At 61.1% G+C, this 109,588-nt stretch carries 114 protein-coding genes and 1 pseudogene; 60 read left to right on the top strand and 55 right to left on the bottom strand.

What is annotated here, in order from left to right:
• The 8 genes and pseudogenes from AC1D35_RS09520 to AC1D35_RS09485 all read left to right on the top strand — a co-directional run.
• Window positions 1-895, top strand: a pseudogene (locus AC1D35_RS09520) (transcriptional regulator); the annotation flags it as partial.
• A gap of 79 nt (window positions 896-974) precedes the next feature.
• Window positions 975-1,514 carry a type 1 glutamine amidotransferase family protein gene (locus AC1D35_RS09515; protein ID WP_113308318.1) on the top strand — a complete coding sequence of 180 codons (540 nt, stop codon included), beginning with the start codon at window positions 975-977 and terminating at the stop codon, window positions 1,512-1,514.
• An 83-nt stretch (window positions 1,515-1,597) separates the two neighbouring features.
• Window positions 1,598-2,236: a winged helix-turn-helix domain-containing protein gene (locus tag AC1D35_RS09510; RefSeq protein WP_113308319.1), complete on the top strand. Its 639-nt coding sequence runs from the start codon at window positions 1,598-1,600 to the stop codon at window positions 2,234-2,236.
• The gene (locus AC1D35_RS09505) at window positions 2,233-3,474 is read left to right on the top strand and encodes an MFS transporter (protein ID WP_477938542.1); all 1,242 of its coding nucleotides are present in this window, start codon (window positions 2,233-2,235) and stop codon (window positions 3,472-3,474) included. The genes AC1D35_RS09510 and AC1D35_RS09505 overlap by 4 nt, the downstream gene beginning before the upstream one ends.
• A 30-nt stretch (window positions 3,475-3,504) precedes the next feature.
• Window positions 3,505-4,296, top strand: a complete 792-nt coding sequence (locus AC1D35_RS09500) for an aminoglycoside phosphotransferase family protein (RefSeq protein ID WP_113308321.1) — start codon at window positions 3,505-3,507, stop codon at window positions 4,294-4,296.
• Window positions 4,297-4,678: 382 nt separating this feature from the next.
• Window positions 4,679-5,509, top strand: a complete 831-nt coding sequence (locus AC1D35_RS09495; RefSeq protein ID WP_162748457.1) for an alpha/beta fold hydrolase — start codon at window positions 4,679-4,681, stop codon at window positions 5,507-5,509.
• A gap of 101 nt (window positions 5,510-5,610) precedes the next feature.
• Entirely contained in the window at window positions 5,611-5,811 is a 201-nt protein-coding gene (locus AC1D35_RS09490; protein WP_113308323.1) for a type 1 glutamine amidotransferase family protein, read from the top strand.
• Between the two features lie 105 nt (window positions 5,812-5,916).
• Window positions 5,917-6,858, top strand: coding sequence for an MBL fold metallo-hydrolase (locus AC1D35_RS09485; RefSeq protein WP_113308324.1), 942 nt, complete (start codon window positions 5,917-5,919; stop codon window positions 6,856-6,858).
• Between the two features lie 61 nt (window positions 6,859-6,919).
• On the opposite strand, the gene AC1D35_RS09480 is transcribed toward AC1D35_RS09485, so the two are convergent.
• Window positions 6,920-7,639, bottom strand: a complete 720-nt coding sequence (locus AC1D35_RS09480) for a Crp/Fnr family transcriptional regulator (RefSeq protein ID WP_113301101.1) — start codon at window positions 7,637-7,639, stop codon at window positions 6,920-6,922.
• Window positions 7,640-7,740: 101 nt separating this feature from the next.
• Here AC1D35_RS09480 and AC1D35_RS09475 point away from each other — a divergent pair, with 101 nt between their 5' ends.
• Window positions 7,741-7,992, top strand: a complete 252-nt coding sequence (locus AC1D35_RS09475; protein WP_113301100.1) for a DUF6894 family protein — start codon at window positions 7,741-7,743, stop codon at window positions 7,990-7,992.
• A gap of 41 nt (window positions 7,993-8,033) precedes the next feature.
• Here the strand turns inward: AC1D35_RS09475 and AC1D35_RS09470 are convergent, their stop codons facing one another.
• Both AC1D35_RS09470 and AC1D35_RS09465 read right to left on the bottom strand, forming a co-directional pair.
• Complete coding sequence (locus AC1D35_RS09470) at window positions 8,034-8,429, bottom strand: GFA family protein (protein WP_113308325.1); 396 nt, start codon at window positions 8,427-8,429, stop codon at window positions 8,034-8,036.
• A 111-nt stretch (window positions 8,430-8,540) separates the two neighbouring features.
• Window positions 8,541-8,915: a DUF4440 domain-containing protein gene (locus AC1D35_RS09465; protein ID WP_113308326.1), complete on the bottom strand. Its 375-nt coding sequence runs from the start codon at window positions 8,913-8,915 to the stop codon at window positions 8,541-8,543.
• A 387-nt stretch (window positions 8,916-9,302) separates the two neighbouring features.
• Between AC1D35_RS09465 and AC1D35_RS09460 the strand changes: the two genes are divergently transcribed.
• Both AC1D35_RS09460 and AC1D35_RS09455 read left to right on the top strand, forming a co-directional pair.
• A complete protein-coding gene (locus AC1D35_RS09460; protein ID WP_113308327.1) occupies window positions 9,303-10,052 on the top strand; it encodes an aminoacyl--tRNA ligase-related protein in 750 nt (249 codons plus the stop codon).
• An 84-nt stretch (window positions 10,053-10,136) separates the two neighbouring features.
• On the top strand, window positions 10,137-10,592 hold the full coding sequence (locus AC1D35_RS09455) for a GNAT family N-acetyltransferase (protein ID WP_477938541.1): 456 nt from the start codon (window positions 10,137-10,139) through the stop codon (window positions 10,590-10,592).
• On the opposite strand, the gene AC1D35_RS09450 is transcribed toward AC1D35_RS09455, so the two are convergent.
• Window positions 10,589-10,972: an NUDIX hydrolase gene (locus AC1D35_RS09450; RefSeq protein ID WP_162748454.1), complete on the bottom strand. Its 384-nt coding sequence runs from the start codon at window positions 10,970-10,972 to the stop codon at window positions 10,589-10,591. The two genes, AC1D35_RS09455 and AC1D35_RS09450, sit on opposite strands and share 4 nt — an antisense overlap.
• A 136-nt stretch (window positions 10,973-11,108) precedes the next feature.
• Here AC1D35_RS09450 and AC1D35_RS09445 point away from each other — a divergent pair, with 136 nt between their 5' ends.
• Together AC1D35_RS09445 and AC1D35_RS09440 are read left to right on the top strand one after the other, a co-directional pair.
• Window positions 11,109-11,591, top strand: coding sequence for an HIT family protein (locus AC1D35_RS09445; protein WP_113301094.1), 483 nt, complete (start codon window positions 11,109-11,111; stop codon window positions 11,589-11,591).
• Complete coding sequence (locus AC1D35_RS09440) at window positions 11,588-12,346, top strand: NUDIX hydrolase (RefSeq protein ID WP_477855309.1); 759 nt, start codon at window positions 11,588-11,590, stop codon at window positions 12,344-12,346. The genes AC1D35_RS09445 and AC1D35_RS09440 overlap by 4 nt, the downstream gene beginning before the upstream one ends.
• 32 nt (window positions 12,347-12,378) lie before the next feature.
• On the opposite strand, the gene tyrS is transcribed toward AC1D35_RS09440, so the two are convergent.
• Window positions 12,379-13,665 (bottom strand): tyrosine--tRNA ligase, encoded by a 1,287-nt coding sequence (tyrS, locus tag AC1D35_RS09435; RefSeq protein WP_477938540.1) that lies wholly within the window; start codon window positions 13,663-13,665, stop codon window positions 12,379-12,381.
• Window positions 13,666-13,847: 182 nt separating this feature from the next.
• Window positions 13,848-14,324 (bottom strand): NUDIX domain-containing protein, encoded by a 477-nt coding sequence (locus AC1D35_RS09430; protein ID WP_113308332.1) that lies wholly within the window; start codon window positions 14,322-14,324, stop codon window positions 13,848-13,850.
• Window positions 14,325-14,402: 78 nt separating this feature from the next.
• On the opposite strand from AC1D35_RS09430, the gene AC1D35_RS09425 reads away from it, so the two are divergent.
• A complete protein-coding gene (locus AC1D35_RS09425) occupies window positions 14,403-15,215 on the top strand; it encodes a hypothetical protein (RefSeq protein ID WP_113308333.1) in 813 nt (270 codons plus the stop codon).
• 189 nt (window positions 15,216-15,404) lie between these two features.
• Here AC1D35_RS09425 and AC1D35_RS09420 read toward each other — a convergent pair whose 3' ends face one another.
• Window positions 15,405-16,781, bottom strand: coding sequence for a class II 3-deoxy-7-phosphoheptulonate synthase (locus AC1D35_RS09420; RefSeq protein ID WP_477938546.1), 1,377 nt, complete (start codon window positions 16,779-16,781; stop codon window positions 15,405-15,407).
• 254 nt (window positions 16,782-17,035) lie between these two features.
• Here AC1D35_RS09420 and AC1D35_RS09415 point away from each other — a divergent pair, with 254 nt between their 5' ends.
• Window positions 17,036-18,319 carry a pilus assembly protein TadG-related protein gene (locus tag AC1D35_RS09415; RefSeq protein ID WP_113308334.1) on the top strand — a complete coding sequence of 428 codons (1,284 nt, stop codon included), beginning with the start codon at window positions 17,036-17,038 and terminating at the stop codon, window positions 18,317-18,319.
• 47 nt (window positions 18,320-18,366) lie between these two features.
• Here AC1D35_RS09415 and gor read toward each other — a convergent pair whose 3' ends face one another.
• The 3 genes from gor to rpiA form a co-directional block, all read right to left on the bottom strand.
• Window positions 18,367-19,752: a glutathione-disulfide reductase gene (gor, locus tag AC1D35_RS09410; protein ID WP_113308335.1), complete on the bottom strand. Its 1,386-nt coding sequence runs from the start codon at window positions 19,750-19,752 to the stop codon at window positions 18,367-18,369.
• 108 nt (window positions 19,753-19,860) lie between these two features.
• A complete protein-coding gene (locus tag AC1D35_RS09405) occupies window positions 19,861-20,442 on the bottom strand; it encodes a DUF2059 domain-containing protein (RefSeq protein ID WP_113301090.1) in 582 nt (193 codons plus the stop codon).
• 17 nt (window positions 20,443-20,459) lie between these two features.
• Window positions 20,460-21,158, bottom strand: coding sequence for a ribose-5-phosphate isomerase RpiA (gene rpiA, locus AC1D35_RS09400; protein WP_113301089.1), 699 nt, complete (start codon window positions 21,156-21,158; stop codon window positions 20,460-20,462).
• A gap of 193 nt (window positions 21,159-21,351) precedes the next feature.
• On the opposite strand from rpiA, the gene AC1D35_RS09395 reads away from it, so the two are divergent.
• Window positions 21,352-22,068: an HAD family hydrolase gene (locus tag AC1D35_RS09395; protein WP_477835357.1), complete on the top strand. Its 717-nt coding sequence runs from the start codon at window positions 21,352-21,354 to the stop codon at window positions 22,066-22,068.
• Window positions 22,069-22,076: 8 nt separating this feature from the next.
• Here the strand turns inward: AC1D35_RS09395 and AC1D35_RS09390 are convergent, their stop codons facing one another.
• Both AC1D35_RS09390 and AC1D35_RS09385 read right to left on the bottom strand, forming a co-directional pair.
• Window positions 22,077-22,766 carry a hypothetical protein gene (locus AC1D35_RS09390; protein ID WP_113308336.1) on the bottom strand — a complete coding sequence of 230 codons (690 nt, stop codon included), beginning with the start codon at window positions 22,764-22,766 and terminating at the stop codon, window positions 22,077-22,079.
• Between the two features lie 388 nt (window positions 22,767-23,154).
• Window positions 23,155-25,044 carry a L,D-transpeptidase family protein gene (locus AC1D35_RS09385; RefSeq protein ID WP_113308400.1) on the bottom strand — a complete coding sequence of 630 codons (1,890 nt, stop codon included), beginning with the start codon at window positions 25,042-25,044 and terminating at the stop codon, window positions 23,155-23,157.
• Between the two features lie 418 nt (window positions 25,045-25,462).
• On the opposite strand from AC1D35_RS09385, the gene fumC reads away from it, so the two are divergent.
• The 3 genes from fumC to AC1D35_RS09370 all read left to right on the top strand — a co-directional run bounded on the left by fumC (window position 25,463) and on the right by AC1D35_RS09370 (window position 30,435).
• Window positions 25,463-26,854, top strand: coding sequence for a class II fumarate hydratase (fumC, locus tag AC1D35_RS09380; protein WP_113301085.1), 1,392 nt, complete (start codon window positions 25,463-25,465; stop codon window positions 26,852-26,854).
• A gap of 211 nt (window positions 26,855-27,065) precedes the next feature.
• Window positions 27,066-28,349 (top strand): carbohydrate porin, encoded by a 1,284-nt coding sequence (locus tag AC1D35_RS09375; RefSeq protein WP_477855305.1) that lies wholly within the window; start codon window positions 27,066-27,068, stop codon window positions 28,347-28,349.
• 478 nt (window positions 28,350-28,827) lie between these two features.
• Window positions 28,828-30,435 (top strand): fumarate hydratase, encoded by a 1,608-nt coding sequence (locus tag AC1D35_RS09370; RefSeq protein WP_113308338.1) that lies wholly within the window; start codon window positions 28,828-28,830, stop codon window positions 30,433-30,435.
• A 13-nt stretch (window positions 30,436-30,448) separates the two neighbouring features.
• On the opposite strand, the gene AC1D35_RS09365 is transcribed toward AC1D35_RS09370, so the two are convergent.
• On the bottom strand, window positions 30,449-30,685 hold the full coding sequence (locus AC1D35_RS09365; protein WP_113308339.1) for a hypothetical protein: 237 nt from the start codon (window positions 30,683-30,685) through the stop codon (window positions 30,449-30,451).
• 360 nt (window positions 30,686-31,045) lie between these two features.
• Between AC1D35_RS09365 and AC1D35_RS09360 the strand changes: the two genes are divergently transcribed.
• The gene (locus tag AC1D35_RS09360; protein ID WP_113308340.1) at window positions 31,046-32,116 is read left to right on the top strand and encodes a GGDEF domain-containing protein; all 1,071 of its coding nucleotides are present in this window, start codon (window positions 31,046-31,048) and stop codon (window positions 32,114-32,116) included.
• Between the two features lie 141 nt (window positions 32,117-32,257).
• Here AC1D35_RS09360 and AC1D35_RS09355 read toward each other — a convergent pair whose 3' ends face one another.
• Window positions 32,258-34,666 carry a glucan 1,4-alpha-glucosidase gene (locus tag AC1D35_RS09355; protein ID WP_477938539.1) on the bottom strand — a complete coding sequence of 803 codons (2,409 nt, stop codon included), beginning with the start codon at window positions 34,664-34,666 and terminating at the stop codon, window positions 32,258-32,260.
• A 156-nt stretch (window positions 34,667-34,822) separates the two neighbouring features.
• On the opposite strand from AC1D35_RS09355, the gene AC1D35_RS09350 reads away from it, so the two are divergent.
• A complete protein-coding gene (locus AC1D35_RS09350; protein WP_113301079.1) occupies window positions 34,823-35,563 on the top strand; it encodes an ROK family protein in 741 nt (246 codons plus the stop codon).
• Window positions 35,564-35,618: 55 nt separating this feature from the next.
• Window positions 35,619-36,431, top strand: a complete 813-nt coding sequence (locus AC1D35_RS09345) for a class I SAM-dependent methyltransferase (RefSeq protein ID WP_477938538.1) — start codon at window positions 35,619-35,621, stop codon at window positions 36,429-36,431.
• On the opposite strand, the gene AC1D35_RS09340 is transcribed toward AC1D35_RS09345, so the two are convergent.
• Window positions 36,428-37,216 carry a class I SAM-dependent methyltransferase gene (locus tag AC1D35_RS09340; RefSeq protein ID WP_113308342.1) on the bottom strand — a complete coding sequence of 263 codons (789 nt, stop codon included), beginning with the start codon at window positions 37,214-37,216 and terminating at the stop codon, window positions 36,428-36,430. The genes AC1D35_RS09345 and AC1D35_RS09340 overlap by 4 nt on opposite strands.
• A gap of 59 nt (window positions 37,217-37,275) precedes the next feature.
• On the opposite strand from AC1D35_RS09340, the gene AC1D35_RS09335 reads away from it, so the two are divergent.
• Window positions 37,276-38,145, top strand: a complete 870-nt coding sequence (locus AC1D35_RS09335) for an acyl-CoA thioester hydrolase/BAAT C-terminal domain-containing protein (protein ID WP_477855301.1) — start codon at window positions 37,276-37,278, stop codon at window positions 38,143-38,145.
• A gap of 15 nt (window positions 38,146-38,160) precedes the next feature.
• On the opposite strand, the gene chrA is transcribed toward AC1D35_RS09335, so the two are convergent.
• From chrA to AC1D35_RS09320, 3 genes are all read right to left on the bottom strand, one after another.
• Window positions 38,161-39,372 (bottom strand): chromate efflux transporter, encoded by a 1,212-nt coding sequence (chrA, locus tag AC1D35_RS09330; protein ID WP_477938545.1) that lies wholly within the window; start codon window positions 39,370-39,372, stop codon window positions 38,161-38,163.
• A 136-nt stretch (window positions 39,373-39,508) separates the two neighbouring features.
• Window positions 39,509-40,414 (bottom strand): EamA family transporter, encoded by a 906-nt coding sequence (locus AC1D35_RS09325; protein ID WP_113308343.1) that lies wholly within the window; start codon window positions 40,412-40,414, stop codon window positions 39,509-39,511.
• Between the two features lie 161 nt (window positions 40,415-40,575).
• Window positions 40,576-42,060: a DUF1254 domain-containing protein gene (locus tag AC1D35_RS09320; RefSeq protein ID WP_477855299.1), complete on the bottom strand. Its 1,485-nt coding sequence runs from the start codon at window positions 42,058-42,060 to the stop codon at window positions 40,576-40,578.
• 286 nt (window positions 42,061-42,346) lie between these two features.
• Here AC1D35_RS09320 and AC1D35_RS09315 point away from each other — a divergent pair, with 286 nt between their 5' ends.
• From AC1D35_RS09315 to AC1D35_RS09305, 3 genes are all read left to right on the top strand, one after another.
• Entirely contained in the window at window positions 42,347-42,982 is a 636-nt protein-coding gene (locus AC1D35_RS09315; protein WP_113308345.1) for a LysE family translocator, read from the top strand.
• Window positions 42,983-43,100: 118 nt separating this feature from the next.
• The gene (locus AC1D35_RS09310; RefSeq protein ID WP_113308346.1) at window positions 43,101-43,523 is read left to right on the top strand and encodes a hypothetical protein; all 423 of its coding nucleotides are present in this window, start codon (window positions 43,101-43,103) and stop codon (window positions 43,521-43,523) included.
• A 10-nt stretch (window positions 43,524-43,533) separates the two neighbouring features.
• Window positions 43,534-44,106 (top strand): OmpA family protein, encoded by a 573-nt coding sequence (locus AC1D35_RS09305; protein ID WP_477855318.1) that lies wholly within the window; start codon window positions 43,534-43,536, stop codon window positions 44,104-44,106.
• Between the two features lie 45 nt (window positions 44,107-44,151).
• On the opposite strand, the gene AC1D35_RS09300 is transcribed toward AC1D35_RS09305, so the two are convergent.
• Complete coding sequence (locus AC1D35_RS09300; protein WP_477938537.1) at window positions 44,152-45,606, bottom strand: MltF family protein; 1,455 nt, start codon at window positions 45,604-45,606, stop codon at window positions 44,152-44,154.
• A 104-nt stretch (window positions 45,607-45,710) separates the two neighbouring features.
• The gene (locus tag AC1D35_RS09295; protein ID WP_477938536.1) at window positions 45,711-47,375 is read right to left on the bottom strand and encodes an arylsulfatase; all 1,665 of its coding nucleotides are present in this window, start codon (window positions 47,373-47,375) and stop codon (window positions 45,711-45,713) included.
• A gap of 213 nt (window positions 47,376-47,588) precedes the next feature.
• Between AC1D35_RS09295 and AC1D35_RS09290 the strand changes: the two genes are divergently transcribed.
• Window positions 47,589-47,963, top strand: a complete 375-nt coding sequence (locus tag AC1D35_RS09290) for an HIT domain-containing protein (RefSeq protein WP_113308348.1) — start codon at window positions 47,589-47,591, stop codon at window positions 47,961-47,963.
• 7 nt (window positions 47,964-47,970) lie between these two features.
• On the opposite strand, the gene AC1D35_RS09285 is transcribed toward AC1D35_RS09290, so the two are convergent.
• Window positions 47,971-48,426: a MarR family winged helix-turn-helix transcriptional regulator gene (locus AC1D35_RS09285; RefSeq protein ID WP_113308349.1), complete on the bottom strand. Its 456-nt coding sequence runs from the start codon at window positions 48,424-48,426 to the stop codon at window positions 47,971-47,973.
• 25 nt (window positions 48,427-48,451) lie between these two features.
• The gene (locus AC1D35_RS09280) at window positions 48,452-48,898 is read right to left on the bottom strand and encodes a MarR family transcriptional regulator (RefSeq protein ID WP_113308350.1); all 447 of its coding nucleotides are present in this window, start codon (window positions 48,896-48,898) and stop codon (window positions 48,452-48,454) included.
• An 85-nt stretch (window positions 48,899-48,983) separates the two neighbouring features.
• Here AC1D35_RS09280 and AC1D35_RS09275 point away from each other — a divergent pair, with 85 nt between their 5' ends.
• Entirely contained in the window at window positions 48,984-50,801 is a 1,818-nt protein-coding gene (locus AC1D35_RS09275; RefSeq protein WP_113308351.1) for a chloride channel protein, read from the top strand.
• A gap of 89 nt (window positions 50,802-50,890) precedes the next feature.
• Here AC1D35_RS09275 and AC1D35_RS09270 read toward each other — a convergent pair whose 3' ends face one another.
• The gene (locus tag AC1D35_RS09270; RefSeq protein ID WP_477938535.1) at window positions 50,891-52,309 is read right to left on the bottom strand and encodes an MFS transporter; all 1,419 of its coding nucleotides are present in this window, start codon (window positions 52,307-52,309) and stop codon (window positions 50,891-50,893) included.
• 131 nt (window positions 52,310-52,440) lie between these two features.
• On the opposite strand from AC1D35_RS09270, the gene AC1D35_RS09265 reads away from it, so the two are divergent.
• The gene (locus tag AC1D35_RS09265) at window positions 52,441-53,370 is read left to right on the top strand and encodes a LysR family transcriptional regulator (protein WP_113308405.1); all 930 of its coding nucleotides are present in this window, start codon (window positions 52,441-52,443) and stop codon (window positions 53,368-53,370) included.
• Between the two features lie 171 nt (window positions 53,371-53,541).
• Here the strand turns inward: AC1D35_RS09265 and AC1D35_RS09260 are convergent, their stop codons facing one another.
• A complete protein-coding gene (locus AC1D35_RS09260) occupies window positions 53,542-53,739 on the bottom strand; it encodes a hypothetical protein (RefSeq protein WP_113308353.1) in 198 nt (65 codons plus the stop codon).
• Between the two features lie 255 nt (window positions 53,740-53,994).
• Here AC1D35_RS09260 and AC1D35_RS09255 point away from each other — a divergent pair, with 255 nt between their 5' ends.
• Window positions 53,995-54,210 carry a hypothetical protein gene (locus tag AC1D35_RS09255; RefSeq protein ID WP_477938534.1) on the top strand — a complete coding sequence of 72 codons (216 nt, stop codon included), beginning with the start codon at window positions 53,995-53,997 and terminating at the stop codon, window positions 54,208-54,210.
• Between the two features lie 13 nt (window positions 54,211-54,223).
• Here AC1D35_RS09255 and AC1D35_RS09250 read toward each other — a convergent pair whose 3' ends face one another.
• Window positions 54,224-54,535 carry a hypothetical protein gene (locus AC1D35_RS09250; protein ID WP_113301137.1) on the bottom strand — a complete coding sequence of 104 codons (312 nt, stop codon included), beginning with the start codon at window positions 54,533-54,535 and terminating at the stop codon, window positions 54,224-54,226.
• Window positions 54,536-54,648: 113 nt separating this feature from the next.
• The gene (locus tag AC1D35_RS09245; protein WP_477855317.1) at window positions 54,649-55,539 is read right to left on the bottom strand and encodes a LysR substrate-binding domain-containing protein; all 891 of its coding nucleotides are present in this window, start codon (window positions 55,537-55,539) and stop codon (window positions 54,649-54,651) included.
• 130 nt (window positions 55,540-55,669) lie between these two features.
• On the opposite strand from AC1D35_RS09245, the gene AC1D35_RS09240 reads away from it, so the two are divergent.
• Window positions 55,670-56,062 carry a RidA family protein gene (locus tag AC1D35_RS09240; RefSeq protein ID WP_113301064.1) on the top strand — a complete coding sequence of 131 codons (393 nt, stop codon included), beginning with the start codon at window positions 55,670-55,672 and terminating at the stop codon, window positions 56,060-56,062.
• Window positions 56,063-56,071: 9 nt separating this feature from the next.
• Here AC1D35_RS09240 and AC1D35_RS09235 read toward each other — a convergent pair whose 3' ends face one another.
• Window positions 56,072-56,641: a sulfite exporter TauE/SafE family protein gene (locus tag AC1D35_RS09235; RefSeq protein WP_477938544.1), complete on the bottom strand. Its 570-nt coding sequence runs from the start codon at window positions 56,639-56,641 to the stop codon at window positions 56,072-56,074.
• A 68-nt stretch (window positions 56,642-56,709) separates the two neighbouring features.
• On the opposite strand from AC1D35_RS09235, the gene AC1D35_RS09230 reads away from it, so the two are divergent.
• Complete coding sequence (locus AC1D35_RS09230) at window positions 56,710-57,639, top strand: LysR family transcriptional regulator (protein WP_113308357.1); 930 nt, start codon at window positions 56,710-56,712, stop codon at window positions 57,637-57,639.
• On the opposite strand, the gene AC1D35_RS09225 is transcribed toward AC1D35_RS09230, so the two are convergent.
• A complete protein-coding gene (locus AC1D35_RS09225) occupies window positions 57,577-58,800 on the bottom strand; it encodes an alpha/beta fold hydrolase (RefSeq protein ID WP_113308358.1) in 1,224 nt (407 codons plus the stop codon). The genes AC1D35_RS09230 and AC1D35_RS09225 overlap by 63 nt on opposite strands.
• A 153-nt stretch (window positions 58,801-58,953) precedes the next feature.
• On the opposite strand from AC1D35_RS09225, the gene AC1D35_RS09220 reads away from it, so the two are divergent.
• The 4 genes from AC1D35_RS09220 to AC1D35_RS09205 all read left to right on the top strand — a co-directional run bounded on the left by AC1D35_RS09220 (window position 58,954) and on the right by AC1D35_RS09205 (window position 62,663).
• A complete protein-coding gene (locus AC1D35_RS09220; RefSeq protein ID WP_113308359.1) occupies window positions 58,954-60,507 on the top strand; it encodes an acetolactate synthase large subunit in 1,554 nt (517 codons plus the stop codon).
• Window positions 60,508-60,599: 92 nt separating this feature from the next.
• Complete coding sequence (locus AC1D35_RS09215) at window positions 60,600-61,496, top strand: helix-turn-helix domain-containing protein (RefSeq protein ID WP_113308360.1); 897 nt, start codon at window positions 60,600-60,602, stop codon at window positions 61,494-61,496.
• Window positions 61,497-61,558: 62 nt separating this feature from the next.
• Complete coding sequence (locus AC1D35_RS09210; protein ID WP_113308361.1) at window positions 61,559-62,437, top strand: NmrA family NAD(P)-binding protein; 879 nt, start codon at window positions 61,559-61,561, stop codon at window positions 62,435-62,437.
• Between the two features lie 76 nt (window positions 62,438-62,513).
• Window positions 62,514-62,663, top strand: coding sequence for a hypothetical protein (locus AC1D35_RS09205; protein WP_113308362.1), 150 nt, complete (start codon window positions 62,514-62,516; stop codon window positions 62,661-62,663).
• Between the two features lie 240 nt (window positions 62,664-62,903).
• Here AC1D35_RS09205 and AC1D35_RS09200 read toward each other — a convergent pair whose 3' ends face one another.
• Window positions 62,904-63,611 (bottom strand): hemerythrin domain-containing protein, encoded by a 708-nt coding sequence (locus AC1D35_RS09200; protein WP_113308364.1) that lies wholly within the window; start codon window positions 63,609-63,611, stop codon window positions 62,904-62,906.
• Between the two features lie 110 nt (window positions 63,612-63,721).
• On the opposite strand from AC1D35_RS09200, the gene AC1D35_RS09195 reads away from it, so the two are divergent.
• The 3 genes from AC1D35_RS09195 (at window position 63,722) to AC1D35_RS09185 (ending at window position 65,983) form a co-directional block, all read left to right on the top strand.
• The gene (locus AC1D35_RS09195) at window positions 63,722-64,255 is read left to right on the top strand and encodes a hypothetical protein (protein ID WP_477855293.1); all 534 of its coding nucleotides are present in this window, start codon (window positions 63,722-63,724) and stop codon (window positions 64,253-64,255) included.
• Window positions 64,252-65,595, top strand: a complete 1,344-nt coding sequence (locus AC1D35_RS09190) for a GAF domain-containing protein (protein ID WP_113308366.1) — start codon at window positions 64,252-64,254, stop codon at window positions 65,593-65,595. The genes AC1D35_RS09195 and AC1D35_RS09190 overlap by 4 nt, the downstream gene beginning before the upstream one ends.
• A 160-nt stretch (window positions 65,596-65,755) precedes the next feature.
• Window positions 65,756-65,983, top strand: a complete 228-nt coding sequence (locus tag AC1D35_RS09185) for a hypothetical protein (RefSeq protein ID WP_477855292.1) — start codon at window positions 65,756-65,758, stop codon at window positions 65,981-65,983.
• A gap of 21 nt (window positions 65,984-66,004) precedes the next feature.
• Here the strand turns inward: AC1D35_RS09185 and AC1D35_RS09180 are convergent, their stop codons facing one another.
• A complete protein-coding gene (locus AC1D35_RS09180) occupies window positions 66,005-66,301 on the bottom strand; it encodes a hypothetical protein (RefSeq protein ID WP_113308367.1) in 297 nt (98 codons plus the stop codon).
• Between the two features lie 176 nt (window positions 66,302-66,477).
• Here AC1D35_RS09180 and AC1D35_RS09175 point away from each other — a divergent pair, with 176 nt between their 5' ends.
• On the top strand, window positions 66,478-66,867 hold the full coding sequence (locus tag AC1D35_RS09175) for a YkvA family protein (RefSeq protein ID WP_113308407.1): 390 nt from the start codon (window positions 66,478-66,480) through the stop codon (window positions 66,865-66,867).
• Window positions 66,868-66,884: 17 nt separating this feature from the next.
• On the opposite strand, the gene AC1D35_RS09170 is transcribed toward AC1D35_RS09175, so the two are convergent.
• Window positions 66,885-67,775 carry a LysR substrate-binding domain-containing protein gene (locus tag AC1D35_RS09170; RefSeq protein ID WP_113308368.1) on the bottom strand — a complete coding sequence of 297 codons (891 nt, stop codon included), beginning with the start codon at window positions 67,773-67,775 and terminating at the stop codon, window positions 66,885-66,887.
• A gap of 169 nt (window positions 67,776-67,944) precedes the next feature.
• Here AC1D35_RS09170 and AC1D35_RS09165 point away from each other — a divergent pair, with 169 nt between their 5' ends.
• The gene (locus AC1D35_RS09165) at window positions 67,945-68,106 is read left to right on the top strand and encodes a YjiS-like domain-containing protein (RefSeq protein ID WP_113308369.1); all 162 of its coding nucleotides are present in this window, start codon (window positions 67,945-67,947) and stop codon (window positions 68,104-68,106) included.
• 14 nt (window positions 68,107-68,120) lie between these two features.
• On the opposite strand, the gene AC1D35_RS09160 is transcribed toward AC1D35_RS09165, so the two are convergent.
• Window positions 68,121-68,639, bottom strand: a complete 519-nt coding sequence (locus tag AC1D35_RS09160) for a 2'-5' RNA ligase family protein (protein ID WP_162748456.1) — start codon at window positions 68,637-68,639, stop codon at window positions 68,121-68,123.
• Between the two features lie 257 nt (window positions 68,640-68,896).
• Here AC1D35_RS09160 and AC1D35_RS09155 point away from each other — a divergent pair, with 257 nt between their 5' ends.
• Window positions 68,897-69,757 (top strand): NmrA family NAD(P)-binding protein, encoded by an 861-nt coding sequence (locus AC1D35_RS09155; protein ID WP_113308371.1) that lies wholly within the window; start codon window positions 68,897-68,899, stop codon window positions 69,755-69,757.
• 130 nt (window positions 69,758-69,887) lie between these two features.
• Window positions 69,888-70,286, top strand: coding sequence for a cupin domain-containing protein (locus AC1D35_RS09150; protein ID WP_113308372.1), 399 nt, complete (start codon window positions 69,888-69,890; stop codon window positions 70,284-70,286).
• Between the two features lie 60 nt (window positions 70,287-70,346).
• On the opposite strand, the gene AC1D35_RS09145 is transcribed toward AC1D35_RS09150, so the two are convergent.
• The 6 genes from AC1D35_RS09145 to AC1D35_RS09120 all read right to left on the bottom strand — a co-directional run bounded on the left by AC1D35_RS09145 (window position 70,347) and on the right by AC1D35_RS09120 (window position 76,355).
• Window positions 70,347-71,207, bottom strand: a complete 861-nt coding sequence (locus AC1D35_RS09145) for a glycerophosphodiester phosphodiesterase family protein (RefSeq protein WP_113308373.1) — start codon at window positions 71,205-71,207, stop codon at window positions 70,347-70,349.
• 16 nt (window positions 71,208-71,223) lie between these two features.
• Window positions 71,224-72,054, bottom strand: a complete 831-nt coding sequence (locus tag AC1D35_RS09140) for a glycerophosphodiester phosphodiesterase family protein (RefSeq protein ID WP_113308374.1) — start codon at window positions 72,052-72,054, stop codon at window positions 71,224-71,226.
• An 11-nt stretch (window positions 72,055-72,065) separates the two neighbouring features.
• Window positions 72,066-73,163 carry a sn-glycerol-3-phosphate ABC transporter ATP-binding protein UgpC gene (locus AC1D35_RS09135; RefSeq protein WP_113308375.1) on the bottom strand — a complete coding sequence of 366 codons (1,098 nt, stop codon included), beginning with the start codon at window positions 73,161-73,163 and terminating at the stop codon, window positions 72,066-72,068.
• 1 nt (window position 73,164) lies between these two features.
• Window positions 73,165-74,082, bottom strand: coding sequence for an ABC transporter permease subunit (locus AC1D35_RS09130; RefSeq protein WP_113308376.1), 918 nt, complete (start codon window positions 74,080-74,082; stop codon window positions 73,165-73,167).
• A 9-nt stretch (window positions 74,083-74,091) separates the two neighbouring features.
• Entirely contained in the window at window positions 74,092-74,982 is an 891-nt protein-coding gene (locus AC1D35_RS09125) for a carbohydrate ABC transporter permease (RefSeq protein WP_477938533.1), read from the bottom strand.
• 62 nt (window positions 74,983-75,044) lie between these two features.
• The gene (locus AC1D35_RS09120; protein ID WP_113308377.1) at window positions 75,045-76,355 is read right to left on the bottom strand and encodes an extracellular solute-binding protein; all 1,311 of its coding nucleotides are present in this window, start codon (window positions 76,353-76,355) and stop codon (window positions 75,045-75,047) included.
• A gap of 190 nt (window positions 76,356-76,545) precedes the next feature.
• Between AC1D35_RS09120 and AC1D35_RS09115 the strand changes: the two genes are divergently transcribed.
• Window positions 76,546-77,700, top strand: coding sequence for an ROK family transcriptional regulator (locus tag AC1D35_RS09115; RefSeq protein ID WP_113308378.1), 1,155 nt, complete (start codon window positions 76,546-76,548; stop codon window positions 77,698-77,700).
• Window positions 77,701-77,712: 12 nt separating this feature from the next.
• Here the strand turns inward: AC1D35_RS09115 and AC1D35_RS09110 are convergent, their stop codons facing one another.
• From AC1D35_RS09110 to AC1D35_RS09100, 3 genes are all read right to left on the bottom strand, one after another.
• On the bottom strand, window positions 77,713-78,096 hold the full coding sequence (locus tag AC1D35_RS09110; RefSeq protein ID WP_113308379.1) for a GFA family protein: 384 nt from the start codon (window positions 78,094-78,096) through the stop codon (window positions 77,713-77,715).
• Window positions 78,097-78,210: 114 nt separating this feature from the next.
• On the bottom strand, window positions 78,211-79,194 hold the full coding sequence (locus tag AC1D35_RS09105; RefSeq protein WP_477938532.1) for an aldo/keto reductase: 984 nt from the start codon (window positions 79,192-79,194) through the stop codon (window positions 78,211-78,213).
• A gap of 126 nt (window positions 79,195-79,320) precedes the next feature.
• Window positions 79,321-79,701 carry a DUF2255 family protein gene (locus AC1D35_RS09100; RefSeq protein ID WP_477938531.1) on the bottom strand — a complete coding sequence of 127 codons (381 nt, stop codon included), beginning with the start codon at window positions 79,699-79,701 and terminating at the stop codon, window positions 79,321-79,323.
• Window positions 79,702-79,816: 115 nt separating this feature from the next.
• Between AC1D35_RS09100 and AC1D35_RS09095 the strand changes: the two genes are divergently transcribed.
• Both AC1D35_RS09095 and AC1D35_RS09090 read left to right on the top strand, forming a co-directional pair.
• Window positions 79,817-80,722, top strand: a complete 906-nt coding sequence (locus tag AC1D35_RS09095; RefSeq protein WP_113308381.1) for a LysR family transcriptional regulator — start codon at window positions 79,817-79,819, stop codon at window positions 80,720-80,722.
• A gap of 198 nt (window positions 80,723-80,920) precedes the next feature.
• Window positions 80,921-82,468 (top strand): methionine--tRNA ligase, encoded by a 1,548-nt coding sequence (locus AC1D35_RS09090; protein ID WP_113308382.1) that lies wholly within the window; start codon window positions 80,921-80,923, stop codon window positions 82,466-82,468.
• 152 nt (window positions 82,469-82,620) lie between these two features.
• Here AC1D35_RS09090 and AC1D35_RS09085 read toward each other — a convergent pair whose 3' ends face one another.
• Both AC1D35_RS09085 and AC1D35_RS09080 read right to left on the bottom strand, forming a co-directional pair.
• Entirely contained in the window at window positions 82,621-83,232 is a 612-nt protein-coding gene (locus tag AC1D35_RS09085; protein ID WP_113308383.1) for a pyridoxamine 5'-phosphate oxidase family protein, read from the bottom strand.
• A gap of 48 nt (window positions 83,233-83,280) precedes the next feature.
• Window positions 83,281-84,231 (bottom strand): alpha/beta fold hydrolase, encoded by a 951-nt coding sequence (locus AC1D35_RS09080; protein ID WP_113308384.1) that lies wholly within the window; start codon window positions 84,229-84,231, stop codon window positions 83,281-83,283.
• A gap of 45 nt (window positions 84,232-84,276) precedes the next feature.
• Between AC1D35_RS09080 and AC1D35_RS09075 the strand changes: the two genes are divergently transcribed.
• Complete coding sequence (locus AC1D35_RS09075; RefSeq protein WP_113308385.1) at window positions 84,277-84,744, top strand: MarR family transcriptional regulator; 468 nt, start codon at window positions 84,277-84,279, stop codon at window positions 84,742-84,744.
• Here the strand turns inward: AC1D35_RS09075 and AC1D35_RS09070 are convergent.
• Window positions 84,741-85,928 carry a low temperature requirement protein A gene (locus AC1D35_RS09070; protein WP_113301438.1) on the bottom strand — a complete coding sequence of 396 codons (1,188 nt, stop codon included), beginning with the start codon at window positions 85,926-85,928 and terminating at the stop codon, window positions 84,741-84,743. The genes AC1D35_RS09075 and AC1D35_RS09070 overlap by 4 nt on opposite strands.
• A 33-nt stretch (window positions 85,929-85,961) precedes the next feature.
• Window positions 85,962-86,336 (bottom strand): gamma-butyrobetaine hydroxylase family protein, encoded by a 375-nt coding sequence (locus tag AC1D35_RS09065; protein ID WP_113308386.1) that lies wholly within the window; start codon window positions 86,334-86,336, stop codon window positions 85,962-85,964.
• Window positions 86,337-86,472: 136 nt separating this feature from the next.
• On the opposite strand from AC1D35_RS09065, the gene moaA reads away from it, so the two are divergent.
• Complete coding sequence (moaA, locus tag AC1D35_RS09060; RefSeq protein WP_113308387.1) at window positions 86,473-87,519, top strand: GTP 3',8-cyclase MoaA; 1,047 nt, start codon at window positions 86,473-86,475, stop codon at window positions 87,517-87,519.
• A gap of 125 nt (window positions 87,520-87,644) precedes the next feature.
• Window positions 87,645-88,427 (top strand): SDR family NAD(P)-dependent oxidoreductase, encoded by a 783-nt coding sequence (locus AC1D35_RS09055; RefSeq protein ID WP_477855285.1) that lies wholly within the window; start codon window positions 87,645-87,647, stop codon window positions 88,425-88,427.
• 166 nt (window positions 88,428-88,593) lie between these two features.
• Here AC1D35_RS09055 and AC1D35_RS09050 read toward each other — a convergent pair whose 3' ends face one another.
• The gene (locus tag AC1D35_RS09050; RefSeq protein WP_113301435.1) at window positions 88,594-88,800 is read right to left on the bottom strand and encodes a CsbD family protein; all 207 of its coding nucleotides are present in this window, start codon (window positions 88,798-88,800) and stop codon (window positions 88,594-88,596) included.
• Window positions 88,801-88,917: 117 nt separating this feature from the next.
• On the bottom strand, window positions 88,918-91,473 hold the full coding sequence (locus AC1D35_RS09045; protein WP_477938543.1) for a methyl-accepting chemotaxis protein: 2,556 nt from the start codon (window positions 91,471-91,473) through the stop codon (window positions 88,918-88,920).
• 312 nt (window positions 91,474-91,785) lie between these two features.
• On the opposite strand from AC1D35_RS09045, the gene AC1D35_RS09040 reads away from it, so the two are divergent.
• From AC1D35_RS09040 to mobB, 3 genes are read left to right on the top strand one after another with little or no spacing between them, the layout of a single operon-like run.
• Window positions 91,786-92,694, top strand: a complete 909-nt coding sequence (locus tag AC1D35_RS09040; RefSeq protein ID WP_113301434.1) for a DMT family transporter — start codon at window positions 91,786-91,788, stop codon at window positions 92,692-92,694.
• Window positions 92,695-92,711: 17 nt separating this feature from the next.
• Window positions 92,712-93,341 carry a molybdenum cofactor guanylyltransferase MobA gene (gene mobA, locus AC1D35_RS09035; RefSeq protein WP_477855283.1) on the top strand — a complete coding sequence of 210 codons (630 nt, stop codon included), beginning with the start codon at window positions 92,712-92,714 and terminating at the stop codon, window positions 93,339-93,341.
• Between the two features lie 14 nt (window positions 93,342-93,355).
• Window positions 93,356-93,889, top strand: coding sequence for a molybdopterin-guanine dinucleotide biosynthesis protein B (gene mobB, locus AC1D35_RS09030; protein WP_477855282.1), 534 nt, complete (start codon window positions 93,356-93,358; stop codon window positions 93,887-93,889).
• Between the two features lie 252 nt (window positions 93,890-94,141).
• Here mobB and AC1D35_RS09025 read toward each other — a convergent pair whose 3' ends face one another.
• On the bottom strand, window positions 94,142-96,376 hold the full coding sequence (locus AC1D35_RS09025; protein WP_477938530.1) for an OmpA family protein: 2,235 nt from the start codon (window positions 96,374-96,376) through the stop codon (window positions 94,142-94,144).
• A 326-nt stretch (window positions 96,377-96,702) separates the two neighbouring features.
• On the opposite strand from AC1D35_RS09025, the gene AC1D35_RS09020 reads away from it, so the two are divergent.
• The 6 genes from AC1D35_RS09020 to AC1D35_RS08995 all read left to right on the top strand — a co-directional run bounded on the left by AC1D35_RS09020 (window position 96,703) and on the right by AC1D35_RS08995 (window position 101,271).
• Entirely contained in the window at window positions 96,703-97,476 is a 774-nt protein-coding gene (locus tag AC1D35_RS09020; RefSeq protein WP_113301431.1) for a transporter substrate-binding domain-containing protein, read from the top strand.
• Between the two features lie 113 nt (window positions 97,477-97,589).
• Complete coding sequence (locus AC1D35_RS09015) at window positions 97,590-98,396, top strand: ABC transporter permease (RefSeq protein ID WP_113301430.1); 807 nt, start codon at window positions 97,590-97,592, stop codon at window positions 98,394-98,396.
• A complete protein-coding gene (locus AC1D35_RS09010) occupies window positions 98,393-99,223 on the top strand; it encodes an ABC transporter permease (protein WP_477938529.1) in 831 nt (276 codons plus the stop codon). The genes AC1D35_RS09015 and AC1D35_RS09010 overlap by 4 nt, the downstream gene beginning before the upstream one ends.
• Before the next feature lie 162 nt (window positions 99,224-99,385).
• Window positions 99,386-99,652 (top strand): usg protein, encoded by a 267-nt coding sequence (locus tag AC1D35_RS09005; RefSeq protein WP_113301428.1) that lies wholly within the window; start codon window positions 99,386-99,388, stop codon window positions 99,650-99,652.
• A gap of 43 nt (window positions 99,653-99,695) precedes the next feature.
• On the top strand, window positions 99,696-100,517 hold the full coding sequence (locus tag AC1D35_RS09000) for a class I SAM-dependent DNA methyltransferase (RefSeq protein ID WP_113308411.1): 822 nt from the start codon (window positions 99,696-99,698) through the stop codon (window positions 100,515-100,517).
• Between the two features lie 70 nt (window positions 100,518-100,587).
• On the top strand, window positions 100,588-101,271 hold the full coding sequence (locus AC1D35_RS08995) for a glutathione S-transferase family protein (RefSeq protein WP_113308393.1): 684 nt from the start codon (window positions 100,588-100,590) through the stop codon (window positions 101,269-101,271).
• A 15-nt stretch (window positions 101,272-101,286) separates the two neighbouring features.
• Here AC1D35_RS08995 and maiA read toward each other — a convergent pair whose 3' ends face one another.
• The 5 genes from maiA to AC1D35_RS08970 all read right to left on the bottom strand — a co-directional run bounded on the left by maiA (window position 101,287) and on the right by AC1D35_RS08970 (window position 106,160).
• Complete coding sequence (maiA, locus tag AC1D35_RS08990) at window positions 101,287-101,937, bottom strand: maleylacetoacetate isomerase (RefSeq protein ID WP_113507683.1); 651 nt, start codon at window positions 101,935-101,937, stop codon at window positions 101,287-101,289.
• Window positions 101,938-102,087: 150 nt separating this feature from the next.
• Window positions 102,088-102,909, bottom strand: coding sequence for an ABC transporter ATP-binding protein (locus AC1D35_RS08985; protein ID WP_477855279.1), 822 nt, complete (start codon window positions 102,907-102,909; stop codon window positions 102,088-102,090).
• Window positions 102,910-102,919: 10 nt separating this feature from the next.
• The gene (ssuC, locus tag AC1D35_RS08980; RefSeq protein WP_477835252.1) at window positions 102,920-103,771 is read right to left on the bottom strand and encodes an aliphatic sulfonate ABC transporter permease SsuC; all 852 of its coding nucleotides are present in this window, start codon (window positions 103,769-103,771) and stop codon (window positions 102,920-102,922) included.
• 40 nt (window positions 103,772-103,811) lie between these two features.
• Entirely contained in the window at window positions 103,812-104,987 is a 1,176-nt protein-coding gene (ssuD, locus tag AC1D35_RS08975) for an FMNH2-dependent alkanesulfonate monooxygenase (protein WP_115034912.1), read from the bottom strand.
• Between the two features lie 207 nt (window positions 104,988-105,194).
• Complete coding sequence (locus AC1D35_RS08970; RefSeq protein ID WP_113301422.1) at window positions 105,195-106,160, bottom strand: aliphatic sulfonate ABC transporter substrate-binding protein; 966 nt, start codon at window positions 106,158-106,160, stop codon at window positions 105,195-105,197.
• Window positions 106,161-106,424: 264 nt separating this feature from the next.
• On the opposite strand from AC1D35_RS08970, the gene AC1D35_RS08965 reads away from it, so the two are divergent.
• Together AC1D35_RS08965 and AC1D35_RS08960 are read left to right on the top strand one after the other, a co-directional pair.
• The gene (locus AC1D35_RS08965; protein WP_477855277.1) at window positions 106,425-107,294 is read left to right on the top strand and encodes an NAD(P)-dependent oxidoreductase; all 870 of its coding nucleotides are present in this window, start codon (window positions 106,425-106,427) and stop codon (window positions 107,292-107,294) included.
• A 13-nt stretch (window positions 107,295-107,307) separates the two neighbouring features.
• On the top strand, window positions 107,308-108,021 hold the full coding sequence (locus AC1D35_RS08960) for a DNA alkylation repair protein (RefSeq protein WP_477938528.1): 714 nt from the start codon (window positions 107,308-107,310) through the stop codon (window positions 108,019-108,021).
• On the opposite strand, the gene AC1D35_RS08955 is transcribed toward AC1D35_RS08960, so the two are convergent.
• Window positions 107,990-108,922 carry a LysR substrate-binding domain-containing protein gene (locus AC1D35_RS08955; protein WP_113301419.1) on the bottom strand — a complete coding sequence of 311 codons (933 nt, stop codon included), beginning with the start codon at window positions 108,920-108,922 and terminating at the stop codon, window positions 107,990-107,992. The genes AC1D35_RS08960 and AC1D35_RS08955 overlap by 32 nt on opposite strands.
• A gap of 441 nt (window positions 108,923-109,363) precedes the next feature.
• Window positions 109,364-109,588, bottom strand: a 225-nt coding sequence (locus AC1D35_RS08950; RefSeq protein ID WP_477938527.1) for a porin, incomplete at its 5' end; no start/stop codon positions are given.

Raw genomic sequence — 109,588 nt, 5'->3', positions numbered from 1 at the left:
GCGTCAGGGCCTGGAACTGACGGAGCGTTTCGCAGCACTCGCACCCTCTTCTTCCGACCCCACCGACATCATCATCGGCAGGCGCATGAGGGCCGCGACACTCCACTGGCTTGGTCGCCATGCCGAGGCCCGCAGCGAGCTTCTGGCGATGCTGGCGGAATATGAGCACGTGCCGCAGGCCCGCCATTCCGTGCGCTTCCAGTTCGACCAGCGTGTAACGGCGCGCATCATTCTGGCCCGATGCCTCTGGATGCTGGGCGACGAGGACGCTGCTATGCGCGAGGTCGAAGAAACCATGCGTTACGCTAGCGATATCGGCCACAACCATTCGATCAGCAATCTGCTTGCCGAAGCCGTCTGCCCGCTCACGCTTCTGTCGGGCGATAACGGCGAAGCGGCCGCGGCCATCCAGCTGCTGCGCGACCATACCAAGGCGCTATCACTCGATGTCTGGCATACCTATGCCGAATGCTTCGAGGCGGAACTCCACCTGCGGGCCGGCGAATATAGGCTATGCCTCGCAAAGCTGCGCCCGGCGATGGACATTCTGCGGCATGCCGGCTTCAACCTCTTCCGCACCTTCTTCCAGTCGGTGGAAGCCCAGGCGCTTTCCAATATCGGCCAGCATGCGGAAGCCCATGGCGTCATCGATATAGCGCTCGCCCATTGCGACGCATCAGGCGAACGCTGGTGCCTGCCCGAGCTTCTGCGCATCAAGGCGCTTGTCACCGAGAAGGGACAAGGCCCGGAAGCGCTGGATGCTGCATCAGCCACCCTTGAGGCGGCGCTCCATGCCGCAAGGCAGGATGGCGCCCGCGGCTGGGAGCGGCGCATCCGCGTCGATCTCGAAGCCCTCGGCCATGAACCGGCCCACTTCTCGGACGCCGCCGGCTGAGGCCTTTACACCGATTTACAACTCTCAACTCGTCTGCTTCCCGACCTCCATGCATGATCGCATCAAGAGGAGCATGCCAATGGACGGTCAACTGCCCATCCGCTTTCTGATCGTTCTTGCCGCGGATGGGGCCGACAGCGAAGTCAGGATCATCAACATTGCGCCGGCCTATTACCTTTTCAAGGATGCGCCGGCAGAGGTGGTGCTTGCCACACCATCAGGCGGCTTTCCCAACCTGACGGACGAACTGCGCCGGACCACCCATCCGGACCCGTCCACCCGCCGTTTCCTCACCGATCGCTCGGCGCGCGACGATCTCGCCGATACGCTTCGCCTCGACCAGATCGTCGTCGAGGATTTCGACGCCGCCTTCTGCATCGGTTTTGCCGGTGCGCTCTGGAGCGCCGGCAATAACGGCATTGCCCGCACCCTCAGCGCCTTCCTGAAATCGGGCAAACCCGTCGCCATGATCCCCGGCCGGCATCTGGACATTGCCCCGCAAGGGGCTGCGGCCGGTCTGCTGATCCTCGGCGACAGCCAGGCTTCGCCACTTCTCCCTGCCCATGCGCTGCTCAAGGCCGTGGTCGAACGCCGCAAGGGCATGGCGCCGACAGATTAAAAGTCGCTGGACGGAGATACAGCAGCATTACTATTTGCAAAGGAATCTTTGCAAAGAATCGTTTGCGATGGTAGGCTGTTTTTATGAAAGCGCCCGTCCCTACATCAACGTCAGCGACATCCCGCAACGTCAGCCGCGTCGTCCCCGATGTCACCGCCCTCAAGGCGCTCGCCCATCCCGTGCGCCTGCGCATGCTCGGCATGCTCCGCATCGACGGTCCCGCCACCGCAACCCAACTCGCCACACGCCTCGGCCTCAACAGCGGCGCGACGAGCTATCATCTGCGCCAGCTCGCCCAATACGGCTTCATCGAGGATGCGCCGGGACCATCCCGCCGCGACCGCTGGTGGCGCGCAAGCCACGAGCTCACTTCGGTGCCTGCGGTCGAAACCGAAGGCGAGGCCTTCGACATGGACGTCGCCTTCACGCAGGCGATCCTCTCCCTGCAGGTCAGCCTGATGCAGAAGGCGGTCGAGGAATATGCCGAACTGCCGCTCGCATGGCGCAAGGCGAGCACCGCAAGCGACATCGTCATTCCCCTGACCTCAGAAAAGGCCGAGGCGCTGACGAAGCGGCTGAGCGATATCGTCATGGAAGCAATGAGCGAGGCCCCGCCCCTCGGAGAACCGTTGCCGCCTGATATGGTGCCCTTCATGGTGCTGCTGCACGCCTTTCCCTATCCGGGCCGCGTGCCGCACGGCGAGGAAGAGAACGAGCGATGAGCCGACGCAAGCCTTTCATCGCGCTCGCCATTGCCGAAACGCTTTCGATTTCGGGCACACGGCTCTCCGGCGTCGCCATCCCTTGGCTGGTGTTGAGCACGACGGGCAGCCCCGTACTGACCGGTCTCGTCGCCATGATGGAGATGCTGCCCTATGTCGTCGCCAAGGCTCTTGGCGGCCCCTTGATCGACCGCCTCGGCCCCAAGCGCATCGCCATCATCTGCGACAGCGCCTCGGTGATCGCGGTCGGTCTCGTGCCGCTGCTGCATCTCCTCGACCTGCTCACCATGCCGATCCTGCTGCCGATCGTCTTTGCCATGGGCGTGCTGCGCGGCCCATCGGATGCCGCCAAGCAATCCATGGTTCCCGACATCGCGGAACTCGCCTCCGTGCCGCTGGAGCGCGTGACCGGTGTCGTCGGCGCGATCGAGCGCCTGGCATCGACCGCAGGAGCAGCCGGCGCCGGCGCACTGATTGCGCTTGTCGGGCCGAGCCAGGCGCTTGCCGTCAACGCCCTCACCTTCGCCGCTGCCGCACTGGTCGTCGCGATCGGCATTCCAGCTGTGCGCCATGCCCCGAAAGCTGAAGCTGCTGGCATCTCCGCCTACGGTCGAGAACTGGCGGAAGGTTGGCACTTCATGCGCCGTGATGCGGTGCTCGTAGCGATCGTGCTGATGGTGGCGACAACCAACCTGCTCGATCAGGCCTATTACGCCGTACTACTGCCGGTCTGGACCCAGCATTCCGGCCACGGCGCCGCCCTGCTCGGCACCTTGTTCGCCGTCTTCTCCGCTGCGTCCATGATCGGCGCAGCTATGGCGGCCCTGATCGGCGAGCGGATGCCACGCCTTCTCGTTTACACGGTGGCCTTTCTGCTCACTGGCTTTCCACGCTTTTTCGTCTTTGCGATGGATTCGCCCCTCGCCCTGATTTTCGCAATCCTCGCGATCGGCGGTTTCGCCTCCGGCTTCCTCAATCCCATCATCACGTCAGTCCTATTCGAGCGCATTCCGAAGCCGCTGATGGGCCGCGTCACCTCGCTGAATGCCGCCCTCTGCTGGGCGCTCATTCCCTTCGGTGGCCTCGTCGGCGGCGCGTTGGTCGATGCCTGGGGCCTGTCCGCCGCAATGCTTCTCACCGGCATCGCCTATCTCGCAGCCACGCTCGCTCCCCTGGCGCACGGCAGCTTCCGTGGCTTCGACAGGAAAAAGCTTGCGGATAACGTGCAGTCTTCATGATGATAACCTGGGGGCCACCGGGGAGCGACGATGCCGACATCAGATGACGAAACGCCGCTCGCAGGCGGCAATATCAATGCCGGCGTCGTCAGGGTTGGCGATACGGTACGCCGTTCGATAAGCCCGAATAGCCGGAATGTGCATCGGCTGCTGGAGCAACTGGAACGCCGGGGTTTTGCTGATGCGCCTCGTTTCCTGGGTATTGACGATCAGGGAAGAGAAATCCTCTCTTACATGTCCGGCACCGCGACAATCCCGCAGACGCTCTGGACAAATACCGCCGCCCTGATCGAAGCCGCCCAAATGCTGCGGAATCTGCATGATGCGACCAGAATCCGGGACTTCGCTCCGGACGGTAATTGGGCTTACACCTACCCTCTTGCCGAACGCAACGACGTGATCTGCCACAATGATTTCGCACCCTACAACATGATCTTTCGAGATGGTCTCCCGGTGGCGATCATCGATTTCGATCTGGCAGGCCCGGGACCGCATTTGAGAGACGTGGCCTACCTCGCCTATTGGTTTGCGCCGCTTTCCTATTCATCCGAAGATCTTGCCGAACAATCCGCCCGCGAGCTTGCCGGCGGCAATAGCCGGCTCAAGTTGCTCTGCGCAGTCTACGGCACCAGCGATTATGCCGCCCTGCTGGATATGGTTTCAGAGGTTCTGGAACACATGGGCGACGAGACAGCGGTCGAAAAGATGGTCGGTCGAGACGCGGCAGCCAGACTGCGGGAGGGCGGGCACTTCGAGCATTGGAAGAAGGAGGCCAGGTCCTTCAGGGCGAACCGGCCGGCCATCTGGCGCAATCTGCGATGATGGTCGTGAGCAATTCGGCGCACGGGAGGCCCTCGTGGCTTCGACAGGAAAAAGCTTGCGGATAACATACTGTCTTCATGAGGTTAGTACGTCTTATGGCGCATTGCCGTCATTATAGCTTTGCATCAATTTACGACGGTTAACTCGTATCGCTGGCTGAAGTGAGTCAGCTTGTCCTCGTCGAAGAGGCGCTGAGAAGCCCGCAAGGAGGCAAGCATGCCAAACGGAGGCAAGCATGAATGAGCGCAGCATTGCTCTGACGGCAGATGCCACACGGCGGGACGTTCTTCTGGCAGGAGGCGCCGCCATCGCGGCCATTGCCCTGCCGAAAGCCACGCTTGCCGCAACCAGTTCAATATCACCAGAAAATCGGAGCCAGACCATGCCTTTCATCAAGACCACGGACGGAACTGAGATCTTCTACAAGGATTGGGGCTCCAAAGACGCCCAGCCTATCGTCTTCCACCACGGCTGGCCGCTCAGCGCCGACGATTGGGACGCGCAGATGATGTTTTTCCTCGAAAAGGGTTTCCGCGTCATCGCCCATGATCGCCGCGGCCACGGCCGCTCCACCCAGACCTTCGAAGGCAACGAGATGGACACCTATGCGGCCGATGTCGCCGCGCTGACCGATCACCTCGACCTCAAGAATGCCGTCCATATCGGCCACTCGACCGGCGGTGGCGAAGTCGTCCACTATGTCGCCCGCGCTAGGGAAGGCCGTGTCGCCAAGGCCGTGATCATCGGCGCTGTGCCGCCGGTTATGGTCAAGTCGGAGAAGAACCCCGGCGGCCTGCCGCTCGAAGTCTTCGATGGCTTCCGCACTGCCCTCGTCGCCAACCGCGCGCAGTTCTTCCTCGATATCCCGACCGGCCCCTTCTACGGCTTCAACCGTCCGGGCGCCAAGGTCAGCCAGGGTGTCATCGAAAACTGGTGGCGTCAGGGCATGATGGGCGGCGCCAAGGCCCATTACGATTGCATCAAGGCCTTCTCGGAAACCGACTTCACCGACGACCTCCAGAAGATCACGGTTCCCGTTCTCGTCATGCATGGCGATGACGACCAGATCGTGCCTTATACCGACTCCGCGCCGCTGTCCGCCAAGCTGCTGAAGCACGGCACGCTGAAGACCTATCCCGGCTTCCCGCACGGCATGTGCACCACGCATCCTGAAGTCATCAACCCGGATCTTTTGGCCTTCATCAAGGGCTGAGTTTTTCTACTGACGACCAATGGAAGGCGCGCCCTTGCGGCGCGCCTTTTTTTTGTTTTGAAAGGCTTCCCCGCACGCGCCTTTTTCATCTCGATATCAGTTTGTCAGCATCGACAAACCGGATAAGATCGCCGCTACACGGCCAGCGTTTCGGACGCTGGCTGGTCGGCCATGCTGCCGAACTGGCAGGCGCCAGGATCGATATCGTGACGCTGCGTGAGGATGCCGCAAAATTCGGTCCTGCGCAGAAAGAGGCGGGCCGCGCTCTCGTCAAGGAATGGCTGTGGGATACAGCGCTGTAAAGATCTGAAAATCAATGTAAATCATTGATAATATTGAATTTTAATCGCGAAATCCCACAGCTTGTCTGCTATTGTCTCTTCACGGTGAAAAACGGGAGACGAGAGATGAGCAATCCGGATGATCTCGGCCTGCGGGCCACGCGTCGCGAACTGCTGGCCGGCGCCCTTGCCGGTGCTGCGGCGCTCTCCTTGCCGCGTGCCACTTATGCGGCAGAGTTTCATCGCGTCACGCATGGCGCCTTCGATATCACCGTCGTCAGCGACGGTTTCATCACCCTGCCCGCCGAAGTCCTGCTCCCCGATGCCACGCCGGAGGAACGCCAGTCGATCCTGGCGCGGCTCGGCGGCGATGCGGCAGGCGCCTCGGTGCAGGCCAATATCCCGCTCATTCGTCACGGCAGCGACCTGATCCTCATCGACAACGGCTCGGGTACGAATTTTCAGCCAAGTGCGGGCAAGCTTGCCGCCAACCTCAAGACGCTGGATATCGAGCCCGAGGCAATCACCAAGGTGATCTTCACCCACGCCCATCCCGATCATTCAGGCGCGACGACCACGGCCGATGGCAAGCTGCTCTATCCGAACGCGCAGTATTTCGTCAGCGAGACCGAATGGAATTTCTGGACCGACAAGGACTACGAAACCCATATGCCATCAGCTCTTCATGGTTTCGCCCGCGGCGCGCAACGCGATCTATTCGCGGTCAAGGATAGGCTCACCCTCGTCAAGGCCGGCCAGGAAATCCTGCCCGGAATGCAGGTGATCGAAACATCAGGCCATACGCCGGGCCACATTTCCTTCGAGCTTGCCGGCGACGGCAGTCTCCTCATCACGGGTGACGCCTGCACCAATGACGTGATCTTCTTCGAACATCCGGGCTGGCACTTCGGCTTCGACACCGATCCGGAAACAGCACTGAAAAACCGCCGTATGCTGCTCGACCGCGCCGCTTCGGAAAAGATCAAGCTGCTCGGCTATCACTGGTCCTATCCCGGTGTCGGTTATGCCGAGCGCAGGGACAGCGCCTATCGCTTCGTGAAGGTTTAAACTTGACCCGCATGTTGCGGAAAGGCGGGCAGGTTTGACCCAGCGGCAGCATGTTCGGGCGCTACCGCGGCTCCACTCTCAAGCTCAAATATGTGTCATCGAATTCCGCAATCTCCTGCAGGCGATCCCAGTTGATGATTCTCAGTATCCGGTTTTCCCAGGTGAAGACGTCTTCGCGTTTCAACATCTGGAGAGTCTTGTTGACGTGGACAAGTGAAATTCCCATCGCATCCGCAAGTTCGGCCTGGGTCAGCGGAAATCGAAACGACCAGTTGTCAACTTGCTCCACCGTTCGCAAGCGGACATACAATTCGCAAATCAGGTGCGCGATATGAGCCCGCTTCGATCGTCGCCCCATCGAGGAAATCCACTCGCGATTGATGGCGGCGTCGATGATCGTATTCAACCACAACAGCCGCGCCAGATGCGGCATGGTTTCGGAAATTTTCTTCAAGTCGGAATGATCAGCGAATGCGACACGGCAAGGTGACAAGGCGACGATGCCATGATCGAGCTTCTTCAGCAGGAAGGCGTGCAGGTCGACGAAATCACCCGGCACCTGCAACGCGGTGATCTGCCGTGAGCCATCGGTCATGTCCTTGTAGCGGGCAGACAGGCCTTCGATCATCAACGTACTGTAACCCGGACGCGACCCCTCAACGACGATGTCTTCACCAGGCATGAAGGAGCGGCCGTTGACAATTATTTCGCGCAACCGGGTGCTCTCTTCCGCAGTCAGAACATCGCGGCTTCGAAGATTCAGCAGAAGAGCTTCAATCATCAGATTCCCGTTCGGATCGGTTCATGATCCGATGGAATTTGTGCGAAGGGAACATTTTTCAATGCAAGGCTTTAAGCCTATCAAAATATAGGGAGCCTTCGATGAGCCGATATTACTTTGATCTCCGCAATGGCGACGGTCCGCTACGGGATGACCATGGCCTGGAAATCGGCAGGCGTAGCGACATTGTGCACGAAGTGGCGAAGATCTTGGTGGGAGTCGCAGGCGACGAGCTGCCAACGACGGATCGCGCGACAATTTCGGTCACGGTGCGAGACGAGGGCGGAAAGGTCCTTTCGGTATCGACCCTCACGTTCAACCACGAGTGGACCGACGTGCGACCTGATGCGTAGATTAGAGCGTCCCTTGTGCGTCCGAATGGACGCGCGGCGCTTTATGGGCGTCCTGCATATTGCGGAACGCCATCAGGGATCTCGTAGAAATCGCTCTTGTCGGCGCAGAAGATATGATAGCCGAAGCGGAGTCCGCTCGGTTCGTCGAAAGCGCCGGCCAGGATGGAAATGACCGGCCGGCCGAGCCCCTGCCAGAACAGCGCAGAGCCGCATTGCGAGCAGAACCCGCGCCTGGCCTCATCGCTCGACTGATACCAGCGCAAGTTTTCCTCGCCGGTAATAGTGACGGCCGAAACCGGCACGTCGGCCGCCGCATAATAAAGCCCCGTCTGCCTCCGGCACTGCGAGCAATGGCAGCCGACCACGACATCGGGCTTCTCCCGCGCTTCAAACCGTACAGCGCCGCACAGGCATCCACCCGCATGATGTTCGCTCATTTCCGTTCCCCCCGAAGCGATCGGAAGATTGACGTCGGGACACCCGCCAGTCAAATCCAAAGCGCTGATCGAAGGCTTCAGTAAAACTGATGCTGAGAAAGACGCACGGCACTAACTCGTCGGCGTGCCCTGATGGAAGACGATCTTCCAGCCTTCATCCGTCCGGCGCCAGATGGTCGAACGGCGCGTCACGCGCCAGGGCTCTTCCAGTATGTAGGAGAGCAGGTAGAGTTCAGCCGCCAGCTGCTTAATGCTGAAATCGCGGCATGGCCAGTCGTGCTGCTCCGGTTCCTTATTGTAGCGTTCCAGCAGCGTCTCGATCACATAGGCGCGGTGGTAGATCTTTCCACTTGCGCCGATCTCCGAGAATGCATCATCGATCATGCGCTCGAGGTCAGCCCGCGTCGTCCCGAACTTCCGTCTATGGAAGATCGGTTCACGTTCGGATAACTCCCCGAGAATGTTTTCCAGCTGCAAATCTGTCATCCCACGAACATGTCTCGATATGCTGGTCTGTGCAATGCGCAATCCGGCAGCGCGTATGCGGCACGCATGCGAGCCGTTTGACAAGCGCCCGCCCCGCAAGTACGAAGTCTGGCATGAGCTCCAACAGCGCGCCCATCTCCCGTCTTGACCGCACCTGCCTGCAGGTTGCCGTTCTGCGCGCTTTTGGCGGACGAGGTCTCCGCGTCCAGTCGTGACGTCCGGATGCCCCAGGTGTCCGGCGAACTGCTGGACGTAAAGCCCTCCGCCAAAGAGCAATTCCAGCAAAGCAGCGGTTTTGCGTCCGGAATTGCGCGAAAAAACAGATAGAGCCTTTCTGTGTTTCGAAGAAAACGGAAATGCTCTCGGGCTGCCAGGGAGACAGGCACCGTGCTCAATCTTTTCAATGTCAATTCGCTCGTCCACTGGGAAGAGCGTGAAATCAACATGCGCGACCATATGGTTCGCTTCTTCTCCGAGGAGGTGCGAGGCTTCCTCCGGTCAGCAAATCCGGCCTGGGATATCAGACGGATCGAGGCCCCGGCGCTGACGCCGCGCGCCCTCGTCTCGGACGCTTATACCAATGCCGATATCTGGGTGCAGGAGCAACTCGCCGAAACCGACGCACCGCTTGTGCTGAGGCCGGAAACGACGCCGTCGACTTACGTCTACATGCAGCACATTCTCGGCAATCATTCGAGAACGCGCCTGCCGCTCTGCGTCTGGCAGGCTGGCCGATCCTATCGCCGCGAGCAGGAACAGCCGTCCAGGCATATGCGCCTGAAGGAGTTCTGGCAGCTGGAATTCCAGTGCGCCTATACGGCCGACAGCGGCAACGACTATCACGCCGCTGTCCTTGAACCGGTGCGCCGTATGATCGCCGCGCTCATCCCGCTGCCGACCCGCATCGTGCCCTCCGACCGGCTGCCGGCCTATTCGCAGACGACAGTCGATGTGGAAGTCGATAACGGCGACAAGTGGATGGAAGTCTGCTCGATCTCGCGCCGCACGGACTTTCCGGAGCGCTACAGGACGCAGCCGAAGAAGGGACCGGCCATGGAGCACGACGTCCTCGTGCTCGAAATCGCCATCGGCCTTGATCGCTGCGTTTACAACTGGAACATGGCAACGAGCATGTAAGGAATGCGGACCGGATTCACGGGGGATCCGGTCCGCATGCAAAATATAGTGAAAACAATATGTCTTGAGTTTTGGGCGATGGTTATGGATATCGGCATAAGAGAGGCGGAGTGCGGCGATGCCGAAGTGATAAGCCTGATAATCGTGAGTGCCTTGCGGGAGTCCAACGCAAGCGACTACTCGCCCGAGATCATTACCCGCCTTGAGAAGAACTTTGCCCCACCTGCGATCGAAGCCTTTCTGGAAAACCGCAGGGTCTACGTCGCACTCGTGTCCGGCACTGTCGTCGGCAYGGCCAGTCTGGAAGCAGGTTATGTGCGAACCGTCTTCATTGCTCCGGACATGCAAGGCTGCGGCGTCGGCAAGCGACTGCTTCAGGAAATCGAGAACGCCGCGCGTTCCGCCGGGCTTTCCGTCTTGCTCGTCCAATCCTCTGTGACGGCCGAACCGTTTTACGCCAAGCTCGGCTTCACCGCGGTTGGCGATCGCTATCATGGCGATGAACGCACCATCCTCATGCAGATGTCCCTGTCAGGCTAGTCCTGAAGCCCGTCGAAGATCGAACACCATTGCGGGTGCCCCATATCGTAAAGGGCCGCAGCTTCATCAGGGGTGATCCATTGCATCGCCGTATGTTCATCGCCGAGCAATGCAGGCTCTCCGCCCTGCCATTCGCTCACCAGAAAGAGATGAAAGATGGTATCCTGCTCGCGGTGTTCGGCGACTTTGCCAAATCGCACCGGCGTCAACCCGATCTCCTCTTTTGCCTCGCGTATCATTGCGGCTTCGGCGCTCTCTCCGGGCTCAACATGGCCGCCGACCAGATCCCAGCAATCCGGAAAGCGCGCCTTGTGCCCTGCCCGCCGGACCAGCAGAACCCGGCCTTCCCGCCAGAAGATGGCGCATGCAATATCAGTCAAAAACATGTCCCCCGATGCGTCCGCAATCTGCCTCGACAACAGGCGAAAGTCACGTCCCCTTGCCCTTGTCGAAGCATGTCATCGTCGGCCACAGTGCGAATCCGTGCGGCTGCCCCACGCGATGGAGAAACAGTCCTTGGAAATCCCCCCGCAATTCCATGTATCCGAAACGCCTGGCTGGCTGGTGAACCATCGCATCAATTCCGCCCTGCCCGGCTATCTCGTGGTCAGTTCCCGAAGCTTCACCAATGACCTCTCCGAGCTATCGGCTGAAGCGCTTGGCGAACTCGGCCCGTTGCTCGCGAAGGCGCAGACGGCCCTTGGTACGATGCTCGGCGCAAAGCGCGTCTATATCGGACGCTACGGCCACACGCCGGGCTATCCGATCCATTTCCACATCATTCCCGTTTATGACTGGGTGGAATCGCTCTTCTGGCAGGACGAGCGCTACCGTCTGCTTCAGACCTTTGCCGAAGGCACGGGCGAAACCCTGACCGACGGCGCGGAATTGACCTTCTTCATCTGGCGGGAATTCTGCGAGCGCGCCGAGCCGCCGCCGATCCAGGGACCATCCCTTAACGAGACCATCGAATTGCTGAGAGAGGCAATGCGCGCATGATATTTGCAGATGAAGCATTCAGCATCCCCGTTGACCATATCGAATGCCGGCTTTCAGGAAGTTTCCAGCTTTCCGATGCGCTGGAGGCCAGGCGGAAGGCAGGTTGGGAGAGCTTCCTTGCTCGCCATCCCGCCGCCTTTGATGGCACCTTGTTGCGCCTTGCCGCCCATCGCATCGAAGGTGGCAGGCTGATGATAAACGCGGCGAGCACGTCCTTTTCCGCCTATGTTGAGACCCGCCATCCGGGTTTTGCGGACGAGTATCCGCAGGCCGAGCGCGCCGATCCGCTTGGCCTGACCGCGCTTGTGGTAACGGCAGACCAGCGCGTCATCGTCACGAAACGCAGCCTCACGGCCGAGCAGAACCCCGGTGCACTCTATTTCGTCGGCGGCTATGCCGAGCCCGCGACCGGTGAAAACATCGACCTCTTCGACGAAGCGGCCCGCGAAATCGCCGAGGAGATCGCCGTCACTGATCTCCAGCGCCCCGAATCCTTCGCCATCGGCCTCGCCTACGATCCCGTCTTCTGCCACCCGGAACTCTTCCTGCTGACGGTCAGCCGCTCCATCGCCGCCGATATCCTCGAAGGCGCCCGTCACGCGCCTGACCATAACGAGGCTGCAGAACTGTTTACGTCACCGCTGAGTGATATCCTGAACGACGAAGGTCCTCTTGTCGGCGCACCGCGAACATGGAGTTTTCTCAAGGGCCAGGGCTTTCTGCAGCAGCATTTCCGGCAACGCCATTCACTCTAGCGTTGCCGGCTGATAGCGGCCGTCCGATAGCGTCATCCTCCGGGCTGCAAAAGCACGTGTCTCTTCCTGCCGACGGACAGGCGGATGACGCCGTCCTCAACATCCGTATCGACCAGCCGTACGGTTTCATCGAGAACGGCACGGCTGTTGACCCGCACTCCGCCGCCGATGATCAGCCGCCGCGCTTCGCTTTTCGACTTTGCAAGCCCGGCGGCGACAAGGGCGTCTGCCAGCGGAAGACCCTCGCGGAAGGTATCCAGGTTCAGAGCGATCGTCGGCAGCCCGGCAGCGGTCTCGCCCTCTTCGAACATGCGCCGCGATGTTTCGGACGCTTCCGTCGCTGCACCTGCACCATGGCAGAGCCGTGTCACCTCGTCCGCCAGCACCTTCTTCGCCACATTGATCTCGGAGCCGCGCAGCATTTCCAGCCGTGCGATTTCATCCAGCGGCAGTTCAGTGAAGAGCCTCATGAACCGGCCGACATCGGCATCCCAGRTGTTGCGCCAGAACTGCCAGAATTCGTAGGGCGACAAGCGGTCGGCATTCAGCCAGATCGCACCCGACGCACTCTTGCCCATCTTCGCGCCCGAGGCGGTCGTCAAGAGCGGCGCCGTCAATCCGAACAGTGAGCGCCCGCCGGCGCGCCGGCCGAATTCGACGCCGCTGAGGATATTGCCCCACTGGTCGGAACCGCCGAGCTGCAGCAGGCAGCCGTGCCTTTCTGCGAGCACATGGAAGTCGTATCCCTGCATGACCATGTAATTGAATTCGAGCAGCGAAAGCGACTGCTCGCGCTCCAGCCGCTGGCGCACGCTTTCGGATGTCAGCATGCGGTTGACCGAGAAATGCGGGCCGACATCGCGCAGGAAATCCAGGTATTTGAGACCACCAAGCCAATCGGCATTGTTGACCATGAGCGCATCGGTTGGCCCATCGCCGAAGGTCAGGAAACGTTCGAAAATGCGCCGGATACCGGTCAGATTCTGCGCAATCTGCTCTTCGCTGAGCAAGGGACGCGACGTATCGCGAAAGCTCGGATCGCCAAGCCGCGTCGTGGCGCCGCCCATCAGCGCGATCGGCCTGTTGCCGGTCTTCTGGAACCAGCGCAGCATCATGATGGGAATGAGGTGCCCGACATGCAGGCTGTCGGCCGTCAGGTCGAAGCCGTTATAGGCGGTGCCGATCCCGGCGCAGAGCCTGTTGTCAAGCGCTTCGAGGTCGGTGCATTGCTGGATGAATCCGCGCTCCGTCAGAACGCGCAGAAACTCCGACCGGGGACTGGTGGATGGTTGAAAATTGATGGTCACAAGGGTCTCCATTGGGGCCGATGAGGCCGGAGACCTTCTGTTGAAACACACGCCGCCGACCGTGCGGCGTTTCGGGTGTCGTAGATGACCGTCGCCGCTCTATGGGAGCAGCGCGTAATACAGGCCGGAAAGGGTCGGAATACGGGTCATGCAGCCTGCATACAGGGCCTGCGATGCGGCCACAAGGGCTTACATCACCGACGCACGGCACTCGGCACTGCGGACTGAGAGGCTGCCACCTCCAGAAGATCGAAAATTCCGTCCGGAAAGATGATGTCGGTACTGCCGAGCAGTTCCTCTGCGGACCACCAGTGATGGTCGGCCATCACCTCGCGCTCCAGCTCCGTCCAGCCGCTATCGGAGATCGCACCGCGTTCGGCGTGCACCACAAAGAACTGCTCCTCGGCGCGCACCAGTTCGCCATCGGGTAGCTGCAGCTCGAAAGACCGGCTGCCGATCGATGAACCCACCCGATCCGCATGAAGGCCCGTCTCCTCCCTGAGTTCACGCAGAGCCGCTTCTTCGTAGGTCTCACCCTCTTCAAGCCCGCCCCCTGGCGTCGCCCAGTACTGCCGCCCCGCAAGTGCGCCAGATCTGAAGACGAATTTGAAAAGCAGGACGCAGCCGAACTGATCGAGCAGAAGCAGCCGTGCCGACGGACGTATTCGCATCAAACTTACCTCTTGTGTCATCGCTCATGAGAATGGCAATGGAAGATAATCGCAACTTCCGGTCTAAAAAAGCATCAGATGCTTCGTTTCGCCTTCCGCTTCGCAATCGTCGTCTTTCTGACTCTGCTCACCCAGATCGGCGGTATCGCCTATCTCATGAGCCTTGCGGTTGCACACCTGTGGAGCGTGCGCAGATTGGTGGCGAAGCTCGCGATCTTCCTGCTCGCCTATACCAGCCTGACGCTTGTCGCTAGCATCATTGCACCGATCTTCGGGCGTGTATCCCTGCCCTGTCTGGCAGGCGTTTCGGATAAGCTTGTCCTTCGCTCAACGATCTACTGCGCCCTCAACCGCAATTATGTCACTCCCGGCATGCGGGATCTGGCCCATGCCCTCGCCAATAATATGGACAGGCAATTCCCCGGCACGACAACGGTCGCGCTGGATGCCAACTTCCCGTTCTTGACGGGGTTTCCCCTGCTGCCGCACCTGTCGCATGCCGATGGCAGGAAGCTCGACTTCGCCTACTATTACAAGGATGCCGGCGGCAACTTCCTTGATGGCGTGACCCGMTCACCGATTGGCTATTTCGCTTTCGAGCAGCCCGGTGCTGATGACGAGCAGCAATGCAAGGGGCGGAATGACTGGCTGACGGGACGCTGGGACCTCAATGTTTTCCAGCCGCTGTTTCCAGCCTACCGGATTGAGGAGCAACGGACTGTTGCCGCGATCGATTGGCTGACCACCGAGGGGGTGACCGGGTTCGGGGTAGAAAAGATTTTCCTGGAACCTCACCTGAAAGATGCGCTCGGCATTACTGACGATCATGTGCGTTTTCAGGGGTGTCGTGCCGCTCGTCACGACGACCATCTGCATGTTCAAGTGCAGTGATATCTATAATGGCTGACAGAGGATCAGGCTCAGCTTGCCGACAAGCCTGCTCTTTACTCGACGTCATCCTCGGGCTCGTCCCGAGTATGACGACAGTGCAATCGGCAGATTTCGTTGGAACAAAAAGCCCGGCGCTCGGCCGGGCTTTTCAAATCTATTCACTGCTCACTACTCACTACCCGCCTCGCTTTACGCGTTGGCAGCAGCCATCCGCTTCTCGTCGCGGCCGCCCTTCATGCGCTCGGCCAGCAGGAAGGCCAGCTCCAGCGCCTGGTCGGCGTTGAGGCGCGGGTCGCAGTGGGTGTGGTAGCGATCCTGCAGGTCTTCGGCCGTTACCGCGCGGGCGCCGCCGGTGCATTCGGTGACGTCCTTGCCGGTCATCTCGATATGGATGCCGCCCGGATGCGTGCMTTCGGCGCGGTGAATCTGGAAGAAGCTTTCGACTTCCGACAGGATACGTTCGAAGGGGCGCGTCTTGTAGCTGTTGAGCGTGATCGTGTTGCCGTGCATCGGGTCGCAGGACCAGACGACCTTCTTGCCCTCGCGCTCGACGGCGCGGATGAGCTTCGGCAGGTTGTCCGCCACCTTGTCGTGGCCGAAGCGGCAGATCAGCGTCAGGCGGCCGGCTTCGTTGGCCGGGTTCAGCGCGTCGATCAGTTCGATCAGGTTGTCGGGCTGCAGCGAAGGGCCGCACTTGAGACCAACAGGGTTCTTGATGCCGCGGAAATATTCCACATGCCCATGGTCGAGCTGACGCGTGCGGTCGCCGATCCAGATCATGTGGCCGGAGGTGGCGTACCAGTCGCCCGAGGTGGAGTCGACGCGGGTCAGCGCTTCTTCATAGCCGAGCAGCAGCGCTTCATGGCTGGTGAAGAAATCGGTCTCGCGCAGGCTCGGATTGTTGTCCGAAGTAATGCCGATCGCCTTCATGAAATCCATGGTTTCGCTGATGCGGTCGGCAAGCTTGCGGTAGCGCTCGCCCTGCGGGCTGTCCTTGACGAAGCCGAGCATCCACTTGTGCACGTTGTCGAGATTGGCATAGCCGCCCATGGCGAAGGCGCGCAGCAGGTTCAGCGTCGCGGCCGACTGGCGGTAGGCGTCGAGCTGGCGCTCCGGGGCCGGGATGCGGGCTTCCGGCGTGAATTCGATGCCGTTGACGATGTCGCCGCGATAGCTCGGCAGCGAAATGCCGTTGATCGTTTCCATCGGTGCCGAGCGCGGCTTGGCGAACTGGCCGGCGATGCGCCCGACCTTGACGACCGGCAGCTGTGCGCCGAAGGTCAGCACGACGGCCATCTGCAGGAAGGCGCGGAAGAAGTCACGGATATTGTCGGCGCCATGTTCCAGGAAGCTCTCGGCGCAGTCGCCACCCTGCAGCAGGAAGGCGTTGCCTTCGGCCACATTGGCAAGAGCGCTCTTCAGGCGACGGGCTTCACCGGCAAAAACGAGCGGCGGATAGGTGGAAAGCACGGCTTCCGTCGCAGCTAGCGCGGCCGCGTCAGGATAGTCCGGAACCTGCTGGACGGGCTTGCTCCGCCAGCTGCTGGGGGTCCAATTCTGTGCCATGTCACTCATCTGCTTCCCCATCCGGTTTGCCCCGGATGCCTGCCCGTTAAATAGTGCGGCGGCTTATAAACCTTTCGGCTCCCCTTGCCTAGCGCATTCAGCGCCCTACAGAGTTTCCGTCGGCGGCTCGCAACGCCGGTCCGGCCGCGTCAATATGGCGCCGAAACTAGCGTTAAGACGACGTATACCATGCTATTTTCCGGCTAATTTAGATTTTGAACGTACAGAATACCCTAATAAAATAGGGGTTCAGCATGGGTATCGTTTCGTCCGCTTTCCTATCGGACCGGTCTGGCAATTTCGGCATCATGACGGCGCTTTTGATGGTGCCCCTGGTCGGCACCGCCGGGCTGGCGCTGGACTATGCCCATGCGCTGAGCCTGCGCACCCAGCTCTACGCCGCCGCCGATGCCGCCGCCGTCGGGTCGATTTCCGAAAAATCGGATGCGGTGGCAGCCGCCATGATCATGCAGGGCAATGGCACCATCTCCGTCGCAAAGACGGATGCCCGCAGCATCTTCTTCTCGCAGATGTCCGGCGAGCTGACCTCGGTGCCGGTGAATTTGAGCATCGACGTCACCAAGACGGCCAACAAGCTCAATTCGACGGTGACCTTCAGCGCCACCGTGCCCACCACCTTCATGCACGTTCTCGGCCAGGACGCGATCACCATATCGGGCACGGCGACGGCGGAATACCAGACCGCCTCGTTCATGGATTTCTACATCCTGCTCGACAATACGCCGTCCATGGGCGTCGGAGCGACCCCGACCGACGTTTCCAAGCTGGAGGCCAAGACGGGCTGTGCCTTTGCCTGCCACCAGATGGACCAGAGCACCAACAACTACACGATTGCCAAGAGCCTTGGCGTTGCGATGCGCATCGACGTGGTACGCCAGGCAACCCAGGCGCTGACCGACACGGCCAAGAACGAGCGCGTCAGCGCCGACCAGTTCCGCATGGGTGTCTACACCTTCGGCACCAAGGCCGAGGACGCCAAGCTGACGACGATCTCGGGCCTCACCTCCGATCTCAATAAGGTGAAGAACTATACCGACGCCGTCGATCTGATGACCATTCCTAAGCAGAATTACAACCAGGACCAGCTCACCAGCTTCGACGGCGCCATGACGCAGATGAACACCATCATCGATCCCTCGGGCGACGGCACGTCGAATATCAGCCCCGAGAAGATCCTGTTCTTCGTGTCCGATGGTGTCGGCGACAGCTATAAGCCGTCGACATGCACCAAGAAGACTACCGGCGGCCGCTGCCAGGAGCCGATCGATACGTCTTTCTGCAAGCCGCTCAAGGATCGCGGCGTCAAGATCGCCGTGCTCTACACCACCTACCTGCCACTGCCGAGCAACAACTGGTACAATGACTGGATCAAGCCCTTCCAGAACGAAATCCCCTCGCGCATGGCGGCCTGCGCCTCGCCCGGCCTCTATTTCGAGGTGTCGCCGACCGACGGCATCGCCGAGGCGATGAAGAAGCTGTTCCTGAAGGTCATCCGCGCGCCGCGCCTGACCAGCTAACCACCCTCGCCTGCCGCTGGTGCGGCAGGCTCGATCCTGTCAAAAGATCAGATCCGCTGGCCGTCGCGGATGCGGTAGCTCGGCGCATACATCGTCACCAGTTCTTCGGCCGCCGTCGGGTGCAGCGCCATGGTGCGGTCGAAATCGTCCTTGGTGCAACCAGCCTTCAGCGTGATGCCGAGAAGCTGCGCCATCTCGCCGGCATCGTGGCCGAGAATGTGGGCGCCGACAACCTTGCGACTTGCGGCATCGACGATCAGCTTCATGATCATCTTTTCCGCCCGGCCGGAGAGTGTAGCCTTCAGCGGTCGGAACTGGGCGCGATAGACTTCCAGCTCCTTGTAGCGCTTGCCTGCCTCTTCCTCTGATAGCCCGACAGTGCCGATCTCCGGCTGCGAGAAGACTGCCGTCGGGATGAGGTCGTAATCCGGCTTGGTCGGATTGTTCTTGTATTCGGTCTCGATGAAGCACATAGCCTCGTGGATCGCGACCGGCGTCAGCTGTACCCGATCGGTGACATCGCCGAGCGCATAGATGTTCTCGACATTGGTGCGCGAATAATCGTCGACGAGGATGGCGCCGCGCTCGTTGACGGCGACACCGGCATTGTCGAGCCCAAGCCCCTGCGTATTCGGGTCGCGGCCGAGCGCCAGCATGACGATACCGGCATTGAGCGTGCCGTTCTTCAGCGTCTCGATGACGAGGCCGTTTTCGCCCTTCGTTACCTGCTGCATCACATCCTGACAGAGGATGCGGATGCCCTTTGCAGCCATCGCCTCATGCAGGCCGCGGCGTAGGTCTTCGTCGAAGCGCGAGAGGATTTCGGCGCCGCGATAGATCAACGTCGTCTCGACGCCGAGGCCATGAAAGATATTGGCGAATTCGACGGCAATGTAGCCGCCGCCGGCAATCAGGATGGATTTCGGCAACTCTTCGAGATGGAAGGCCTCGTTGGAGGAAATGCAGAGCTCATGGCCGGGCAGCGCCTCATGCGGGTTCGGCCTGCCGCCGGTCGCGATCACGATGGTCTTGGCCGTCACCGTCTCGCCGGTCTTCAGGAGCTTGATCGTATGCGCATCGACGAGCTCGGCACGCGTCTCCAGGATCTCGGCATTGGCGCCGGCAAGCCCCTTCTTGTAGAGCCCTTCCAGCCGCGCGATCTCGCCGTCCTTGGCGGCAACCAGCTTCTTCCAGTCGAACGAGCTTTCGCCGACCGTCCAGCCGAAGCCGGCTGCATCCTCGAAATGTTCGTGGAACTGAGAAGCATAGACGAAGAGCTTCTTCGGCACGCAGCCGCGGATCACGCAGGTGCCGCCGTAGCGGTATTCCTCGGCGATCGCCACCTTCTTGCCGAGCGAGGCTGCGACGCGCGCGCTGCGCACGCCCCCCGAACCGCCGCCGATGACGAAGAGGTCGTAGTCGAAGGTGGGCATGATGATCTCCGGAGGGAATCGCTGCGTGGGTGGTTCACATATAGGAGTGAGCTGTAGAAAAACAAAAGCCCGGACGATGCCGGGCTTTTGCGAAAGGTGAAGGCGGCCTTACGGCTTGGCTGGTGCCGGTGCGGCGGCCGGAGCCGGGGCAGCCGGTGCAACCGGGCTTTCGGTTGCCGCCGGCGGAGCCTTGATGACCTTGGAAAGCTCGACATTGCTCTGCTTTTCGAGGTCGCGGGAAATGCCCTGCGCCCAGATATCGGCAGCCTTGGCGGTTTCGCGCGAGGCAACCGGGCCGTCGCGCAGCAGCTTCTTGCCGATGTCGGAATTGTAGAAATCGGCGATCGCCTTCAGCTCTTCGACCGTGAAAGCCTTGGCATAGGTCAGAGCTGCTTCCTTTTCGAGGTCGGCACGGCGCGGCGCCAGAGCCAACGCTTGCGCATCGACGGTCGCGGAGATGACATCCTGATAGTTCGGCGAATCCTGGATGAGACCGGCCTTCAGACGTTCGGCCAGACCCGGCAGGATGTTGTCGTACTGGGTGGTTGCGCCGATCGCGTCCATGGCCGCGCGGGCAGCCTTCAGCTGCTCCTCGGATGCTTCCTGCGCTCTTGCGGCAGAGCCGAAGGCAAGCCCGGAAAGAACGATGGTCGCAGCGGCAAGACGGCCAAGGCCTGCAATGTTCATCATGAGTTTCTATGCTCCTGTTATCTGTTTGCCTGCAGCGTGCGGGCACCTGCAGGACCGGCAATGATCGCAAGCGCCGCCATGTTGATGAAAAGCCCGTGCTCCACGACACCGGGTATGGAATTCAGTTCCCTCGAAAGCGCCTCTGCATCAGGAATGCGGCCAAAAGATGCATCGATAATGAGATGTCCGCCGTCAGTGGTAAACTCTCCGTCACCGGATTGGCGAAGCTTCAGTTCGCCCGTCAGACCGAGGCGCGAGGCGGTCTTTTCGATAGCCATGCGCGTCGAAACGAGGCCGAATGGATTGACCTCGATCGGCAGCGCGAAGGCGCCGAGTGTATCGACGAGCTTGCTCTCGTCAGCGATGACGATCATCCGCGTCGAAGCTGCAGCGACGATCTTTTCGCGCAGCAGCGCACCGCCGCCACCCTTGATGAGCCGCAAGCCTGCATCGACTTCGTCAGCACCGTCGATGGTGAGATCGAGCTGTGGTAGCTCGTCCAGTGATTTCAGGGGAACGCCGAGTTCGACGCAGAGCCGAGCGGTGCGTTCGGACGTCGGGACGCCCTCGACCCTGAAGCCGGCTGCAACCTTTTCAGCGAGCAGACGGACGAATTCCTCTGCCGTGCTTCCGGTCCCGATTCCAAGGCGCATGCCATATTCAACATGGACAAGCGCGGCCTCGGCGGCCTTGATCTTCATTTCGCGGGCATCCATGCGCCGCCAGCTCCTGATGTTGCGTTGGATGTGCTGTTTACACGGCTCGTATTGCAAACGAAAGCCAAAATCATCGTCTTTGGATTGAAAGCCACCCGTTTCGGCTGCGACGTTTCTCTCTGATATCCTGGCGTTGCTTTTCGCCCGTTCATCGCCTACTCCCGGATGATCCTACCCGCAAAAAGGCACCACTTTGACCATCGCTCCCGAACATACCGGAAACGCCCTTGTCATCTTCGATCTCGACGGCACGCTTCTCGATACCCATGTCGATCTGGTCGAAAGCCTGAACTACACGATCGCGGCGCTTGATCTAGCGCCTGTCACCTATGACGACCTCACGCACCTGGTCGGCCAGGGCGCCCGTGTGATGATAGAGCGCGCCTGCAAGCTGCAGGGTCACCCAATCTCGCCTGAAGCCCTGCCCCCGCTCGTCGAGCGCTTCGTAGCCCACTACAGCGCAAACATGCCGGGGCATACCGAGCCCTATCCCGGCCTCGTCGCTGCGATGGATCGCCTGAAGGCATCGGGTTATAGGCTTGCCGTCTGCACCAACAAGCTCGAGGGCCTGGCTAGCGGCCTGYTGGAGAAGCTCGGCCTGACGCATTATTTCGACGCGGTCACCGGCGGCGATACGTTCGAACACCGCAAGCCCGACGCCCGCCACCTCACCGGTACCATCGAGCGCGCCGGCGGGGACATTGCCCGCTCCGTGATGATCGGCGACAGCATCAACGATATCGCCGTCGCGAAAAATGCCGGTGTGCCGGCGATTGCCGTACCCTTCGGCTATTCGGATGTGCCGGTGTCCAGCCTCGATCCGGATGTGATCATCACGCATTTCGATGAGCTGACGGTGGAACTCGTGGAGAGTTTGCTGCGGGATTCTGCTGCTAAGGTTGCTGTCTGAGGCAGGGCTCACTCGGCCATCCGTGCCGATGGAATATCCCTGAAGACACTCCCCATACAGCGTGCAAAGTTGCGCTCTGCTTCATCCGACCGTGTCCTCTCGCCATTCAACCCGAAATCCGTTACATCGAGCTCAATTGGAATGGTTATGTCCTTGTTGCCGCCTCGCTGGTTGAAAGCAACAGCGATTTTGTGAGAGGACTTCGCCGCCTCCTTCAATATTTTCATCGTCGGATCGGCATCAAGCATCAATGTCACGCTTCCGGGCGTCTCGGTATTCCTGGGTTCGTCGAGCCTGTCCATATGGCTCTGCATATTCTCACCCAGCAGGTAGGCTCGCGAGGGAGCCGATGGCGTCAAATTCAACCGGCCGTCGGATGAGATGGCAACCTCATTGACAACCAGCTTTAACATCGTGTTGACGGCATGTTGCGCAGGTGAATCCACGAAATCGCTCGTTCTTATGACACTGACCGATCCGGCAATCCTCAAATACTGCCCGTGCCGGTAGACCCGATCTCGCGTGAGAACAACGAATGTGTACTGGCAACCAGCGTGTCGGCCGTCTTCCAGGAGCAGTGGTTCCCCTATTACCTTCATTGTGCCGAGCGCGGAATCGAGCCTGTCTTCGCTTGCATTGGCTGACGCCACGGCGAGGGACGCAGCAAGCGCCACTCCCGTCAAAAAAGTCCATCTCATCTGATCCCCTCAACCCCGGCATGTTGAAGCCTCACCATAGGGCGGTATGCGAGTCTGTTGAATATCGAAGTTAGCGATCATCCGATGGATAGTGGAGCTATCCGTCCGTTTGCACTCTCATTCACCTGAATTATCTCGATCAAGAAGGGACCGCTCGTTGAAGCGCAGCGCTTTCCCGTCAGCATCCCGCAGGCACCTTCTCCCGCTGGGTAGAAGGGACGCTGTCGCGACGCCTCGCTCCCAATCAAAGTGTCTCATGTCGTTGCAAGCCAAGGGGCGGATGAGAGGCCCACGGTACACCCTCTCCTCAGATTTTTCGTGCGCAGACGCCCAAAACAAAAGGGCGGCCCGAAGACCGCCCGCCCAATTACCCATCCAACGCTTGGAGTCAGATCTGCGCCCCACGTGACTTCGTCGTCACATCAAACGCCTTGTCCACAAAAGCATCGCGACCATACACATCGTCGAAATACTCGATCACGCCGTCCTTGTTCGGCCATGCGGTGAAATAGGACACGTAGACCGGGATCTTCTGCGGCACCTTAACAGCATGGTTCTGGCCGGTGGCGATCTGTTTCGCAACATCATCGACCGTCGTGCCGAGAACGGCAGCCGCCATGGCGCGCGGGTCGGCAAGGCGGACGCAGCCGTGGCTCAGTGCACGCATGTCACGCTTGAAGAAGCTCTTCGAGGGCGTGTCGTGCATATAGATGGCGTGGCTGTTCGGGAACAGGATCTTCAACTCGCCGAGAGCATTGTCGCTGCTCGGCGGCTGGCGCACCGAGACATTCTGCGTCGAGCCGTACCAGTCGACGCTGGAGGACGGAACGGCGCGACCGCCGACTTCGACTTCATAGCCCATCTGGTCCAGATAGTTCGGGTCGGAGCGCAGCTTCGGCAGCATCTCGTTGATGATGATCGACTGCGGCACGCCCCAGAACGGGTTGAACTCGACGGTCTCGATCTCGTCGTCGAAGAAATAGGTCTGGTTGTTCTTGCCGCCGACCACGGTGCGCATCGCAAGCTGCTGCTTGGAGTCGTTATAGTAATAGGCCATGAAGGCCGGCTGGTTGATCATCACGTAGCGCGGGCCGAGATCGTCAGGCAGCCAGCGCGCCTGCTCCATCGCGACAACGAGCTTGTCGACCTTGGACGCATTGGTGTCGCCGCCGGTCATGGTGCGCACAGTCGCCTGGCCGATCACGCCATCGGGCTTCAGGCCATGTTCTTTCTGGAAGTCCTCGACCAGTGACACGATCTCGGGCGAATAGTCGCTGCTGCCTGTATAGGCCGAGAAGGTGGCCGCATGCGCGGTCTTCAGCTCTTCCGAACCGTGCTTCTGGATCGCCTTGACGATGTTGGCGACTTCCGTCGAGCTGTCGCCCGGGCGCAGCAAGGAAGTGAGCGAAATGGTGATCGGCGCTTCGTTCCCGCCGTCGGCGGCGCGCAGCTTGGCAAGCTCGGCCTTCAACGCGAGGAACTGCGTGCTGTCTGGATTGCGGCTGGAAAGATAGGCCGCAACGTCGGGGCTCAGGCGGGAGAGCTTCAGCACCGGATCGAGCTTGACGACCTTGCGCTGGAAATCATGGTATCCGGAGAGCTTGTTCGGGTCGACGCGGCCGCGCGTCGTATCCTGCACATAGGCCAGAACCTTGGAGGAAAGCGCCAGTTCGAACTGCGTCAGCGCCCGGTCGCGGAGATCGGGATCCGGATTGGCCGGATCGATCGTCGGCTCGGACACGGCATAATCGGCCGGATCGAGGCCGACGCTTGCCGCATCGGCAAGTACGGTCAGCGCAGCCTTGCCGCGCTCGCTGACACCTTCGCTGGAAACCCAGACGAGCGGGTTCTTGCCGTCGCCGTAATAGCCCTGCAGGGCCTTGGCGACATCGGTATTGGCGCGAACCTTGGCTTCCGTCAGGAAATGGCGCTGCGGAGCGCCATCGGTCGTGGCAGCGCCCGACACGTCGGCGACCGCGCCGGTCACGACTGGATCGGCAAACTTCGTCGTATCGACGAGCAACAAGGCTTCGGTCTTGTATGTGTAGTAGCGCGGGCTGGAAACCTTCGGCAGTGCGGCTTCCGGATCGATATCGCCGCCAAGGCCGTTACGATTCCCGCGAACCGGAGCCGAGGGGTCCATGATGATCGTGCTCTGGCCGCTTCTTGCCCGGTCGCCGCGCAGCATGTCCATCAGCGTATAGGCATGCGCAGGAACCGCGCCCATCACGCAGGAAAGTGCCAATGCGGAAACCGCGCTTTTCAAAACGAACTTCATCTTGTTTTCCAGTCCCAGTACCATGCTGTTGTCAAGTAAAAAGGCTCAGATCAATTCTTCCAGAATTCCCGGCAGCTGCGGCCCATTCATCAGAAACCGGCCCGCGCCGCCAGCACTTTCAGGCTCAACTTTGTGTGACGGGGTCGAACGCAAGCGCCGTGCAGAAGTTCACACAAAATTATGAAATTATTAGTTAATTTTTTACCGAATTTTCCGCTACGAGAAAGTGTGCTTTGTGACGCTATTTGCATTAATTTCCCAGCGTGACCGAAAGAACACGCTGAAATACGCCGGTAAACATGACAACCGGTTTCAATATTTCGCACTGCGTCCGGTTTTCTTGGAAAGCTTTCCACCCTATAAGTCCCTCATCCTCAAAGACTGCCCTTAACAGCATGTGACAGGAAGGCACGAAGCCATGAGCTCCACCCGCACCGAAACCGATACATTTGGCCCGATCGAAGTTGCCAGCGACCGATATTGGGGCGCGCAGGCGCAACGTTCTCTCGGCAATTTCAAGATCGGCTGGGAAAAACAGCCGCTCTCGATCGTGCGTGCGCTCGGAATCGTCAAGCAGGCTGCAGCACGTGCCAACATGGCGCTCGGCCAGCTGGATGCTGGCATTGGCAAGTCTGTCGTGGATGCGGCCCAGGAAGTGATCGACGGCAAGCTGAATGACCATTTCCCGCTGGTCGTCTGGCAGACCGGTTCCGGCACGCAATCCAACATGAACGCCAACGAGGTGATCTCCAATCGCGCCATAGAAATGCTCGGCGGCGTCATGGGTTCCAAGAAGCCGGTACATCCGAACGATCACGTCAACATGAGCCAGTCGTCGAACGATACCTACCCGACGGCCATGCACATCGCCTGCGCCGAACAGATCGCCCATCATCTTCTGCCCTCGCTGAAGCATCTGCATGCGGCGCTCGACATGAAGGTCACCGAGTTCAGCCACATCATCAAGATCGGCCGCACCCACACGCAGGATGCGACGCCACTCACCCTTGGTCAGGAATTCTCTGGTTACGCCGCGCAGGTCGGCTCCGCCATCAAGCGTATCCAAATGACCCTGCCCGGCCTTTGCGAGCTCGCCCAGGGCGGCACGGCCGTCGGCACCGGGCTCAATGCGCCGGTCGGTTTTGCAGAGAAGGTCGCCGAAGAGATCGCTGTCATCACCGACATGCCCTTCGTGACCGCGCCGAACAAGTTCGAGGCACTCGCCTCGCATGATTCGATGGTCTTCGCCCACGGCGCGATCAATGCCGCCGCCGCTGCCCTCTTCAAGATCGCCAACGACATACGCCTGCTCGGGTCCGGCCCGCGCGCCGGCCTTGGCGAACTGGCACTGCCGGAAAACGAGCCCGGCTCCTCGATCATGCCCGGCAAGGTGAACCCGACGCAGTGCGAGGCGCTGACGCAGGTCTGCATCCACGTCTTCGGCAACCACGCGGCACTGACCTTCGCCGACAGCCAGGGCCATTTCGAGCTCAATGTCTATAATCCGATGATGGCCTACAACTTCCTGCAGTCGGTCCAGCTGCTCGCCGACGCCGCCGTCTCCTTCACGGACAATTGCGTCGTCGGCATCGAAGCCCGCGAAGACAACATCAAGGCCGGCCTCGAGCGCTCGCTGATGCTCGTCACCGCACTCGCCCCCAAGATCGGCTACGACGCAGCCGCCAAGATCGCCAAGACGGCGCATAAGAACGGGACGACCCTGAAGGAAGAAGCGCTGGCGAGCGGGCTGGTAACGTCGGAAGAGTATGACGCGATCGTGCGGCCGGAGACGATGATCAGTCCCATGTGAGCTGACAGATTGAATGATGATGAAAGGGCCGGCTCTGCCGGCCTTTGTTTTAGGCTGGCGACCGAATGTGGCGGGTTGCGATGATTGACCGACACTATTGTGCAATCGACCGGAGCTGGAATAGGCTACCATACTCTGACGAATCGGAGAATCTTTTGGAAGGACGGCGGCCTGATCGCGCGGCTACCTTCCAGTTCGGAGGATGACCGGAGTGCAGTGCTCAAAGCTTGCCGTGGCCGCCATCATGCTCATCGCGCTCGACGGAACTGGCGTCGTCGAAGCCGGAGACGCGATTGCTCCTGTTTCTCCAGCCGCAGCACCCGTCAGCGATCCGGAGCCGTGGCTGTTCGGCGACTGGAACGGGGCTCGGACCAATCTTCGGGACAGGGGCATCGATTTCCAATTCGGTTATGTCGGGGAGTTCGCCTACAACCCGGTCGGCGGCATCGATAGCAAGAGCAGATATGCCGACCAGTATTCGGCCGGAGTGACCTTCGATCTCGACCGGCTGCTTGGGGTCCCCGACGCCAAATTCCAGGTCACGCTCACCCAGCGCACCGGCCGGAACCTGAGTGACGACGCGCAGCTCGGAACCCTGCAGCAGGTACAGGAGGTCTACGGCCGCGGACAGACCATCCGACTGACCGACTTCTGGTACCAGCAGCAGTTTGCGAACGGTCTTATCGACTGGAAGATTGGACGAATGCCCGTCAACGAGGATTTTGCCTCGTTCCCGTGCGATTTTCAGAACCTGACGTTTTGCGGTTCGGATCTCGGAAATCTTGTCGGAGACTACATCTACAACTGGCCGATCAGCCAGTGGGCGACGCGGGCGAAGTTCAATCTGACTGGCTTCGGATATTTCCAGGTTGGCGTCTATGACGTAAACCCTAAATATCTAGGGGTTGATGATCAGGTTCTGCCGGTGTTCTTCAGTCATTCCACGGGCGCATTGATCCCCGTGGAACTGGCTTGGTTGCCGAAGTTCGGAGGCGGAACCTTGCCCGGCAGCTACAAGATCGGCGGCTGGTACGACACCTCCAACGCCGACGACATCGCTGACGACGTCAATGGCGATCCTTTTGCCATTACGGGCCTGCCTGCACGCCGGGATCGGGGACGATACGGTGGCTACCTGAGTTTCCAGCAGCAGATGACGGACAATCTCAGCCTGTTCCTCAACCTTGTCATGGCCGACAAGCGTACATCGACCACCGATCGCCAGATCGCTGCGGGCGTCGTCTACACAGGGCTTTTCAAATCGCGTCCGGAGGATGACATCGGCTTCGCCATAGGCACCACGCACGTCAACAGTCGCGCCTCGACGTCCGACGATCCGCGTGGTTCCGAATACGCTGCCGAGCTCTACTACACGTATCGCCCGCATGCCGGGCTGCTCATCCGTCCCAATCTCCAGTATATCCGCCATCCCGGCGGCACCAGCGACAATGACGACGTTGTCGTATTGGGATTGAAAACCTCGGCAACATTCTAGAGTGCCGTGCGTCCGTTCGGACGCACTAGGGACGCTCTAACTCTTTGAATCTACGCATTAGACTTTGCGAAAATCGATTCCGATTTTCGGGCCGATGCTGTGGACTCAAGCCCATTGATCGATCCGGTAGCCGCATGTTGCCTCGATAAGGATTGCCGCGATGGTGTGCCCGGAGACGATGACCACCTCGATGTGAGCTGATGGGTCAAATGATGATGGAAAGGCCGGCTCTGCCGGCCTCTTTTGTTTGAGGTGGAGACAGTAGCGGATTGCCGCACATGGCTCGGTCTCGATGAGGCGAAGGCAGTTCCCCATCATCCCTCATCGCTGTGACATCCCTTGTGCCGGCACGAGGGTACAGGAATGAGCGAGGAAGGCGCGGCATTTTTGCCAACGCTCCACCACCCCTTCCCGATTGATTTTGCCATCCACCAGATTTAGACCGCTTCCAAAATATCCCACTAGAAAGGTCACTTCGATGGCTGACGATCTCTTCCCCCTCGGCGCCGATTCCACCCCTTACCGCAAGATCAGCAGCGACCATGTCTCGGTCGACAGCTTCAAGGGCCAGGAGATCCTGTCAGTCGATCCCGAAGGTATCCGTCTGCTCGCCGAAACCGCCTTTGCCGATATCAACCATCTGCTGCGTCCCGGCCATCTGAAGCAGCTCACTTCGATCCTCGACGATCCCGAGGCGACCGATAACGACCGTTTCGTCGCCTATGACCTGCTGAAAAACGCGAATATCGCCGCCGGCGGCGTGCTGCCCATGTGCCAGGATACAGGCACGGCGATCATCATGGGCAAGAAGGGCCGCCGCGTCTGGACGGAAGGCGGCGATACGGCTGCTCTTTCGAAGGGCGTGCTCGACGCTTATGAAAAGAAGAACCTGCGCTACTCGCAGCTCGCCCCCATCACGATGTTCGAGGAAAAGAACACCAAGAACAATCTGCCGGCGCAGATCGATATCTATGAGGAAGGCACCGACAGCTACGACTTCCTCTTCGTCGCCAAGGGCGGCGGCTCTGCCAACAAGACCTTCCTGTTCCAGGGCACGCCCTCTCTGCTGTCGCATGACCGCATGCTGGACTTCCTTAAGGAGAAGATCCTGACGCTGGGTACGGCAGCCTGTCCCCCCTACCATCTGGCGATCGTTATCGGCGGCACCTCCGCCGAGATGAACCTGAAGACCGTCAAGCTCGCCTCGACCCGCTATCTCGACGAGCTGCCGACCGAAGGCTCCGAAAGCGGCCATGCCTTCCGCGACATCGAGATGGAAAAGGAAATCCACAAACTGACGCAGGGCCTCGGCGTCGGCGCCCAGTTCGGCGGCAAGTATTTCTGTCATGACGTCAGGGTGATCCGCCTGCCCCGCCACGGTGCCTCGCTGCCGATCGGCCTTGGTGTTTCCTGTTCCGCCGACCGCCAGGCCAAGGGCAAGATCACCCGCGAGGGCATCTTCGTCGAGCAACTGGAAACCGATCCCTCCAAGTACATGCCCGAGATCGACGAGGCCAAGCTCTCTGAATCCGTCGTTCGCATCGACTTGAACCGTCCGATGGCCGATATACTTGCCGAACTCTCCAGGCATCCGGTCAAGACGCGGCTGTCGCTGACCGGCACGATCATCGTCGCCCGCGACCTGGCGCATGCCAAGATCCGCGAGCGGCTGGAAAAGGGCGAAGGCATGCCCGACTATATGAAGAACCATCCGGTCTATTATGCCGGCCCGGCCAAGACCCCTGCCGGCTACGCTTCCGGCTCCTTCGGCCCAACGACGGCCGGTCGCATGGACAGCTATGTCGACCAGTTCCAGTCTTTCGGCGGCTCGATGGTCATGCTCGCCAAGGGCAATCGCTCGCGCGCCGTGCGCGAAGCCTGCAAGAAGCACCAGGGCTTCTATCTCGGCTCGATCGGCGGCCCGGCCGCCCGCCTGGCGCAGGACTGCATCCGCAAGGTCGATGTTCTCGAATATCCGGAACTTGGCATGGAAGCAGTCTGGAAGATCGAGGTCGAAGACTTCCCGGCCTTCATCGTCATCGACGACAAGGGCAACGACTTCTTCCAGGAGCTRAACCTCGGCTGATACTTCAGGCAGGCTATCGAACGGAAGCCGTCTCGGCGACATCGATATTGGCCGCCGTCACGGCCTGAGTTACGGGCTTTTCCATGCCCGCGAAATCGGCCGCACTCAGCATATCCTCCGCATCCACGCTGGCGAGGATGTCGGTGCTGAAGATGCCGTTGAAGAAGCCGCTTTGCTGTAGAAGGAAAGCAATGCCGGCGACGATGGCGAGCGCAAGAATGGCGGGCGACGTGTGGCGAGACGATTCCATGATCTCATGCCTTCAACAGGGGGGCGCGTTCCGGTCCCCGTAAATCCGGTTTATTGAGATGGAATCTGTCACTTAGCGCTTCCCGCCAGTAGATCAGACAACAGACACCGACCGTCAACAAAACGAAAACAATCCCTGAAAATAGAAAAACGACTGAACTTTTTTGAGACACTCGCGCATAGGAGGTGTCTTCGGTACTGTCGAACTTACAAATCTTTGAGAAAAATCATAGGGCTGATCGTTGTATTGCGACCTGTCAAACTTATCGTATGTAATCTTTGGTATATGTGGCTTTAATCTTTTCCCAAGAAATTTAAGCTAACAAATAGAAGATTGCTTAAGAACTGAGGAGTTGCCGGAATGAATACGGCCGTCGCGCCCAAGGTGCAGGTTCCCGATGTGGCGGGTCAGATCACCTATGCCATGCGCTCCATGGGCGTTGCGCCAATTCCCCGCAATTACGAACTCTTCTACGAGGCCTATATCGGTTCCAATCCCGCGCTCACCCGCGACCTTGCCGCTCTCGGCAGCCAGGCGACACAGGCGGAACTCGACGTGCTCGGCACGCAGCACTGCTCACACACGGCGCCAGCCAAGATATTCGACGACGCGCACAGCCGCATCGCCGGCGAACTGGAAGGCCTGCTCCGCGTGCTGCGCCAGGAGCAGACCTCGCTCGAAAGCTATAACCGGCTGCTCAACGAGACCTGCAAGCGCATCAGCTCCAAGAGCACGAGCAGCGCCGACCTCATCGAAAACGCCATCGACCTGCTCACCCAGGCAACCGGCGATACGATCACTCACGGCGAAAAGACCGTAGAAGACATGGTCCAGCGCTCGCAGGAGATGGATCAGGTCCGCAAGGAACTCGACGAATACAAGCGCATCGCCAACACGGATTCGCTGACGCGCCTTTCCAACCGCCGCGCCTTCGACGACCGGCTGGCCGCCGTCTTCAACAATCCTGCGCTGCGCCCGGTCACGGCGTTGCTTCTCGCAGACATCGACAATTTCAAGAAGATCAACGACACCTATGGCCACCCGGTCGGTGACAAGGTGCTGGCGACGGTTGCCTCCGTCATCCGCACCAATGTCCGCCGCGACGTCTTCGTCGCCCGCACCGGCGGCGAGGAATTCGCCCTCATCATCGACGGCAATACGCTCGACGAAGTGACTGCAATCGCCGAGCGCATCCGCCGCACGCTGGAATCCACCCCCTTCAAGAATTCCCGCACCCGCGTCAATTACGGCCCGGTCACGGTCTCCATCGGCATCTGCATGGCCTCACATGCCGATGATGCCGGCGAGCTCTATTCCAGGAGCGATATCGCGCTTTACAGCGCCAAGAATGCCGGCCGCAACTGCACCGTCGTCTATGAGGACGGCATGCAAAAGGAATTCACCAAGAGCTGGCTGATCTACAAGTCCTGATCCCCTGGGTTTGGCTTAGGCCTGATCCCGAGTTTCCGGCAATACTTCCGGAAATACAGAAAAAATGAAATAAGTCTCTTGAGCGGCCGGAAACGGCCGCTTCCTTTATGCAGGCTTCTTAAGTGCAGGCCGCGCTGCCTTTCAAACCACCTCGACCCTGAAATCCGTGCCTTCCCAGCGCTGCGCATCCGTCCAGAAGATCGTGAAGTCGACGACACCGGGGCCGAGCGTTTCCGTCGCCAGATCGAAGACATGGATGCCGAAGCCCGTGTCGCGGCATGGACTGTCGGTGGCACTTGCCCRGCCGTCGGTGGACCAGCGCACCAGCGCAGGCTCGGGCAGTTCGATGCGGAGCCGCCGGCCCGCCGGCATTTGATCGCGCCGGGCCGTCAGCCGCCAGGAAAAGGGTGCCTGCGCCGGCTTTGCCGCGACATAGCGGGCAACGGTCTGGGGCGGCATGTCGAAAATCGTGCCATCGCGCAGCGACCGCAGCAGCTTGATGTGTTCGGCATGCGCCCAAACGAGYGGCATGGCGCTGCCGGAGGGTCGGCCGAGGAAAAGCTCGCGTGCCGGCACGTCCTCGCTATCCCATATCTGCTCGGGCAAGAGCCCTCCCTCGCTTGCCGAAGCCTCCAGCGCAGCGAGCATCCGCCGCGCTTCGTCCACTCGTCCGGCGGCGAGTTCGTAATGGGCGCGCTCGCCGGTCAGCAGTGGCCAGAGCCTGCCGACACCGCTTCCGGCAAAAGGCGCGCCGCCAATGCGCTCGCCGTAGCCGTCGTCATTGTAGCGATACCAGTAGGGACCGGCGGGAAGGTCGCGGCGCAATTGCGCATCGATTGCCGCCACCGTGCCGAGGATGCGCGGATCGTCGGCGGCCCGGAGGCCGAAGCGCACCAGCGCCAGAGCATCCGGGCTGATCAGCAGGTCCGCCTCCAGCACCTCGCCGAGATCGTCGCGATTGCGGATCGGAATGAAGTCACGCCCCAGCGACGAGGCGCCATCCGTGGCCGAAGCGATGCGCACGTAATAGCCCTCGACGCCGAGACTACGCGACAGTTCCGTATCGGTGGCGTAAGTCCACTCCTCGATGCGCTCGTTCCAGCCATCGGCCACCTCGCGCAGATAGTGCGACGCCGTGAGCCGCCCGGCCGCCTCCAGTGCATCGGCCGCCGCAAGCAGCCCGGCGATCTCCACGGCGAGCGTGAACGGCGAGTAACCGGCATCTTCCTCCCAGCGATCCTCCTGGGTGGCGGGACCGTTTCTGACGAGATAGCCCGCAGCCGCCTCGATCATCGGCAGATAGCGGCCGGCCTCTGACGCATTAATCGCGCCTGCCCGCAGCAGCATGTCGTAGAGCAGGATCGGAAAGGCAGTTTCGTCCATCTGGATGCCATGCCAGTAGGGCCTGCCGTCCAGCCAGGCATTCTGCACCCAATGGCCGTCCGCCTCCTGGATGACGGAGAGATAGTCGAGAACGGAGCGCGCATCCGCGGTGGCCCCGGCCGCGAGCAGACCGCCCGCCGTTTCCACCAGGTCGCGCGTCCACACCAGATGATAGCCGCCAAGGTCGTCATCGCCTTTACTGAAACCCCAGGGGATGGACAGGCTGGCGATGATGGCACCGGAGGCATCGTCTCGGTGGGTGGCGAGCACGCCGGTACTGACGCGGTAGCGGTTCAGCTTATCTGGATCATGCGGTTCGTCGAGCGCAAGCAGCCCGGCCTGCCACTCCCGCCATCCGCTGCAGTAATGTTTCAGCGCCGGTTCGCCGCCCTGTTCGAGGCTGAGCAGCGCGCGCAGAGCAGCCTCTTCCGGCTGCGTGCCGAAGCCGATGGCGATCAGCGCCCGCCCCTTACCCGCCTGCATATCAAGCGTGCCTGATAGCGCGACATTGCCGGAGGCAGCAACGCAATAATCCTCTCTCAATCCCTTGCCGCGCGACAGCGTCTGCCAGCCATCGGAAATGCCGACATAACCCACTGACCGGGCAAGCAGAGGCACCGAAGCGGCAATGGCGAGCGACCGCCCGGATCCCTCGGCAAAGAGCATCTGCCTGCCCTTGAAATCGGCGGACCAGCCACTGTTCTCGGCACCGCCATTGACGAGATGCGGGGCAGCAAGCGCATGCAGCCTGTAGTCGGAAAGGTTGCCCCTCAATGCCTCGAAGTGGATGTCCTGCAGCACCACCTCACGCTCCGGGTCGGAAAAGATGGTCTTGGTGATGCGATATCGTCCGTCGCGGGCGGAATTGACGAGACGGAAAGCCGGAACGCCGTCCTCGATCGCCTGAACGCTGTGATCGGCATCGCGCTTCTCCTCGGAGAAATAGCCCTCCGCCGTGACGATGAAACCGAAATCGCGCATACAGGCCATGTCGAGGCGCGGCGCGTAGATCTCGTTGAGGATGCCGTGGCTTGCCGTGAACCAGACGCAGCTCGCCGAACTGACGGCGGTACCAACAGCACTCTTGTCGCTGGACGTCCATCGGGGCTCGATGCCCGGCGCGCCTGGTGGCTCGACGGAACCGGGTGGCAGTGTCGGATAGGCCAAGTGCTGTTCCTCCGCTATGTTTGCGCATCTTCCTTGCCATCCTGAGATGAAATTAAGCGATCCGCAATATACCGGCTTGACAGCCGGCTACGATCTTGTGCCCGATAGAATGGCGCGGGAGGGAATGAGGGTACAGCCCGGAGAGGAGCGCCAGCCATGGTTGACACAATGGAAGCATCGCAGGCAAAGCAGGCGCGTGAGCGAGCCAAGCCCAAGGTTGCTGCGCCGGACGGCCGCATCGTGCTCGCCGTCGATATCGGTGGCTCGCATCTGAAGGCGGAACTCAGCAGCGGCAGCGAGAGGCGCTCGGTCGTATCGGGGCGCGAGATGACGGCGGCGAAGATGGTGGCAGCCCTTACCGATCTGACCGCCGACTGGCACTATGACGTCGTCGCCATGGGCTATCCCGGCGCCGTTGTCGCCCACCGCCCTGCGGCCGATCCGTTCAACCTCGGCCCGGGATGGAAGGGCTTCGATTTCGAAAAAGCTCTCGGCAAGCCCGTGCGCGTGGTCAATGACGCGCTGATGCAGGCGATCGGCAGCTACGAGGCCGGCCGCATGCTCTTCCTTGGCCTCGGCACCGGACTCGGCTCGGCCATGATCGCCGAGAACGTCTGCTTGCCGCTCGAACTCGCGCATATGCCCTATAAGAAGGCGACATTCGAGGACTATGTCGGCGAACGGGGCCTCGAAGGTCGCGGCAAGGGCAGATGGCGAAAATCGGTCTTCGACGTCGCCGATCGCCTGGCCGCCGCCCTGCTGCCCGACTATATCGTCATCGGGGGCGGCAACGTCGAAAAGCTGAAGGATCTGCCGCTCAAATGCCGGCGTGGCAGCAACGAAAACGCCTTCCGCGGCGGCTTCCGGGTCTGGCTGGACGACAGCTTGCGGCTGTGAGCGGCAGTGAAACCGATGTGCTTGAAGCCGTATTGGGCGGCGGAGGGTGATGACAATGCTGGAAACGGACAAGCTGTTCACCGGCTCGATCCCGGAAAACTACGACCGCTATATGGTCCCGCTGATTTTCGCGCCCTTCGCCGTGGATCTCGCTCAGAGAGCGGCATCCCTGTCGCCCGGCGCAGTTCTGGAAATCGCAGCAGGCACCGGGGTCGTCACCCGCGCACTGGCGCCGAAACTGTCCTCGGACGCACGCTATATCGTCACCGATCTAAACCAGTCGATGCTCGACTACGCTGCTTCGCAACAGGGCTTCGATGATCGCCTGGAATGGCGCCAGGCGGATGCTCTGAAACTGCCGTTTGAAAATGCCGCCTTCGATCTCGTCTTATGTCAATTCGGCGCGATGTTCTTCCCGGACCGCATAGCCGGCTACCGCGAAGCAAAGCGTGTCCTGAAGCCCGGCGGACGTTTCCTGTTCAACGTATGGGACCGCCTCGAGGAGAATGTTTTTGCCGACGATGTGACGACCGCCCTTGCGACGATGTTTCCGGACGATCCGCCACGCTTCCTGGTCCGCACGCCGCACGGCTATCATGACAAAGCCTTGATCTGCGCCGAGCTGGAAGAGGCGGGTTTCTCCCATGTGGTGATCGAAACGAAGGCCGAACAAAGCCGCGCATTTTCGCCTCGGATTCCTGCCCTCGCCTATTGCCAGGGAACCGTCCTTCGCAGCGAAATCGAAGCCAGAGCTCCAGGAAAACTGGACGTTGCGACCGACTATGCCGCATCCGCGATTGCCGCCCGGCATGGCGACAGCGAGGTTGCCGCCAAAATTCAGGCCCACGTCATCATGGCAGCGGCCTAGACCTGCCTGATCGAGCCCCAGACCAGTTTCGTCCTGACGATGAAACTCAGTTTTCCCTCGCGAGCATAGGGAGCGAGCATCTCGCCGAGCTCTCGGTCGAACTTGTTCATCCTGCCGCCCAGATGGGATGGCGCGAACGTATCGCGCGAATGCTGGCAGCGAATGAAGTCTTCGACACTTTGCTCGAATGGAGCGGAGTGGAAATGCTCGGAGCCGTCGATGTCGAGGAACGCCTTGTACGCCGACCAGCCCTCTCGCTTGCCAATGGGATCGAACGCCTCGCCTGTTATGGCCGGAACCCATTTGCCGAGAAAAGACTGCCAATCGGCCTCCCAGGCCGGTTGGAAAGGCGCATCTCCCGATATGACGGCCACCCGGTGATCGGCGGCAGCATAGGTTTTCAGCCGCGCGAAAAGACGCCTGTGATCCATCCAGTGAATGCTGGCGGCGGCAACGATGAGATCGGGACGATCGGGGATATCGACATCCTCGGCGAAACCGACGATCCAGTGAAGATTGCGCGCGCGCCCTTCCTCCAGGCTCTGGCCGAGCTCGATCATGTGACGCGACGGATCGACGGCAATGACCTTTTCGAAATGCCGTGAGAGCGGCCGTGAAATCTTGCCGGGGCCACAGCCTATATCCAGCAGGCAGGCGCGTTTCGGCGCGATGCCCAGCAGTTTGTCGTAAACCGCCTCGGGATATGGCGGACGGAAGGGATAATTGCTGACGACATCGGCATCCTCGAACGATGCCCCGGTGCGTTCCTGCGGCTTCTCGACCATGATAGGCTCCGCCCTCTGTTCCAGTCGAGAACCACTCCATAATTCAACAGGATGTCAGTATGGTAACAGGCGCGATGGCCGGCTGTAAAATCGAACGGCTCGAAGGCTGGATCAACGGGGTGTTCGTCTCCCGGCCGGATGCAGGCGAGACCGGCGTCGTCGTGCTCAGTGGTTCCAGCGGCAGAGTGGATATCGATCGTGCCAGACTGCTTGCCGAGTCTGGCGCGCAGGCGCTGGCGCTGCAATGGTTCGGTGGTCCCGGTCAGTCGCCCGGCATCTGCGAAATCCCGCTGGAGACCTTCGCCGACGCTACGGACTACCTGATTGCGCGGGGCTGCCGGCGCATCGTCTTCGTCGGAACCTCGAAAGGCGCCGAAGCGGCCCTGCTTGTCGCCACCCTGGACCCGCGCGTCGATGACGTTATTGCGATCAGCCCGACCTCGGTCGTCTGGGGCAATATCGGTCCCGGCAAGGACGGCATTGCCTGGCCGGAACGCTCATCCTGGTCCTGGAAGGGAAAGCCGCTGGATTTCGTTCCTGCCGACCTCGCCTGGGAACGGATTGATCGCGATGGGCTGGTGTCCTATCGCTCCTTCTTCGAACAGTGCCTGGCGAGGGACGAGGAAACCCTGCGGCGCGCGCGGATTCCCGTCGAAAAAGCCGCCGCGAACCTTGTGCTCGTGGCTGGCGGAGACGATGCGCTCTGGCCATCGGACAGCTTCGCCGGCGCGCTTGCCCACCGGCGGGAAGACAGTGGCAGGCCTGTGTCACTGATCGTTGACCCCGAGGCAGGTCATCGCGTGCTGCTCCCCGGCGAGACGACGCCTCGCTCCAGCCTTCGTGCCCATGGCGGCACCGACATTGCGGATGCAAGGCTTGGTCTGATGGCATGGGCGGCGATCGAAGCCGCCTTGCTGAAGAAGGATTGACTGGCCCGATACGGTTCAGGCGGAAAGCTGCAGCAGGATCGCACTCGTTGCCATCAGCACCACGACGATCCATGGCGGCGCCTTCCAGACCACCAGCAGCAGGAAGCCGGACAGGGCAAGGGCAAAATCGGCCGATGTGAGGACCGCGCTTGTCCATACCGGATTGTAGAGGGCCGTACCTAAGACGCCGACCACAGCCGCGTTTGCGCCACGCATGGCCGCCTGCGCCAGCGGATAGGTGCTGAGCCTGTCCCAGAAAGGCAGGGTGCCGAGCAGCAGCAGAAAGCCCGGCAGAAAGATGGCGACCAGAGAGATGGCTGCGCCTGTGACACCATTGGGAGACGGACCTGTCACCGCCCCGAGATAGGCGGAAAACGTGAAGAGCGGACCGGGCACCGCCTGCGCAACACCATAACCGGCAAGAAACGCGTTTTCCGAAACCCAGCCCGGCCGCACCACCTCCGTCTCGAGCAGCGGCAGGACGACATGTCCGCCACCGAACACCAGAGCACCCGAGCGATAGAAGGCATCGAAAAGGCGCAGCCCTTGCGAATCCATGATGGAAACGATGAGCGGCAAACCGAACAGCAGGAGCAGGAACGCCAGCAGACAGGTGACGCCAGCAGATCTCGATATTCCGAACGAAAAATCTGTCCGTTGCTCGACCGCGGCCCCACGACAAAGGGCGAGCCCTGAAACGGCACCCAGGACGATGGCTGCGAGCTGACCGAGCGCCCCCGCTGATATCACGATGAAAATGGCGGCCAGCGCGATGCCGGCGCGCGGCCTGTCGGGTGTCAGCGATCGGGCCATGCCCCAGACGGCTTGTGCAACGACAGCGACGGCAACGAGCTTCAATCCGTGCAGCAGACCCTGCCCGAGAGGATTGTCGAGCGCGGTGGCGGCGGTTGCGAAGATGAACAGGATCAGCGCGGATGGGAGCGTGAATGCGCTCCACGCTGCAAGCGCCCCCAGTGGCCCGCCGCGCAGCAGGCCCATGGCAAAGCCGACCTGGCTCGATGCAGGACCGGGAAGGAACTGACAGAGGGYGACGAGATCGGCATAGCCCTTCTCGTCGATCCATTTGCGCCGCGTGACGAGCTCGTCGCGGAAATAGCCGAGATGCGCGATCGGTCCGCCGAACGAGGTGAGGCCAAGCTTCAGGAAGGCGCCGAAGACCTCCGCAGGCGTGCCTGCCGATGGAACAGCCGTCTGCTCCTCAGTCATTTCCTTCGCATCCACGCCAATATCCCCCATTGTGCCGACCCGTATCCTCATCATCAATGACGGCACGATGACAACAGGTGATTTTCGATGTCAGTCGAATAAACCGTTGCAGATCTTGTGGTCCTGGAGGCGCGGATCAGGCAGCCTGACGGAACCGCCTTCGTGTGGGCAGCGTCATCGCGATGACACCGGCCATGACGCAGGCAAGACCRAGGCCTGCCGTGGAAGACAGCGTTTCGCCGAGGAAGATCACACCGATCGCAACGCCGATCGGGACCCTCAGATAGGCCTGGGCCGTGGCACCCACCGAACCGAGCGTCTGCACGAGACGGAAATAGATCACGAAGGCGAGCGCGGTCGAGAAGACGGAGAGCGCAAGGAGCGCCTGCAGCGAATGGAGGCTCGGCTGCAACGTCCAGGGATGATCGACGATGACGCTGACCGGGAGGAGAATCACCGCGCCTGATATCAGCGAGCCGGCAGCCGGCATCATTGGGTCGAGCCCTCTGAAATTCCGCCCGAAGACCGCGGCACCCGCATAGCAGATCGTGGCGGTGACGATCGCAAGCTGAGCCCAGAGTGCCTGTCCGATGCTGCCGAGCGCACCGACGCCGATGATCAGGGCAGTTCCGATCAATCCCGCCGACACGCCGAAAAGCTTGCGGGCTGTGAGCGCTTCATGCCGGGTGATCAGCGCCGTGATCAGAAAGGCAAAGATCGGCGTCGTGGAATTCAGGATTGCGGCAAGACCGGCATCGGTCGTTCGTTCGGCCCAGGCGATCAGCGTAAAGGGCAAGACGCTGTTGAGGCAGGCTTGAAACAGAAAGTAGACCCATGTCTTTCGGTCGCGGGGCAGCTTGAGGCCACGCCAGCCGATGATGGCGAGAAGCAGCCCGCCGGCGATGAATGTCCGTGCTGCCACCAGCGTGACCGGTGGAATGGTTTCGACGCCGATCTTGATGAAAGTGTAGGAGGCTCCCCACAGCGTCGAAAGCGCCAGGAGCAGCGCCAGTTCCGTTGTCAGCGTCGTCGTCTTTTCCATCACAGTCGCATTCCCTGACGTTCAAAACCGACCGCCTGTTTAATGGCTGCGGCCGCGAAATGCTTCGATGCGGAACGAACTATCGATGGAAAAGAAAGGCTCGGTGGTGCGCGCCATGGTTCATGGCGCGCACCGCCAAGCCTCCGATGCATTTGGCCTTGTCACTGAGCAGCGAGCGGAGCCGCCGGAGCCGCACGCGTCACCGGTGGCGGGTTCCACTTGCCGATCAGCGCGCTACCCTTCGGCGCATAGAGCCTCATCGTCAGATTATACGGGCCGTTCGGCGCCGGCAGCCAGTTCCATTCCTTGTCCTTGCCGGGGCTTTCCGTCTGGAAATAGAGGTCGAGCGAGCCGTCCGCGTTGAACTGGAACGGCATCCAGCTGCTGACCGCGAAACGGTTGAGCGGGTTGGCGACCTGGAAGCCGTCACTGTCATAGAGGGTGACCGACCAGAAAGCGTTGACTGGTGGAATGTTCTCCTTTTCGAAGTGGATCGTGTAATTGCTTCGCCCGTCCAGCGGGTTGCCGGTTTCATCCGCAAGATTCAGCGGATAGATGGCGTCTTCAGGCAGATTGGCGCCAAGCCCCTGTTGCGCTATGATCGCGCGTTTCAGGTAGTAATTGCCATAAACGCCCATCGTGTCCGTATTCATCGACCAGCCATTGACCACGCGTGCCAACGTCTTCAGCTTCCAGCCCATGAGCGCTTGCGCATCCTGCGGCGCCGTCTTCAGCGCTTTCTGGACGACAGGATCGGCCTTGGAAAGATCGAAGCTCTTGCCGGGCTCGATGCCGATCCGCTTCATGCGGGCAATGATCGGCTGATCGGTGCTGTGCGGCGGATGAAGTTTCAGGAGTTCGGCAGAGTAAGCGAAATAGTCTTCCGCCGAAGCCGTATCGGCCTGCGTCTTCGGCGGCGTCTTCATGTCGACGGAAGGGTCTACCTTGACCGCGGCCGGCTTGGCGTCTTTGCCCCACTGCGACAGCGGGGTGATCTTGTAGCCGTCCTGGACCTTGTGAACGGCATCGTAGTCGTCAGGGCCATCGGTTTTGGTGCGGCCGATGATCCAGACATAGGGCGTCGGAGCATCGATCCGTTCAGTCCCATCAGGCAGCTTGAATTCGCCGAACGTATCGTGAAGCTCGGGCCTCCATCCGGGCGAGGCAATCAAGAAGTTTCCGGCTGACGTTCCGGTCGTTCGCCAACCCGGCGCGGCAAACACATCCGTCCACATGTCCAGCATCGGCAGGAGGTAATAGCGACCGCCGGTATCCGGTGCGGTAACCACCACCGGCTCCTTCGTGAGATCAAGCCAGCCGCTCGAATAGAGCGTATCGAAATTCGGCCGGACTACGGCCTTCATGTCCGCCGCCGGAAATGCGCGGACATTGGCGAAGCGGTTGGCCGGACCGCCAATCGCTCCCTCCTTCGGTTCCATGTTGGTCAGCTGCTTGCGCGTGATATCCATCGATATCAACGGATAAAAATAGACATAGGCTTCGATGCCGATCTCACGCGCTTCCTCTTCGGTCAGGGAAGCGGCCCCGGCCTCAGAGGGGGCCGAAATGGCCATCGAAGCAATTGCCAGGAAAGCGAACGAGATAGGCGTTCGCAACAGGCGTCTGATCCCAAACTGGATTGTCATGTGCGTTTCCCCCGGAACGAAATGAAAAACCCGGCAGGGCCTCGATTGATGCCGACGCATCTTTGGCAAGGCCAGGATAGCGAAGGTACTGAGGACTTGCTGAGCGATCAAAGCGAAACATACGGGGCGAATCTCCGGAAGTAAGTTACAGTAAACGGCGCCGTAAATGGTCAGGATACATGGATCTGTGCTTTGATCCGGAGCAGGATATTGGCTTTCATTGAAGGCCCTTCCGCAAATGTCAGGTGAATGCCATAACTCGATTCCTGACACGGAGGAGGACGATATGACTGAGATGACCGTTCTTGCATTTGCGCTTGTGGCATTCATCGGCATCGCTACACCCGGCCCGACCGTGCTTCTGGCCCTGACGAACGGCTCGAAATTCGGGGTGCGCCGGGCGATATCGGGCATGATCGGCGCAGTCATGTCCGACTTCGTGCTGATCGGCGCAGTCGCACTGGGTCTTGGTGCCCTGCTCGCCGCCTCGGAATTCTGGTTCACCGTCGTTAAATGGGTGGGTGTCTGCTACCTCGCCTTCCTGGGTGTCATGCTGCTGCGCTCCAAGGGGACGCTGGATGTTTCGCTGCGCTCTGAAAGCGGCAATGCGTCCGCTTCGCCGGTGACGATTTTCCTGAAGAGCTTTCTCGTCGCCGTCACCAACCCCAAGGGCTACCTGTTCTTCTCGGCCTTCCTGCCGCAATTCATCGATCCCGCCGGTCCGCAGGTCGAGCAATATGCCATGCTCGCCCTCGTCTTTGCCGCCATCGATTTCATGGTCATGTTCGGCTACGCATTGCTCGGCTCGCAGGCCGTCCGGCTGTTGCGGAAGTCGGGCGCGCTCTGGCTCGACCGTATCTGTGGCGGCGCTTTGCTGACGCTTGCCGGCTCGTTGGCACTCTATCGGCGGGCCAGCGTGTAACTACCCCGAATTTACGGGTCTGATTTACGGTAACGTACTTATCCGAACTCGCCCGATCTGCATTCAATAAGCCTCGAGGGGACGCCATTCCGGCGGCCGCAGCAGGAGGGCTTGCGGCATGCGGAAAGGACCGAAACTGATTGGTGCGGCGGCGATCGCCGCCATTGCCTGGACGGGTGCCGCAAAGGCCGACACCATCAGCTATGCCGACGCGATCACGGTGCTCGCGAAAGATTGCGGTGCCGATATCAGGAAGTTCTGCAAGGGGATGAATCTCGGCAATAACAGGATTGCCGATTGCCTCGCGCAGAACTCCGCCAAGGTATCGCCGACCTGCACAACCACACTTGCGAGCGTGGCGGCATCGATCCAGAAGCGCGAACAGGCGCAGTCCTCATATAAAAAGGTCTGCGCCACCGACATGGCGCGGCGCTGCAACGGCGTGAAGGGCGACGGCTACATTCTTGCATGCCTCGCCGGCAAGACAAAAACGGTCAGCAATCAATGCAGCCAGACGATATCAGATGCGGGCTGGAGGTAAGGTCATGACGATGAGAAAAACCGCCCTCGCCGGCCTTGCCGCCGCCTTCCTCGTCCCTGCGCTTGCGCTCGCACAGCAGGTCTCCGAACAACGCATTATCAACGGGCTCGGCAAGCTGCAGGGGGCAGCGCCCATCGTCGATGTCGAACTGCTCAGGCAGGAGGCCATGAACGGGTCCGGAAAACAGATGTCCGGCCTGCCGAACTGGAGCAAGGTCGCGCGCCTGCCCCAGATGGTGGTCGAGATCGCCTTTGCTAATGATTCCGTTGCCATCGAGCCCGAATCCTACCGCACGCTCGGTATGATCGCCGATGCACTGCACCACCCGAACCTCTGGGCCTACAAGTTCCTCGTCGTCGGCCATACGAGTTCGACCGGCACTGACCAGCATAATCTCGACCTCAGCCAGCAGCGGGCCGAGGCGATCAAGGAGATTCTCTCGACCACCTTCGCCGTCGATGCCGGGCGTCTCTATGCGGTCGGGGTCGGCGAATATTTCCCGATCGAGGGCTCGAAATCGGAGGCCGCCGATAACAGGCGCGTCCAGCTCTACAATCTCGGCGTCTTCACGCGCAAACCCTAAGGAAGAGACCCACCGTGCTGCTGATTCCAACAGCCGGCGGCACGGTTATTTCTGGACAGGCTGGCCAGCATTTGTCCGCTCCCCCATGCGCGCCACGAGCAGCGAATAGGCCACGTAATATTTATAGATGTTGCTGACATATTGAACGGTTTCCCGCCCGACGATCTCGGAGGCGGCATTCTCCACATTGCCGAACCAGACATTGGGGTCGAGGCCCATCGCCTTTGCCTTGTCGCGAAACTTGTGCAGGTTGCCAGGCCCGGCATTATAGGCGGCGAAGGCGAAAAGCTGCCGGTCTTTGGCGTCCAGACCGTCATCGTCGATATAGGTGTCGATCAGGTGGCGCAGATATTTGGCGCCCGCCTCGACATTGCGATCAGGGTCCTTGTCGATGCCGCTGATGCCGATCACCTTGTCCTTCGCCGTCGAAGGCAGCATCTGCATGATGCCGACGGCGCCGCGCGGCGAGCGACGTGACTGGTCGAGCTGCGATTCCTGATAGCCCTGCGCCATCAGCATCAGATAGTCGAAGGAATAGCTGCCGCCGTATTTGCGGAAGATCTCCACCAGCGTCTGGAAGCGGGCGACGTCGGAGGGCGAATAGGCGCGCTTGATGATCTTGTCCTGCTTGTAAAAGGTGTTGCGCAGGATATTGCCGAAAGTCGTGCCGACCTTGTGCGTCGCGACGAAGGCGTTCAGTTCCGCCTTCAGCTCCGGGCTGTTCTTGCGGATCGCCCAGGCGATCTTGCCCTCGGAGGACAGCACGATATCCTGGCGCACCTTCATGTCGGCAAAGACATGCGACCAGATATTCCCCTTGTAGGCGTCGACGACCGTGAACGGCAGAAGCTCGGCATTGACCATCTCCATCAGGTCCTCGTCTTCGAGGCTTTCATCCATCACATGGATGCCGATCTCGGGTTTTCCTGCTGCGGTCAACTCCTTGTTGCGGACCAGAAGATGCTCGTAATAGCTGCTGGAGGCGCGCACCGCGATATGCTGGCCCGAGAGATCGTCGAGGCTGGCGATCGCCGGGCTGTTGGGAGCGGCGACCAGCACCTCCTCGGCATTTTCATAAAGCGGATCGGCGAAATCCACCTGCTTCAGCCGCTCGTCGGTGATCGTCAGGTTGGCCATGACGATATCGCCATAGCCCTCGTTCAGCGCGTCGAGCAGCCTGTCGCGCGCCATCGGCACGAAGACGATGTTGACGCGGTCGATCTGCTTCTTGCTGTTCTTGTTGAGGACCTTTTCGAGCTCCAGCCCGAACTGCACCGCCGTGCCATACTGGCGGCCCTTGTCGACGAAATAGATCGTCTTGCTGTAGGGCACGAGCACGCGCACGATGCGGCGTTCTTTCATCTTGCCGAGATCGATCACGTGCTTGTCGATAAGATCAGGCTTCTGCACCGGCGCCGGGGTCTCGGCCGAAGCCGGCCTTGTCCCCAGCGACACGGCGGCCAGAACGAGGACGAACAATATCTTCAAAAACGAGCTCATCGAGGCCTCCCCAGCATCGGCGATGAACGCATTTGTATCGCTGCGGTTTTGATCTCTTCCGTCGCGGCAGCTCCGGCTGCACTCCCGCGACGGTCTCGGGAGGACTATTGCGGCGCCAGCCGCTCCAGATCGTTCAGCCGTTTCAGGGCCGCCTGCTGACGCAGCAGGCTGTAATTGATGCCGCTCGCATTCAGCGAACTGCCCTCCTGATAGGGGTACTGATCGAAATCGGAGAAGAAGTCCTTGATCTTCGCCTGCACCGGCACGAGCAGCCACATATTGCGGGCAAGGAAGTCGACAGCGCCGCCACCCTCCTTCATTCCGCGCTCATATGGATCCATGCGCAGGTTGGCGATGTTGGCCCAGGCCGGCACCTCGCGCGTCGCGGTGGCGATATTGCCTTCGCTGTTGATCGCAAAGCTGAGCTTCCAGTCGTTCCACCTGATGGCGTTGAGATTGCCGCCTTGGTCGAAATAATAGACGGAATCACGCGGTCCGGCTTTGACTTCGCCCTTCAGCATCGGCAGCAGGTTATAACCGTCGAGATGCACCTTGAAGTTTTTGGCGCCCGACGTGAAACCGGCCTTCATCTGCTCCTTCAGATCGTCCATGCCGGCGGCAGCCGCGAAGGTCGGCATCCAGTCCATCAGCGTGACGATATCGTTGACCTCGGTTCCGGGCTTCACGACACCCGGCCAGCGCACCATCATCGGAATGCGGAAGCCGCCTTCCCAGGTCGTACCCTTTTCGCCGTGGAAAGGTGTCATCGCCCCATCCGGCCACAGGGCAATCTCGGCCCCATTGTCGGTGGTGTAGAGAACGATCGTGTTGTCGGCGATCCCGAGCTGATCCAGTTGATCGAGCAGCTGGCCGACATGGCCGTCATGCTCCACCATACCGTCGGCATGAATGCCTTTGCCCGTCTTGCCGAGAGAGTCTGGCTTCAGATGGGTGAAGATGTGCATACGTGTTGCGTTGAACCAGACGAAGAAAGGTTTCTCCGCTTTTGCCTGCCGATCGATGAAATCCTTGGCGGCGCCGAGAAATTCCTCGTCGACCGTTTCCATCCGCTTCGTGTTGAGCGCGCCGGTATCTTCGATCTTCCCATCGGCACTAGACTTGATCACGCCGCGCGGGCCGAACTGCCGGCGGAAGGCCGGGTCCTTCGGGTAGAAATAGCCTTCCGGCTCTTCCTCGGCATTCAGGTGATAGAGATTGCCGAAGAACTCGTCGAAGCCGTGTTTGGTGGGCAGGTGCTGGTCCTGGTCGCCAAGATGGTTCTTGCCGAACTGGCCGGTCGCATATCCCCTCGTCTTCATCACGTCGGCGATCGTCGGCATCCAGTCCTGGATGCCGTGCGGATCGCCCGGCATGCCGATCGTGAGAAGGCCGGTGCGGAATGGCTCCTGCCCGAGGATGAAGGAAGCACGCCCCGCCGTGCAGCTCTGCTGCCCATAGGAATCCGTGAAGATCGCCCCTTCCCTGGCGATACGGTCGATATTCGGCGTGCGGTAACCCATCAGGCCCATCGTGTATGCGCTGATCTGCGGAATGCCGATATYGTCGCCGAAGATGACGAGAATGTTCGGTGGCTTTCCCGAAGCGCCACCCTGTGCCGGCGTCGCCTGCTGCGTCTGTGCGGCAGCCTGTCCGGTTGCGGCCGATACGGCGAGAGCCGTGAGAGCCAGCGACGTGCCGCCCAGCAGAAGATCGCGGCGGCTGACGGGCACGATCGGGTCATCCTGCTTTTGAATGTCGACGTCTTTCATCGAATTCTCTCCTTGAGATGAAACCTGCACGCGAATGTTTTGTCAAATTCCATGATCGCGGAAGTACGTTACGGTAAACACTGGGCGTAAACGGCCGCGTTAACGGTCCGGGCTTTCCCTCAGGCCCTTGATATCAGCCTGTCACATATCCTTCGCTACCGCGCGCTATTGCCTGCCCGTAGCAATGACTTGATATGGTCAGGAATGATGCCCATGTGCCCCTTCTGTGCCGCAAACCGTACGGAAAAAGCCCCGCCGCTCTTTTCCAACAACAGCTGCTATTTCCTCGAAACGACCGATCAGGTGCTGCAATGCTCCGGTATCATCATACCGTTCCGGCATGTCGCAACGCCCTTCGACCTGACATCAGAGGAATGGTTCGACACTTTCGACCTTCTGGAGAATGCGCGCGCCCATCTAGATAGATCCGAACCGCACGGCTACAATATCGGCTGGAATGTCGGCGAGGTTGCGGGACAGACCGTCCAGCATGCCCATCTGCATGTCATTGGCCGCTTCGCCGACGAGCCGCTTGCCGGCCACGGCATTCGCCACCACTTGAAGCAGGCCACCAACAGGCGGATCTGATTGCCTGTCAGCTCGGCCAGGGATCGTTCTTGGGGCTGTCGCCTTTCTGCAGGCTCTGCAGCATGTTGATAAGCTGCGGCGCCATCTCCCGGATTTCCGTCAGATGAATGGCGGTGAGCCGCTTCAGCGCATCATCAGCCTTTTCCGTCAGCTCCAGTGTCTGCCGCCGCTTGTCGGCCGGGTCTGTCCGGCGCGAGACATAGCCGGCAGCAACCAGCCGGCCGACGAGTTCGGTTGCCGAATGCGGCGCAATCAGCAGGCGCTCGGCAAGCAGGCCGATCGTCATCGCATCCACGCTGCGATGGCCGCGGATCGCCAGCAGCGCCTGATGCTGCTGTGCCGGCAGCCCCTCTTCCAGCGCGGCCGAAGCGCTGAAATCCATGAAGCGGCGCAGCGTATAGCGCAGGTTGGACAGCGCCTCGTAATCGGCATCCGTCAGGTCATTGTCAGGCGTTTTCACCATGCGTCCCCCAGGGCGCTTCATCCGCTCATTGCATCCATGCGGCCACTTCCATCTGCCGGTGATCCCCAAGCATGCGCAGCGCCTGCATCAGTTCCGGCGCCATCTCGCGGATCTCGTAGAGATGGGCGGGCGTCAGACGGTGCAATAGCTCTTCTGCCTGTGCTGTCAACAGGACGGCTGGCCGGCGCTTCTGTCTGACATCGATGCTGACATGGCCGGCCTCCTGCAGCGAAGCCGCCAGTTCGGCTGCTTTATCCGGCGTCAGAAAAAGCTTGTCCGAGAGATCGGACAGGGTCATGCGCCCCCCGATGCCCAACCCCTTGATGGCCAGCAGCGCCTGATGCTGCTGTCGCGTCAAGCCGAGTTTTTCGGCTGCCTTCCCGCTGAACTGGCGAAATTTGCGGATCCTGTATCTCAGGTTGGCGAGCGCTTCATATTCGATTTCGGATAGAGCGCGGTCTTTGTTCGGCATGATTCCAGCTCCTGGTTTTGGCTGTTGATTTATATCGTACTACGATATATTTGCGTCAAGAACGAAGCCGTCAACAGGACCTGCAATGCCTCCCCAAAAAAACGCACATCGCCCCCATGACTTCATGGGTGGCCTCTCCCGGCGCGAGGCCGGGGATTTCACCACGGACAAGCGCGTTCTCGCCCTCGTCGGCATGGCGCTGATCGTCGGCACGGGCGGCGCATTTGCCGCCTGGGTTCTGGTCAGCCTCATCTCGCTGGTGACGAACCTCGTCTGGTTTCACCGCTTCAGCATTGCTGCCGTCTCGATGGCTCAGGCGCCGCGCTCCGTCTGGATGGTGCTGGTCCCGGTTATCGGCGGCATCGTCATCGGCCTGATGGCCCGCTTCGGCTCCGAAAAGATCCGCGGCCACGGCATTCCCGAAGCGATCGAGGCGATCCTGATCGGCGGCAGCCGCATGTCGCCGAAGGTGGCGATCCTCAAGCCGCTCTCATCGGCGATCTCGATCGGCACCGGCGGTCCCTTCGGCGCCGAAGGCCCGATCATCATGACGGGCGGCGCGATCGGCTCGCTCTTTGCCCAGTGTTTCCATCTGAGTTCGGCCGAGCGCAAGACGCTGCTGGTCGCAGGTGCGGCCGCCGGCATGACCGCGATCTTCGGCTCGCCGATCGCCGCCATCATGCTTGCCGTCGAACTGCTGCTGTTCGAATGGAAGCCGCGAAGCTTTATCCCGGTTGCTGTCGCCGCCTGCGTGTCGGTCTGCTGGCGTCCCTTCCTGTTTCAGGCCGGCCCGCTGTTCCCGAAGCAATTCAATATGGACCTGCCCTGGTGGGGCATCCTGCTCTGCGCCGCTGTCGGCATCATCGCCGGCCTGCAATCCGGTATCCTCACGACGCTGCTCTATAAGATCGAGGATCTCTTCGAGGCCCTGCCGATCCACTGGATGTGGTGCCCGGCTCTCGGCGGTCTCTTCATCGGCCTCGGCGGCCTGATCGAGCCGCGCGCGCTCGGCGTTGGCTACGATATCATCGACGGCCTGCTGAACAGCTCAATCCTGCCGGCCGCCGTGCTGACGATCCTGCTGGTCAAGGCGGCGATCTGGCTGATTGCCCTGTCCTCGGGCACCTCGGGCGGCGTGCTTGCGCCGCTTTTGATCTTCGGCGGCGCGCTTGGCTGGCTGGTCGGCATTTTCCTTCCCGGCGATCCCGGCTTCTGGGCTCTGCTTGGCATGGCCGCCATGATGGGTGGCACGATGCGCGCGCCGCTGACGGGCACCTTCTTCGCCCTGGAACTGACAGGCGACGTTTCGGCGCTGTTGCCGCTGCTGGCGGCGACCGTCTCCGCTTATGCGGTCACGGTGCTGCTGCTGCGCCGCTCCATCCTGACGGAAAAGATCGCCCGCCGCGGCCAGCACATCACCCGCGAATACGGCATCGACCCCTTCGAGTTTTCTCGCGCCCGCGACATCATGATCAAGGAAGTCGATACTTTCCCGGCCGAGATGACGGTCGGTGAAGCGACCAGCTTCTTCGTCGCGACGCCGAAGACCCACCGCGTCTATCCCGTCGTCGACGGCAAAGGCATCGTGAAGGGGCTGGTCTCGCGCGGCGACGCGCTGCGCTGGCAGCAGGATGGTACGCTTGCCGACCAGACGCTCGGCGATCTCGTCTCCGACAGCTCGCTACCATTAGCCCATCCTGACGATACGGTCGGTTATGTCGCCGATCTGATGCTGGCGACGGATGCCGGCCGCATTCCGATCGTCGACGCGGAAAATGGGCAATTGCGCGGCCTCGTCGCCCGCAAGGACCTGCTGCGGCTGCGCCATTCGCTACGAGCGACCGAGACGGAGCGCCAGCCCTATTTCGGGCCGCGCCGGCAGATGAATGCAGGGCGCACCTGAAGCCCAAGCGCCTGATGGTATCCAGTGGAAGCCGCCGTCAGCCTGTGACGGCGGAGAGCCGCCTCAATACAGCGGATGCAGGCCCCGCCCTATGCGCGTGACCCGTTGTTGCCCCTTTGCAATGCGCGAAAGAGAAACAGACCTAGAGTAACGGCGACCAGATTATAGAGTGTCGCGACCGCGAATGCAGTCCCATAGACACCGCCGCCGCTTCCGTCGCTAATGCCGAACAGGATCACGCCGACGATCGTCACGCCGAAAGCCGAACCTGCCGTTTGTGTCGTACTGAAGACGCCTGACGCCATCCCGGCTTCGGAATTTGCTACGGTACTCAGAACCATGTTGAGCAGAAGCGGAATGATAATTCCCTGACCGAATCCCTGGAGAATCACCGAGATAGTCAACGCCCATCTCTGTCCCCCGACAAAGCCGTCGATAACCGCGATCAGCAAGCCGAAGCCGAAGATGCCCATGCCAAGTGTTGGCGCCTGATGCCGCAACTGTTTCGCTAAAGAGGCCGAAACCAGGGAGCCGGCGAAGAATGCGACTGTGGAAGGCAAAAACAGCATGGCCGCCTGTAGAGGGGTCTGGCCAAGGCCGACCTGCAAAAAGATCGTCAGCGACAGCGAGAACGAACTGATCGCCGAGAAAAACAGAAACGACGCCGACATGCCGATGGCGACACCGTCGTTCTTGAAAATCGAGGGATCAATGATCGGGACGCCGCCGCATCGCATCAAGCGGCTTTCATAGGTGATGAAGGCGACGAACAAAGGCACAGACGACAATAGGCCGATGATCGCCCACCATGGCCAATGTTGTTCCTGCCCCACCATTGCTGGCAGGAGGATTGCCGTGAGTGCGGAGGCGCCGAGTAGTGCTCCCATGAGGTCGAGCCTTGCCGATGCAGCGTCTCTGGTTTCAACAATGAACCATTTCCCGGCAATGAGGGCGTAGGCGGCGATGGGAAGGTTGACAAAGAAGATCAGGCGCCAGTCGAGGTTGCCAATGTCGAGTGCCATCAAACCGCCGCCGAGCAGTTGCGAGGCCGCACCTGCGACGCCTTGCACAGCGCCCATCACGGCAAAGGCCCGCCGACGCTCGTCACCATCGAACAATAATCGCAGCGACGCATAGACCTGCGGCATCAGCAGGGCTGCGCCGATGCCTTGCAGTGCTCGTGAGGCAATAAGGCTCCAGGGCGACAAGGCGACGCCACACAGCAGGGACGCCAGTGCAAAGATTGCCATGCCGGAGAGAAACATACGCCGCCGGCCATAGAGGTCGCCCAGCCGCGCGCCGTTGAGCAGCATGGCGCCGTAAGATACGCTGTAAGCGACCATGATCATCTGCAACTCGGCATTCGAGGCGTGCAAGTCCCGTTGAATATTCGGCAACGCCACGTTGACGATGAAAAGATCAAGGATGGTGACGAAATTTCCGGCCAGTAGCACCGCAAGTGATGAATTGGCTCCCGCCCACTGACGTTTCCTATGTATCGACTTCATCTTTTTCTCCGCCTGAAGGGAAGCAAACAGAATTGGGCTTCCTGTGGAGAAAACGATATCTTGTCTTGAATGTTGATCAATTCGGGAAAATGGACTTACATAAAGGACAAAATGTCCTTTATGGCGCGATCATGGATAGTTTCAGCAGTCTTACCGCCTTCGTTCACGCCGCCGAGCGACACAGCTATGTCGCGGCCGCCCGCGTCGCCGGTGTTTCTCCATCGGCTATCGGCAAGGCCATCGCTCGCCTCGAAGCACGGCTCGGCGTTCGGTTGTTCAACAGAACGACGCGCAATATCAGCCTGACCGAGGAAGGTTCAGCCTTTTACGAACGCTGCAAGCGCATCATCGACGACCTCCAAGATGCAGAGACAAGCATTATAGAAAGCCGGAAGCGCCCCAGGGGACGCCTGCGCATCAGCGTCGCGCATATCGTCGGTCATCACCTCCTGATGCCGATCCTGCCGGCCTTTGTGGAACGATTTCCCGAGATCGAGCTGGATATCGACTTTGAGGATCGCGTCGCCGATCTGGTGGCGGAAGGGGTGGATGTTGCCATTCGTAGCGGAGAACTCGCCGATACCGGTCTGATCGCCCGCCGTCTCGGCGAGCAGCATTTTGTGGTTTGCGGAAGTCCCGGCTATTTCGATCGCCATACGCTGCCAACCGCGCCGGCCGACCTTGCCGGGCATGCCTGCGTCCATTTCAAATATCCAACCAGCGGCCGCCTGGCGCCCTGGGCTTTTGCTCCTCCGAACGAAAAACTGATCTTGCCGAGGAGTCTGACGTTCAACAATACGGATGCCGGCTTGCGGGCCGCGCTGGATGGTTTGGGAATCGCCCACCTGCCGGTCTATGTAGCGGCAGCCCATATCCGCGGCGGATTGCTCGTTCCCGCCCTGACCTCATACATGGTCGCGTTTGGTTCATTGTCGCTCGTCTGGCCGTCAAATCGCCAATTATCGCCGAAGGTTCGGGCCTTTGTGGATTTCGTAGCCGAGCATCTCGCCGCCCGATTAGATGCTTTCCAGGCAGGTGTGGCTCCGTCGCAAGCTTCCTGATTTTTGTCGGAAATGAGCCGCCCTGAAATCGCTTGTTAAATCTTGTCTTAAATATCAAACACAAAGGCCCATTTTTCGAGGGGGCGACGACCGGGAAATGCTCGGCGTCCCGCTCGCGAAACGGTACGCCCCCTCGATGTCTCATCCAGCTCGATTGGCTTCACAGTCCCGTCAGCTCGCGACCCAGAGGATGCAGGCAAGGCCGGCAAAGAAGACGGCGAGAACCAGAGCGAGCCTGAGAAATATCCAGAGATCGTCCGTATGATCGAACGTCACCTCGGTCCTGCGCTGCGCGTTCCAGGACGGCTGAGACGGATCCACATGGCGCAAGCGCGCCTGCATGTAATAAGCCCACCAACGACCATACATCGCCTTTTCCTTTCGCGTTGTCGGAGCGGACGAAGGATCATCCGCGCCAGGCAAAGCTACTCATTCGGGCATATGTTTTCGATTGGGACGGAAGGGCGCCGGCATAGGCTTCCCATAAAGACATCCGGGCTGTCACTGGCCCGCCGGCCTTGATGCAATTCCTATATTCCCCGCCCCGCAGCAATATCGATTTCCTATGGGCTTTTCGTCAGACTCGCTCCCGCAACCCTGTCGACAATGCCAAGGAGGAAACTCATGTTCGGCCGCAGCGGCGTAACGTATCTGGCGCGTGAACGCGAAATCATTGCCCATACCCGAAGCCGCAAGGCTTATCGGCGTTTTCTGACGAGCCTGATGACCGCCGGCGTGCTGCTTGTCCTGCTGGCGGGCGCAATCGCCATTCGGCTGGTGCCGGGCAACGACAGGACCGGCATATTTTTGCAGGCAGCGGGCCATCGTGCGCGCGCATGATGGCCGCAAGGCATTACCGGCCGAGCCAGCGATATTCCTCGATCGAGGCCTTGCCGGTCTTCTTGTCGTAGAGGCAGATCAGGTTGACGTTTTTGACCTTGCTCTTGCCCTTGCCCATCGAGCCGCGCAACAGCACGGCGACCTTGCCCGTCGCATCGTCGAAGACAACAGGAGCGGTCGCCTCGGGCGTATCCATGCCCGACTGGCCGATGCAGGTGCCGTTCACCTTTGCGAAGAGCGCATTCCACGCGGCATCGCTGGAGGCGCCGGCATAGTGAGCCGAAAGCAGCATCGCGGTCGCCGCGATCGTCATTTTCTTGATCATTTTCAAACCCTTGTTGAACGGAAAGGAATCGCCCATCGCGTGGGATCTGCTTAGTGATGGGCGAGCGGGGCTAAAACAAGGCGGCGGGTGCTGCACGCGGAAACGCCGAATGATCAACCGCGCGCAATCTCCGCACGCAGCCATTCGGCCGCGGCGGGGACGCTGGCGCCAGGCGGCGGATCGATATTCATGACCATATGGTAGGTATGGCCGGGAACGGTCGGGCCAAACGGCTGGACGAGGTGCCCGGCTTGCAACTCGTCGCGCACAAGGGCCAAGCTCAACAACGCTATCCCCTGTCCGGCAACAGCAGCCTGAACGGCATGGCTTTCGTCAGAAAAATACAGTTGTCCCTGAGGCTGCGACCGGACAATACCGGCCGCCGAGTACCAGCGCTCCCAGGTGGGGTTGAGCGGGTGATTTCGCCGCCACTGAAAATGGATCAGCGGCACTCTACTCAGATCCTCGATGCTCAGTGCACCGAACAGCGGGTTGGCCACGGGCGCGAAGTCGTCGGCGAACATCACCTCAGCGCTCAGGCCGGGATAGGGCCCCCGACCGTACCGGATGGCAATATCGACGCCATTGTCCGCAAGCCCGACCGCTTCGTCCGAAGCATGCAGCTGAAGGTCGATGTCCGGATGCAAGGCATGGAAACGTGCCACCCGCGGGACTAGCCATTTGGCGGTGAACGCGTTTGTGGCTGAAATCGTCACCCTGGCGCGTTTGCGGATTTGGACCAGGCGATCGAGCGTCGCCTCGAAGGCGTCGAACCCGTCCCGCAGAACAGGGTACAGCTGCGCACCCGCCTCGGTCAGCACCACCTTGCGCACCTGCCGACCGAACAGGACGAGACCCGTATGCTCCTCCAGAGACCTGATCTGGTGGCTGATGGCTGTGGGCGTGACACTGAGTTCCGCCGCGGCCCGCTTGAAGCTCATGAGGCGGGCGGCTGCCTCGAAGGCGCGGAGAGCGGCGGAAGTCTGCGCATGATCACCATGGATGAATTAGATTCACTCGATAACTGACGATTTGGAGTTTGTCGAGGCAAGGAAACAGCCCCATTCTCTTCAGGTGGCTGAGGTCAGGAAGATGAATCCATCTCGATCATCGGCCCTCACAAGGAGTGAATCAATGCTGGAACGTATCGTCACCGAGCCGGATAATTACGCACCATTCCTGCTGTCGCAGGGAATCAGGTTCGGCAATCTCCTGTTCATTTCCGGCCAGGCCGGCGCCGATGACGGTGGTCGGATCGTCGATGGCGGTTTCCGCGCCCAGGGCGAACAGGCTTTCGCCAATCTGCGCCGCGCTTTGGAGGCCGGCGGCTCAAGCCTGAAAGACGTCATCAAGGTGACAATCTTCGTCACCGATATGGGCCATTTCCCTGATGTGGTCGAACTGCGCCGCACATATTTCTCCGAGCCCTACCCCGCCGACACGATCGCGGAGATCAAGGCGCTCTATGATCCCAAGGCCATGATCGAAATCGAAGCGATTGCCGCAATCGATGAAGGGCACGGCTGATGGGCGGTTTCAATGTGGTCCCAGACACATCCCCGCGCCGAGCAGCAGCAGGCAGATGAGAAACCAGCGGCGGAAAGTTTCAGGCGCAATCCGCCGGCGCAGCATCTGCCCCACCCCCATGCCCGCAAGCGCCGGAAGGATGGCGAGACAGGAGAGCGCCAGATCACCCGTGTTGAAGGCGCCGCGCAGCCCAAGCGATGACGCAAGCGCAATTGTGGAAATGGTGAAGGAAAGGCCCAGCGCCTGCACCAGATCGTCCTTCGCAAGCCCCAGCGCCTGCAGATAAGGCACGGCCGGAATGACGAAGACGCCTGTGCTGCCCGTCACCAGTCCAGTCACCGCACCGATGATGGGCGAAAGCCATGGCTCCATTGCCTTGGGCACGCGGAGCTCGCAGGCAAACAGCGCATAGGTCACATAGAGCACCAATACCACGCCAAGTCCTCTGGTCGTGAGGCTGGTATCGCCGCTTGTCAGCCACGCCGAACCGAGCATCGTTCCCAAAAAGATGGCCGCCGTCATGAGCCAGAACCGGCGCAGGAGCGGAAGGAAGGCCGGCCCTGCGAAAAGCTGCCAGATATTGGTAACTGACGACGGCGCGCGGCCTTCGGCTGGTCCGAAGGCTGAAATTGGCCTATCCTTGCAAGATGCGTTTCGATCTTACCGACCTTCGCCTGTTTCTGGCCGTCGTCGATGCCGGCAGTATCACCCATGGGGCGGCGGACGTGGGGCTGTCGCTGGCGGCTGCGAGCGAGCGCCTGCGCGACATGGAGGCGCTTGGCGAAGTCACCCTGCTGGAGCGCGGCCGGCGTGGCGTCTCCCCGACGGAGGCCGGCGAAGCGCTGGCCCACCATGCCCGCGTGATCCTCGGACAGATCAGGCAGATGCGTGGTGAACTCGGCGAATATGCACGCGGGTTGCGCTCGACGATCAGCATTCTCGCCAACACGGCAGCCATATCGGAACATCTGCCTGAACGGCTCGCACCCTGGATGGCCGCCAACCCGCAGGTGGATCTGCAACTGAAGGAGCGACAGAGCGTCGAGATTGCCAGAAGCATCGCGGCTGGCCATGCCGAGATCGGCATCCTCTCTGCCGCGACTGATATGGCCGGCCTGACGGCGCGACCTTTCGCGATCGATCGCCTCGTCGTCGTTGTCGGCAACAGCCATCCTCTTGCCCTGGAGAGCAGTATCCGCTTCGCCGATCTCGTCGATGAACATTTCATCGGCCTCGCCGCCGGTGCCCTGCAGGACCATATCGATGCGCAGGCAGGCCGCATCGGCATCAGGCTGAAGACCCGGGTGCGGCTGCGTGATTTCGAGGCTATCTGCCGGCTGGCTGGTGCAGGCGCCGGGATCGGGATCGTCCCGGAGACGGCGGGCCGCCGCCAGAAAAGATCATCCGGGATTGCCATTCTCGGCCTGTCGGATGATTGGGCGACACGGCAGCTGGTAGTCTGCACGGCGCAAAGGGCGGAATTGCCCGTCCATGCCCGCAGCCTTCTGGACCATCTAGCTGGTGCCCGGCCCGAATTGCTCGTCGAGCCAGTCCAGAACCCGCCTGTTGAGCAGTGACCGGTTCTTCATCTCGCAATGGCCATCCGCGCCTTCTTCGGCGGTGAACCGCAGCAAGGTCTTGGAGCAGCGCAGCGTATCGAAGAAAAAGCCGGCATCGGCGGCAAGCCCGTCATTCTCCGCCTGGGTGATCAAAGTCGGGCACTGGATGCGCTCCGCATGTCCCCGCATGGTGAAAAGCTCGGCCGAGGCGAGATAGGCCCTGAGGTTATCCACCCCATGCACCCAGAAGCCTCGTTGCACCACCTTCCAGCTCAGCACCGGATTGTTGCGGATGAAGGCATCCATCGTATCGAGCAGTGTCTGGTCGAGAGCGCCGAGATCGGCCGCCGCTTCCGCAGGCACGCCGAACTTTTGGACGATGATCTTGCGAAAACCGTCGGCAATGCTCCAGGTGCCGGGATCGGCGATCAGCGCCGCAATGCGCGGCTCGCCCGCCGCCCCGCGCGGAGCCAGAAACCCGCCGAGGCTCCAGCCGCTGAGGGCGATACGATCAGGATCGACGAGCGGATAGTTCACCGCAAAATCCACCACCGCACGGATGACCACATCCCAGTCCGGCCGCAGCGGGATGCCGTGCTCGTAGAGCATGGCGCCCTGGCCGGGGCCGTCGAAGAGCAGGCTGTGGTAGCCGCGCCGCGAGGCTGCGACGGCGCAGGCGAAATAGGTGTCGGTGATGGTGCAGTCATAGCCGTTGTTAAAGATGACGAGCGGCCGCACCTCATGCTCGAGACCATGCGCCGGAATGAAATATCCAGGCATCGGCGTTTCGCCGAGCGGAATGGCAAGCGGCTCGATCGTCGGCGCCGAGAGCGCAAGCCCCGTCTCCAGCGCATACGTCTGCTTGCGGAAGCCGGAAAGCAGACGCGGGTCGACAGGCGCTCCGTAGAGCGGATGATAGGACGCCGCGTAGAAGACGCTTGCCCGCAGATAAAGCTCGCGCGCGCTGACCTTATGGCCCCCGGAAAGCGCGGCCTCCGCTTCGCCTTTCAGCCGGTCGCCGGCCGAAACCCACGCTTCGTAAAAGGCGGCATGATCGCCATCGCCGACGGCTTCCGCCACGGCCCGGATCTCGCCGAAATCCGCCCCGCCATAGGGAATATAGGCGATCGGCCAGCTGCCGAAATCCTCATGCAACTCGTTCCTGAACTGCATGCTCATCGCCAACTCCCCAATGGCTGCCGAGGCTGCGACCGCAATGATTATAGATGCGGCTTGCGGCACTGTCACGAAAGCTCGCGCCGGCCGGATGCATTATTCAAGGTTGTGCCTATATTCTTCCCGTGCGAGGCTATGATACGGGAGGAAACGGCCATGAATGGTGCAGACAGCCTGTGTGACACGCTCCTGGCAAACGATGTCAGGGTGTGCTTTGCCAATCCCGGCACGTCGGAAATGCATTTCGTGGCGGCACTCGACCGCAAGTCCGACATGCGCTGCATTCTCGGTCTCTCCGAGGGCGTCGTCACCGGAGCGGCGGACGGCTATGCGCGCATGACCGACCGACCGGCGGCGACCTTGCTCCACACCGGACCGGGGCTGGCGAACGGCCTTGCCAATCTCCACAATGCCCGCCGGGCAAGAGTTCCCGTCATCAACATCGTCGGCGACCACGCCTCCTATCATCTTGCCCTCGATGCGCCGCTGACATCGGATATCGAAAGCCTTGCTGCGCCGATGTCCAACTGGGTGCGTCGCATCAGCAGTCCCGAGGATGTGGCAGACGCGACGGAGGCTGCCTTCCGTGCCTCATTGTCACCTCCTGGTGTGGCAACGCTCATCCTGCCGGCAGATGCCGCCTGGGGCGAAGTCGCTTCCGCGCAACCGCTTAAGGTGTCTCCTCCAGCGCCATCAGCCGTCAGTATGGATACCGTGCGCGAGGTTGCCAACGCCATTCGTAACACGCCGGGCGAGGCCGCTATTCTCGTCAGCGGGGCGGCTGCCCGCGCCGACTGTCTGGAGATATCAGGCGCGATTGCCGCGGCCAAGGATGTACGTCTCTTCAGTGAAGTGCTGTTGGCTAGGATGGAGCGCGGCGGCGGCCGTGTCACCCCGACCCGCATCCCCTACCCGATCGACGACGCCCTGCAACTGCTTGCCGATATCGATGTTCTGGTGCTCGTCGGCGCTCCCGAACCCGTCGCCTTCTTTGCCTATCCGGGCAAGCCGGGACGATTGGTGCGCAACGGCTGCAAGGTCCTCACATTGGCGAAACATGGAGAGGATTTGAAAGGCGCGCTGGAGGCGCTGCGGGACGAACTCGGCGTCAAACCATCGCAACCACAGCGGCGGACAATCACCGATTCCGATTATATCGTCCCGTTCGGACATCTGACCGAAGATGCAGTCGCCGTGATGGTGGCGGAAAGGCTCCCTGATAATGCCATCGTCTGCGAAGAGGCTATCACTTCGGCCCGCCGTTTCTTCGAGCTCACGGCCGCGGCTGCGCCGCACGATTACCTGATGAACACGGGCGGCTCGATCGGCTGCGGCATCCCGCTTGCGACGGGTGCCGCGATCGCCTGCCCGGATCGCAAGGTCATCAATCTGCAGGCGGATGGCAGCGGCATGTACACGGTGCAGGGCCTGTGGACGCAGGCCCGCGAAAACCTCGACGTGGTGACGATCATCTTCGCCAACCGCGCCTATGCCGTGCTGCATGCCGAAATGCGCAATGTCGGCGTCAACGGCATCGGCGAGAATGCAAGGCGGATGATGGACCTCGATCACCCGGCCTGGGATTGGGTTTCGGTCGCCAAGGGCATGGGCGTCGATGCCGCGGGCGCACATAGCTGCGAGCAATTCGCCGATCTTTTCGAAAGCGCGCTCAGGCGCCGCGGTCCATTCCTCATCGAAGCGATCATCTGATTGCGACGGTAAACCCGGTTGGCAAGCCGGCGGTTGAGACGTAGCATCCAGGCCCCAAGCTAAGAGCCAAAAGCCAAAAGCAAAGACATATTATGACAGCTCCATCCCTGCAGACGTCACCGCAGATCCTGTTGACCAGCGCCGGACGGGCGTGGAGTGGGCTCGCTGCCGAATTCCTGCATATTCCCCGCGGCCTCTCTCGTGCACCGGGCGGTGACATGCATCGTCTGGGCATCCACTTTGGCCCGCCTGTCAACGCCGACTGCAGTTGCGATGGCCGCCGGATGATCCGCGTGCAAAAGCCGGGCGATATCGACGTTATCCCGGCCGGTCTCGACGGGTCCTGGGAGGATGATGCCGATTGCCGGATCCTGCGCGTAAGTCTCGATCCCTCGCGGCTGGAACAGGTCGCGGAAGATCTAGGCCGGGATGCCGGCAAGATCGAGCTGCAGCCGCGATTTCAGCTGCGTGACACCGGCATCGAGGCGATCTGCCGGGCGATCAAGGCGGATCTGGAAGCCGATACGCCCTCCGATCCGCTTTATATCGATCTTCTCGCCAACGCGCTCGCCATCCGGCTGATCGAAACGGCGAGCGACGGCGCGCCTCGGCCCGAGATCAACCGCGAACCGAAACTCTCGGCCCGGCAATTGCGGATGCTGACGGAATTCATCGAGACGCATCTGGACCGGAAGCTGCATCTGGCAGACCTTGCGGTCGTTGCTGGTGTCAGTGTCACACGGTTGAAGAGCCTGTTTCGCAACAGCACCGGCGTTTCCGTGCACCAATATGTCATCCGCCGCCGCGTCGAATATGCCCGCGCCCTGATGACGACGACGGATATGGCCGCAAGCGAGATTGCGCTTGCCGCGGGCTTTGCCCATCAGAGCCATATGGCAACCACCATGCGCCGGCTCACCGGCCAGACACCCGGCGAGATCCTGCGCGAAGTCGGCGAATTCCGCCCGAAATTGCAAAGACCGGCCTGAATATGTGCGACGCCTCTGGCGCGCCCCTCTAGTCCTTGCGCACCATCAGCAAGGAGAAACACATGATTGCAATCCTCGGAGCCGCCGGAAAGATCGGCTATTCGACCGCCAAGGCGCTGCGCGAGGCAGGTGTGCCCGTGCGCGCTATCCTGCGCGATCCGGCAAAGGCTGACCGCCTGACCGCCATCGGCTGCGATGTCGCTTTTGTCGATCTGCAGGACGCCAAGGCGCTTGCCGGAGCGATATCAGGTGCGGACAGCGTTCAGGTCATTCTGCCGGCCGACCCGCGAGCCGAAGACATGAAAGGCGATATGCGCCGCTCGATCGAGAGCATTGCCGAGGCATTGGAAGAAGCGCGGCCGGCCCTCATGCTTGCCATTTCCGACTACGGCGCCCATCTCGGCGAAGGCTTCGCCATGCCGAGCATGTTCTACCAATTTGAACAGCGCCTTCGCCAACTGGATATGCGCCGGATATTCCTGCGGTCGGCTGAGCATATGGAAGGCTGGGCTCGCGTCGCGCCGGCAGCGATCGCAACCGGCATTCTGCCGAGCTTTCATGACCCGGTCGAAAAGCAGATCCCCAACGTGTCGGCGCAGGATGTCGGCCGGATTGCCGTAGATCTCCTGCTTCGGCCCGACATCGAAACGCGCGAACAGATTGTTCACGCAGAAGGCCCGCGCCGCTATAGCGCAAGCGACGTGGCCTCCGCGCTGAGCCAGTTGCTGGGGCGCGCGATCATTGCTGAAGCCCTGCCCCGCTCGCAATGGCGGGAAAGCCTGGGCCGAGTGATGAGCGCCAGCGCTGCCGATCTTCTGACCGAGCTCTACGACGTGCATAGCAGGGGTGGCCTCATCGACGTCGAGCCGAATGCGCGCGATGTTCGCCAAGGCACCACCGAACTGATCGACGCGCTTCGGCCGTTTGTCACTGGACAGTGACCGAAAGGCGATCTTCGCAATCAGCCGGAACCGGATAAGCCTGAGGGGAATTTACCCCTCAGCACAGGAGGTTCACATGATACGGAAATTGAAGTCAGGAGAATATCGTCTCTATTCCCGCAAGCCTGATGCGAAGACGCACAAGCGCAAGAATCTCGGCACTTTCAAGACCCGCGAGGCGGCAGAGAAGCATGAGCGCGAGGTGCAGTATTTCAAGCATCACTAGAGCGGTTCCTGTTTTTCGGAGTCTCCAGGAAGACCGACGCGGGCGGCGGGCGCCCGGGACGCGCGGCGATCCCCTCACCCGCCATGGCTGAAGGCAGCATAAGGCAGCCGCGACAATCGCCGCGGCGCGGACACTCGGCCGGGATGCCGGCCTCGCCGTTCGGTTTGCACATGGTTCTTCTCCGGAAATTCTCGGCGATGCCACGGACGGAGCCTCGATCCTCCGCCCGCAGCAATCTTCTCAGGCCGCCAGCTTCAGCGCGTCGGCAAGCTTGGCGAAGTCGCCCGCCGAAAGCCCCGGACGGACGGCGAAGTCGATGACAGCCTGGAAGATTTCCGGCGGCGCATCCTTCTTCATGGCGCCTAGGAGTGCCGCACGCTCCGCCGGATTGATCGCCGGGATCATGAGGCGCATGAAGGCCATGCTCTTCTCCGGCGGCAGGGAGCCGATGATGCGCATTTCGATGCCGAATATTTCCTGGTCGTTGAAGTTGCGCCACAGCAGAGGGCCGGTCACCGCCTCCTCCTCATGCATATGCGCGAAGTCGTCGGCGATATAGGCGGCAAAGGCGAGATAAAGTTTGCGGCCGCAGGCGGACTTGTGCAGCGGCCAGGCCTTTTCCCAGGCGGCGATCAGTTCTTCCAGCTCGCGGAAGGCCGTGCGGTGGTCGTCGTGCTGCTCGTCCAGCGTGACGGTCGAGACGCCCTTGGCGGCGAGCGCCACGTGGATGTGGTCGTCCTCGTGACTGACGTGGGAGGCGGCAAGCATCAGGTAATGGCGCAGGTCGCCGATCAGGAAGACCGTCTCCTCGACATTCTGGAAATCGGCCGTGCCGAGGCGTCCGAGCAGGTCGCAGCCGGCCTTGCGCAGGCCCTTGTGTATCGCGCCGTAAATGTCGTAGCGGCCGTTGAGATCGGGGATGCTGGTAAGCGAGAATTCGTGGCTCATGATTGTTTTCCTCTCGTTGGCCGGCGCCTCTTCCTGTGCGCCGGGCTGATGGCCGTGAGATAACCGAGGCCTTTGCGAGGCGCTTCCTAAAACCATCCTAAGCAATTGCGATGATTGCTAAGAATATCCTATCTAATTATCATCGCCGCATATCGGGGGGAAAAGCATTGCTGGGGCCGGAACTCGCGGAATTCATAGAAAGTCCCGTCATGATCCTGTTCGCGACGCGCGACGAGGCCGGCCGGCCAATGATTGGCCGCGGCTCCGGCGTGCGCTTCGACCGGCAGAGCGGGCATCTGCACTTTCTCGCCTCCCGCAGCCAATGGCCTGATGCCGTGGGCGAGGCGCTGGCCGGCCGGCCGATTGCCACGACCTATGTGCGGGCCGCCGACTACAAGGCCTGCCAGATCAAGGGCCGGGTCCTGGAGGCGGGGCTGGCGGATGCCGCCTTCCGGACACTGGGTGAGGCCTATGTCGCAGAACAGCTCGCGCGGATGCTGGCGCTCGGGGTCACCCGGATGCAGCTCTCAAGCACGCTCTCGGACCAGGAACTCGTCTGCCTGACGATCGAGCCGCAGGAGATCTTCGAGCAGACGCCGGGGCCGGGCGCCGGACGCAGGCTGACGCCGGAAGCCGTCGCATGATTCCGCTCGAAAGGCTGCGGGACAGTTTCGAGGGCATCATTCCCTCCGTTATCGCCACCACCGATGCGGACGGAATGCCCAATGTCTCCTATCTCTCGCACGTGCATTACGTAGACGAGACGCATGTCGCTCTCTCCAACCAGTTCTTCTCCAAGACCGCCACAAATGTGGCGCGCAACGGGCTCGCGACCGTGATGGTGGTCGACGGCTATAGCGGCCAGCAGCACGTGCTCGACCTGGTGTTCGAGCGCTCCGAGACGGAGAGCGAGACCTTCGAGGGGGTGGCGATCCATCTGGCGATCCTGGAAAGCCGGATGACCGGAATCATGAAGCTGCGCGCCGTCGACATCTACCGGGTGGAGGACTGTCGGGCCGTGCCGGCCGCCAATCCGCTAGTCGAGCCGGAGCCGCTCGTGCTGCCTGACCTGATGGGCAGGGTGGCGAGGCTGACGGCGCGGATGTCGGACTGCAGCGAGCCGGAAACGCTGCTCGACGTGACGCTTGAGGGCCTCGGCGAGCTTTTCGGCTACCGCTATTCGATGGTGCTGGTGCCGGACGGCGAACGCGGCGGGCTGACGACGATCGCCAGCCGCGGCTATGACCAGTTCGGCTTTGGCGCCGAGGTTCCGTCCGGGCGCGGCATTATCGGGGTTGCGGCTGAGCGGCGGCGCAATGTGCGGATCACCGACCTCAGTCGCGGTCAGCGCTACATCCAGGCGGTGCGGGCCATGGCGGGCGTCGAGGATACGCCGATCCCGCTTCCGGCGCTCGACAAGCCGCTCAGCCAGATCGCGCTGCCGCTTGTCGCGCGGGGAAGGCTCGTCGGCGTGCTGTTTTCGGAATCGGCGGAGCGGTTCACCTTCCGCCATCGCGACGAGGAGGCGCTGACCGTGATCGCCGCGCATCTGGCCACCGCGCTCTCGTTTCTTTCCGAGGAACGCGAGCGGGCGGAGACGGGGTGGCGCGAGAAGGCGGAAGCGTCGGCCGACGAGGCCGTGAGGCTGCCCGCCGGTCGGCGCATCGCCGTGCGCTTCTATCCGCGCGACGGCTCGCTGTTCGTCGACGACGATTATCTCATCCGCGGCGTGCCGGGGCGGCTGCTCCTGCACTTCCTCGAAGACTATGCGCGCACCGGCAAGCGGGACTTTCTGAACCGTGAGATACGCCGCGACCGGCGCCTGCAACTGCCGGATTTCAAGGACAATCTGGAGACCCGGCTGATCTTGCTGCGCCGGCGACTGGAGGAAAAGGCGGGCCCGATCATGCTCGAGCGCGCTGACCGCGGCCGCCTGCGGCTCACCCTTGCCGGCCGTCCCGAGATTGAGTTGGTGGAAGACTGACCTGGGGGCCAAGGGGCAAGAGGCTGCGCGGTTTTGCCCCGCACGGCCGTCGTCGCCCGATAGCCAGTTCCGCAGAAGACGGCAGGCAGCCTCTGGTGAAACTCGAAATTGCAACCTACATCTGAGGAAACGAGGCGTTCCACGGAATTTCCGCTCTGCCATGATGCAAGACAAGCCAGTGCTCCGCCGCCTGCTCTTCGCCGTCAGGATCGTCTGGACGCTTCTGGTCGTGGCGGTAGTAACGCAGATGGCAGCCCAATATGGCTGGGAGCATCATGGATTTGTCGGTGCGCTGGCGCTCGGGTTCGTAGGCATTGTTGTCGGTGCCTTTCTCAGCCTGTCGTCAAATTGTCTGGAGATAATTTTGGACGCTCTTTCCGCTCTTTGAGTCTCAGTCGCAAGAGCGCCCTCAGTGTCCGTCCCTGCTCTTCCTGTTATCCTGATAGGGGTCGCTGCGGTTGGGATCGCTGTAATAAGTCCGGTAGCCACCGCTTGAATAGGTCTCTCGATAGCTGCCGTTGAGCTGCTGATGCGTCTGCGAGTAGAGATCCCCGTTTCGATAGGTCTTGTAGCCGCCGCCGAGATTCTGCTCTCTGATATAGGTATTGCCCGAACTGTCGGTGGAGCACGGAGCCGAAACCAGGTCGCAGGAAGCAGACGCATTCCCGGCGGCCAGCAAGAAAATCCCAAACAATACCACCTTCATGACAACCTCCCTTTTCGCGAAAATCGGCGTCGCGCACGAGTGCAATGTAACTGAACGGCGAAAAAGAACAAACAGAAAACATTCGGGCTCGGCCCTACTTCCACTCAATGGATCAACTGTTAGACCACGCCTGCAATGATCCAGCCCGAATGCTCAAACAGATAGGTGTCGCAATAATGGACAAATGGCTGACGGCCGCGAAGCAATGGGCGCGGAGCGTGAAACGCGATGTCGTCGCACTCTGGATTGCCGCGCGGGACGGCCGCACGCCTATGGTGGCCAAGATCGTCGCCGGCGCCGTTGCTGCCTATGCGCTTTCGCCAATCGATCTCATACCCGATTTCGTGCCGGTACTCGGCTATCTCGATGATCTCATCATCGTCCCGCTCGGCATCCTCATAGCCATCCGCCTCATTCCTGCGCCTCTGATGTCGGAGTTCAGGAACATGGCCACGCAACGCGCGCAGCGCCCGCTCAGCCGTTCCGGCCTTGTGGCGATTGTGATCATCTGGTTGCTTGCAGCCTCTCTTTGCATCTGGCTTGCGTGGGACCTGTTTCGTCGCTGAAGCGAGCTTCCGCCGGGCTATTCCCGCACGAAGGCGTCGCGCAGCCAGTCGAGAAAATGGCCGGCAGCCGGCGAGAGCGCCCGGCCGGGCTTCATGATCGCCACGAAACCGTCTTCGTATGTCAGGAATTCCGATCGCTCCACAAGCTTGCCGCTCTTCAGCTCGGTGAGCGCAAAGCGCCGCTCGACCAGCGCGACGCCAAGCCCGGTGACGGCCGCGCTGACGCAGAGATGCATATGCGGAAAATAGAGCTCTGACTGCGCCGAGATCCGCTGCCCGGTCGCCGCCTGCCAGCTCGTCCATTGTTCGCTCATATGGTCGGGGGAAATGCGGGTCGGGAAGCTTAATTCCTCGCCTTCGGCGCGGACGGGATAATCCGGTGCGGACACCAGGCCGAAGGAGACGGAGGCGAGCGGCACGAATTCGCCCTTCACCTGCGGACGCGACAGGCGATCCCAGCTCAGCGTGAAATCCACGCCGTCCCTTGCCCGGTTCGTGCCGCCGTCACGCGTGCTTGACGACATCGAAAGCTGCACGCGGCAGTTCGGATAGAGGCTGTAGAATTCCGCCAGGCGCGGTACGAGCCAGATCATGGCGAAGGTGGCGCTGCAGGCGATGTGCACACTCGCCTCGTTCCGGCTCGCCTTCAGCTCGTGATAGCGCTCCTCCAGAAGATCGAAGGCGCGCGACACGGTGGCAAAAAACGCCGCGCCGTCCTCATTCAGCCGAAGCCCCGTTCCCGATTTCTCGAAGACAGGAATCCCAAGCTGCTCCTGCAGAAGCTGCAGCTGCTTGGAAACCGCCCCATGCGTGCGCCCCAGTTCGTCGGCTGCCCGTGTCACCGAGCCGAGACGTGCCGTGGCCTCGAAGGCCCGGAGATAAGACAGCGGCGGCAGATTGCGGGCCATGGATTTCCTATATGTGAGATTTTCTAACGGATACGGTCAAGATAACGCGCTTTTCCAGCTTCGAATACTGCCATAAAATCATGACATCCAAGCAAAACGAATGGAAATTGCCGCTTAAGACCTCGTTAATGTTAGGTGAGTTTTGCCAACAGAGAAAGGAAATTTCATCATGCACATGACAGACACGCTCCGCCTGTGGCTGGAACGCTGGAGCGAGCGACGCCTCTTCGCCCGTGAGCTGGATACCCTGCCCGACGAAACGCTGAGGGATTTCGGCATGACACGGGATGCCGCTTACGAGGAAAGCCACCGGCCCTTCTGGCGCTCGTAAGCGACCAAACAGGCTCAGCCCGGCAATTGCCGATGCCACAACAGATCGATCGGATGGAAGCGAACGAGTGAGATCCGGTGCAAGCCTGCGGCCACCGGTTGCCAGAGACCAATCGCGCCGCTGATTGCCGCCCCGGCCTCCTCGGGGTTCAGTTGCTCACCGAGCGTGACATGTGGCACCCAGTTTCCCGGAAGATAATAGGGCCAGCACGCCGCCCCTGCCGAGGCGGCTGCCTCGTGAAAATCTCGATGAAGGGCAAGCAGCTCCGCAGAGACAACAGGCGCGGCGAATAGAACCGATGCTGGTCCGGGAAAAAGACCGATACTCGAAAGCTTGACGCTGGGAGCGCGCATGTCCGCGCTGAAGTGGTCGAGCGCCCTTGCGAGAGGCTCAGGGTCGAGCCCGTCATAAACGGCGAGCGTTATATGCGGGTCAACGTTCAAGCTGCGCGGTGTCGCGGCATTGGGCGAAATACGCTCCACATGCTCGATAATCGGCTGAAGGCCTGCGGCCCCGTACGGATCCAATTCCATGAAAACGGCAAAAGGCAAAACGTCACCTGCAGCGTTGGCAGCACTATTCCGGTCCAGGCCAAGCCTCACCCGTCCGTTATTCCTATCAGGATATTCAGACCCGCGCAGCCGCCTTCGGTCCGGGGCCGAACGGACTTCCGCAAGGGCATCCCCGGACACACCTGCCCTTGCCCGTGCTGTCGCCCGCTCCGCGATATCGGTGACGGAACCTCAAACGGTCAGCGCAGTTATGCATCTGCTACCTGCGAGGTTTCACCATGTATGTCATCCTTGGTGCGTCCGGAAACATAGGCTCTGCCGTCATCGACACATTGCGACGGTCTGGCGAGAAAATCATCGCCGTCGTTCACAGCGCGCAGAAGGCTGCGGCCATCGAACAAGACGGCGTTGAACCCTTCGTTGCTGATGTGGCGGATACCGGGCTGCTTCGTTCCATCCTGCAAAAAGGGCGTCGAGCCTTCCTGCTGAATCCACCGGCCGATACCGGACGCGATACCAACGCCGAGGAACTGAAGACCGTCAGAAGCATTGCCGCAGCACTCCAGGATTCCGGGCTCGAGAAGCTCGTCGTGGCATCGACCTACGGAGCGCTGGATGGCGACGGGATCGGCGATCTCTCTGTGCTCTATGAATTCGAGCGCCTCGTGAAGGCAAGCGGCATTCCGGCCGCCATCAACCGCGGCGCCTATTACTTCACCAATCTCGACATGCTGCTGCAGCCCGCGAGAGAGACCGGGCGCCTGCCCACGCCCTTCCCCGCAGACATGAAGATACCGATGGTTTCGCCAAGGGATCTCGGACAGGCTGCCGCCGCTCGCCTGGAAAGCCCAGTCGATGATGTCGGCATAGACTATGTGGAAGGTCCGGAGCGCTATTCCTTCGCCGACGTCGCCAAGACCCTCTCATCGCGTCTCGGGCTCCCGGTCACGGTCGAGACGATCCCTCGTGAAAAATTCGAGGAATACTATCTCGGGCTCGGCTTCTCATGGGCGGCCGCCCGTTGTTACGCGAAGATGACCGAAGTCACCATCGACACCGGCTTCGAAATGCCCGAGCGTCGTCATTGGGGCAGGATGACGCTCGATCAGCATCTCGGGGCGCTTGAGGCAAATCCTTGACGGTGAGCGTCTGACAGATACACGGCGATACAAAAAGCCCCCTCTTCTGAAACATTTCACATTCATCCGTCTGTTCAAATAACCCCGTCGCCCGATCAGGGGCTCAAGCTAGGGACGGAAGGACAGACAGATGAGGACAATCATGATCATGGCAGCGGGCGCTCTCGTCATCGCCGGCACGATGCAACTGACCAGGGCAAATGCCGAGCAGCCAATCCAGCGCACCGACCTCGTGCAGAACGATATCGACGTGCCCGGCCATGAGGCCATCCAGGTCCGGGTCGATTTCGCCCCAGGCGCCTCTGCGCCCAAACACAACCATCCAGGCGAAGAAATCGCCTATGTCATCGATGGCGTGCTGGAATATCAGCTGGATGGCCAAAAGCCGGTGACGCTGAAGGCCGGCCAGTCGCTGTTCATCCCCACGGGCGTTGCCCATTCGGCCAGAAATGTCGGCGACGGCAAGGCCTCGGAACTGGCGACCTACATCGCCACGAAGGGCTCGCCGCTTGTCGTGCCTGTGAAATAACCCGGCGGACCATGCGGGCCACCTCGCCTTGCGGCGGGTGGCCGGCGCATCAGGAGAGGATCAACCGGCGACGAGGGTCTCAGCCGGCTTTCGCGATACTTTCCGCGCTTCGATATAGCGTCGCAGGGCGGCCGGCTCGTCGGTCTGGATCGTGCTGATACCGGCATCCATCAGGCGACCCCAGACGGCGTCGGGCTCGATGAGCGCCCTCGGATCGGTCCATTCGCCGCTCGCCGCCATATCCAGCGTGTTGAACCAGATTGCCATACTGGCATCCCTGAAGAGCTGCTGGTTGTCGGCGATGGTCCTGAGATCGTCGAAGCGCAGCTCGCACATGAAGGGCTTGAGCTCCGAAAGCAGTGCCAGCCTCTCGCTGACATTGTCAGCCGAAAACTGCGCCATCGCCATGAACGGCACGCCTTCGATATTCTGGGCACGCACCCAGTCGATGTCAGCGTGGTTCATCACGACGGTCTTGAGGTCGACGGAGGACGCCACGCCCATCTCGCGGGCGCAGGCTGCGACTTCCGAAAACAGGCCGCGATCCTTCAGGTCGAGATCGGCGAAGATGCGGCCGCGAATGGCCTCGAAAACCTGCTTCAATGTCGGAATGCGCTGGTCGGAGATGGCGCGGCTTTCGCCGCCATCGTCTTCGCGCAGTGCGATCGCCTGTAGTTCCGACATGGTGAAGGTTTCGGCGTCGCGGTCGATTCCGGCCATGCGCAATAGCGTGTCGTCATGCATCAGGAAAAGCTCGCCATCGGCGCTCTTGCGCACGTCGATTTCGACGATATCGGCGCCGACAGCGATGGCCTTCTCGATGGAGGCCAGGCTGTTTTCCGGCGCGCCATGCCAGGCGCCGCGATGGGCAACGATGGCGCAGGAACGGTTCGGGTCGGCGATGAAGTCTTTGTAGCTCATGGTCTTTCCTTATGTGTCAGCCGCGGCGGCTGGCGAGATATGATTTCAGTGCGACCGGTTCATCGGTCTGGATCAGCGAGATGCCGGCTTCGATGAGCCGGCCCCAGATGGCGTCGGGATCCTGCATGGCAGTCGTATCTGTAAAGCCGGCAAAGGCCACGGAATCGAGCGTGTTCGCCCAGAGCGCCATGCCCGTCTGACGGGCGCGAGCTTGGAGACCGGCGATATCCTCGATGCGGTCGAAGCAGACTTCGCAGACATCAGGCGCGAGCTGGAACAGCAGATCCAGCTCGGCCTCAGCATGCGTAGCGCCGATCCGTGACTTGGCCATGAACAGCACGCCGTGCGGGATGATCGCCTCGCGCACCCAGGCAAGATCCTCGGCCGATCGAAGACTGCCCCAGAAATCCACCTGGGCCGCGACGCCCATATCGCGGGCGCAGGCGATGACCTCGGGAATGACGGTCCGGTCCTTCACGTCGAGATGCAGGAAGATGCGATCGCGGGTGAGATCGAAGAGATCCCGCAGGCTCGGCAGTCTTTCGCCCGTCATCTCATTGCCTTCGCCGCCATCGCGGTTCTTCAGCGTCAGGCCGGCCAGTTGCGCGGATGTCAGTGTCTCCGGCATCTCGTCGATACCCGCCATGCGATGCAGCGTCTTGTCATGCAGCAGGAAGAGGCCGCCATCGGCGCTGCGGCGCACGTCGATCTCGACGATATCGCAACCGGCACGGATCGCCGCTTCGATGGCAGGGAGGCTGTTTTCCGGCGCGTTGCGCCAAATGCCGCGATGCGCCGCGACTGCGCAATCCCTGCTGGGGTCGCGCACGTAGTTTGTGTAGTTCATGGAGAGGTCTTTCAATGCGTGGCGAATGCATCCGGAATGGCACGGCCTGTCTCGCCATCAAACAGGTGCAGCCGGGATCGCGGGAAGGAGAAGGAAAGCTCGGTTGCGGAATCGATATCCGCGCCGAAAGGTGTGGCGATACGAACGGGCGCGCCGGCGAGATCGGCTGATAGCACTGTATGCGAGCCAAGATCCTCGAAATGCTTGAGCCGGCCTTTGATCGGCCCACCCGTTTCGACGGCGATATCCTCAGGGCGGATGCCGAGCTGAAATTCGCCGGCCTTGTGGTGTTCGGCAACCGCCTGCCCGTCAGCCAGACGCAACACGGAGCCGTCGCCGGTGACAGGCAGAATGTTCATGGGCGGCGCGCCGATGAACTTTGCGACGAAGACCGAGGCCGGGCGATGATAGATCGCCTTCGGTGTATCGAACTGCTCGACGCTGCCCCTGTTGAGGATGAGGATGCGGTCGGCAAGCGTCATCGCCTCCACCTGGTCATGGGTCACGAAGACGGTCGTGGCCCCAATGCGCCTGTGCAGATCGGCGAGTTCGACGCGCATGTCGTGGCGCAGCTGCGCATCGAGATTGGAAAGCGGCTCGTCGAAGAGCAGCACGCCGGGTTCACGCACGATCGCCCGGCCGATCGCCACGCGCTGGCGCTGCCCGCCCGAAAGCTGCCCCGGCTTGCGGTCGAGATAGGCTGATAGACCGAGCATTTCTGCGACAGCGCCGACCCGCTGCTGGCGTTCGGCCTTCGGAAGGCCGGCGACGCGCAAACTATAGGCCATGTTCTGGAACACGGTCATATGCGGATAGAGCGCATAATTCTGAAAGACCATTGCGCAGCCGCGCTGCTTCGGCTCCAGGCCCTGCACTTCGCGATTGCCGAACAGGATCTTGCCGCCGCTGACGGCCTCAAGCCCGGCAATCATCTGCAGCAGCGTGGATTTTCCGCAGCCCGACGGACCGAGCACGACGGTGAATTCGCCGGCACGCAGCTCGACATCGAGCGGCGGGATGACGACAGCCTTTGTATCATACGCCTTGGTGACGCCTGAAAGCGTGATGTTGGTGGCCGCGGTGCGGATGGCGGTATCGATGGCGTTCACGTCATTTCTCCGAAAGAACGAGGCCTTGCACGAGGTAGCGCTGCAGGAGCGCAATCATCGCAAGGGGAATGATCGAGACGACCACGACACCGGCCATGATCATCGGAAAGTCTGGAATTTCGCCCTCCATGTCGGGTGCGAGCCGCGCCAGACCGACGACGGCGGTTGTCATCTCTGGCTTGGAGGCCGCAACCAGCGGCCAGAGATATTGCGTCCAGCCGCTGAGAAAGGTCAGCACGAAGAGCGCGGCAAAGCTGCTAAGCGAGATCGGCAGCAGGATATGGAAGAGGAAGCGGATCGGCCCTGCCCCGTCCATGCGCGCCGCCTTGAAGAGATCAGCCGGCAGCGTGCGGAAGAACTGTCGGAACAGGAAGGTGCCGGTTCCATGCGCGACCAGTGGCGCCACAAGGCCGAAATGCGTGTCGAGAACGCTGAGTTCCAGATGAACAGGCGCGCCGAACAGGCCTTCGATCAGCGCATTGGCGCCGGTCAGATCCAGCAGTGCATTCAGCGGCGAAAAGACATTGGCCGCCACCTGATAGGTGGTGATGACGCGGATCTCGATCGGCAGCATGATCGTCGCGAGGATCGCCGCAAAGGCGATGCCGGCCCAACGGATGCGGAAACAGACGAGCGCATAGGCCGTGAGGAAGGATAGCATGCAGGTAAAGAAGGCATCATAAAGCGCCACCAGCATGCTGTTCAGCATCTGGATCGGGATGCGCGTCTCGGTAAAGACGCGCGTCACATTGGCGATGAAATGATCGCCGGGATACCAGGCAAGCCCGTTGCGCAGCAGAAACTCGTAAGGTTGCGAGGCATTGGCGAGCGTCAGGTAGAGCGGCCCGAGAATGAAGACGATACCGACGAGCAGAATGGCGCTGGCGGCGAAATTGAGCGAGCGAGCATTTTCGATCATGGCTGGCCCTTACCGTTCGTAATTGATGCTGCGGCCGAGAAGCAGGAACTGCGCGGCGGTGAGGAGGACGACGAAGACCATCAGGATGGCCGTCTGGGTGGAGGCGCCCGACAGGTCATAACCGCTGAAACCATCGGTAAAGATCTTGTAGACCAGCAGATTGGTGGCCCCGCCCGGTCCGCCCTTGGTGATCGTGTCGATCAGCGCGAAGGCGGAGGTGACGCTTTCGGTAAATTCCAGCACCAGCGTCAGGAAAAGCTGCGGCATGATCAGCGGCAGCTGCACATCGAAGATGCGCCGCCAGGGTCCTGCGCCATCCATGGCGRCCGCCTGATACATCGTGCGCGGAATGGACTGCAGCCCGGCGAGGAGGATGACGAAATTGAAGGGAATGCCGCTCCAGACATGCGCGACGATGAGTGTGATGAAAGCGTCAGTGCCATCGAGCCCCGGTGCCCATGCGCCCGGGAAGAAATGGTTGATCGGCGCCAGTATGCCGACGAAGGGATTGAAGACAAAGGCGAAGACGACGCCAATCGAGGCACCCGCCACCCCCTTCGGCCAGACCAGCACGTTGCGGGCCGTCATCGACAAGCGAATCTTCCGGTCCGCTGCCACCGCCAGGATCAGCGGCAGAGCGACCGCGAGCGACGAGGCGACTACCATGAAGACGACGGTGCGCCAGCCGGCATTCCAGAATTCCGGATCGGCAAGCACACGGCGGAAATTATCCCAGCCGACGAATTCCGACCCGCCGCCGAAGGGTCTTTCAAGAAAGAAGGACCAGTAGAAGGCCTGGACGATCGGCGCATAGAAGAAGACGAGGATCAGCAGCAGCAACGGTGCGGCCAATAAAAGCGGCAGCCAGCGATGGCTGAAAAGCGAAGATTCCGACGACATCATGCATGTCCATTTCGAGAAAAGCCGGTGCGACGACGGGGAAGCGCCGCACCGGAGATGGATCAGGGCAGCTTTGCTGTCTTGTAGGTCTGTTCGAAGCGGCGTAGCAGTTCGTCGCCACGCTTCTTGGCGTTATCGAGCGACACCTGCATGGTCTGCGTGCCTGCAAATGCCTTCTGGGTTTCTTCCAGCAGCACCGAGCGGAACTGCACGTAGAAGCCGAGGCGGATGCCGCGCGTATCGGGCGTGCCGGGCTCGTTCATCGATTCGATGCCGACGGCTGCTGTCGCATATTTGCGCGAACCGGCGTCACCGCTCTTGGCGATCGCATCGAGCACGTCATTGGTGACGGGCACGTAGCCAGTGGAGGCGGTCATGAACATCTGCTGTTCGGGCTTGCGCAGGAAATCGAGAAAGGCCTTGGCGCCGTCGATCTCGGCCTGCTCGTGGCCCTTCATGATGTAGATGGAGGCGCCGCCGACGAAGGTGTTGTGGCGCTCATAGCCCTTGTACATCGGCGTCAGGCTGACGGAGAGTTCGTACTTTCCGTCGAAGGCCTTGGACGAGTCCGTGTAGGAGCCGGAGGAATTCTCCATCATCGCGCATTCGCCGGAATTGAAGGCGGCCGTGTAATTGCCGGCCTTGGTGTCGCTGGCTATCTTCACGAGACCTTCCTTGCGCCAGTCGACGAGGTTCTGCAGGTGCTTGGCGACGAAGGTGGTGTTGAAGACATATTCGGCGTTCAAGCCGTCATAACCATTATGCTGCGAAGCGATCGGCAGGCCGTGACGGGCTGAAAACTGTTCGAACATCGACCAGGGCTCGCCATTGGTGACGTAGGGGCACTCATGGCCTGATGCCTTCAGCTTGCGCGCAGCTTCGATGATGTCTTCCCAGGTCTTCGGCATCTCGGTGACGCCGGCCTTTTCGAGCTCCGTCTTGTTGACGTAGAAGAGCAGCGTCGAGGCATTATAGGGCTGCGAATAGAGCTTGCCGCCTGATGTTTCGTAATAGGAGCGCGCGCCCTTGATGTAGCTGTTCCAGTCGACATCGGGCAGCACGTCCTGAACCGGAACGACGGCGTCGGACAAAAGCAGGTCGAGTGTGCCGGCATCGAAGAACTGGATCAGCACCGGATGCTTGTTCGAGCGATAGGCGGCAATCGCCTTCTGCATGGAAACTTCATAGCTCCCCTGCCCGACGCAGGTGACGTGATTGGCAGATTGCGACGCATTGAAGGCTTCGCATTGCGCCAGGATCGCCTTTTCGACGCTTCCCGTATTGCCGTACCAGAATTCGAAATTGGCAGCCTGCGCAGAAGAACACGCAGCCGTCATCAGGGCGGCCGCAGCCACCAGAATGGAAATCTTCATTTTGCCCTCGCCTGAATTTGAAACCCGCCGGATCAGCGTCCGGATCGTGAACGGCCGTGTTAGTACACTTTGTGTGTAACAAATCGATGACGTAGTTCGACTTGATTGAGAGCATAAAGCCCGTTATGCAGGCACCTGCGGTTGCCATATATGTTGCAGTTACACTTTTGTAGTATATTCGAGGTGCGTCATGGCTTATTTTCCCGAACCGTTGATTGCGTCCCGGTTCCGGCGTCCGGGAGAAGAAATCGTCGTCTCCGCGAATGAACGCAGCCTGCTGAAGCTTATCTGGCGCAACCCCGGCCTGTCGCGATCCGAGATCACCGGCCATACGGATCTGACACAGCAATCGGTCCATCGCATCATCGACCAGCTCGTCGAGCGCGGTATCGTTTCGCTGGGGTCTCCCAAGCCGGGCCTCGGCCGCGGCCAGCCGAGCCCCATGCTCAGGCTCAACGGACTCCATGCCTATTCGGCCGGTATTTCCGTCAATTCCGACGTGGTCGACATCTGCCTGGTGGACCTGTCAGGCAATGTGCTCGGTGAAAGCGACATCTCGCTGAGGGAGCTGGGCATGAACCAGGCGCTGGATCGCGTGCAAGAACGCATTGCCGAAATGCAGCAGCTGAACGGCCTCGATGACGAGACCTTCTTCGGCATCGGCTTCGGCATTGCGGGCGCTCTGATATCAGGGACAAAATACAATGCCTCGATGCCGCTGCATGAATGGTCGCTGATCGAGCTGGGACCGCTTCTGAGCGATCTCTTCAAAAAGCCCGTCTGGCTGCTGAACGGCGGTAGCGCCGGCGCTGTCGCCGAGGCGATGTTCGGCGCCGGCCGCTTCATCAAGCACTTCGCCTATCTGAGCTTCAATTACGGCTTCGGCGGCGGCCTGATCAACGACGGCGAACTTCTGGCCGGCGGCAACGGCAATGCCGGCGAATTCTCGGGCATGTATGACGACGAGGAGATGATCCGACGCCCTGCCCTGCAGCTGCTCCTGGAGAAGCTCAAGCGCCACAATGTCGACGTGCCGTCGATCCCTTACCTGCGCAGGAATTTCGATCCGAAATGGCCGGGCGTGGCGGAATGGGTCGAGGAGATCACACCCGCCTATAACCGTCTCATCAACGCCATCTGGGCGATCTACGACCCGCAGGCAATCGTCTTCGGCGGCCAGGTGCCGCCGGGACTGGCACAGATGCTGAGCGAACGCACCGAACTTTTCGGCCGCCCGCGCTACGGCGTGCCTCGCCCGCACCCCAAGCTCATTGTGTCGGATATTTCAGGCGACGCCGCCGCCATGGGCTCGGCAATCGTTCCGTTCAAATCGACCTTCTACTGACAACCCGCGTGCCTACCGATCTGACGGCGCGTGCTCGTCTTCATCGTAGAGCCGGACATCCGGAACCCGTGGCAGCCAGGGTTCGCGGCGGATGGTCCAGACCTCGACCATGGGGTGGATGTCGTTCGGTGCCTGATCCAGGGTGCCGATAAAGACTTCCACGCCATCGTCGAACATGAAGAACAGCCGCGATCCGCAGATTGGGCAGAACGACCGTTTGTCGTAGGTGCTGATCTCGCCGTCCATCTTGAACTTCGAGCGCCGCCAGTTCGCCGTTGCCGAAAAGATGGAACCGGTCAGCTTCCGGCATTTGGTACAGTGGCAGAGCCCGGATTGATACGGCTCGCCTTCGACTTCGTACCTGACTGCGGCGCACGCGCAGCCGCCGGTTCTCACGCTTCCATCGCCACCGCATCCTCAATGCGCTTCAAGACAGCGCAGGATAGCTTACAATGGCTGGAAAGCAGCCATGCCGGCCTTCAGCTAAAACCGAAGCGACATGGCCGCCGGTCAAAGCCCGACGCGACGCATGTGCTCGGCGGGATAGCGGGCACCCTGGATTTTGATATTGGACGTTTCGATTTCCTTGAGATCATCAGGCGTCAACTGAACGCTCAGCGATCGGATATTCTCCTCGAAGCGCTCCAGCTTGCGGGTGCCAAACAGGGGAACGATCCAGGGCTTCTGTGCGAGCAGCCAGGCAAGCGCCACTTGCGCCGGCGTTGCATGGTATTTTTCGCCGATGCGCCGGATGAGGTCGACCAGCCCCAGATTGGCCTCGCGCGCTTCCGGTGCGAAGCGCGGAATGTTGTTGCGCATATCCGATTTATCGAGCTCCGTCCCCGTGCCTATCTTCCCGGTCAGAAAACCCTTGCCCAGCGGGCTGAACGGCACCAGGCCGATACCGAGTTCCTCGAGCGTTGGGATCACCTCAGCTTCGGGCTCACGGGTCCAGAGCGAATATTCGCTCTGCAGTGCTGCGACCGGTTGCACGGCATGGGCGCGGCGAATGGAGCCGGCACCAGCCTCCGAAAGGCCGAACCAGCGCACCTTCCCCTCGCCGATCAGATCTTTCACGACGCCCGCTACATCTTCCATCGGTACATCGGGATCGACCCGATGCTGATAGAGCAGATCGATATGATCCGTGCGAAGACGCTTGAGGCTGCCTTCGACCGCACGGCGGATATGATCGGGTTTGCTGTTGACGCTGCCATGATGGATGCCGGTAACAGGATCGACATCCCAGCCGAACTTCGTCGCGATCTTGACCTCATCACGCAGCGGTTCCAGGGCTTCGCCGACCATTTCTTCATTGGTGAAGGGGCCGTAGACTTCGGCCGTGTCGAAGAAGTCCATCCCGCGCTCGACTGCGCTGCGCATGAGCGAGATCATTTCGGTCCTGTCAGGCAGTTCACGGGCTTTTCCATATCCCATGGCGCCGAGCGACAATGCCGAGACTTCAAGGCCCTGTCCGAGTTTGCGCTTTTCCATTTGGTTCTCCTGTTCTCGATGCACGGATTGTGCAGTGTGACCGATTGCGGATGAGGCGCATGTTACCGTCAGACCTGACGTGTGGTGCGAGGTATGAGAGTTCGGCAATGCTTCGTCCATTCGGGTCTATGAGGTGCKGACCGCTTCGACGCGGATCGTGGCGGCCCTTGCCCGCGCCCCGATCATCGGATCGAGGTAGCGACTTCCGGCATATTTCACCCTGTAGGCATCATCGATCCTGTCGTTGATTGCCGGATCAGCAACCGGCTCAAACGTGACGTCCGCCGTCATGCCTGCTGCGCTGATACACCCGGCTTTCTGCTTCAGCGCCGCCTGATACCAGCGCGAAGCCTGGCCATTGTAACCGCGCACGAACAGGGCGCCGTCGACCACGGCCGACCAGATCCACGTCGGCGTGCCATAGGTGACACCGCCATGACGGAAAGGCGAAATATGCAGATCATCGGAGACGGAGATGCGCGTCAGTTCGTCTTTTGACCATGCCATGATCGAGGCTCCATCCATTACTGGCAGGCTGGTGTCACTGCCCGACACCATAGACCCTGCCTTTTGTTTCGATTAGGCGGTAATATGAGATTGGACTTATATCGGAGGTCAATAAATGCGGCGCGAGGATCTGGGCGATCTCATGGCGTTTCTGGCGGTTGCCGAGGAGCGGAGTTTTACCAAGGCGGCTGCGCGTCTGGGAACATCGCAGTCGTCGCTGAGCCTCATCATTCGCCGGCTGGAGGAACGGTTGGGCGTTCGCCTGTTGACCCGTACGACGCGCAGCCTCGCGCCGACGACGGCAGGCGAACAACTGCTGGCAACCCTCAGCCCGGCATTCGGCAGCATCGACGCACAACTGTCGGCGCTGAGCGAATACCGGGAAAAGCCTGCGGGAAGTTTCAGGATAACCGCGGGCGAACATGCGATCGACACGCTTCTGTGGCCGAAGCTGTCGAAATTCCTGGCCGATTATCCCGATATCAAGGTCGAGCTGATCGCAGATCTGGCTTTGACGGACATTGTTGCTGAGCGCTTCGACGCCGGCGTCCGGCTTGGCGACCAAGTGGAAAAAGACATGATCGCCGTTCGCATTGGGCCGCTGGCGCGAATGATCGTCGTGGGCGCTCCTCCATATCTGGCGGAAAGACCGGCGCCCGCCTCGCCGCAGGAGCTGACGGCGCATCGATGCATCAACATACGCCTGCCAACCTATGGCGGATTCTACCCCTGGGAGTTCGAACGCGGCGGACATGAGATGCGCGTCAGGGTCGACGGGCAGGTCGCGTTCAATGGCGTGCCGCAGATGATCAGGGCGGCACTCGATGGTTATGGCTTGGCCTTTGTCCACGAAGACGTCGTCAGGCAATATCTGGACAGCGGGCGTCTCGTGCAGGTGCTGGATGAATGGTCGCCACCCTTTCCCGGCTATCACCTCTACTACCCGTCAAGACGGCATCCCTCGCCCGCCTTCACGATGCTGGTTGAGGCATTGAAATTTCATCCTACGGAAAATGCCTGAGACCGCGCTTGTCTGATTTCGCGCCCGATGATACCACATCCTACATGGACAGAACCGTCATCAACACGTCAGTGATGATGCTGCGCTCATAGCGTGGCGGGTTTCGTGCGTCCAGAATGCACAACGACCGCCCTCGAGGCGGTCTTTTCATTTGACGATCCGTCTCGCGGGGCAACCAGCCCTCGAAAGGATCAACCGATGAACAAGACCTATATCACCACTTCGATCCCCTATGTGAACGCCGCCCCGCATGTGGGCTTTGCGCTCGAACTCGTGCAGGCCGATGCCTATGCCCGCCACTTCCGCCTGCTCGGCAAAAATGTCCGCTTTCAGGGCGGCACCGATGACAACAGCCTGAAGAACGTCCGCTCGGCGGAAGCTGCCGGCCTGCCCGTGGCGGATTTCGTCAATGTGAATGCCGACCGCTTCGAGCGGCTTGGGACGCGGCTCGATATCTCCAATGATGAGTTCGTGCGCACCTCGCGTGACCCGCGGCATGTCGCCTGCGTGCACGCCTTGTGGAATGCCTGTGCTGAGAATGGCGACCTCTATCGCAAGGCCTATGAAGGCCTCTATTGCGTCGGCTGCGAGCAATTCTACGAGGCCGCAGAACTCGTTGACGGCCGATGCCCAGAACATGGCGTCCCCCTCGAACTTGTCAGGGAGGAGAACTGGTTCTTCCGCCTGTCCCGCTATGGTGACCGGATCCTGCAGCTCATCGAGAGCGGCGAACTCACGATCGTTCCGGCGCACCGGTGCAACGAGGTGGTGGCCCTTCTGCGACGCGGCCTTCAGGATATCAGCATCTCACGCAGCACCGAGCGGGCGCGCGGCTGGGGTATTCCCGTCCCTGATGGAGATGAGGTGGTCTATGTCTGGTTCGACGCGCTCGCGAACTATCTGACGGGGCTCGGCTACGGCTCCGATCAGACACTCTTCAAGCGCTACTGGGCAGGTGACGGCCAGCGCATCCACATCGTCGGCAAGGGCATCTCGAAATTCCACGCTATCTACTGGCCGGCCATCCTGCTCTCGGCCGGCCTGCCGCCGCCGTCGTCGATATCGGTGCATGGCTATGTAACGGTCGATGGCAGGAAGATCGGCAAATCGGCAGGCAACGGTATCGATCCGGATAGCATTATCGATGCCTACGGCACGCCGGATGCACTGCGCTATTATCTGCTCCGGCATATACGCTCGGGCGACGATGGCGACTTCTCTGCCGACCGTCTGGAAGCCGCATGGACAGGAGAGCTAGGCGGCCAGCTCGGCAATCTCGCCAACCGGGTGCTGGCGCTTGTCTCGTCTGCTTTCGGCGGGGTCGTTCCGCCGCTGCAGGAGAGTGATTTCACGCAGGAGGCGGCGCGGCTTCCAGAGAAGGTGGCCGCGGCTTTCGATGCTTATGAGCTGCATGTCGGTCTTGCCGATATCTTCGCCTTTGTCAGTGAGGCGAACCGGCGCTTTGCCAAACGCGCACCATGGGCGGATGCGAAGGCGCTGCTTGGCGACCTCACGCCCGCTGAACGGCAGGTGACAGTCAATCGTCTCGGTGCATGCCTTGCCGAGCAGGTCTATGGGCTGGCGATCGTCGCACGCTGCCTCCTGCCCTTCCTGCCGCGTTCGGCTGGGGCGCTGCACGGAAGGCTGGGGATTCAGGTGCCTCGACTCTATGGGGAGGAGCTTGTCGTCGATGGTGTCAGAACAGCATCGGACGCCGTGCTCTTTCCGAGAAGAGTAGCGGCCTGACATAGTCTCCTGCATCTCTTCGACACGTCGGGCCTGTCCGAGAACATGGAGATGAGTGGCTGTCCGGCATGTCTTGTCAAAACCCCTCCCCCTTGTGGGGAGGGGTTTGTGGCGGGTCTTTTAGTCTATGTCACCCCGGTGACGCCCTCACCTCACCACATCGTCTTTGCAGCCCGCACCGGCCATTCGCGATCATAGGTCTCGTGGTCGAAATCACCCACCGCATCCTTCAGCATCTGGCCTGGCGTCGGCAGGTTCGCCGGGTCGACGAAATGCTCGGCGTTCCACAGCTCGGCGCGCATCACAGCACGGGCGCACTGGAAATAGACCTCGACGATGCTGATGACGACGACGGTGCGCGGATGCTTGCCGTCCATCTCGAAACTTTCAAGCAGCGCCTCGTCGTTGGAAACGACGCCGCGGCCGTTGATGCGCATCACCGTGTTGGAGCCCGGAATGAGGAACATCAGCGAAAGGCGCGGATCGCGCACGATGTTGGAGAGCGAATCGACACGGTTGTTGCCGCGCCAGTCGGGAAGATGCAGCGTCGTATCGTCGATGATGCGCACCACGCCGCCGAGATCGCCGCGTGGCGAGCAGTCGAGGCCATCAGGGCCGACGGTCGCAAGCGCCACGAAGGGCGAGATCTCGATCATTCCACGATAGAGCGGCGTCAGCACCTTCGTCACCTTGTCGACGGAGGCCTGCGACAGTCCCGCGCCATAGATTTCGTTGAGCTCGTCGATAGTGCTGATGATCTTCATCTGTGTCCCGCCATGGTGCCGGCCGCCTGCCCTGCGACCGGCCGGACGCTACACCGATGCGCGGCGCGCCGGAAGCTCAAAAATCGGAATGATCTCAGCAGGTTTCTTGATGTTTGCCTCCGCCAGAAACGCCGCCACCTCGCCAAGAACAGGGGCGGCCGACATGATGCGTCGGTGGCCGAAGCCGTTGGCCCAGGACAGGCGCACATGCCCGCCGGAAGCCGCATAACGCCGCGCATGGGCGGCACTGACTTCCTTGTCGTCCTCGGCGTGGATGACCAGTACCGGCTTGCCGATGCCTGCGGCAGTCTTTCCCGCGTCGAACTCCTCCAGTCTCCGGCCGGTGACGCGCTGCACGACATCCTCGAGTGCGGCCTGAGCCGCCGGCCTCAGCCGCAGCATCCGGCCGAAATCGGTAAACAGCCAGTGCATTTCGCTCGGCGAACCGATCAGCACCATGCGCTCGGCCGAAACGGCCTTTACATCAGGAAGCATGCGGGAGGCCGAAACCATCAGTGCCGCACCGCCGAAGGAATGGCCGATCACGGCATCGAAGCGACCGAAGCGGGCTTGCGCCGCCGCAATCGCCTTTACGGCCAGCCCCATATGCAGGAAGCGCCCGCCGGCGCGGCCGTGGCCCGGAAAGTCGAGCGCGATTACCTCCGCGCCGGTATCCGCCAGCATCGTCAGGAGATCTGCCATATAGGCCATGCCGGAGCCCCAGCCATGCGTGACGAGATAGCGCTTGCGCCGCCCGAGCGCCCCGCCGTTCAGCCTATAGGCATGAGCGCGCCTGCCATCGACGGGCAGCAGGAAGCGCTCAGCCCCGGCGAGCTTGGCAACACCCGCTGCATGCGCCGCCCTCGCCTTCTCGCCCTTCGGTCTGGCAGACGGCGTGCGGCAGAAGAGCCGGAAGGCGGCCTCGCCCGCCAGACGCGGCGAAACGGATTGCATGAGCGAAAATCCGAGGCGGGTGACCTCAAGCGCAAAGTTTGCCATGATGGGATTCCGATAATGTTCAACACTGAACAATAAAGTACAACGATGAACAAAAATCAATCCCTACCCTGGGATCATCCGCGTTTTCGCAGCTGGATCGCGGTGGCTCGCGCCTGCCAGCTCATGCAACAATCCCTGGCGCGCTCGTTATCGGATCTCGATATCAAGCCGCCGCATCTCGATATTCTCGTCAATCTCTACCGCTTCGAAGGCATTTCGCAGCAGGAGCTGGCCCGCAAACTGCTGGTCGGCCGCTCGAACATGAGCATGCTGCTGCCGCAGATGGAAAAGCGCGGCCTGATCGTGCGCCGCGACGACGAGCGCGACAAACGCGTGCTGCGCCTGCACCTGACATCAGAGGGCCGCAAGCTGACCGAGGAGGCCATGGCCATCCAGACCGGCCTCATCGAGCGCACGCTCTCGGCCGAGCCGATCGAGCAATGCATGGCAACCGCCGATTCGATGGAGCGCATCATCGGTGTGCTGCTGCAGGATTTGAGAGACGAGGGTTAGTGGAGCACCGGCCCCGCCGGCCCGCGCGTCAGCGATTTGTATTCCCAGGCTGCAACGATGATCAGCACCAGTGCCGCCAGAATGCCCATCACATAGACCTGCATGAAGGGCGCGAAGAATGTGCAGAGGATGAGGATCACGATGCCGGCGAGATGGGAGAGCGGCAGGCGGCCGCTGGTCGCACCCTTGAACCAGAGATTGCCGATCAGGAAGAGGCCGGAGCCGCCGAGAACGGAGGCGGCGACGGCGAGATTGCCCGCCTCGTGCGGATGCTCGAACATCCATTCGACCGCCACGGCATGCACGATGATACCGGCAAGGATCGGGATATGGGCATAGGTGAAGGCCAGTCGTGCAAGGCTCCCCGGCGTATCGGCATGCTCGATGCGATGCGCCGCCCGCTCATGGCCGAAGCGGAAATAGAGCCACCACATGGCGACCGTGCCGATAAAGCCGATCAGGAAGACCACGCCGGTCATGGCCGAGAATTCCATTTCGGAGAAAGTGCGGCCGGAAACGAGGATCGCCTCGCCAAGGCAGATGATGATGAAGAGCGCGCATCGCTCCGCCATATGCGCGCCGGAAACGTCCCACTCTTCCGTTTTGGATTTGCCGAGGCCCGGCACCGCAAAGCCGAGCGCCGGCCCGGAATATTCGATCAGGAGCGCGATTACCCAGCAGACCAGCCGTGCTTCATGCTCCAGCAGACCGCCTGATATCCAGAATATGCCGGCAACGGCAAAATAGGTGGTGATGCGCACGAAATTGATCGTCGCCGAACGGCCGGAAGCCCGCATCGCATAGGTGGTGAAGGCCGAGCGGCCGACCTGCATCAGCACATAGGCGCAGGCAAACAGCAGGCCCTTTTCGCCGAAGGCATCGGGAATGGAGGCCGACAGCACGAGGCCGAGCAGCATCAGCACGATCAGCATTGATCGTACCGGCATGCGCTCCGGATCGAGCCAGTTCGTCGCCCAGGCGGTGAAGATCCACACCCACCAGACGGCAAACATCATCAATGCGGCTTCGGCGGCACCCAGCAGCGTGTAATGCGCAAAGAGGGCATGTGACAGCTGCGAGATGGAAAAGACGAAAACGAGATCGAAGAAGAGTTCCAGGAATGTGACCCTGCTGCCGGTATGCCCGTGGGCTCGCAGCCAGCTCTTATTATGTGTTTCCGTCATGTGCCCCCTCGTCTGCCCCTCAGTTTATTGCGATCAGCGCGGCTTTTCCGCCACGTCGCGGCTCATTCCCTTTTCCGCAAGCTCTTCCTCATAGGCCGAGAAGAGTTCGAAGCCGCGCTCGCCGAGTTCGCGCAGATAGGTCCATGTGTAGATGCCGGTGTCATGCATGTCGTCGAAGCCGATGCGCACGGCATAATTGCCTGTCGGGATAACGGAGACGATGGCGACGTTGCGCTTTCCAGGCACCGTTACCTTCTGCCCCGGCCCGTGCCCCTGCACTTCGGCAGACGGCGACTGCACGCGCAGCAGCTCGGCCGAGAGATCGAAGCTCTGCCCGTCATTGAAGCTGACCACCAGCCTCTGGCGGTCTTTCGAGACCCTGATTTCGCTAGGCCAGATATCGCTCATCACTATGTCCTCTTCTTCTGCGAGGAGTAGGCGCTGATCTTTTTCAGCGCAAGCTCAAATTGGCCTGCCCCCGAGGCCTGTTTCCCTTGACGCCACAATAGCATATGCCCACATTGAGGAGAGCACGGAGATTGATGTGAACACCAGAGTCGGAACGATAGGCAATGCTGCGCCGCTGGTTGCGGATGCATCACCGATGATCGACCCCTTCGGGCGGGCGGTCACCTATCTTCGCGTCTCCGTCACCGACCGCTGCGATTTCCGCTGCACCTATTGCATGGCGGAAAACATGACCTTCCTGCCGAAGAAGGATCTGCTGACGCTGGAAGAGCTCGACCGGCTCTGTTCCGCCTTCATCGCCAAGGGCGTGCGCAAGATAAGGCTCACCGGCGGCGAACCGCTCGTGCGCAAGAACATCATGCACCTGGTGCGCCAGCTTGGCCGCCGGATCGGCTCGGGCCTCGATGAACTGACTGTTACCACCAACGGTTCGCAGCTCGCCCGTCACGCCGAGGAGCTGTATGACTGCGGCGTGCGCCGCATCAACGTTTCGCTCGACACGCTCGATCCGGAAAAATTCCGCAGGATCACTCGCTGGGGCGATTTCGCCAAGGTCATTGACGGCATCGATGCCGCCCAGAAAGCCGGCCTGAAGATCAAGCTCAATGCCGTGGCGCTGAAGGATTTCAACGAGGTGGAAATGCCCGACATGCTGCGCTTCGCGCATGGCCGCGGCATGGATCTCACCGTCATCGAAACCATGCCGATGGGCGAGATCGAAGAGGATCGTACCGACCAGTACCTGCCGCTCTCCAAGCTGCGGGCCGATCTGGAACGGCAGTTCTCCTTCACCGATATCGACTACCAGACCGGCGGCCCTGCCCGCTATGTCAAGGTCGCAGAGACCGGCGGCCGCCTCGGCTTCATCACCCCGCTCACCCATAATTTCTGCGAGAGCTGCAACCGCGTGCGCCTCACCTGCACCGGCACACTCTACATGTGCCTCGGCCAGAACGATGCCGCCGACCTGCGCGCAGCACTGCGAGGCACCGAAGACAACGGCTTGCTCCACGCCGCAATCGACGAGGCCATCACCCGCAAGCCCAAGGGCCACGATTTCATCATCGACCGCACCCACAAGCGGCCGGCTGTCGCCCGGCATATGAGTGTTACCGGCGGGTAAGTGACGGTCCCGCAGAGCGGCAGCAATCGATCCAGTGATCGATTGCAGTCACGAATGCCCCGAGCAACGCGAAGGACCGGCAAGGCGCTGTCCCATGTGATAACTGCGTGAACAGGAGCCGTCGAATGCCCGCTGATCTCCCACCGAAACGCTACCCGGAAATGCAGGGCAAGATCACCCTCGTCACAGGCGGATCGTCAGGCATCGGCCTTGCCACCGCGCAGGGCTTTGCGCGTGAGGGCGCAACGGTCGTCATCGCCAGCCGCAACGAGAAGCGCGCAAAACAGGCGCTTGCCAGCCTGCCGGCTGACCGCGCCAGCTGGATCGAATGCGACGTGGCTGACGGCAAGGCCGTAGAACGGCTGATCTCCGGTATCTTCAAGCAACATGGGCGGATTGACTACGCCTTCAATAATGGCGGCAGCGGCGGGCGTGGCGCACCAGTCGGAAACCTCGGTGAAGATGCCTGGCGCAAGACCATCGACGGTTACCTGACATCGGTGTTCCTCTGCATGCGCCATCAGATCCCGGCCATGCAGAAGAACGGTCGCGGCGTCATCGTCAACAATTCATCCGTCGACGGCCTGCGCGGCTATCCCTTTCCGGGCGGCGCGGCCTATGCAGCCGCAAAACACGGCGTTATCGGGCTGACGAAAAGTGCGGCACTCGAATATGCGCGCGAAGGCATCCGCATTACCGCGATCTGTCCCGGCTGGGTCAATACGCCCGCGGTCGAGAGCCATATGAAGAAGAGTCCCGAGATCGCCGAGGCCATCATCGCCCAGACGCCGATCGGCAGGATCGCCACGCCGCACGAGATTGCCGAAGGTGTGCTCTGGCTTTGCTCGGACGCCTCATCGTTCATGCAGGGCAGCCCGCTGGTGCTGGATGGCGGCTATATGAGCTGAAGCTACCGCGAACCCTGGACCCCTTCTGTAACGCAAAGCCCCATATGGGATTTGGCGCGGGTCCTCAGCATCGCGAGGACAACGCTGGGCTAGGCTTCAAAAAAAGCCCCGCAAAAGCGGGGCCAAGTCTTTCTGATGTGGAATTACTACTGACGTTAGATTGTTATCAGTGCCAGGACTGGCCGTTGTACCAGGTGTCCACATCGCTGCGGATGCGATCCTTTTCATAGCCGTAGCGTTCCTGGAGCTTGCCTTCGAGCTGCTCCCGTCGACCATTAATCTGGTCGAGGTCGTCGTCAGTGAGTTTGCCCCACTGTTCCCTGACCTTGCCCTTCATCTGCTTCCAGTTGCCTTCAACACGGTTCCAATCCATTCCAAAATCTCCTTTGTTGGACATGGTTGGAAAACGACCGGATCGCCAAATTGTTCAAAAGAAAAAACCCGCGGTCCGAAGACCGCGGGCTCTTCGACATCATCCTGATGGGCTAGCTCAAGCAGCCCGGCCGCCCCAGCGGCCGTCCGCGCGCTGATAGCCACGCACCTCGTCCTCGCCGCCGGTGCGGAAGCGGTTGACCTTGTCGGAGAGCATGTCGACGCGCTGGCGCAGGCCCTGGATTTCGGCGTTGTTTTCTTCCACCATCGCCGCATTCTGCTGAGTGATGAGCTCGACGTCATGCACCGCCTTGCTGACCTCGTGGATGCCGGTCGACTGTTCGCCGGTTGCCRCTGAAATCTCGGCAACGAGGCGCTGTACGCCACCGACATGACTGATGATTTCGGCGAGCGCCCGGCCGGTTTCCTCGACCAGCTGCACGCCGCTCTGCACCTGGCCGGAACTTGCCGAGATCAGTTCCTTGATCTCGCGGGCCGCCTTGGCGCAGCGCTGGGCCAGTTCGCGTACTTCCTGCGCAACGACCGCAAAGCCGCGGCCCGCCTCACCTGCACGCGCGGCTTCCACGCCGGCATTCAGCGCCAGGAGGTTGGTCTGGAAGGCGATCTCGTCGATCACGCCGATTATCGTGGCGATCTTGTCGGACGAGCGGTTGATTTCGCCCATGGCATCGACAGCCTTGGCGACGACTTCGCCGGAGCGGGTCGCGAAAACCTGCGTCTCGTTGACGGAATGCGCCGTCTGCTTGGCGCGGTCGGCGGTGGAGCGCACGACGTCGCTGAGGTGACGCAGCGCTCGTGAGCTTTCTTCAAGTGCGGCCGCCTGCTGTTCGGTGCGGCGGGCAAGATCGTCGGCGGAAGATGCAAGGTTGCCCGTGCCACCCTTGATCTCGACAGTCGCGCCGCGCACATCCGACAGCGTCTGGCGCAGCGCCTCGACGGCGTGATTATAAGTATCGGCCATCTCGACGAAATCGTCGGCGAGATCGCTGCGCATGCCCGCTTCCAGATTGCCCTCGGCGAGCTGCTGCAGCACGTCGGAGAGCGCATTCAGCGCCTGCTTCTGCTCGGCCTCGATACGGGCGCGCTCGGCGGCGCGGCGGTTCGTTTCATCGGCCGACAGCGCCCGCGCACTTTCGGCCTCCTTTTCGAGGCGGACATTTTCAACCGCCGCATCCCGGAAGACGGCGACCGAGCGCACCATGTCGCCGATTTCGTCGCCGCGGCTGCGGCCTTCGATGGCGACTTCGAGATCGCCATTGGCAAGCCGTGTCATCACATCCGAGACGCGCTTCAGCGGGCCGCGCAGCGTCTCGACCAGCATCAACCCGCCGACGATGGCAAGCAGCGTGCCGAGGATCATCGCAAAGACGGAGACGTTGGCCGAACGCTCGCTGTCTTCCTTGCCGAGTTCCTGCGCCTGGCTTACGAACTGGCGAAGCGAGGCCATGGCGCCGGAGAGGATTTCGGAGGATTGCTGGCGGGCCGCCTTCCAGTCCGCAGCCGCCTTCAGCATGTCGGCCGAACCTGATGTCAGCGAAGCGGCAGCCGAGGCGACCTCGTCCGAGAGGGCCTTCATGACCGCATCGTTGGCGCCGAGTGCTGAAATCTTCGCCGCGGTTTCGGTCAGCGCCTTGAGATCGGCGAGAACGACCTCACGCGACGCGACAACACGTGCGCTCAGCATCTGGCTGACATGCACCTGCAGGCGGTCGGTGATCTCGCGCACCTGATCGACCGAGGTCAGCAACTCGCGCTGTTCGGCAATGCTCTTGTCGAGGCTGACGAAGCGGGCAGATGCCGTATCGCTGTTCTTGGCCGCCTGCAGCGTCATCTGCCCTTCGGTGTTGACGAAACCCGTCAGGATCGGCGCCATGCCGGAAGCCTTTTCATCCGGCGTGCCGGTACCGTTCAACAGAGCATCGAGCTTGCCGGCTGTCTCGGAGACCTGCCCGATCAGCGGCTGGCCGTCCTTGGACACCATGCTCTTGGCGACATCGAGTTGCGCAAGGATCTTTGCAATGTGTTGCTGGGCTGCCTCGATCTGCTCCTCCGGCGTGAACCCCATCTGGATATCGACGCGCATCGCGCCCATGATGTCGGTCAGCGATTTGAAGGCGGCGGTATCGTAAAGCAGTGCCTTGGCGAAGACTTCCTTGTCGGTGAAATCCTTGCGAACCAGATCCGTCTGGCCGCCGGCCTCCTCAGCCGCAACAGAGATCGCCTGCACCGTCTTGTTCATAGCCTCAACGCTTGCATCTTCGCGCTGGCGCACTCCCCACAGCACCTCCTGCTGCTTGCGCATGGCGGCGGCAAGGCCTCTGACTTCGGTGAGCTGGCTGTGCTGGTCGTCGGTCTTCAGCAGGCCGTTGAGGCGCACCACGCCGCTCTCCTGCGCATCGATCGCCTTGCCGAAATCCGCCTTGCTCGCATCCGACGGGTCGGACACGAATTCCTGCAGCGCTGCCTGCAGGTTCTCGAAATCGGAGATGTTCTCGATCGTCGCCCGCGTCACCGTCATGTGGCCGTTCAGGATATTGGCCGTGTGGTAACCGAGGATGCCGACGCCGGCGATCAGAACGACGAGCGGAATGACGAACAGCAGGACCTTGGTGACGATACGACGGCTTTGCAGAAGTCGGTCGATGAAGTGCATGGGAAGCGGCGCCTTGAAACTGATGGAACCGTCCATTCCGCAATCATTCCGGATGGTTCGGCGGCATCCTCCATCATGGAGAGTGGTCGCATCTTTGGCTGAATCGGTTGATACAACCTTAATCCGCAACCGGAAGATTTGGGAATTATCCTTATATTTCTAATATTTGCCGCAGGTGCACAAGGATTTGCTTTTCCTTACGGCAGGTTGTGCCGCACTGCAGCAACGAATTATCCGAGGTGTGGCATTCCTCCGATTCCCTTGTCGTCCGTTCCCTTCTAAAAGGGCTTGTAAGGTAAGGGATTCTCCAGCATGCCGCGATCACGCAATACCGAAGGCGCCATCTATATGAGCATGGCGATGGCGGGCTTTTCCGCAAGCGACGCACTCTCCAAATCGGTCATTTCCTATATGAATGCCGGGGAGATCATGTTTCTGCGCGGCCTCTTCACCAGTATCCTCGTCTATCTGATCGCCTGGAAGTTCGGCGCATTGCGGCCCTGGCGGGTCATGGTCAAACCCATCATCGCACTGCGTATCGCCTGCGAGATCATTGCAGCCGTCACCTATATCACCGCGCTCGGCATGATGCCGATCGCCAATGCTTCGGCGATCCTCCAGTCCCTGCCACTGGTCGTCACCTTCGGCGCGGCACTCTTCTTCAAGGAGCCTGTCGGCTGGCGTCGCTGGATGGCAATCCTCGTCGGCCTCATCGGCGTCATGATCATCATTCGCCCCGGCCCCGAGGGCTTTACCGCCGCCGCCCTTCTCTGCGTCGGCAGCGTCGCCTCCACTGCCGGCCGCGATCTCGCTACCCGCAGCATCAGCAAGGACATTCCCTCGCTGATGATCACGACCGTGACGGCGATCTCTGTCGCGATCTTCGGCGCGCTGATGATCCCCTTCCTCGGCGGCTGGGAGCCGGTCAGCGTCACCTCGCTCACGCATCTGTTGCTCGCCTCCGTGCTTGTTCTCGTCGGCTACCAGTCGGTCATCGTCGCCATGCGCACCGGCGAAATCTCCTTCGTCGCGCCCTTCCGCTATACGAGCCTGATCTTCTCCTCGCTGCTCGGCTTCTTCTTCTTTGCAGAAGTGCCTGACTTCTGGACGCTCGTGGGTGCCGCCATCGTTATCGCGTCTGGCCTCTATACGTTCTATCGTGAAGCCAAGCGCCATGTGCCGCCGGTCGCGCAGGAATCAGCGCCCCGCTCGCCCGTGTGATAGTCCGAGGGATCGCCATGACTGACTTCGTGCTCGACCAATCGACCATTCCGGGCGTCGTCCTGGCCGGCGGGCGCTCGTCGCGCATGGGCCGCGACAAGGCGGGCGTCACACTGGGCGGCCGCAGCCTGCTCGACCACGTGCTGTCCCGCCTTTCACCACAGATCACGCAGATCGCCATCAATGCCGATAAAGTCGGCGGCCACGACCTGCCGGTCGTTTCCGACCGCATTCCCGGCAAGGCGGGTCCGATGGCAGGCATCCATGCGGCGATGGTCTATGGCGCGGGCCTGCCCGCCACCCATGTCGTCACCGTCTCGGTCGACTGCCCCTTCTTTCCCACTGATCTCGTTAGCCGGCTAGTGACCGCGCTCGACCACCCGGATCGTATCGCCATTGCCGCCTCGCAAGGCCGCAGCCATCCGGTCTTCGGCCTGTGGCCAACCGCATTGGCGGCCGATCTCGCAACATGGGTGAAGACCGACGACAAGCGCCGCGTGCGAGACTTCCTCCTGCGTCATGACGTTACGGAAGTGCCCTTCCCGCTGCATCCGACCCGCGCCAGCGTCCTCGACCCCTTCTTTAACATCAACACGCCTGATGATTTAATGGAGGCCGAACGCTGGCTGGAGGCACTTCGCGCATGACAAAAGATGCGGGGATGACACAGAAGATCTTCGGCATCGCCGGCTGGAAGAATTCCGGCAAGACAGGCCTTGCGGTTCGCCTCGTCGAGGAATTCACCCGCCGTGGCTATCGCATCTCCACCATCAAGCACGCCCACCACGATTTCGACATCGACAAGGTCGGCGCCGACAGCTACCGCCACCGCCAGGCCGGCGCGCATGAGGTGACGATCGTCTCGGGCACCCGCTACGCGATCATGCACGAGTTGCGCGGTGCGGCAGAGCCGACATTCGAGGAGATATTGGCGCGGCTGGCGCCCTGCGATCTCGTGCTGATCGAGGGCTACAAGCGCGAGCCGATCCCGAAGATCGAGGCACGGCGGCTGGCGGCGGCGAGACGCGATCCTCTGGCGCCGGAGGATCCGCATATCGTGGCGATTGCGGCGGATCATGAGGTGGAGGATGCTGCAGGGCTCGCGGTGTTTGATTTGGATGATACAGCCGCGATCGCGGATTTTGTTGCACAGACGGTTGGGCTTGCTCCCCCTTCGCCCCAGCGGGGGTCCTGAGGACGGGTCAAGACCCGCGGCTCGACCCCGGCTGATGTCCGATAGGACAGATGAGGCGGTGAGCGACGCCAGGAGCGAACGTCTGAGCGGAAGCGAAGACGGCACATGTTCTACTGTGCGGCCCCTTATCCGACCCTTCGGGCCACATTCTCCCCGCTGAGGAGAAGCGGAAGACGCGCCGCGCCGTCGAATCCACAAAACAAAAGGGCGAGGTCTCGCGACCCCGCCCTCCTCAATCACACCGGTAACCAATTACCTCTGCGCCACCGGCCGCACCAGAGGTGTGACACGCCTGATGGTCACGCGTCGGTTCTCCTGGTTCGGTCCGACCGTATTCACCTTCAGATAGCGCTCGCCATAGCCCTGCGTCGCAAGGTTTTCCGGCGGAATGCCGTAGACGTCCGTCAGCACGTTGGCGACCGATTCAGCGCGTTGGTCGGAGAGGATCAGGTTGCTCTGGTCAGAACCCACCGCATCCGTGTGGCCTTCGATCAGGAAGGTCTCGCTCTTGTTCTTGTCGAGCACTTCGTTGATCGCGTCGGCCACCTTGCGCAGCGTGCGGGCCTGGGTCATCGGGATTTCCGCACTGCCCGTCGCAAAGGTCACCGTGTCCAGGTCGATGCGGCGCACCTTGTCGCGGATACGGGCGGAATATTTCACCTCGTTCAGCGAATAGACGCGTTCGACCGGCTCGACGGGCGGTTCGCTCAGGAACTCGTAATAGTCACGGTCCGGATCGGTGCTGGTGTCGATGATATAGTCGTTCAGCGGCACGCGCAGGCGCATCGGCGGCAGGTCGGCACCCGGATCCTCGAAATAGTCGCGATCCGGATCCTCGTAGAGCTCAGGTGAATAATAGAGCACCTCTTCCCGGCCGCGGGCATCGACGCGCGAGCGCTGGATGATGTCGCCATAGCGGTTGCGGAGCGTCACGATGCGATAGCCCTCGGGCCGCATGATCGTTTCGCGGTAACGATCGCCCGAAAGCTCTTCATAGCTTGGCCGTTCGCCGTCGCGCAGGAAGCGGCGGTCGTCATCGCTGCGTACCACGGTGCGGTTGCCGAACTGGATGATGACGCGGCTGTCGTCCGCGCGCTCGCCATAACGCGCGCCATCCGGCTGGGCGAACTGAGGACGGCGGTCGATGCGCCGGCCTTCTTCACGCGTGATGGCCTCGATCTGCACCGGCGCACGCTGTTGGGTGGCGCTGAGTGACTGCGCCTCGGCATCCGAGGTTGGCAGCTTGAAATCCCGGCTGTCGGCGCGCTGGCGATCGCGATCGCGACGGCCCTGCCTGCCCTGGCTGCGATCGGCATCCTTGTCGCTGTCGAGAACGGCGGCACCATTTTCGACCGGCAGGACGATGGTCTCGTTGCTCTTGGCAGGATCCTTAGCGATCTCCTTGCGGCGGTCCAGCTCCTGCGGCGTGACCTTTTCGGGTGCAGGGATCGCCTGTTCGGCCGGCTGCGGCGCGGCTGCTGCCGGCGGTTCGCCCGGCTGGGGTGCGTTGACCGCGGGCTGTTCGGGCTGCTGGCCTGCGGCAGGTTGCTCGGCCTGTTGACCATCGGCGGGCGCTGCGCCGGCGGCAGGCTTTTCAGCGGTCGCCGGCTTCTCCGCCGGAACAGGTTTTTCGGCGGCAGGCTTCTCGCCTGCGGGCTGTTCAGCCGCTGCGGGCTTCTCGGCCGGCATAGGCGCTTCGCCTGCTGGTGCCGCCTGCTGCTCGGTGGCCGCGGGCTTCTTGCCGCCGGCGGCCGGACGCTTGCCGCCCTGCTGCGGCTCGGCAGGCTGTTGCGTGGTCTGCTCTGCCGGTTGTTCGGTGGTTTCAGGCTTCTGGCGCTGCGGGCGCTGGCGCGGCTTTTCGGCGGGCTGGGTAGCCTCGCCGGCGGCCGGAGCCTGTTCGGCCGGCTGTTGGGCCTCCGGTGCGGCCTGTTCGCTGTTCCGCTTGTTGCGGTCGCGCGGCCGCTGACGTGCTGGCTGTTCGGCCTGGGGCTGCTCTGCTTGAGGTTGTTCGGCCGGCTGTTCCGGCTGTGCCTGCTTCTGGCGGCGCGGACGCTGCGGTTCCTCGGTGGCGGGCGCCTGTTGATCGGGGGCTGCCTGTTCCGGCTGGGCTTCGCGCTGGCGCTGGCGCGGACGGGCGGGTTCTTCAGCGGCCGGCGCCTGGGCCTCTGGTGCCGCCTGCGGTTCGGGCTCGCGTTGACGCTTCGGCTTCTGCTCCGGAGCGCTCTCGGCGGGTGCTTCGCTCTGCTGCGGCTTTTCGGCAGGCGCCTCCTGCTGCTGTTGCTGCTCCAGTTCCTGCTTCTTCTTTTTCAGAAGTTCCTCTTCCGAAGGCGCATCCTGCGCCACCTCGTAGCTTCCTTCGACAACGGGGCGAACTGCGCCCTGCGGCACGCTGCTCACTGCGGCGTAAGCGCCCACCGGCGGCACCGCAAAGGCAAGGGAAAGCAGCGGAAAGGCCGCACTGGCAAACAGTCTGGATTTCATGCCCATCAGGGGTTTCCTCGTCCTTGTTTTGACTTCGACCGGGGCTCACTGCCCCGCAATCAAGGCATTTTAAGCATCGGCCGAATCCGAAAGCGCCAAAATGTCGATTTGTTCCGGAAGCTAGGTAGGGGAGGATTAACCCTAGCTGAACATTGCAGTCGGGCGGCGTTCATAACGGCCGCAGATTGCAGCGCACAACTGCTCGGGGATTCCTGTTGCATTTTTGCGAAAAAAGGTTTGATTATCGCCGCAAGACGGTGGTGGCACCGTCGAAGTGTGCGGTCTCCGGCGAAAAACAAAAAGACCCGGAGCCACCAACAGAGAGGATCCTCATGCGCATTTCCACCAAGCTCCTTGCTGCTGCCTCGATGGCGGCAATGTCTCTTTTTGCCGGCGCGGCTCTTGCCGACGGCGAAAAATATGTGATCGGCACGGACTCGACTTATCCGCCCTTCGAATTCGTCGACGCCAGTGGCACCATTCAAGGCTTCGATATCGATATCACCAAGGCGCTCTGCGCTGAAATGAAGGCCGACTGCTCCTTCGTGTCCACGGACTGGGACGGCATCATCCCGGCTCTGAACGCCAAGAAGTTCGACATGATCGTCTCTTCCATGTCGATCACGCCCGAGCGCCTCAAGCTCGTCGACTTCTCCAACAAGTATTACAACACCCCGCCGGCAATCGCCGTGCCGAAGGACTCCACGATCACTGATGTTGCCGGCCTCAAGGGCAAGGTGATCGGCGCGCAGACCTCCACGACCCATGCCAACTACGCCGAGAAGCATCTCGCCGACACCGAGCTGAAGCTCTACCCGACGGCTGACGAATATAAGCTCGACGTTTCCAGCGGCCGCGTCGATGCCGTCATCGACGACGTCGTCGTTCTCTCCGAATGGGTCAAGTCCGACGCGGGCTCCTGCTGCAAGATCCTGACGACCCTGCCGGTCGACAAGGAAATCAACGGCAACGGCGCCGGTATCGCCATCCGCAAGGGTGACCCGCTGAAGGAAAAGCTGAACACCGCGATTGCCGCGATCCGCGCCAGCGGCGAGTACAAGAAGATCCAGGAAAAGTACTTCGATTTCGACGTTTACGGCGAATGATAAATTCGCTATCTGGCCGATGAAGATAATGGCGGAAGGCTTGCTCTTCCGCCATTTTTGTTTGACAAAGGTGGCAATATCAAAACGGCAAAAGCCGTGAGGGGAATTCTGGCATGGGCGGATTATTTTCCGCGCTTGGCTCCTTCTGGAGCCTGATTGTGCACATCGTCGATCCACTGTGCGGGCCCGTCGGCATCTTCACCTGGTTAGGTCAGTCGACGATTCTTGCCTGTGGCGATACCGGCTGGGGCGATGAGATCGCACTCGGCCTGCAGGTCACCGTTTCGGTGGCGGTCGTCACCCTGCCGATCGGCCTCGTCATCGGTTTTCTGGTCGCCCTCGGCCAGCAATCGGAAGAAAAGTCGCTGCGGCTTGCGGCCGGCGTCTACACCACGATCTTCCGCGGTCTGCCGGAGCTCCTGACGCTCTTCATCATCTATTACGGCATGCAGATCCTCATCCAGTATCTGCTGGATCTCGCCGGCTATAGTGGTCCGCCGGTCGAAATCAATGCCTTCCTTGCCGGCGTAATCGCACTGTCGGTCGTCTTTTCCGCCTATTGCTCGGAAGTGCTGCTCTCGGCCTTCCGCGCCATTCCCAAAGGGCAGTATGAAGCGGGAGACGCGCTTGGCCTGCACCGTGGTCGTACGCTGCGCCTCATCGTTCTGCCCCAACTCGTGCGCATTGCCCTGCCGGGCCTCACGAACCTCTGGATGGTGCTGCTGAAGGATACGTCCTATGTGTCGATTATCAGCCTTGCGGATATCCTGCGCCAGACGAGCGTCGCAGTGCGCGTGACCAAGGAGCCCTTCTTCTTCTACGGTATTGCCTGCTGTCTCTATCTGGCGCTCGCCATCCTTTCGTCTTTCCTGCTCGTCTATGTCGACCGCTGGGCCAAGCGCTCGGAGGTTCGTCGATGAGCTACGCTGAAACATTGATTCCCCCGCAGCCGGCACCCCGCGCGGTGGCAAAGCCGGTCACGGCCTCACGCCTCGCCGGCAATATATTGGTGGCATTCTGGGCACTGCTTGCCGCACTCCTGGTCTACGCCGTCATCAATGGCTGGGATCCGGAGAAGTTTACCCGCTATGGGCCTCGCTATCTGCACGGCCTGTGGATGACGCTCAGCATCGTGGGCCTTTCCGTCGTCTGCGGCGCAGTCCTGTCGCTGCCGCTCGCCATGGCGCGCATGTCGAAAAACCGCGTGCTGAACTGGCTCGCCTACGGCTACATCTATTTCTTCCGTGGCACGCCGCTGCTGGCCCAGCTCTTCCTGGTCTATTACGGCCTCGGCGCGTTCCGGCCACAGCTGGAATCGGTCGGTCTGTGGTGGTTCTTCCGCGATGCCTGGTTTTGCGGCGTCTTCGCCATGACCATCAATACCGCGGCCTATCAGGCGGAAATCCTGCGCGGCGCCATCGAAAGCGTGCCCCACGGCCAGCATGAGGCGGCGGCTGCCCTCGGCATCCACAAGGCCATCGCCTTCCGCAAGATCGTCCTGCCGCAGGCTTTCATTGTGGCGCTGCGCCCTTATGGCAATGAGATCATCCTGCTCATCAAGGGTTCGGCCGTCGTCGCCATCATCACCGTGCTCGACCTGATGGGCGAGACGCGCTACGCCTTCTCGCGCACCTTCGACTACCAGACCTATCTCTGGGCGGCGATCTTCTATCTCTCCATCGTGGAAGCCTTGCGCCACCTCTGGAACTGGATCGAACGCCGTCTGACGCGCCACCTGAAGCGTTGATGAGGCTTGGCAGCACTCTCCCATTCCTGCTGCCAAGTCATTGAAATCAAAAATAAATAGCTCTTCTATGCGGTATCTGTCAAGCTTCCGTTAACCACGGCGTGATCTCATTTCATACTGCGTTAATAAGCGCTGAGTGGGAACAAGAAGAAGCGAGACAACATGCACAAGGACATGGAAAAGCAGCTTAAGGGTTACGGGCTGACAACGGCACAGATCCTMTATCACATGCCGGATCACCCAGCCTTTCTCCAGACCTATGTCTGGCAGGACTACGACCTCGCCCCGGACTTTCCGGAAATGCGTGGTTTCCTGAAGTTCTGGCAGGAAAAACTGGACGGACCGCTGCATTCGGTGCGCTATATCCACCGCAGGCTCATTTCAGCAACGGAATGGCGCTCCCTTAAGGGCGAATTCATACTGCACTGAAATTGCAGTTGCGATGGTAAGCTGTGGGCTCTACAACGCCCGCATGAACAAAAAGAAGATCGACGAAGACGCTCTCGCGGAAGCCTATAACCGCGCTCTCGAGCTTGAAAAAGCCGGTGATATCGATGCGGCCGTCGAGGCTTATCAGGAAGTCCTGGCAATCGATCCCGACGATCACGGCGGCGCGGCCGTCCGCATTGCTTCCATGGGCCGCGGCGAAACGCCGGTTCGAGCGCCGGACGCTTATGTGGAAACTCTCTTCGATCAGCATGCCGAAGTCTTCGAAGATGTGCTTGTAGAGCAGCTCGGCTATCATGTGCCGATGCTCGTGCGCCAGCGCCTGCAGGATCTGAAGCTCGGCCCCTTCAAGCGCATGCTCGATCTCGGCTGCGGCACGGGCCTCACCGGCAGCGCGCTGAACGATCTCTGCGAGGAGATGATCGGCATCGATATCTCCGAAAACATGGTCGTCATCGCCGACGAGAAGGAAATCTATGAGACGCTCTTCGTCGCCGAGGTCGAGGATTTCCTCGACGACAATGACGAGGACCCCTTCGACCTGATCACCGCCACCGACGTGCTGCCCTATCTCGGCGCGCTGGAGCCGCTGTTTTTCGGCGCAGCCGAGAATATGAATCCCGGTGGCATCTTCATCTTCTCCTCCGAAACCCTGCCCGAAGAGCCGGCTGAAACCCGCTCCTACATGGTCGGTCCGCACCAGCGTTTCATCCATACCGAGACCTATATTCGCGAGCGCCTGGCTGCGACCGGTTTCGAGCTCATCGAGATGATGGTGATCAACGTGCGCATGCAGGAAGGCCTTCCGAGCCCCGGCCATCTGGTGACGGCGCGTTACACGGGCTGAACGTGCCATGTGGCATTTTACGGGCGCCTTGCTAATGTCCTGACCTGATTTTCTCAGGAAAGGTCAACGCATGGCGCTCGTTCTTTACCAGCATCCGCTTGCCTCCTTCTGCCACAAGGTGCTGATCGCCCTCTACGAAAACGGAACGCCCTTCGAAAATCGCTTCGTCGATCTCGCCGACGAACAGTCGAGCGCCGATCTGCTGCGCTTCTGGCCGGTCGGCAAGATTCCCATTTTGCGCGACGAGACGCGCGACAGTACGGTTCCCGAAACCAGCGTCATCGTCGAATATCTGGACCGGCATTATCCCGGCCCGGTATCCCTCGTCCCCGAGGAGACCAATGCCGGCCTGCAGGTTCGCCTCTGGGACCGCTTCTTCGATCTCTATGTGCAGGTGCCGATGCAGAAAATCGTCATCGACCGGATACGCCCGGAAGGGGCGGCCGATCCGCATGGCGTCAATGAAGCGCGCGGCATGCTGTCCCTCGCCTATGACATGGTCGAAAAGCAGATCGACGGAAAAGCCTGGATCACCGGCGACGCCTTCACCATGGCCGATTGCGCCGCAGCCCCGGCCCTCTTCTACGCCCGCACGCTGGTGCCCTTCACCGAAAAACGTCCCGGCCTCGAAGCCTATTACCGCCGCCTGCTGGAGCGCCCCTCCTTCGCCCGAGCATTGAAAGAGGCGCTGCCCTATTTCAAGTTCTACCCCTACAAGGAAAATCTGCCGGACGAGTTCCGGCCGCAGGAATAGCGGGCGCCCGCCTTGCTAGTGAGCGTTCGAGTAGCCGGCCTGCCGAGACGGATGGGCCTGCGCAAATTCCGGAAGGTCGAAACAGCGTCTCCCGAGAGCTGCCAGGGAGGGAAAGGCCGATAGGTCGATCTTGTTGAACTCGGCCAAGACGATCTGGCCGGCGATGCAGATATCGGCAATGCCGGGGGCCCCTCCGAGCGCAAACGGTGCCGGAGGGCGCCGGGTGAGCAGGCGCTCGTAGGTCGCAAGTCCCTCCGTCGTCCAATGCCGGCACCATGTCTCGATCGCGGATGCATCTGCGCCGAATGCCTGGCCGAGATGTTTGCGCACGCGCGGCACGATCAGCGGGTGGGCATCAGCGACGGCAACCAGCGCCAGCGACCGAGCATAGGCTTTCTCCTTGGCATCCTCGGGCATCAGGCGGGGCTGCGGATGGATATCGTCGAGATATTCCATGATCGCCAACGACTGAAAGACGCGATGGCCTTCGTGAACCAGCGTGGGCACGACATGCTCGGCGTTCACTTCGGCATAAGCAGCATCGAACTGACGCCCGGAGAGAATATCGATTTCGATTTCCTCGAAAGGCAGTTTCTTCAGGGCAAGCGCGACGCGGACGCGAAAAGCCGCATTTGAGCGCCAGAAGCCGTAGAGTTGAATGGTCATGGGAGTGATCCGCTCTGATTGAATGCCAGGTCTCGCGATGATGCGGACCTGCCCTTATCTAGCGGATGATCCGCCCTCGCGTCTCGCCTCGTGCCATTGCAGCGACGCAATGTCACTTGCCCGCCTTCCGGAAGGCGACGAATGGCGAGCCTAGTGCCCGCCATCGCTCCCGAGGATCGCCGACAGGAGCCGCCCTTCGAGCTCCGCAAGCGCCGGATTGCCGTGGCGGCGCGGGTGCGGATAGGGAATGGCGAGATCGAGCGCGATGCGCCCCTCCTCCAATACGATCACCCGGTCGGCAAGGTGCACGGCCTCGCTGACATCATGGGTAACGAGCACGGTGGTGCAGCCGAGTTCGCGCCACACACGGTTCAGCAATTGCTGCATGCTGATGCGGGTCAAAGCATCCAGCGCACCGAGCGGTTCATCGAGGGCCAGAATGCCAGGCTTGCTGACGAGCGCGCGGGCCAGCGCCACGCGCTGACGCTGGCCGCCGGAAAGGCGCGCCGGCCATTCGCCGGCCTTTTCGGCAAGCTGCACTTCATCGAGAACGGCTTTTGCTTCCTCGCGCGCCCGCCTCTTCTCGACGCCTTCTCCGAGCCCAACCACGACATTGTCGGCGACACTGAGCCAGGGCAGAAGCCGCGGCTCCTGGAAGACGATACGGGCATTCGGCTGGATCTCGGCGCCATCGGCACCTTCGAAGCTGATCTCTCCACCGGTCGGTTCGTCGAGGCCCATCAGGATGCGCAGCAGCGTGCTCTTGCCGCAGCCGCTCTTGCCGATGACGGCGACAAACTGGCCGGCCGGAATATGCAGGTTGATGCCACGCAATACCCGGTTGGCATCAAAGCTCTTTTCGAGGCCGGAAAGCGTGATCGCTGCGGCGCCTGCGCCTGCCGCTACCGTCGGGCTCTCGGTAAATTCCACCGGTTCGGAAGGATGGAAACGCTCATGCGTGATGACGGTCATGACCTGTCTCCTACTTGGCGTAAGCCGGGTTCCACTTGAGCATCTGGCGCTCCAGTGCACGGGCGACGACATCGGCGAGCTTGCCGAGCACCGCATAGATGACGAGCGCCAGCACCACGACATCGGTCATCATGAATTCGCGGGCATTATTGGCCATATGGCCGATGCCCGCGGAAGCAGCGATCGATTCCGACACGATCAGCGTCAGCCACATGATGCCGAGCGCATAGCGCAGGCCGACGAAGATCGACGGAAGAGCACCGGGAAAGATCACCTTGCGAAACAGTGTCCAGCCGCTCATGCCATAGACCTTGCCCATCTCGATCAGGTCGCGGTCGACATTGCGAACGCCGTGATAGGTGTTGAGATAGACGGGGAAGAGCACGCCGAGCGAGGTGAGGAACAGTTTTGATTCCTCGCCAATTCCGAACCAGAGGATGACGAGCGGGATCATCGCCAGATGCGGAATGGTGCGCAGCATCTGCAATGTCGTATCGGTCAGCTGTTCGGAAAGCTTTGATACGCCGTTGGCGATGCCGAGCAGGAAGCCGATGGAGCCGCCGACCAGCAGACCGGCAAAGGCGCGCGCGCTGCTCACCAGCACGTCTTCAGGCAATTGCCCTGACATCGTCGTCGTCCAGAAGGCCGAGGCGACATCGGCCGGCGATGGCATGATGCGCGAGGAAATCCAGCCGAGAGAACAGCCGATCTGCCAGAGCGCGATGATCGCAACCGGCACCAGATAGGGCAACAACCTGTCGCGGCCGGGCAGCGGCAGGTGGAAACCTGCCCTGCCCCCACCTGCCTTGGGCTTGCCGGCTTCAGCGGCAACTCGCGCAAACGGCGTATCGAAAGTCGACATGGATGATATCCTCGCGCTTTGGTTCAGAGCAATTCCGGCATCAGGAGCCGGAAACGACCTTCAGGTTGCCGCCATGGCTGCCGCCGGCAAAGACCTTCTTGCGGCCGAACTCATTGTTGAAGCTCAGGCGCTGTGCGTCCCGCTCGATGCCGAGTTCCGGGAAGAGCAGTTCGGCTACGCGATAGGCCTCTTCCAGATGCGGATAGCCGGAGCCGATGACCGTATCGATGCCGACCTCCTGATATTCCCTGAGGCGCGCAGCAACCGTCTTCGGCGAGCCGACGAGCGCAGTACCCGCACCGGCGCGCACCAGACCGATACCGGCCCAGAGGTTCGGAGACACTTCGAGCTTGTCGCGGCGCCCGCCATGGAGCGCTGCCATGCGCTTCTGGCCGACGGAGTCGGACTCCTTGACGAAGCGCTCCTGCGCCTCGGCGATCGTCTCGTCATCGAGATGGCGGATCAGGCGATCGGCTGCCTCCCATGCTTCCTCGTCCGTCTCGCGGACGATGAAATGCAGGCGGATGCCGAAGGAAACGTCACGGCCCTTGCCGGCGGCAGCGGCACGCACCTTCTGAACCTTTTCGGCAACCTGCGCCGGCGGCTCGCCCCAGGTCAGATACTTGTCGACGCGGCCGACGGCGAAATCGATGCCGGCATCCGAAGAGCCGCCAAAATAGAGCGGCGGGCGCGGCGTCTGCACCGAGGGAAAGCCGAGGCGGGCTTCGGTCGCCTTGATATATTTGCCGTCATAGCTGGCCACGCCCTTTTCGAGCAGCTCTTCGAAGACATGGAAGAACTCGTCGGCATGGGCATAACGCTCGTCATGCTGCAGATGGATGCCGTCGCCGGCAAGCTCGGCCGGGCTGCCGCCGACCACGATGTTGAGCAGCAGGCGGCCGTTGGAGATGCGGTCGAGCGTGGTGGCAAGGCGCGCATAATAGGCGGGCGATGCCGTACCCGGACGGATGGCGACCAGGAACTGCAGCTTCTCGGTCTTGGCAGCCAGCGCCGAGGCCATCACGAAGGATTCCTCGCACGCGACACCCGTCGGCAGCAGCACGCCGGAATAACCGAGACGGTCCACCGCCTGGGCGATCTGCGTCAAATAGCCGATTTCCGGGGCGCGATTGAGATCGGTGGAACCGAGATAGGTGCCGTCACCGGATGTCGGGATGAACCAGAGGAAATTGATCGGGTCGGATGAAGCGGTCATGAGCGCATTCCTTGCTATGGATATCTGAAATCAGCCATTGGGGATATCGTGACATAGGCGACCAATTATATCGACAATATCAATTTGCTATTCTGCCTCGGTCTGGAGAATAATTTTGCCTCGTTCCGCAGCATGGGTATGCTCCCATGCCGCGGCCCGCAGGACCCCGCCCCAAGCTGCAGGAGAGTAAGCTAGCCTGGGCGGCTATCAGCTCGCCTTCGGACGCCAGACGATATCGCCGGTCGTCAGCTTTTTCGGCACGATGCCGAGATTGTAGAACTCGTCGGCAAGCGCCTGCTGATAGGCGGCTGCCGCGTCCGTCACCGTCGTCACGCTGCCGAGATCGGCGCCGGGGCGCTGCAGCGTCACACTCGTCACTTCGGTGGGAACGCCTGTTATTTCCGAGAGCTCCTTGATCGTCGCATCGAGATTGTCCTGCGCCGAACGGCCGACCTTGGCGAGCTCGTCCAGCACATTGACGATGACGGTGCCGTTCTCGTCGGTGAAATCCTTGTTGGCGAGGAAGTAGCTGTAGGAATCGACGATGCCTTCGGCCGTCGTCAGGATGCGTGTATCCGGATCGGCTTCGGCGATGGCGAGATAGGGATCCCAGATCGACCAGGCATCGATGCTGCCGTTCTTGAAGGCAGCGGCCGCATCCGGCGGCGCAAGATCGAGCTGCTCGACATCGTCGGGCTTCAGCCCCGCCTTGCGTAAGACCTTTACCGTTACGTTATGGGCGCTGGAGCCGCGCTTGAAGGCAACCTTCTTGCCCTTCAGATCCTCCAGTGTCTTGATCGGCGAATCCTTGCGCACCAGGATGGCCGAGCCCGCCGGGCTGCCCCTGTAAACGCCGACATAATAGAGCGCACCGCCTGCTGCCTGCGCGAAGAGCGGCGGCACGTCGCCCGTCGCACCGAAATCGAGAGCGCCGGCGCCGAGCGCTTCGAGCAGTGGCGGGCCGGACGTGAATTCCGACCAGCTCACCGTAATCCCCTGATCGGCAAGCCGTTTTTCCAAGGCGCCACGACGCTTGGCGAGTGCCAGTACGCCGTTCTTCTGCCAGCCGATGCGGAATTCGGTGGCGGCGGCGCGGGCCGGCCGAACTGCTGGTAGAATGACGGTCGCGGCAGCGGCCCCGAAAAGCCCGAGCGTCTGTCGACGTGTAATCATCTCTATCCCCATTTTAGTTGGCCGGCGCTGCTGATGCGTCGACCTCTTCGTTTCGATGGGATGATGATGATTTAGTCTATAAGTTAGATCGACAATTAAAATTACCATATTCGCGATCGCTGAAACTTTCCTGACCCCATTTCTTTCGGCTTGGAGAAATTTTGTTCCAAGAGAAGCCGCCTCGCCCCTCCTTGCGGCTTTCCGTCATCAGCCGTTTCCGCTAATCCTCGAAACCAGTCTGCAAGCAGTTACGGAGGACAGCATATGGCGAAAGTCGCTTTCATCGGTCTCGGCGTCATGGGTTTCCCGATGGCGGGGCATCTGAAGACAAAGGGCGGCCACGACGTCACCGTCTATAACCGCACTGCGGAAAAAGCCGCCGCCTGGGTGGAAAAATTCTCCGGCAAGTCCGCCTCGACGCCTGCCGAAGCTGCCGCAGACTGCGATTTCGTCTTCGTCTGCGTCGGTAATGACGAGGATCTGCGCTCGGTAACATCAGGCGAAAACGGCGTGCTCAAGTCTATGAAGCGCGGCTCCGTGCTGATCGACAACACGACGGCGAGCGCCGAAGTCGCCCGCGAACTCTACGAAGCTGCCAAGGCAAAGGGCGTCGACTTCATCGATGCGCCGGTTTCCGGCGGCCAGGCGGGTGCGGAAAACGGCGTACTGACCGTCATGTGCGGCGGCGATGAAGCCGTCTTCGAAATGGCGCGGCCCGTCATCGACGCCTATGCCCGCATGGTCGGCCTAATGGGTCCGGCAGGTTCTGGCCAACTGACCAAGATGATGAACCAGATCTGCATCGCCGGCATCGTGCAGGGCCTTGCCGAAGCCGTGCATTTCGGCAAGCGCGCCGGCCTCGACATCGAAAAAGTGGTCGACGTCATCTCCAAGGGTGCGGCCGGCTCCTGGCAGATGGAAAACCGTCACAAGACCATGAACCAGGGCAAATATGATTTCGGCTTCGCCGTCGACTGGATGCGCAAGGACCTCGGCATCATCTTGACCGAGGCCCGCAGCAATGGCGCCAGGCTGCCGCTGACGGCACTCGTCGACCAGTTCTACGGCGATGTACAGGCGCTCGGCGGTAACAGGTGGGATACGTCCTCGCTGCTCGCCCGCCTCGAAAAATGATCTGGCGTTCCTGATGATCTGCCCTTCTTCGAGCGCAGTAGACCTGATCGAGCATCTGCAGACGCTGCGCTCTGAAGAGAATATCGCCGGCATGGCGCGTTTCGGCATCGTCACGGAAACCGCCATCGGCATCTCCAATCCCGACCTGCAGAAGATTGCCCGGCTGGCGAAGAAGGATCATGTCAGGGCGCTACAGCTGTGGGCAAGCGATATCCGCGAAGCGCGCTTGCTGGCGCTCTATACCTTCGAGCCGAAGAGACTGACGGCCACGGAGGCCCGCACCCTCGCCGCTGATTTCAACTCCTGGGAAATTGTCGATTGCGCCGCCGATCTGTTCGTCGAGGCGAAGCTCGACGCGCTGATCCCGGACTTTGCTGCCGACGAGCGCGAATTCGTCAGGCGAGCCGCTTTCGCCATGATCGCCGGCGCTGCCGTGCACAGGAAGAAGGATCCGGACGAAAGCCTGATTGCCTTCCTGCCGCTGATCGAGACCCACGCGACCGACAACAGAAACTTCGTCCGCAAGGCCGTCAACTGGGCGCTCCGCAATATCGGCAAACGCAGCAGCAYCTGTCATAGGCCTGCCCTCGCCCTTGCCGAGCGCCTTGCCGCAAGCACGGACAAGACCGCCCACTGGATCGGCAAGGATGCGGTCAGGGAATTGACCGGCGAAAAGCTGCTGTCGCGGCTGAACCCTACTGCGCCGCAATCGCCGCATTCGTCGTGACGATCTGATGCTGCTTGGATTTCTCGACGAGGAAATCGATCAGCACGCGCACCGCCGGCGGCATGCCCTTGGTCGTCGTGAAGACGAGATAGAACTGGCTCTCCACCGTCTGCCAGTCCGGCAGCACGCGAACCAGGCGGCCGGTCTGTATGTCAGACGCGCAGGCATGTTCGAGGATCAGCCCGTAGCCTACACCGGCGCGTGCGGCGTCGAGGATCGCCGTCATGCTGCGGCAGGTAAGCCGCGGCTGATGCCGCACGACCTTCTTTTCACCATCGGGTCCGACCAATTCCCAGGTGTGGAAAGACATCCAGGTGGACATGGCAAGCGTCGGTGCATTGCCGAGTTCATCCACACAGCCGAGTTCGCCCATGCGCTCGACAAGCGAGGGACTGGCGACGAGGATGCGGCGCGCCCGGTCGAGCTTGCGCATCGTCAGGCTCGTCTGCGTTTCCGGCTCACTGGCCGCCCGCACTTCGACATCGATGCGCTCATTGATGAGGTCGGTGCGCCGGTCGGAGCCGATGATCTGCAGTTTGATCTTGGGGTAACGCTCCAGAAACTCGGGCAGAACTGCGCCGAGCGAAATATCGACGAGGCCAAGCGGGCACCCCATGCGGACGATCCCCTGCGGATCGGACTGAGCTTCCGTGACGATCGATTTGGCACGATCGGCTTCTCGGAGAATCGTCTGGCACTGTTCGTAGAAGGCCTGGCCGATCTCTGTCACCCGGAAGTGACGTGTGGAGCGTTCGATCAGTCTTGCGCCCAGGCAATCCTCCAGCCGGCTGACGCGCCTGCTGAGTTTTGAACGGGGTATTTTGAGAGTTCTACTTGCGGAAGCAAACCCACCGCTGGAGACGACGGCGGCGTAATAAAAGTAGTCGTTAAGATCGTCCATTATCGAAACCTACCCGACAGCACTAATGAATGCCAGCCTCTGAAAATGCTTATAACGCCTCACCTGTCACGTTACAGTCAAATTAATGGCATCGAATCCGCCAGGATAAAACCTATCCAAACGCGCAGTTTTCCGGAAAAGATCATTCAACGACAGGATGCATATCGCGCAATATGATGTGGCGCGACTAATCAAAGACAACAGGTAGATTCATATTTTAAGTGTGCGTGCGACCAGGGAAAATTCCGAGAAAAGGCCGCTGAAAGATGAAACCGGCGAGCGTGGCGGCGCTCCAAGTCCTATATCCGTTTTTCAGCTGCAAAGGACTGGCCCAGCAGGGAAAACCGGACCAGTCCCTCGTTACTGATCGGAGGTCATTCTGATCAGAAACTCATGGGTTGGAAGACCCCCGGCACGAAGCCGGGGGTTCCGTCGTTCAGATTAGAACGAGCGCTGCAGACGGAAGTAGCCGGTCGTGACGTCGTCGCCATCTTCCGGATCCAGGTACTGGACGGAAGCCTTGGCGTAGAAGTTGTCAACGATCTGGTAGTCAACCGTCAGACCGACCTTCCAAGCATCGCCGAGACCTTCGAAGTCGTCAGCAACACCGGTCGTGACCGGGGTACCGTAGTAGTTGCCGTAGTACTGAACACCAGGGGTGATCTT

The sequence above is a fragment of the Rhizobium sp. P1_E6 genome (genome assembly GCF_056405875.1).
The sequence above is the reverse complement of the archived record's forward strand: the minus strand, read 5'-3'. Positions and strand labels throughout refer to the sequence as shown.

Coding starts and splice junctions, on each gene's coding strand:
- AC1D35_RS09270 (WP_477938535.1), bottom strand. CDS start 52,309: ATGAAGTCGATACATAGGAAACGTCAGTGGGCGGGAGCCAATTCATCA.
- AC1D35_RS09365 (WP_113308339.1), bottom strand. CDS start 30,685: ATGGAATCGTCTCGCCACACGTCGCCCGCCATTCTTGCGCTCGCCATC.
- gor (WP_113308335.1), bottom strand. CDS start 19,752: ATGCCCACCTTCGACTACGACCTCTTCGTCATCGGCGGCGGTTCGGGG.
- AC1D35_RS09260 (WP_113308353.1), bottom strand. CDS start 53,739: ATGTATGGTCGTTGGTGGGCTTATTACATGCAGGCGCGCTTGCGCCAT.
- AC1D35_RS09050 (WP_113301435.1), bottom strand. CDS start 88,800: ATGGATTGGAACCGTGTTGAAGGCAACTGGAAGCAGATGAAGGGCAAG.
- AC1D35_RS09020 (WP_113301431.1), top strand. CDS start 96,703: ATGCGCATTTCCACCAAGCTCCTTGCTGCTGCCTCGATGGCGGCAATG.
- AC1D35_RS09230 (WP_113308357.1), top strand. CDS start 56,710: ATGCGTTTCGATCTTACCGACCTTCGCCTGTTTCTGGCCGTCGTCGAT.
- AC1D35_RS09205 (WP_113308362.1), top strand. CDS start 62,514: ATGATACGGAAATTGAAGTCAGGAGAATATCGTCTCTATTCCCGCAAG.
- AC1D35_RS09500 (WP_113308321.1), top strand. CDS start 3,505: ATGCCGACATCAGATGACGAAACGCCGCTCGCAGGCGGCAATATCAAT.
- AC1D35_RS09480 (WP_113301101.1), bottom strand. CDS start 7,639: ATGATTGAAGCTCTTCTGCTGAATCTTCGAAGCCGCGATGTTCTGACT.
- AC1D35_RS09040 (WP_113301434.1), top strand. CDS start 91,786: ATGCCGCGATCACGCAATACCGAAGGCGCCATCTATATGAGCATGGCG.
- AC1D35_RS09075 (WP_113308385.1), top strand. CDS start 84,277: ATGAACAAAAATCAATCCCTACCCTGGGATCATCCGCGTTTTCGCAGC.
- AC1D35_RS08955 (WP_113301419.1), bottom strand. CDS start 108,922: ATGGACGATCTTAACGACTACTTTTATTACGCCGCCGTCGTCTCCAGC.
- AC1D35_RS08995 (WP_113308393.1), top strand. CDS start 100,588: ATGGCGCTCGTTCTTTACCAGCATCCGCTTGCCTCCTTCTGCCACAAG.
- AC1D35_RS09195 (WP_477855293.1), top strand. CDS start 63,722: ATGATTGCTAAGAATATCCTATCTAATTATCATCGCCGCATATCGGGG.
- AC1D35_RS09215 (WP_113308360.1), top strand. CDS start 60,600: ATGACAGCTCCATCCCTGCAGACGTCACCGCAGATCCTGTTGACCAGC.
- AC1D35_RS09510 (WP_113308319.1), top strand. CDS start 1,598: ATGAAAGCGCCCGTCCCTACATCAACGTCAGCGACATCCCGCAACGTC.
- AC1D35_RS09405 (WP_113301090.1), bottom strand. CDS start 20,442: ATGATGAACATTGCAGGCCTTGGCCGTCTTGCCGCTGCGACCATCGTT.
- rpiA (WP_113301089.1), bottom strand. CDS start 21,158: ATGGATGCCCGCGAAATGAAGATCAAGGCCGCCGAGGCCGCGCTTGTC.
- AC1D35_RS09465 (WP_113308326.1), bottom strand. CDS start 8,915: ATGACAGATTTGCAGCTGGAAAACATTCTCGGGGAGTTATCCGAACGT.
- AC1D35_RS09010 (WP_477938529.1), top strand. CDS start 98,393: ATGAGCTACGCTGAAACATTGATTCCCCCGCAGCCGGCACCCCGCGCG.
- AC1D35_RS09160 (WP_162748456.1), bottom strand. CDS start 68,639: ATGGAATTGGATCCGTACGGGGCCGCAGGCCTTCAGCCGATTATCGAG.
- AC1D35_RS09320 (WP_477855299.1), bottom strand. CDS start 42,060: ATGACAATCCAGTTTGGGATCAGACGCCTGTTGCGAACGCCTATCTCG.
- AC1D35_RS09200 (WP_113308364.1), bottom strand. CDS start 63,611: ATGAGCCACGAATTCTCGCTTACCAGCATCCCCGATCTCAACGGCCGC.
- AC1D35_RS09015 (WP_113301430.1), top strand. CDS start 97,590: ATGGGCGGATTATTTTCCGCGCTTGGCTCCTTCTGGAGCCTGATTGTG.
- AC1D35_RS09310 (WP_113308346.1), top strand. CDS start 43,101: ATGCGGAAAGGACCGAAACTGATTGGTGCGGCGGCGATCGCCGCCATT.
- AC1D35_RS09505 (WP_477938542.1), top strand. CDS start 2,233: ATGAGCCGACGCAAGCCTTTCATCGCGCTCGCCATTGCCGAAACGCTT.
- AC1D35_RS09080 (WP_113308384.1), bottom strand. CDS start 84,231: ATGGCAAACTTTGCGCTTGAGGTCACCCGCCTCGGATTTTCGCTCATG.
- mobA (WP_477855283.1), top strand. CDS start 92,712: ATGACTGACTTCGTGCTCGACCAATCGACCATTCCGGGCGTCGTCCTG.
- AC1D35_RS08965 (WP_477855277.1), top strand. CDS start 106,425: ATGGCGAAAGTCGCTTTCATCGGTCTCGGCGTCATGGGTTTCCCGATG.
- AC1D35_RS09115 (WP_113308378.1), top strand. CDS start 76,546: ATGGCTTATTTTCCCGAACCGTTGATTGCGTCCCGGTTCCGGCGTCCG.
- AC1D35_RS09240 (WP_113301064.1), top strand. CDS start 55,670: ATGCTGGAACGTATCGTCACCGAGCCGGATAATTACGCACCATTCCTG.
- AC1D35_RS09025 (WP_477938530.1), bottom strand. CDS start 96,376: ATGGGCATGAAATCCAGACTGTTTGCCAGTGCGGCCTTTCCGCTGCTT.
- AC1D35_RS09165 (WP_113308369.1), top strand. CDS start 67,945: ATGCACATGACAGACACGCTCCGCCTGTGGCTGGAACGCTGGAGCGAG.
- AC1D35_RS09265 (WP_113308405.1), top strand. CDS start 52,441: ATGGATAGTTTCAGCAGTCTTACCGCCTTCGTTCACGCCGCCGAGCGA.
- AC1D35_RS09000 (WP_113308411.1), top strand. CDS start 99,696: ATGAACAAAAAGAAGATCGACGAAGACGCTCTCGCGGAAGCCTATAAC.
- fumC (WP_113301085.1), top strand. CDS start 25,463: ATGAGCTCCACCCGCACCGAAACCGATACATTTGGCCCGATCGAAGTT.
- AC1D35_RS08985 (WP_477855279.1), bottom strand. CDS start 102,909: ATGACCGTCATCACGCATGAGCGTTTCCATCCTTCCGAACCGGTGGAA.
- AC1D35_RS09055 (WP_477855285.1), top strand. CDS start 87,645: ATGCCCGCTGATCTCCCACCGAAACGCTACCCGGAAATGCAGGGCAAG.
- AC1D35_RS09275 (WP_113308351.1), top strand. CDS start 48,984: ATGCCTCCCCAAAAAAACGCACATCGCCCCCATGACTTCATGGGTGGC.
- AC1D35_RS09225 (WP_113308358.1), bottom strand. CDS start 58,800: ATGAGCATGCAGTTCAGGAACGAGTTGCATGAGGATTTCGGCAGCTGG.
- AC1D35_RS09085 (WP_113308383.1), bottom strand. CDS start 83,232: ATGAAGATCATCAGCACTATCGACGAGCTCAACGAAATCTATGGCGCG.
- AC1D35_RS09390 (WP_113308336.1), bottom strand. CDS start 22,766: ATGAGATGGACTTTTTTGACGGGAGTGGCGCTTGCTGCGTCCCTCGCC.
- AC1D35_RS09475 (WP_113301100.1), top strand. CDS start 7,741: ATGAGCCGATATTACTTTGATCTCCGCAATGGCGACGGTCCGCTACGG.
- AC1D35_RS09155 (WP_113308371.1), top strand. CDS start 68,897: ATGTATGTCATCCTTGGTGCGTCCGGAAACATAGGCTCTGCCGTCATC.
- AC1D35_RS09185 (WP_477855292.1), top strand. CDS start 65,756: ATGATGCAAGACAAGCCAGTGCTCCGCCGCCTGCTCTTCGCCGTCAGG.
- AC1D35_RS09065 (WP_113308386.1), bottom strand. CDS start 86,336: ATGAGCGATATCTGGCCTAGCGAAATCAGGGTCTCGAAAGACCGCCAG.
- AC1D35_RS09335 (WP_477855301.1), top strand. CDS start 37,276: ATGGTAACAGGCGCGATGGCCGGCTGTAAAATCGAACGGCTCGAAGGC.
- AC1D35_RS09470 (WP_113308325.1), bottom strand. CDS start 8,429: ATGAGCGAACATCATGCGGGTGGATGCCTGTGCGGCGCTGTACGGTTT.
- AC1D35_RS09305 (WP_477855318.1), top strand. CDS start 43,534: ATGAGAAAAACCGCCCTCGCCGGCCTTGCCGCCGCCTTCCTCGTCCCT.
- AC1D35_RS09255 (WP_477938534.1), top strand. CDS start 53,995: ATGTTCGGCCGCAGCGGCGTAACGTATCTGGCGCGTGAACGCGAAATC.
- AC1D35_RS09345 (WP_477938538.1), top strand. CDS start 35,619: ATGCTGGAAACGGACAAGCTGTTCACCGGCTCGATCCCGGAAAACTAC.
- AC1D35_RS09210 (WP_113308361.1), top strand. CDS start 61,559: ATGATTGCAATCCTCGGAGCCGCCGGAAAGATCGGCTATTCGACCGCC.
- AC1D35_RS09360 (WP_113308340.1), top strand. CDS start 31,046: ATGAATACGGCCGTCGCGCCCAAGGTGCAGGTTCCCGATGTGGCGGGT.
- AC1D35_RS09095 (WP_113308381.1), top strand. CDS start 79,817: ATGCGGCGCGAGGATCTGGGCGATCTCATGGCGTTTCTGGCGGTTGCC.
- AC1D35_RS08970 (WP_113301422.1), bottom strand. CDS start 106,160: ATGATTACACGTCGACAGACGCTCGGGCTTTTCGGGGCCGCTGCCGCG.
- AC1D35_RS09350 (WP_113301079.1), top strand. CDS start 34,823: ATGGTTGACACAATGGAAGCATCGCAGGCAAAGCAGGCGCGTGAGCGA.
- AC1D35_RS09495 (WP_162748457.1), top strand. CDS start 4,679: ATGCCTTTCATCAAGACCACGGACGGAACTGAGATCTTCTACAAGGAT.
- AC1D35_RS09150 (WP_113308372.1), top strand. CDS start 69,888: ATGAGGACAATCATGATCATGGCAGCGGGCGCTCTCGTCATCGCCGGC.
- AC1D35_RS09145 (WP_113308373.1), bottom strand. CDS start 71,207: ATGAGCTACAAAGACTTCATCGCCGACCCGAACCGTTCCTGCGCCATC.
- AC1D35_RS09070 (WP_113301438.1), bottom strand. CDS start 85,928: ATGACGGAAACACATAATAAGAGCTGGCTGCGAGCCCACGGGCATACC.
- AC1D35_RS09180 (WP_113308367.1), bottom strand. CDS start 66,301: ATGAAGGTGGTATTGTTTGGGATTTTCTTGCTGGCCGCCGGGAATGCG.
- AC1D35_RS09300 (WP_477938537.1), bottom strand. CDS start 45,606: ATGAGCTCGTTTTTGAAGATATTGTTCGTCCTCGTTCTGGCCGCCGTG.
- ssuD (WP_115034912.1), bottom strand. CDS start 104,987: ATGACCGCTTCATCCGACCCGATCAATTTCCTCTGGTTCATCCCGACA.
- AC1D35_RS09120 (WP_113308377.1), bottom strand. CDS start 76,355: ATGAAGATTTCCATTCTGGTGGCTGCGGCCGCCCTGATGACGGCTGCG.
- AC1D35_RS09430 (WP_113308332.1), bottom strand. CDS start 14,324: ATGCGAATACGTCCGTCGGCACGGCTGCTTCTGCTCGATCAGTTCGGC.
- AC1D35_RS09415 (WP_113308334.1), top strand. CDS start 17,036: ATGGGTATCGTTTCGTCCGCTTTCCTATCGGACCGGTCTGGCAATTTC.
- mobB (WP_477855282.1), top strand. CDS start 93,356: ATGACACAGAAGATCTTCGGCATCGCCGGCTGGAAGAATTCCGGCAAG.
- AC1D35_RS09515 (WP_113308318.1), top strand. CDS start 975: ATGGACGGTCAACTGCCCATCCGCTTTCTGATCGTTCTTGCCGCGGAT.
- maiA (WP_113507683.1), bottom strand. CDS start 101,937: ATGACCATTCAACTCTACGGCTTCTGGCGCTCAAATGCGGCTTTTCGC.
- ssuC (WP_477835252.1), bottom strand. CDS start 103,771: ATGTCGACTTTCGATACGCCGTTTGCGCGAGTTGCCGCTGAAGCCGGC.
- AC1D35_RS09385 (WP_113308400.1), bottom strand. CDS start 25,044: ATGAAGTTCGTTTTGAAAAGCGCGGTTTCCGCATTGGCACTTTCCTGC.
- AC1D35_RS09170 (WP_113308368.1), bottom strand. CDS start 67,775: ATGGCCCGCAATCTGCCGCCGCTGTCTTATCTCCGGGCCTTCGAGGCC.
- AC1D35_RS09220 (WP_113308359.1), top strand. CDS start 58,954: ATGAATGGTGCAGACAGCCTGTGTGACACGCTCCTGGCAAACGATGTC.
- AC1D35_RS09105 (WP_477938532.1), bottom strand. CDS start 79,194: ATGGAAAAGCGCAAACTCGGACAGGGCCTTGAAGTCTCGGCATTGTCG.
- AC1D35_RS09290 (WP_113308348.1), top strand. CDS start 47,589: ATGTGCCCCTTCTGTGCCGCAAACCGTACGGAAAAAGCCCCGCCGCTC.
- AC1D35_RS09130 (WP_113308376.1), bottom strand. CDS start 74,082: ATGATCGAAAATGCTCGCTCGCTCAATTTCGCCGCCAGCGCCATTCTG.
- AC1D35_RS09175 (WP_113308407.1), top strand. CDS start 66,478: ATGGACAAATGGCTGACGGCCGCGAAGCAATGGGCGCGGAGCGTGAAA.
- AC1D35_RS09140 (WP_113308374.1), bottom strand. CDS start 72,054: ATGAACTACACAAACTACGTGCGCGACCCCAGCAGGGATTGCGCAGTC.
- AC1D35_RS09090 (WP_113308382.1), top strand. CDS start 80,921: ATGAACAAGACCTATATCACCACTTCGATCCCCTATGTGAACGCCGCC.
- AC1D35_RS09280 (WP_113308350.1), bottom strand. CDS start 48,898: ATGCCGAACAAAGACCGCGCTCTATCCGAAATCGAATATGAAGCGCTC.
- AC1D35_RS09315 (WP_113308345.1), top strand. CDS start 42,347: ATGACTGAGATGACCGTTCTTGCATTTGCGCTTGTGGCATTCATCGGC.
- AC1D35_RS09285 (WP_113308349.1), bottom strand. CDS start 48,426: ATGGTGAAAACGCCTGACAATGACCTGACGGATGCCGATTACGAGGCG.
- AC1D35_RS09190 (WP_113308366.1), top strand. CDS start 64,252: ATGATTCCGCTCGAAAGGCTGCGGGACAGTTTCGAGGGCATCATTCCC.
- AC1D35_RS09340 (WP_113308342.1), bottom strand. CDS start 37,216: ATGGTCGAGAAGCCGCAGGAACGCACCGGGGCATCGTTCGAGGATGCC.
- AC1D35_RS09485 (WP_113308324.1), top strand. CDS start 5,917: ATGAGCAATCCGGATGATCTCGGCCTGCGGGCCACGCGTCGCGAACTG.
- AC1D35_RS09250 (WP_113301137.1), bottom strand. CDS start 54,535: ATGATCAAGAAAATGACGATCGCGGCGACCGCGATGCTGCTTTCGGCT.
- AC1D35_RS09440 (WP_477855309.1), top strand. CDS start 11,588: ATGATATTTGCAGATGAAGCATTCAGCATCCCCGTTGACCATATCGAA.